Genomic DNA, 110277 nt, shown 5'->3' with positions numbered 1-110277 from the left:
CAGGTGACCAATGATGCTCCCGCAACTTTTCCATTAGGAAGCACAACGGTAACCTGGACGGTAACCGACGATTCCAACAATACCGCAACCGCAACACAAACCGTAACTGTTACTGACAATGAAGACCCAACTATCACCGCTCCTTCAAATGTTAGCGTAAACAGTGATAATGGAGCTTGTAGCGCTTCTGGAGTGACCCTCGGTAATCCAACAACAAATGATAATTGTGGGATTCAGCAGGTGACCAATGATGCTCCCGCAACTTTTCCATTAGGAAGCACAACGGTAACCTGGACGGTAACCGACGATTCCAACAATACCGCAACCGCAACACAAACCGTAACTGTTACTGACAATGAAGACCCAGCTATCACCGCGCCTTCAAATGTTAGCGTAAACAGTGATAATGGAGCTTGTAGCGCTTCTGGAGTGACCCTCGGCAATCCAACAACAAATGATAATTGCGGGGTTAAGCAGGTGACCAATGATGCTCCCGCAACTTTTCCATTAGGAAGCACAACGGTAACCTGGACAGTAACCGACGATTCCAACAATACCGCAACCGCAACACAAACCGTAACTGTTACTGACAATGAAAAACCAATAATTTTAGCAGATTCAGATATTACGGTAAATAATGATGCAGGGGCTTGTGGGGCAATGGTTACTATAAATCCGGCAACGGCCAGTGACAATTGTCAGGTGGGAACACCATCAGGAGTTCGTAGTGACGGAAAGGCTTTGAATGCAGAATACCCTGTAGGATTAACAACCGTAATTACCTGGACCGTTACCGACGCTAATGGCAATGCTGCAGAACCTGTAGAGCAAAACGTTACTGTATTGGACAATGAAGCCCCTGTTGTGCCGAATATTGAGAATGTACTTTGGGGTTGTGAAAAGACCATTTCAAAACCTGTAGCTACAGATAACTGTATTGGTGATATTACCGGAACAACTTCAGATCCCCTAACCTATTCCAGTGAGGGAACATATCAGATAACCTGGAGTTTTGATGATGGAAACGGAAATATTTCTACAGCCCAGCAAACAGTAACCATAGATCCCGTTCAAGCAGAAGCCCAGACCACAGATATATTATGTAATGGAGCGGCAACCGGAGAGATCAGCATTACAGCATCAGGAGGGGCACCCCCCTATACATATGAATGGCAGGGATCTACTGAAACCGGGAATTCCAGAAGCGGATTAACTGCAGGAACTTATACAGTTACAGTTAAGGATGCCAATAACTGCGCTACAGATTTAGATATTATTCTTACAGAACCTGAGCCTTTAATAATGACCGCTCCTGAAGTTGAACCTGTAAGTTGTTTTGGTAATGCTGATGGATCTGTTAGTGCAGGTACAGTTTCAGGTGGAGTTGGCACTTATAAGTACAAAATCACCGGCAGGAATTATCAAGCTTCTACAGATTTCTCCAATCTTGCCCCGGGTGATTACGTATTTACCGTTCAGGACGAAAATAATTGTACATATGAGACAGGTTTCACTATAGACGAGCCAACTGAGCTCTCTATGACAGCTCCCTCATCAACTAACGTCACCTGCTTTGGCGGTAGTGACGGAACGATAACGGCTGGTACAGTTACAGGTGGAAATGGAGATTACCTGTATTCTATTAATAACATCGATTTCTCTCCAGCAACTACTTTTGAAGGTCTTTCTGCAGGGTCTCACACCATTTTTGTTCAGGATTCCAAAGGATGTGCCCTGCAAAAAATCGTGAATATTTCTGAACCGGATAAGTTAAATGCGGATATTATTAAGACAAATGTGAGCTGCTTTGATGGTAATGACGGGAAATTAAGCATCTCCAATCCTTCCGGAGGTTCCGGCAGTTATCAGTTCAGCCTTGACCAAACAACCTGGTATAATTCATCTGAAGAAATAACAGGCTTAACGGCAGGAAGCTACACCCTCTACATCAAAGATGCTGTAAACACCAATTGTATAGTGATCTTAGAAGAAAATTTCGAGATCACGCAACCCAGCGCACCCCTGGAAGTTGAAATAAGCACCACCAGAACCACTTCGTATGGAAGCGCTTCAGGTACAGCAACTGCAAACCCTACCGGCGGGACTCCGGGATACACCTATGAATGGAGAAAAGCCGGCGAAACCGAAGTCTTCGCTGCAACAAAGACAGCCACCAATCTTTTAGCGGGAGATTATGAAGTTACCGTGACCGATAATAACGGCTGCACCTTCACCGATACCTTTACAATTATAGACGCCATTGAAGCATTTATTGCTTCCAGAAGTGTATGTGAGGATGAAGGAGATCAAAATGCCATTAGAACTTCCTATTTTGAAGTAAAAGACTTAACCGCTGTAGGAGGAGTTGCTCCTTATACATATGAATGGGATTTTGGCAGTGGTGCCACAGATCCAGTTCGTAGCGGAACGGGTGAACATAGAGTATATTACGGTTCTACAGGAAACAAAACTGTAACTCTAACAATAACTGATGATACTGGTGAAACCTTTAAAGTAACCCAACAAAATTATGTAGGTAACTGTTACGAGCCCTGTGGTAAATCTGAAAATTTTGTTTTTAACCCGGATAATATTTATATAGGAAATGCCAACGGAGATCCGTTAAGTATTACAGATCAGGTTCTATGTGATAACTCGGTTGCAAAGTATATATACATCTCTATTGATAAGAGTGCAAATGCATATAACCCGTATATTGAGTTAATCTATAAAATTTCCAACACCAACACCCCCGGAGACACCAAAGTCTCTTATGCAGGAGGTTGTAGGTCTGGTGATGACATAAATGATGATCCTAACGACAGTAAAGAAAATAAAATTGGAGGCTTCATAAGACTTACATTAGATCCTATTGATTTTGAATGTGGTGATAATTTGGATGTGGAGAATTTTTATGTTACCTGGACAAATGTGGAGCATAAAAAATGCGGGCAGAACAACAATGCCTTCTGTTATTCACAGGATGAGCCAGTAATCTTACCCACACCATTATCGGCAGTAGCCACACCCACCCATATTTTATGTAAAGGAGACAGCACCGGAAGTATCTCGGTTAGTGTTTCAGGAGGTTATGCTCCATATAGCTTCAATTTAACCGGTGAAGGAGATCCGTACGACAATTCTAATAAGTTCAATAACTTAAAGGCTGGGGAGCATACGGTATATGTCAGGGATTCCAGAGGAAATACCACCTCTGTTACTACAACAATAGAGGAACCCTCTACCAATATCATTGCCAGTACCACTGTAGAAAATCCAGAATGTTTTGGTAGCTTAGGAGAAGCAAGTGTAACAGCAGAGGGAGGAACACCTTTCGAGGATGGAACATATGAATATTTATGGAATGATCCTTCCCAACAAACTACTGCAACCGCATCAGGTCTCGCGGCAGGTGAATATACCGTTACCGTGATCGACGCCAATGGTTGCCAGACCTTAAAAACAGTCACCGTAACCGAACCGGAGGAACTTACCTTAGCCCAAACCGGAGAAAATCAAAGTTTTGGTTGTGGGGTTACCTCTACAACTTTAACCGGAAACACGCCAGATTTAGGGAAAGGCACCTGGGAAATCACTTCCGGAACCGATGGTATTATTGACGAACCCAACAATCCAACCTCTGCATTCACAGGGAATGCCGGACAAACATATGTTCTAACCTGGACCATTGCTAATGAAGATGGCACCTGCCCCTCAAGTGAAAATCTCGAAATTAGCTTTAACTCAGCATGCAGCTTCCTGGATTTTGATGGGATAGATGATTATGTTGACTTTGGAGATAATTATGGCCTGGATGGCGGCTCATTTTCCCTAGAAGCCTGGGTTAAACTTAAATCTTTAACCGGAGTTAAAACAGTACTTTCAAAACGTAACACGAATAACCTTGTAGCAGGAGGCTTCGACCTTATTGTAAATAGCGGAGCGCCAACCTTCAGATGGGGAAGCAACTCGGTCTCAACTTCGTCAAAAATTAATACTGACAGATGGTATCATCTTGCAGTGATCTATGAGAGTTCTAAAATTCAGCTATATGTAGATGGGCTTTTGGTAGGAAGCAGTTCTGCCACCAACCCTTCAATTATTGCTAGTCCCTTCCTCATAGGTGCCATGTATAATTCGGAAACACCTGAGAAGCCAAAAAATCATTTTCACGGGTGGATTGAAGAAGTTAGGATCTGGGATAAAGCCTTATCAGAAGAGCAGCTTAGATTTATGATGAACCAACGTCTTGAAACTAACGGAGGGGCCGCAAAAGGAACAGTTTTACCTCTGAATGTACCGGGAGACCTTTCCTGGAACAGATTAAGAGGATATTACCGGCTTATGGCAAATGAAACCGTGAACGGGTATACTTTAGATTTATCAACCGTTAAAACCAACAAAATTGATGGTAAACTGAGGAATATTGAAACCTCTCAGGAAAACACTGCCCCGCTTCCATACTTCTCTGTCAATGATTCTCCCTGGGGAACTGATAATACCTGGGCCAAACCAAATGTGTGGGATCCACCCAACAGTAACGGCATTAACGGAAAGCCTATTAACTGGAATATAGCTAGGATCTCAAACAATATCAGCTCCGGGAGCAGAGACATCCACTTACTTGGGCTTATCTCCGAAAGTGGTCTTTTAACAATGGCCACCGAGGGCGAAACCAAAAATGAGAATAATTCTGGCCAGGGACTTACCATCACTCATTATTTAAAACTGAATGGGAATATTGACTTGGTAGGTGAATCTCAATTAGTACAAACCGAAGGAAGTATTCTGGATGAGAGTAGCTCCGGATATTTAGAAAGAGATCAGCAGGGAACGGAAAACAGCTTTAATTACAATTACTGGACCTCTCCTGTAAGCCCTCAGGGAAGTTCAAACAATTCGGGCTACACCATTGCCGGCATCCTTAAAGATGGTACTTCTTCTTCCTCACCCAGACCTATATCATTTGGCTATCCATTTTATTATGCCGATGGAAGTTACAGTGGCGATAAACATATAAGCACGTACTGGCTCTATACTTTTCACGGAACCGCTGACACCTATGGAGAATGGCATTATATTGGAGCTTCTAAACATTTAGATGCAGGGGAAGGCTTTACCATGAAAGGCACTTCGGGCAGCGCTTCCATTTCAAGCAGGCAGAATTATGTCTTTAAAGGGAAACCTAATAATGGAATCATCAAACTAAGTATCTCGAATAACGAAAACCGTCTTGTAGGCAACCCCTACCCTTCTGCCTTAGATGCCGAACAATTTATCAGGGATAATCTTAAGGACGTTGAAGGTGGAACTAACAGTCAAAATGTTTTCAATGGAGCGATTTATTTGTGGGACCACTTTGGTCAGGAAAATAGCCACGTACTTAGAGAGTATGTTGGAGGATATGCCACCTACAACCTTTCCGGCGGTGTGCCTGCAGCTTCAACAGACGCCCGAATCAATGCCAACGGAAGCAAAGGCTCTAAAGTTCCAAGAAGGTATATCCCGGTTGCACAGGGCTTCTTTGTAAACACTTTGTTGGACGAATCAGTTTCCGGAAATTACAATATCAGCGGAGGAGACATTATTTTTAATAACGGGCAGCGCGCCTTTGTAAGAGAGCAGTCAGGAAGCTCCCAATTCTTAACTCAGGCCAAAACATCCCTCACTAATGATCAAAGAACTTCTTTTGCTCAGGACACAAGATACAAGATAAGACTGGCTTTTCATTCCCCAGCAGGCTACCATAGACAAATATTGGTTACCGCAGATAGTAAAACAACCAACGGTTTTGACCTGGGTTATGATGCTCCCCTGATCGATGATAATAAAGAGGACATGTACTGGCTGATAAATAATTCAGAGTTTGTGATCCAGGCCGTTCCCAACTTCAATTTAGATCAAAAATTGCCTCTTGGAATAAAAATAAGCGAAGAAGGTAAATTTGAAATCGAAATTGATGAACTGGAAAATCTCCCAGATCATATGGATATTTATCTGAAGGACAATAGCGACACTACATATTACAACCTTAGAAAGAAAGCTTATAAAACTGATATTACCCCGGGTACTTTTAATGACAGATATGAACTGGTTTTCACCAAACAAATTAAGGAGGTACAGGAATTACCCCGGGAAATAGAATTTAATATTCGCTACTCGAGAAAGGATATGGAGTTCATACTTGGAAATCCAAACCTCCTAGCCGTAGATAAGGTTATGATATATAATCTCAACGGTCAAACGGTGGATAGCTTTAAAGAACAACCCGTTGAGAAGTTCATCTCCCTGAAAAGAGAAAAACAATTAAGCGCCGGTGTTTATATCGTAAAAGTATTCAGCGGAACCCAATGGTTCTCGAAAAAGGTGATTATTGGTAAATAAGCTTAGCCTTTATATTTCATTGGTAAATGAACTACTTTTTTGGTCTCAAAAAAGTCCTCTTCAAAATAATCGGAAAGCTCATAGACTCTCGCAGTTTGATAGTCTCTGAGCTCTTCGGTTAAATCTCCTCCTTTTAGATAAAGTATACCGTTCTTTAATTCGTGCCTGCTCTTTTTGGCAATCTTACCTTTTGTCCAATGCACAAATGTCGGCATTGCAGCTACGGCCCGGCTTACAATAAAATCATAATGCCCGCTAACCTCTTCTACCCTGCCGTTTGTGGTTTTCACATTTTGCAGCTGCAGTCCTTCCACAACCTCATTCACCACCTTTATCTTTTTACCAATAGAATCAACTAAATGAAAATTTGTTTTCGGGAAAAGTATGGCTAACGGAATTCCCGGAAAACCTCCACCGGTTCCTACATCAAGAATTTCCGCCTCAGGCAAGAATGGCTGGATTTTGGCTATTCCCAGCGAATGCAGTACGTGCCTAAGGTATATTTCATCTATATCTTTTCGGGAAACCACATTTATCTTGAGGTTCCAGTCTTTATAAAGCGTTTCCAGTTGCTTAAATTTTTCAATCTGCCAAGGGGTCAGTTCAGGGAAGTATTTCTTAATTAATTCCAAATCATTAAAATTTTAGTGCAAAAGTACATAATTTAAAAAGGTAAATTTTATGCTTTTAATTCCTTCAAACTATTTAATATTATAACTTTGAGGTTTCAATGTAAAAAAATGCAAAACAATCAACATTCTATAAGATTTTCGCGAACCGATTCGGCTAAATTCTTCAGAACTCTAAATAAGAGAGTTAACACTTATTTCAAAGAAAACAACCTTAAAAAAACAGGAAACTGGAAGCTCCATCTAAAGGCAATTGTGATGTTCACCATGTTTCTTACTCCTTACTTTTTAATTCTTACTCTCAACATTTCACAATGGTGGATGCTTCTGCTTACTATTATAATGGGTGCAGGTATGGCTGGAGTTGGGATGAATATTATGCACGATGGGAATCACGGTTCTTATTCCTCAAAAAAATGGGTGAATAAATTTATGGGGGGCACTATCTATATTCTAGCCGGGAATGTTTACAACTGGCAGGTCCAGCATAATGTTCTGCACCATACCTATACTAATATCCCTGGCCACGATGAAGATCTGGATGCCGGAAGAGTAATCAGATTTTCAAAAGAATCAAAATGGAGAAGATTCCATAAGTTTCAGCACTATTATTCCATTTTCCTTTATGGCCTGCTAACTTTCAACTGGGCACTTACCACCGATTTTAAGCAGACAAAAAGGTACCTGACAAGGAAATTATCCTACGGAAAACTACCTACTCCCTTAACACAGTGGAGCATTATTGCCATCACAAAACTTATATATGTTTCTGTCTGGATCGTAATACCAATGCTGATTTTATCAATTTCCTGGTGGAAGATACTCATAGGGTTCTTTATCATGCACTATACTGCCGGGCTTATCCTGAGTATCATTTTTCAGCTCGCTCACGTTGTAAAGCAAACCGATATGCCTTTGCCTGATGATACCGGATCTATGAAGAATACCTGGGCAATACACCAGTTATTTACAACCGTTAATTTTTCAACTAAAAACAAGATCATTAACTGGTTCACCGGGGGGCTAAATCACCAGGTAGAGCATCATATTTTTCCGAATATAAGTCATATCCATTATTCAAAGATCTCAGAAATAGTAAAGCAGACGGCAAAAGAATGCAATCTGCCTTATAACGAATATAAAACCACACGCGCAGCAATAATCGCCCATTTCAAATATTTAAAAGAAATGGGGGCGAAACCTGCAATTTCAACTTAATTATAATTTTAACCGATCAAGAAGATGCAAGAACAATTATCAAACAGGATTAACAATCTCGCGACTTCCCAGACTCTGGCTATGGCAGCCAAAGCGCGTGAACTAAGAGCCGAAGGGAAAGACATTATAGGACTAAGCCTTGGAGAGCCGGATTTCAACACCCCGGACTTCATTAAAGAGGCAGCTATACAGGCCATTAACGATAATTATAACTCCTATACGCCGGTAGACGGATATGTTGAACTGAAGGACGCGATCATCAATAAATTCCAACGAGATAATAACCTAATTTACGATCGTACGCAGATTGTAGTTTCTACAGGGGCTAAACAATCTTTAGCCAATGTCGCTATGGTATTGCTAAACCCCGGAGACGAAGTTCTTCTCCCCTGCCCTTATTGGGTAAGCTATGCTGAAATCGTTAAGCTTGCTGAAGGAGTTCCGGTAGAAGTTCCTACAAGTGTAGAAACCGACTTCAAAATAACCCCGGAACAACTCGAGGCCGCCATCACTCCAAAAACAAAAATGATCTGGTACAGTTCTCCTTGCAATCCTAGCGGAATGGTATACAGCAAAGAAGAATTAAGAGCTTTGGCCGATGTTTTGGCAAAACACCCTGATATTATTGTTGTTAGTGATGAAATATATGAGCACATCAACTTTGTAGGAGGGCACGCTTCAATGGCTCAGTTTGAAGATATGTATGACCGCGTGGTTACGGTAAATGGAGTTTCCAAGGCTTTCGCTATGACCGGATGGAGAATTGGATATATTGGTGCTCCTTCCTGGATTGCACGCGCCTGCAATAAAATGCAGGGTCAGATCACCAGTGGTGCCAACTGTATTGCACAAAGAGCCGTGATCACTGCACTTGAAGCGCCGGTATCTAAAATCAGTTATATGGTAGACACCTTCAAAAAACGAAGAAAGCTTATAATTGATCTTTTAAATGATATCGAAGGCTTTGTAACAACTGAACCGGAAGGTGCTTTTTATGTATTCCCGAACGTTTCTCATTTCTTCGGAAAAACTCTGAAAGGACATAAAATTGAGAACGCTACAGATTTTTCAATGTTTTTGCTTGAAGAAGCACTTGTTGCGACGGTAACCGGAGATGCTTTCGGTAATCCTGATTGTATTAGAATTTCGTACGCGGCAAGCGAAGAACAGATTGAAGAAGCTCTTAAACGAATTAAAAAGGCTCTGACTTAATTAGCTTAGAACTCATAAACAAAAAAAGCCCGGGAAATTTCCGGGCTTTTTTGTTTTATTCCTATCTGTTTCTCCAGAAAAAAGGAGTAAATAATATTAAAACGGTGAAAAGTTCAAGCCTTCCAATGAGCATTAAAAACGAACACCACCATTTTCCGAAAGGCGGCAACATATCAAAATTATTCACAGGGCTAAGACCTCCAAAAGCAGGCCCAATATTACCCAGAGAAGAAGCTGCACCTCCTATTGATGTTTCAAAATCGAGCCCCAAAGAAGCCAGCCCTACAGACCCTATAATAAAGGCCAGCATATAAAGGATAAAGAATCCAAGAATATTGAAAACGATCTCCTTGCTAATAGATTTTTTATTAAAGCGAACCGGTAGTATGGCATTAGGATGAAGGGTTCTTTTAAACTCCGTCAACCCGTTCCTTATCATAATAATATGCCTCATCACCTTCACACCACCCGCGGTAGACCCCGCCGATCCTCCAAGAAAGAACATCCCAAAAAAGAAAATAGTTAAGAAAGGCGTCCACATAGTATAATCTGCAGAAACAAAACCGGTTGTGGTGATCACAGCCAGAACCTGGAAGAGCGAATGTCTGAAAGCGCTTTCCCATTCCCCCCAAACCATTGGATGATCTATGGAAGAGATACTTACATCTGCTCCAAAATAGACGATCACTGCGGAAATCAATGTAAAAGAAGCTATAAAGATAAAATACCACTTAAACTCATCGTCGTGTAAGACCCGCTGAATCCGCCCTTTGAAACTAAAATAGCTCAAAACGAAGTTACTCCCTGCCAAGAACATAAAAACGATAATAATGTATTGTATTGCAGGATTATCGTTCCAGAAGGCGATACTCGCATTCTTTGTTGAAAACCCTCCGGTAGATAAGGTACTAAAGGCGTGATTAATAGCGTCAAAGAAATTCATCCCAGCCACATAAAGCAAAATGGTTTCAGCAAGGGTATAGCTCACATAAATAAGCCATAATCTTTTGGCCGTATCGGTAATTCTGGGCTTCAGTTTATCTGCACTGGGTCCCGGAGATTCTGCGGCAAACAGCTGCATTCCTCCAATTCCCAAAAGCGGAAGAATGGCTATAGCAAGCACAATAATTCCCATTCCTCCAATCCAGTGCGTAAGACTTCTCCAGAACAAAATTCCCTTCGGAATAGATTCTATATCATTTAAGATTGAAGCCCCGGTAGTCGTATAACCGGACATTGTTTCAAAAAAGGCATTTGTAAAACTCGGAATAGATTCGCTTATCACATAAGGCAGCGTTCCACTTAAAGCCATAAATATCCAGCCAAAGGTCACTATGATATATCCCTCTCTCTTTTTCACCTCTTTCCTGTGCCCACGAGTAGAGAACATAAGGAAAACCCCAATAAATAAAGTTATAAGAGCTGCCGTAGAAATTTCAAGGGTCACTCCGTCCTGATAAAACCAGCTTACCAAAACTGAAAGCAACATAAACCCTCCATTGCAAAGCAATAGCAGCCCCATCACATGAAATATGATCTGATAGTTAAGCTTTGGCATTACAAGAAGAGTTTTTCTACCTTTTTAATAGAACGAGGTAAACAACAAACCACCACCCTGTCTCCGGCTTTAACCAGGAACTCTCCTAAAGCTATAATTCCTTCTCCGTGCCTGATAACGCCCCCGATAATTGCCGACCTGGGAAAATCGATATCCTTTATTTTCTTATTGCTTACCTGAGACTTGGGTTTAACAATAAATTCAAGAAGTTCGGCATTCATATTATTCAGTTTGGTCATTGCAACCACTTCTCCCTTTCTCACATATCTGAATATATTGTTAGCCGCCAGAAGTTTTTTATTAATAAGTGTATCTATCCCAATAGAATGGCTTAACTGAAAATAATCCATATTTTCTACGAGGGAAATGGTTTTCTTTACACTTTTAGACTTGGCAACAAGGCAAGACATTATGTTGGTCTCCGAATTTCCCGTAACCGCAATAAAAGCATCCATATCATGGATATTCTCTTCTTCCAGGAGTTCCACATTTCGGCCGTCACCATTAATGATTAGAGTGTTCAGTAACTCATCGGCAAGATCATAAGCTTTTTCTTTATTACTTTCAACCAACTTAACATTAAAGTTATTCTTTGCAAGATCGATCGCTGTCTTACGTCCAATCTTACTTCCGCCAAGAATCATAATATTTTTTATATCCTGCTTAACTTTTCCGGTAAGTTTATATAATTCTTCAACTCCGCTTTTTAAAGTGATAAAATAAACCTGGTCTCCCTCTTTGAACTGGGTATCACCACGGGGAATCAAAGTGTACTGGGTTCCAAAACGCTGGATGGCAATTGGCACAAAATTTAGTTCAGGAAAAATGCGGGCAGCTTCTTTAACCGTCTTCCCCACAAAATGGGCAGTTCTTGACAGATTAAGACCTATCATAGTCAACGCGCCATCTTCAAACTCATAACTGTCATTAAAAGCAGACTGATTCAACAGCAACCCAATTTCCCTGGCTGCCAGGGCCTCAGGAGAAATCAGTTCATCTATACCAAACTGCACAAAACCAATTTCCTCTTTATTTTCAAGAAATTCAGTATTAGAAATCCGGGCGATAGTTCTTTTGGCCCCTAATTGTTTTGCGAGGACACAAACAGTAATATTTGTTGCTTCGCTGGAAGTAACACTTATTACCATATCCACATTTTTCACCTGGGCTTCCTTTAAAATCGCAATAGAAGTACCATCACCTTTTATGGTGCGAATATCCAAATGTGTATCTGCATACAACAGGTTATCCCGATTGGTGTCTATTAAGGTAATATCCTGAGATTCAAAGGAAAGCAATTTAGCCAAATGAAAGCCTACTTCACCAGCTCCGGCGATAATTATCTTCATATAACAGCTTGAAATTGAAACGAAAAAACAAAGGTAAGTTATTTTCCATAAACCAAAAACCGGCCTGACTTCGGAACAAAAAAGAAATGTTTATTACTCAATTATTTCTTATCGCTTATCTTTGGCCAAAATTATTTTCAATGTCTGAAAAAGTTACTCCATATAAAGATTCTAAGCTCAACAAAAAGAAGCAAGTAGAGCAAATGTTTGATAAGATTTCGGGCAATTATGACGGGTTGAACCGTATTATCTCGTTTGGAACAGATGTTAAGTGGAGAAAAAAGGTTATTGCAATGGTTAAGACTAATAACCCAAAAAGTGCCTTAGATATTGCGACAGGAACAGGAGACCTTGCCATTAGTCTTGCCAATACCGGAGCAAAGGAGATTGTTGGCTTAGATATTTCTGAAGGAATGCTTTCTGTTGGACGAAAAAAGATAAAGGCAAAAGGACTTGAAGATAAAATTAAAATGGTTCAGGCCGATTCTGAAGCACTCCCATTTGATGAAAATTCATTTGACGCTATTACCGTAGCCTTTGGTGTAAGGAACTTTGAAACTCTTGAAAAAGGCCTGTCCGAAATTTACAGAGTATTAAAACCCGGCGGTATTTTTATAGTTCTGGAAACTTCTGTACCTTCCAAGACTCCCTACAAACAAGGATATAAACTTTACACTAATTTTTTAATGCCTTTAATTGGAAGGATTTTTTCTAAAGATCGTGATGCTTACGAATACTTAAGTAAAAGCGCCGCGGTTTTCCCATACGGAAAAGCCTTCAACAATATTTTACAAAAAATCGGGTTTACTAATGTGAAAGACCTCCCACAAACTTTTGGGGTTGCAACAATTTATTCTGCTTCAAAGTAAAAATATGAGAAGATTTATTGCCATTATATTCTTTCTTGGCTTTTTCCAGTTAGGACACGCCCAATTATTTTCAGGGGAAGCCATTCTTAATAATGAAAATTTTGACAGACAACGCTGGTCCTGGGGATACTTTTTAGGCTTCAACACCTACGATTTTAATTTCGACTATAAAGAATACAACCAAAATGCCATAGGAGGAAAAGATCTTGTTGTAGAGAAAGGCATTGGGTTTAATGTTGGGCTTATCGGAAACCTAAAAATCAACAACAATCTTGACCTTAGACTTGAACCAGGGGTGAGCTTTAATACGAGAGGCTTCCAGGTCACCAAGGCCGACCCTGATACCTACAGAGAGGTAAATGCTACCTATGTTCACATTCCCTTACTCCTGAAATTTTCGGCAGATCGTTACAATAACTTCAAACCCTTTATTGTTGGAGGACTATCAACTTCAATAAACCTTTCCAGTAACGAAAACAATCCCGATGATAATTATGCAGGGCAATTCAGAATGACAACCCACTCTTATTATTATGAAGTAGGAGTTGGAGTAGACCTTTACCTGTATTATTTCAAGTTCTCCCCATCAATAAGAGGTGTCTTTGCCCTGAATGATGAACTGATCAGAGACGAAAACCCTAACAGCATCTACACAGGTAATGTAAAGAAAATGTCTTCAAGAGGGATTTTCCTCAATTTTACTTTCCAATAGATGATCGCCTGAATTCGCTCAGCAATATTGCGGTTGCTGTAGCTACATTTAAGCTTTCCGTTTCCTGAGTTTCGCCAAATTGAGGGATTGTGACTCTGTTACTCACAAGTGCCTGAATTTCACCCGAAATTCCGTTAGCCTCATTTCCCATTACCAACACTCCCTCTTCAGGCAGGCTTTGCTGATATACATTTTTGGAATCCATAAATGCACCATACACCGGAAGACCAGCTTCTATCCTTTCTTCAACAAATTTTTTAAGATCAGTATAAGAAACAAGCACCCGGGCTATGGACCCCATAGTTGCCTGGATAACTTTCGGATTATAACAATCTACGGTATCATTAGAACAAATCAACTGTTTTACTCCAAACCAGTCACACAACCTAATAATGGTACCAAGATTTCCGGGATCTCTAACTCCATCCAAAGCTACTACTAGGCCTTCGCTTTTGATAGTACTTATGACTGGAATCTCAAAAACAGCTAAAACAATCTGCGGTGTTTTCAAAAAGCTGAGCTTTTTCAGATCTTCTTCTTTTACGAAATGAGTTTTATCTGCTGGCCCATCAAAATCAGTGTCGGTAGTAAACAAGTATTTTAGTGCAAATCCTGAAGAAATAAGCTCCTTCACCACCTTTTTCCCTTCAGCTACAAAAAGTTTATTCTTTTGACGGAACTTTTTTTGGGACAGACTCTTTATTAACTTAATTTGGCTTTTACTAACCATGCAAAAAATGTATTTTTGGACTCTTAAGACCTACTATTTGAAAAGGCTTTTCGCAAAAATATCATTTATTTTATTAACCCTGCTTCTGTTTATTTCCTGTGATGCTGTTAAGAGAGTTGAAGACGATGAACGCCTGCTTACCGACAACACCATTCTCCTTAACGGCGAAAAAATAAAAAAGTCAAAAATATACAACCAGCTTTACCAGGAGCCAAATGCCAGGTTGCTGGGTTTCCCACTTCAACTTCATTTTTACAATTTAGCACGTCCTGATATAGACTCCATTTTAATTTCCAAGTACCTCGAAAACGAAAAAAAACGGAAGAATTTAAGCGGAATCCTATCAAGAAAACAGCTGGACAGGTATATCCACTCCCGAAAAGAATTTAACGAATGGATAAAACGTACAGGGGAAGCACCGGTAATTATTGATGAAGAGGAGACCAAAAAATCTGTAAACAGATTAACTTCCTGGTACTGGAACAATGGATGGTTCAATGTAGAAACTGATTACGAAATTAAACCCAGCGGAAGAAAAAGAGCTAAGGTAGAATACAGTGTCACTACTCACCAGCCGTATGAAATAGATTCCATAAACAAGGATATTGAATCAGTAGTAATCGATTCCTTATATGATGCACATCAGGCCAAGGCAAAGATCAAATCAGGCGAACAGTACAGAACCCTGGATTTTAATGCGGAAAGGGACAGGCTTACACAATTATTTAGAGACAGAGGGGTTTATTATTTCGATCAGGAATACATTACCTTTAATGCTGACACTATAAATACAGATCATAAAGTAAACACTACTGTGATCATTAAAAACCGAAAGGTTTCTGAAGGAGATTCTACTTCCAGAGTTCCTTTCAAGATACACGATATCAGTAAGGTGAATATTTTCACTGATTACTCTTACGCAAACCGGAATCAACCATTAACAGACAGCGCAAATTTTGAAGGGTATACGCTGTACAGCTTCGAGGAAATGGAATATAAACCAGAAGCACTTACCGATGCAGTCTTTATAAAACCGGGAACAACATTTTCTGATACTGACAGAAGAAGGACGTATAACAGACTTAATTCACTGCGCGTATTCAAATACCCGAACATTTCCTATACCCCAGACCCACGAGACAGCACCAGAACGGACCTTATTGCAAATATTTTTCTAACTCCCCAGCCAAAATACTCCCTGGGTTTCGATTTTGATGTTTCTCAAAGCAACATCCAGAAATTTGGAATTGGTTTTGGAGGCTCACTCCTTATTAGAAATGTTTTCAGGGGGGCTGAAAATCTTGAGATCTCCGGTCGTGGAAGTATAGGTTCTTCTACAGATGCCGCGGCAAGCAGTGACAAGGATCGATTCTTCGATATTTCGGAAATTGGAGCCGATCTTAAATTGACTTTTCCAAGGATATTCTTCCCTTTTAAAACCGAAAAGTTCATTCCCAAATATATGTCGCCCTTTACTTCTATGAGTATTGGAGTAAGCACCCAGCACAATATAGGACTCGACAAACAAAACCTTTCAGGGATATTAAATTACCGCTGGACGCCTTCAAGACAACTCTCAAACAAGCTGGACCTTCTTAACATTCAATATGTACGAAACCTAAATGTGGGTAACTATTTTAATGTTTACAGAAACTCATATAACGATCTGAATCAAACCGCTCAATCACCCAATGTGGTAACCAGCCCGACTTATCTTGATGAAGATGGTGATCTTATCATTCCAAAAGGCGCGGAGAACTTTATCAGGGATGTTTATAATGACACCGGCACCACCACAGGCCTGAATTCCACGCAAAGACAAAGTGTAATCAATATCAGGGAGCGTAAAAACAGACTAACCGAAAACAACCTCATCTTCGCCTCTAATTACACGTATTTATGGAACACCAAGGAGAACCTGTACGATGAGGAGTTTTCAAGATTCAGGTTTAAGATAGAAACAGCTGGAAATGCCCTTTCTGCCCTGTCAAAAATTATAAGCTTTGATAAAAATGAAAACGGAAATTACGAGGTTTTAGGGGTAGCCTATTCTCAGTATGCGAAAACCGAGATCGACTTCATAAAGCACTGGGATCTTGGCCACGACAATATTTTTGCATTAAGAACTTTTGGGGGTATCGCTATACCCTACGGAAATGCGAACAGCATACCGTTTGCGCGAAGTTTTTTTGCCGGAGGCCCCAACGACAACCGTGCCTGGCAAGCCTATGACCTTGGCCCTGGAAGCAGCGGTGGCCGTAACGAGTTTAATGAAGCAAATATGAAGCTTGCCTTAAACCTGGAATACCGTTACAACCTGTTTAGTGATCTGAACAGCGCATTCTTTATTGACGTTGGTAATATCTGGAATGTACTGGATATTGTGGATGACCCGGCTTCAACATTCACCTCCTTTTCAGACCTCAAAGATATCGCTGTTGGTTCCGGTTTTGGACTGCGTTATGATTTTAACTTTTTCGTTTTAAGGTTTGACATAGGCTTCAAAACTTACGACCCTGCCCGTGATGAAGGCAGCCGATGGTTTAAAGATTACAACTTTAACCACGCTGTATACAACGTAGGGATCAATTATCCTTTCTAAGCCAACTTATTTTCTTATTTTTGTAAGCCTAATTCAACTTAATTTATGAGTCATAATATCAAAGCAGGCGTAGCCACAGGAAAAGAAGTTCAAGAAATATTCAATTATGCCAAAGAGAAGGGCTTTGCTCTTCCGGCGGTAAACGTGATTAGTTCCAGCAGTATGAACGCTGTTATGGAAACTGCAGCAGAATTAAACTCACCGGTTATTATTCAATTTTCTAACGGAGGAGCACAATTCAACGCAGGAAAAGGACTTTCAAATGAAAATGAAAAAGCGGCCATTGCAGGAGGAGTTGCAGGAGCTAAGCATATTCACGAACTCGCTAAGGTTTATGGAGTACCGGTAATTATGCACACTGACCACTGTGCAAAAAAATTACTTCCCTGGATTGATGGTTTGCTTGACGCCAGTGAAAAGCATTTTAAAGAATTCGGAAAACCACTATACAGCTCACATATGATCGATCTTTCTGAAGAGCCGATCGAAGAAAACATCGAGACTTGTAAGAAGTATCTTGAAAGGATGAGCAAAATGGGTATGACTCTGGAAATAGAATTAGGAGTTACAGGAGGTGAAGAAGATGGTGTTGACAATACCGATGTTGATGCATCAAAATTATACACCCAGCCTGAAGAAGTTGCTTATGCTTATGAAGAGCTTAGCAAAGTGAGCGATCAATTCACTATTGCTGCTGCTTTTGGTAACGTTCACGGTGTATACAAACCAGGAAATGTTAAACTTACTCCGAAGATCCTTAAGGATTCTCAGGAATATATCACCAAAAAATACGGAGTTGAAGAAAACCATATCGACTTTGTATTCCACGGCGGAAGTGGTTCTACCTTAGAAGAAATTCGCGAAGCTATTGGATACGGAGTTATCAAAATGAATATCGATACCGACCTTCAGTATGCATACCTTGAAGGCGTTCGCGATTATATGGGAAGCAAAAAAGATTATCTTGCAACCCAGATAGGCAATCCTGAAGGTGAAGATTCTCCAAACAAGAAGTATTACGATCCGCGTAAATGGCTTCGTGAAGGAGAGCTTACTTTTAAAGCCCGCTTAAAAAAAGCATTTGAGGACTTAAATAACGTAAATACATTATAGGAATATCTAAAAAACAGCTGAAGTCTGACTTCGGCTGTTTTTATTTTATCAAGAACAGGTTCAGAAAAAGAGCTATTCAATAAATTTGAACACTGGAACCCGAAATTCGAAACTAAATGGCTTGGTTTAAAAGAACACAAAAAGGAATTCAGACTCCCACCGAAGAGAAGAAAGATGTACCAAAAGGATTATGGTACAAATCTCCAACAGGGAAGATCGTAGATGCAGAACAACTGGAGAGCAATTTTTATGTAAGCCCGGAAGATGGTTACCACGTAAGAATTGGAAGTAAAGAATATTTTCATATTCTGTTTGATGACGATAAGTTCAAGGAACTGGATAAGGATATTACTTCTAAAGACCCTCTTAACTTTTCAGACACCAAAAAATATACCGAGCGTCTTAAAGCTGCCCAAGACAAAACGGGTTTAAAGGATGCCGTGCGTACTGCTGTCGGAAAATCAAAAGGAAAAGACCTGGTTATTGCCTGTATGGATTTCAGATTTATTGGGGGGTCTATGGGATCTGTCGTAGGAGAGAAAATCGCTCGTGCTGCAGATTATTCTTTGAAGAACAATATTCCTTTAATGATAATTTCAAAGTCCGGCGGAGCAAGAATGATGGAAGCAGCGTTATCTTTAATGCAGCTTGCAAAAACTTCAGTAAAATTAGCACAGCTGGCTGAAGCAAGAATTCCATACATCTCACTTTGTACCGACCCAACTACCGGAGGCACCACTGCTTCTTTCGCGATGTTAGGAGACATAAACATCTCTGAACCGGGAGCACTTATAGGTTTTGCCGGCCCAAGGGTTGTAAAGGACACTACCGGAAAGGACCTGCCTAAAGATTTTCAAACTGCCGAATTTTTAATGGAGCACGGTTTTCTTGATTTTATCACAAAACGCTCAGAGCTTAAAAACAAGGTGAACCTGTATTTGGATCTCATTCAAAATCAGCCGGTAAGAGCATAAAAGACCAAAATAAAAGTTATAGAATTAAGTAGGTTTTATAACATAATGTATTATATTTGCCGCCTGACAGAAAAGCTGTCAATACATAAAAATCATTAAAATTAATATTGGAATGTATTTAACTAAAGAGAAAAAAGAGGAGATCTTCGAAAAGCACGGAAAAGGTAAGAATGATACCGGTTCGACTGAAGGTCAAATCGCGTTGTTTACTTACAGAATTTCACACCTTTCTGATCACCTGAAAACTAATCGTAAAGATTATAACTCAGAGCGTTCATTAGTAAGGCTAGTAGGAAAAAGAAGAAGTCTTCTTGACTACCTGATGAAGAAGGATATTATGAGGTATCGTGCCATCGTAAAAGAATTAGGATTAAGAAAATAACTTTCAGGGGGCTTTTTGCCCCCTTTTTTTATATATTACAGCAGCACAATAAGTGCTCAAATTAGATTAAAATTGTCACCCTTAAACAAAAAAGGGTAGTTTTTCATTGGTCTGTCACAACTACACACAACAACACAACCCGGCCGTCCGGTTAGGCGGAGACCATTGTTTAACAAGGACCTGTATGCTCAGGTTTTATTCAAAAAAGTATTATGATCCCACAAACATTTAAAGAGGTCATCGATCTTGGAGACGGAAGAGAGATCTCCATCGAGACCGGAAAATTAGCAAAACAAGCCCACGGTTCGGTTGTTGTGCAAATGGGAAATGCCATGTTGCTTTGTACGGTTGTATCTTCTTACACCCCAACAACTATGGATTTCTTTCCATTAACTCTGGATTATCGTGAAAAATTTGCCGCTGCCGGACGTTATCCGGGCGGATATTTTAAAAGGGAAGCAAGGCCAAGTACCGAAGAAATTCTGGTAATGCGCCTTGTAGACCGTGTTCTTAGACCGCTCTTCCCGAAAGACTATAAATTTGAAACTCAGGTGATGATCCAGCTGATGTCTCACGACGATGAAGTGATGCCCGATGCTCTTGCAGGACTGGCAGCCTCAGCTGCTATCCAGCTTTCTGACATTCCTTTTGAAACTCCAATTTCTGAGGCAAGAGTAGCGAGAGTTGATGGTGAATTCGTTATCAATCCAAGCAGAACAGAATTAGCTAATGCCGATATGGACCTTATGGTTGGTGCATCTGCAGATTCTGTAATGATGGTTGAAGGTGAAATGGATGAGTGTTCTGAAGAAGAGATGGCAGAAGCTATCAAATTCGCCCACGAAGCCATTAAAGTTCAGTGTGCAGCCCAGGTTAAACTGGCTGAAGCATTTGGCAAGAAACCCACCCGTGACTACGAAACTGAAAGAACCGATGAGGATATTCAGAAGAAAGTTCACGAAGCAACTTACCAAAAAGCTTATGACATCGCTAAAGGCGGAACAAGCAAAAAAGAAAGAACAGAGGCAGTTGCTGAATTAAAGGAAGAAGTTAAAGCTTTATTCACTGAAGAAGAGCTTGAAGAAAACGGAAGCCTTGTTTCAAAGTATTTTGCTGAAGCTCATAAAAATGCAGTAAGAGACCTTACTCTTAATGAAGGTATTCGTCTTGACGGCCGTAAAACAACAGACATCAGACCAATCTGGTGCGAAGTGGATTACCTGCCTTCTACCCACGGATCCTCGATCTTTACCAGAGGGGAAACTCAGGCACTGGCTACGGTAACTCTTGGTACCTCAAGAGAAGCAAACCAGGTAGACCTGCCAACTTACCAGGGAGAAGAGACTTTCTACCTGCACTATAACTTCCCTCCTTTTTCAACAGGAGAAGCATACCCTATCAGAGGAACATCCAGACGTGAAATAGGTCACGGGAACCTTGCGCAACGTGCATTAAAAGGAATGATCCCTGATAACTGCCCATACACTGTACGTGTGGTATCTGAAGTATTGGAATCTAACGGTTCATCTTCTATGGCTACCGTATGTGCCGGAACTATGGCATTAATGGATGCCGGTATTCAGCTTAAAAAGCCGGTTTCCGGAATCGCAATGGGACTTATCTCTGACGGTGAGAACTATGCGGTACTATCTGACATCCTTGGAGATGAAGATCACCTTGGAGATATGGACTTTAAAGTAACCGGTACAGAAGACGGTATTACTGCCTGCCAGATGGATATCAAGATCAAAGGACTTTCTTACGAGATTTTAGTGAACGCACTGAAACAAGCTCGTGAAGGACGCCTTCACATCCTTGGTAAACTTACCGAAACAATTCCTGCGCCTAATGAAAATGTTAAGGCACACGCTCCTAAGATCATCACCAAAACAATTCCTGGGGAATTTATTGGAGCATTGATCGGACCTGGAGGAAAAGTGATTCAGGAACTTCAAAAAGAGACCAAAACAGAGATCGTAATCAATGAAGATCCTGTAACCGAAGAGGGAATCGTTGAAATTCTTGGTACCAACCAGGAAGGAATCGACAAGGTTCTTGCGAAAATAGATGCCATAACCTTCAAACCTGAAAAGGGAAGTGTTTATGAGGTGAAAGTGATAAAAGTACTTGATTTTGGAGCTGTGGTAGAATATCTGGACGCTCCAGGAAACGAAGTACTGCTTCATATCTCTGAACTTGCCTGGGATCGTACAGACAATGTTACCGATGTGGTAAACGTTGGAGATGTACTGGATGTAAAATACTTTGGTGTAGATCCAAAAACGCGTAAAGAAAAGGTTTCAAGAAAAGCCTTGTTGCCAAGACCTGAACGAAAGGACAACCGCGGTGGTGACGATAACAGAAGTCGTGACAACCGAGGTTCCAGAGACAATCGCGGACGCGATAACAGAGGTCGTGATGACCGCCGTGAAAACAGAAAGCCAAGAGAAGACAGAGATTAATCTTCTTTAAGCAATAATTAGTAAAAAGCCCCGATGATGATCATCGGGGCTTTTTTATATAATAAATACAAATATTCTGTAAGGGCTGTAATTAAGCCTGCCTTTTAGCGACAATTTTAATACAAACCTTGAAAATAGGGTGTAATCTCTATTAAACAGATAGCTGAAAACCCGCATTTTCAAAAACATTTTTTTGCGTTAGGGATTGCAGCGAAGAGCCCGAAGTGACCGGAAGGAGCGAGGACTTGAAGCGTAAAGCCCGGCCCGAAGGGAAACGCCCGAGAAAAAATAAAATAACTTTTTTGTAACATTTCGAGCGGTATTTACGTATAAACTAATACAAGAGCTATTCACAATAAAAATCCAAGGAGAAGATAGATGAGACAACTTAAGATTACGAAGCAGGTAACGAACCGTGAAACTGCTTCGCTGGATAAGTATTTGCAAGAAATTGGTAAGGTTGATCTGATTACTGCCGATGAAGAGGTAGAATTGGCTCAACGTATAAAAGCGGGTGATAACCGGGCTTTGGAGAAACTGACCAAAGCGAATTTACGTTTTGTGGTTTCTGTAGCAAAACAATATCAAAACCAGGGCTTAACACTACCCGATTTAATTAACGAAGGTAACCTGGGATTAATTAAGGCTGCGAAACGTTTCGATGAAACGCGTGGTTTTAAGTTTATATCTTATGCCGTATGGTGGATCAGGCAATCTATCCTTCAGGCTCTGGCAGAACAGTCCCGTATTGTTCGTTTGCCATTGAACAAGATTGGTTCTATTAACAAGATCAACAAAACTTTTGCTTTCTTAGAGCAATCTCACGAACGTCCGCCAAGTGCGGAAGAGATCGCGAAGGAGCTTGATATGACCATTAATGACGTTAAGGAATCTATGAAGAATTCCGGCCGTCACGTCTCTATGGATGCTCCGCTGGTAGAAGGGGAAGACTCCAACCTTTACGATGTATTGCGTTCCGGAGAATCGCCCAACCCTGATAAGGAGTTACTACACGAATCCCTACGAACTGAGATCGAACGTGCTCTTGAAACCCTGACTCCTCGTGAGGCAGATGTAATTCGTCTTTATTTTGGCCTTGGAGACCAACATCCGATGACCTTGGAAGAAATTGGCGAGACTTTTGACCTAACAAGAGAAAGAGTAAGACAAATTAAAGAAAAAGCCATTAGAAGGCTTAAACATACTTCAAGAAGTAAGATCCTTAAGACTTACCTTGGATAAGATATTTAAGATGACAACAGTTTAAAATAGTGAGAACTATATAACATAACTGTTCGTTTTTTGATTGATGAATGACCCCGGAGTGATGACCGGGGTTTTTTCTTTCCGGGCTTTAAAGACTTTCATTCCAGGTATCTTCTATATTTTGCTACATCTGGCTAAATAAGTTTTAGAATTCCTATTTTTGTGAACCAAAACAACACAACAATTATGGCTAATAAAATTATCGCCCCTTCTATTCTGGCGGCAGATTTCGGCAATCTCCAGAGAGATGTGGAAATGGTTAACAAAAGTGAAGCTGAATGGTTCCACATAGATATTATGGATGGCGTTTTTGTGCCGAATATATCTTACGGAATGCCTGTGCTAAAGGCAATCACCAAACACGCCAAAAAGACCATCGATGTTCATTTGATGATCGTTGATCCCGACCGATACATTAAAGAGTTTGCCAGGCTTGGGGCCAATAACCTTACCGTGCACTATGAGGCCTGCACACATCTTCACCGCACGCTCCAGGCTATTAAAGCTGAAGGAATGAAAGCCGGTGTCGCTATAAATCCGCATACAAATGTAGATTTACTGAAAGATGTGATAAAGGATATCGACTTAGTATGTGTAATGAGCGTTAATCCAGGTTTTGGCGGACAAAGTTTCATTGAGAACACTTACAATAAAGTGCAGCGTTTAAAGGAGATTATCCTTACCAATAACGCCCCTACCCTTATTGAGGTTGATGGCGGCGTGACCGATAAAAATGCGGCACAACTGGTTAAAGCCGGAGCAGACGTTCTTGTAGCCGGGAGCTTTGTATTTAAAGCCGAGGACCAATTGAAAACCATAAAAGAACTAAAGCAGCTTGCAAACACCTGATAAGACCTACGACATAATAATTATTGGCGGTGGCCCCATTGGAATAGCCTGTGCCCTGGAAGCAGAAAAAAAGGACCTCTCATACCTGATTATCGAGAAGGGCTGCCTGGTAAATTCACTTTACCACTACCCTACCAATATGACCTTCTTTTCGACCTCAGAAAAACTGGAGCTTGACGGAATTCCGTTTATCAGCAACAACCCAAAACCAAGAAAAGCTGAGGCCCTGGAGTATTATCGGAGAATAGCTACTTCGAATGAGATTAACATCAATCTATTCGAAAAGGTAACCGCAGTAAAATCTGAAAATGAGGATTTACACGAAGTAGTTACCGATAAATCTACCTACCAAGCTAAGAATGTGATTGTTGCCACAGGGTTTTATGACATTCCTAATTACCTGAACATCCCGGGAGAAGAACTACCAAAGGTTGCTCATTATTATAACGATCCGCATTATTATGCCACCCAGAAAACTGTAGTGGTTGGAGCAAGCAACTCTGCAGTAGATGCTGCACTGGAGATATTCAGAAAAGGTGGGGACGTAACGATGATAGTTCGAAAACCAGAAATTGGGGAGCGAGTGAAGTATTGGGTGAGACCTGATATTGACAACCGAATAAAAGAGGGAAGCATCAAGGCTATATTCAATGCGCGCTTAACTGAAATAAAAGAAAAGGAAGTAATAGTAGAAACTTCTGAAGGGAAACAGGCCCTGGAAAATGATTTTGTTTTATTGCTAACCGGGTATCGTCCAAACTTTGAATTCCTGAAAAAAATGGGCATTAAGTTATCTGAGGACGGTAAAAAAATCCCACAGTATGATGAGAATACTATGGAAACCAATGTGCCTGGTATCTATCTCGCCGGAGTAATTTGCGGAGGTGTGGAAACCCACAAATGGTTCATAGAGAACTCCAGAGTTCACGCCGAGGTTATCGCAAAAGACATTGCATCAAAGCGCTGATCAGTTGTATTAAAGGAATAAAAAAGCGGTCTTCTTGTGTTTTGGGGACCGCTTTTTCGTTGGGGCAAAAAAAGAAGTTTAATTTATAAGCACCACGTCTCCAGAGCTTATAAGTTCATTCCTGTTCAAAAGCTTTCCGTAGAATTTAAGGTCACAGTCATCATTCCTGAAAGACTGATCTAACCAGTTGGCCGCTTTATCTACAGGAAACGAATAGGTTTTGATCTCCGGATAAGGAGCATCTGATTCCTGATCTTCAATTCCAATCTCGATCTGTTTCTTAGCTTTATTGTAGTAAACGAATTTCGCCAGAAAATTATGTTTAATCAAATCGATAAAATCCTGCGGTAATTCCTGGCAGTTTACGCATTCCTCTACGTATTGTTTTACAAGGACCTGTAAAGACCTTTTTATTTCCTGGGTATTTAAATAAGACGACATGGTTAATAAGATATTAGTTAGTGAGGCTAAAAATAGAGGGATTATAAGTTTTGAAAAATTATTTAAACAAGGTTTAACGTGAAGCTTTAAAGAAATGCAAATAAGAAAACTATAGAGTTCCGACACATTAACCGTTAAATAAGGCCTGAGAACCAGAAACAAGTATCCGGCAGACTTAAAATTAACTTTATTTTAATAAAGTAAGAGCTTGAATAAAAATTTCTTAATCTAATATATCTTGAGAGGAATTATTTATAACATAACCGGAAAATAAAATAAGATTATAAATTTCCAGTTGGATTTTAAGAATTAAAAAAGGCTGTCCGGCGAAACCAGACAGCCCTCATTTTTGGTTGGTTAAAATTACGACCTCAAAATACAAAGGAAGTTTCATAAAAACATATTTTTTCGAAGAACGAAAGTAATTCCCGTTCATCTGCATAAGTTATAATCAGCATTTATAATTTACCTGAAGCTACCTCATCTCACGATGGAATTTTGGCCAATAAATGAGGAAATTCCCCCATTCCGAAATTCTCTGATTTTAATATTTTATTAGAAATTGTTTAATGCGATGTGTTACGATATTTCTCTTATAAAGCCCCTGAAAAATCTGAAGAAAACCTATCAGTTGGAGACACCGGAGATTACCGGTTTTAAGCCGTTATACCACGTTTCTGCTTTTTCAAATGCACAACTTTTTTGTATTACCGACAGGGAGCCAGATAAGATCACAAGTATGAAATGGGGTCTGATCCCTTTCTGGAGCGAAAAGGAATTCACCAATCTTCATGCTTCTAATATCCAATTAAATGTGAACGCAGAAAAAATCGTCGAATCAAATAAGGGCAGGGAAAATTTGTTTCTTAATCGATGCCTTATTCTGGCTGACGGATTTTTCGAACCGCATTCTATTAACGGCAAGTCTTTCCCTTACTACTGCTACCTGGACGAACAAAGAGTATTCTCCTTTGCCGGAATTTACAACAGAAATGAAGACAACGAGCTAAGCTGCAGCATAATAACGACAAAATCTACCCCGTTTTTTGAATATGTAAACAATAAAGCAAACCGAATGCCACTCGTTCTTGATCCTTATTATGAAAAGATCTGGATCAAAAAGAAAATCACTTTTAAAGAAATAGAAATGGTAATGGAGGAAGGCTTTATTAATGATCATTTTAACGCACATCCTGTTTCAAGAAGTTTATACGATCATAACACTGACACTAATAACCCGGAGGCCATAAAAAAGTCAGGAACCGGTGCCATTCTATTCGGATAAGGACAGTAAGAAATTCCCCTAAAGGAAATCAAAAAAAGGCTGCCCGGATATGAGCAGCCCTTTATCGGCTAATTTTTCAAATAGAAAATCAAGGTTGATCTCAAATACTTTTAAAAGGTCGTCACATCCGCCTCTTTCTCTTTCTTTTTCTTCTTCTTCTTTTTACTTGTTAATTTTCTAATTGTTGGTGAGGAGGTGTACCATAACAGGAATCCACTAAAAACTGTAACTAGTCCAAGTAAGGAAAAGGCTCTTAAAATTAAATTATTGAAATCATCTCTCCCTTCATAATCCATAGTATGCGTCATCCAAAGGAAGTCAAACCATCTCCAGTCTCTGTGGCGCAGGGTTCTAAAAGTACCGTCTGCTGCAGACACATAAGCTCTGATATCTTCAGGGGTATTATATGAGATCACATAGGCCGGAAGAGGCCCTCCTCTGTATTCATGATGCCCTCCCGTAGAGGTTATTCTCTCTACTCCTGTAACCTCCAAACCATCTATCATATGTTGATTAGCTACTGAAACCGCTTCTTCTTCAGAAAGGTCCTCTTTAATCTCTCCTGTTTTAGCATTTTGAAGAGTGCTATGGTTTATCCAATAATAGGGTTCCCCCGCAATATCCTTCAGTTCTACGGAATGTATTTCAGTATCAGGATTAAACTCTGAAGGGCTTCCTAATCCGGAATAATTGGTATGAACCATTTCTTCCTTTTTGAACTGATCTCCGTGAATCTCGTCTATATCTGTCCAACTGAAATATAAACCACTTACAGTCCACATTATAAATTGTATACCTATAAAAATACCAAGATACCTGTGTGCCTGCCTTATTTTTAAAGCTGTTTTTCTTTTTACCATAATTTTTTCAATAAGAGGGGGAGAGTTGAAAAACCATCAACTAATCCCCCTTATCTATTTATTTAATTAATAACCCTCTGTTTGCTGCATTCCTGAGGCTTCTACCTCACTGGCCGGAATTGGGCAAATAGTCCTGTTGTCCGTGGCCTGGATATCCAAATTGGACACATCTACCCCGGTGTTCACATGTTCATCTGTTGGGCGAATAATATCTTTACCTCTTCTGATGTAGTCATAAACACCGTGACCTTCCAAAGCAAGCTCCCTTCTTCTTTCTTCCGCTATTCTTTCTTTTAGAGCCTCTCCTGTTTCAGTAGCCTGATTAGACGAGTAGTCGGTAGTTCTATTCTCGATAAGAGTGTTTAGAAAATCCTGTGCTTCTGGTTCTCCTCCACCGGCTCCATGCGCGGCGGCTTCAGCGGCTATTAAATACATTTCAGAAAGCCGTACTACAGGAATGTTATGTGCACTTAATCCGCCTCCACCACTTCGGTTAATATATTTCACGAAAGCGTGTTGTGTGCCTTCTTTATCTTCCTCCAGCAATGCAGCTCTTGGGTCACCTTCATATGCATCCAATAAGTCTACAAAGGTTTGGGTAGCTATTATATCACCCTGACCTCCGTTCTTAAAATCGAATTGAGCTCCCAGTCCATTACTACCTAAAGAGTTTTGACTTGTTATACTCAATTCGAAAAGAGATTCAGAATTATAATCCTCAAAAACGTAAGAATTTACCCCCATAAGTTTATCCTCACCTCTAGAGGCAATAACTTCCTTGGAATACTTAAGTGCGTTTTCCCAATCCTGTTTATATAAATATACACGTGCCAGTAAGGCCTTTACACCGGTTTTAGTTAAGTACTTGGTACTTCCCTGATCCCAGCTGTTTTCTTCTAACAGGTCAAGAGAGCTTTTCATGTCTGATATTATCTGATCATATGTTGCTCCAAGATTGCTTCTCTCAGTCACAATCTCATCTGAAGAAAGCTTTAACGGCAGTCCCTGGGAGGAGGCTCCAGCCTTTATCCAAGGGTAGGCAAAAGTTCTGGCAAGGTCAAAATAAACCATCCCTCTTAAACCTAAAGCCTCTCCCAATATTTCCTGCTTTGCTGCGGCATTTCCTTCAGCCGCATCTATATTATTAATAATAAGATTTAAATTGTTTATTGACTTAAAAGATTGAATCCACAGATCTTCACAGCTCCCACTGCTATTGCTGCTTTCTTCATACTTATAGGCAATAAGCTCATAGTTTCTGGGATTGTATGTAGTCTCAACAAATCTAAAATCGGTGCCTTTTACAGCAGCCCTTTTGTATAAAACCCTACCCAGATATGTATTCCGGGATACCTCATTATAGGTCCCCGCCAATAATTTATCAAGTTTTTCTACCGAATTAAGCACCAGGTTCTCTGAAATCACATGGTCCGGTGTTTGGTTGAGCACATCTTTGCTACAACCCTGAAGAACTATTAATCCTAAGATTAGAATGCTATGTTTAAATATTTTCATTTTAATGCTTTTTAAGTTCTAAAATTGTAATTGAAGTCCTAAAAGAATAGTCCTCGCTGTTGGTACCTGGAAGAAATTCACTCCATCAACAACAGCTTCCGGATCATATCCGTCTAGTTCAGTAAGCAGGAATAAATTGTTCCCCTGAACATATAGAGATCCTCCTTTAACAGTATTCCACAGTTCCGGAAGATTGTAGCTTAATTTGACGTTTTTTAGCTTTAAATAATCTGAGTCATATAAATGCCTTGTTGAAACGTCATTAGAGAATGTTGGGTTACCATTTATCCTAATTGGCACCGTGGCATCTGTATTATTCGGGTTCCAGGGATCCAATTGAGCAACAGTATTGGTGTATTGCGGAGCGAAGCCATCATCATCACGTTTAAATGCAGTACGGTCATACACTTTTCCTCCTAACCCGAAAGTGAATTGGAAATCGAATGTGAAGTCTTTATAGTTAAACTGATTGAAAAGACCTCCCTGGAAATCCTGTAAAGCATCTCCAAAAATTCCAAATCCGGCTTGCTGAGCATCGGTAGTGAGTTCTCCCGTTCTCTCTCCATTCTCTAAAACGTGATATTGGGCATATCCGCTTGATGGATCTACACCTGCATAATCCCTTAAGTAAAAGGAATAAATACTTTCGCCTTGTTTTATGATTAGCGGGTCCTGCCCATATCTTGAACTATAAGTAGGAACTATATCGTTCTTTAGCTTGGTAATCTCATTGTCAAGAATGGTCAGGTTTGCGCTGGTTCTCCAGGAAAACTCTTCAGTTGAAACAGGATTATAACCAACTTCAAACTCCCATCCTTTATTGATCATTTCACCATAATTCTGCAATTGCGTCATAAAACCAGTAGTAGGTGACACCGGAACATTCAGCAATAAGTCTTCAGTTTTCTTATGGAAATAGTTAACTGCCAGGTCCAGTTTACTGTATAGGTTAATATCTACACCAGCATTGAAGTTTTTACTTAACTCCCAGGACAGGTCAGGGTTTTGAAGTTGTCCGTAAGACAACCCTGATTCTCCGCCATAACCTTTACCATCGGTTTCAAAAAATGCTAAAGAGGCGTAATATTGCGGTGGTAAGTTTCCATTTGTCCCAAAGCTCCCTCTAAACTTCAGATAATCTAAACCGTCTATATCTAGGAAATCTTCTTCGGTAGCTACCCAGGCTCCAGACAGGGACCAAAAAGTTCCCCAACGGGAAGCCTTTCCAAACCTGGACGAACCATCTCGCCTAAAACTTGATGATAAGTAATATTTCTGATCGAAATTATAAGATACTTGTGAGAAATACGAGAGTAGGGAATAGTTCTCTGCGTATCCAGTATGAGTCCACAGCGCACCAATACTACTTGCAGAAAGCAATTCACTATCTAGTACATCATACCCATAAACATTAATCGAATTCATTTTTGAAACCTGAGATTCATGTCCTAACAGAACTTTAACTCCGTGCTTTCCAAAATGGTCATCATAGTTTAAAATATTGGTAGTGGTATACTGGAAGACCTCACTTTTAACGCGATTCAATACACCATTCCAAATTCCTCCACCTGCACCGAATTCTTTATTATCATATAAAGTCTCGTCAATTGCCTGTTGATCTACACCAAAGGTCGTCTTAAAACTAAGAGGGTCCAGGATTTGAAATTCAGCATACGCATCTCCTCTAACCCTGAATTCAGTATTTTCATACTCTCCAACTTTCAGAACTCCAATCGGGTTAGCATTTTTCTCAATATCGTTCGGCAGATTAGCAAAACCTCCATAACCTTCAGGATCATAAATTGGTGCGGCAGGAGGCAGCACCCTAGCCATATACAACGGGTTCAATCCGCCTGCATAAGATCCGTCAAAATTGGCTGCATCCCTTTCGGTTTTTGCCACAGAAAGATTAATTCCAAGTTTTAGCCAGTCCTTAGCCTGATTTTCAAGATTAATTCTTCCTGAGTAACGTTTCAGGCCTGTTTCTATGATCGTCCCCTTTTGTTCAAGGTAATTTCCAGAAACATAGAATGAAGTCTTTTCACTACCTCCTCTTGCAGATAGATTATATTTTTGAGTTAATCCGTTTTGATAAATAGCATCAAGCCAATCAGAGTTAGCATTAGTGGTGCCATAGATCCCTTCATAGTCACTTATTGCCTGATTTTCATAATCGCTGTAAAGTGCATTATCACCATAAACTCTGGTAAACTCGGCGTTTTCGTTATTTTGAATATATTGGTTTACTTGCCCCTCAATCCAAAGATCCTTGAACTGCTCATTATTGATTAATTTTTCTTCTGTGAGATTCTGGCTCCACCCCGTTTCAACACCTAAGGTGATTTCAGTCTCTCCTTTTTTTCCATCTTTAGTAGTAATTATAATAACTCCATTTGCTGCTCTGGACCCGTAAAGAGAAGAAGCGGCAGCATCCTTTAAAACAGTTATGCTTTCTATATCTTCTGAATTGATTGTTGATAATGGGTTATATCCCGTGCTTCCCGTCATAAAATCCCCGGCTCTCAAATTAGAATTGGTGTTAATCACAACACCATCCAATACATACAAAGGTTGAGTATTACCGCTTATAGAACCAATACCTCTTATTTGAACATTGGATTCTCCTCCGGGTTGTCCTGAGGTAGAAACGTTAATACCGGAAACCTTCCCTTGAAGTGCAGTTTCGAAACTTGCCGTAGAGCTACGGGTAAGCGCTTCGGTGTTTACAGTTTCCGCTGCCCCTGTAAAACTCCTTTTATCAGAGGAGCCGTAAGCAACAACCATCACTTCATCAAGAGATTCTGCACTCTTCTTCATTTTGACGTCAATAACATCTTCAGCACCAACAGTTCGGTTTACAACTTTCTTCCCTATGTAGCTAAAGTTAAGTACATCGCCTACATTGGCTTTTATAGAATATAATCCGTCAAAATCGGTTTGGGTTCCTGTTCTGGTATCCTTAATAATTACGTTAACACCAGGCATTGGCATTCCGTTCTCATCTGTAACAGTACCCGAAATCGTTTTTTCCTGTGCAATGGTTAACTGCACAATTAACACCAGAAATAGTGTAAAAATTGCTTGCAATTTATTTTTCATAAATATTTGATTTTTAGATAATAATATTTCTAGGGCAAATATGTTTTGACCTACGGCCAATATCTGCCTTGAGGAAGTAAAAGTGCACTTCCAATTAGTGTATAGCAACTAACTTGCTCTTGGTAGTACCTGAAAATCAGATCAAGAAAACCTGATCTATAACCTGTATGTCGGCGACCAGTAAGGGAGGTTTATAATATGAACTGGGTATTACCTTCAGAGGTAATTCTCCAATAAGTCCCGGTAAGATAAATGATAACGGAATTAAATAATTAGGCTTAACAAGAACAAAAGAAAACGAAGAAGTTTTCAACTCATCCTGACCTTGAATATTTTCCTTTTTATTTGAGCAACAGGAGTCTTTTCCCATAGCCATATGAAAGCTTCCCTTCACACCACAGGAAATCATCTCTGATTTGCACTTTTTTGCAGATGAAAAAACTGAATGACCAACTAAACTTGTCCCACAAAAGTGTTTATCCACTGTAAAGGACAGGGTTGAAAACAGCACAATAAATGCCATTATAACCGAAATCGTATGTAGGGATACTTTCGTCATTGGCTTCAAATATAAACATTTGCTAACAACATCAGCAAAATTTTAAAGTTTTATCACCTAAATGACTGTTTTACAACACAAAAGGATGTATTTTTACGGAAAAAGGAAATTTTTATCAATTTTCAACAACTAGAATGAAGAATTTTAATTTTTTTGTTGGATTTATAACCATATCCTTAACCGGATTAAGAAAGCTATTTTCAGAATACGCGGAACAGACCTTAAAATTAAAAACCCTACCTATTATTTTTTCGCTCAAGCAGCCACTCAAATGACAAATAATTCCTACATAAAGCAAAAAATTCAGATCAAATGATAAGTTCAAAAACTAAATTCACTAGTTCAGGGACTACAATCAGATATCTAGGTGAAAGCGGTTATCAAAAAAATGGAATAAAAAAATCCGTAGCTTGCACTACGGATTAGTCCTGTGACCGCGGAAGGATTCGAACCCTCAACCCTCAGAGCCGAAATCTGATATTCTATCCAGTTGAACTACGCGGCCATTATCCTTAGAAGGCTATTATTAATTGCTTAATTTCTGCTTTACTATACTGGAAATTGTTCTTCCGTCAGCCTTACCGGTAAGCTCTTTTGAAGCAATCCCCATTACTTTCCCCATGTCCTGCATTCCGCTGGCTCCGGTTTGAGCAATGATCTCGTCCACTTTTGCCTCAATTTCAGCTTCACTCATTTGTTCAGGAAGAAAACTTTCTATCACCTCAGCCTGTCTCATCTCAGGTTCCGCAAGATCTTCTCTCCCCTGCTCTTTATAGATCTCAGCGCTTTCTTTACGCTGCTTCACAAGTTTTTGTAACAGCTTTAACTCCTCCTCTTCGGTTAAACCGTCTTTAGACGAACTTTCGGTATTAGCCAATAAGATGGCTCCTTTTACGGCTCGTAATGCCTCAAGTTTTGCACTGTCTTTAGCTCTCATGGCAGCTTTCATTTCTGCCATTACTTTTTCCTGTAAACTCATTGTTTTTTAATTCTTGTGCGAAGATAAAATATTAAAATTGATTTTACCACTTAATTCTCCCTGCAAAAATAAGTAACTTGGGCATCCCATTTTTAAATAGTTAATTATGAAATCCCTACTGCTTTTAGCAACTTTTCTTGTTCCAGTTTTAAGTTTAACTGCACAGGAAAGGTATATTGACAGCCTGTTCCCGGTAAAAGAGGTGGTAACCGAAACCTATGCCACCAAAGACGGCAAAGACCTGATAGCAGATATATATCTGCCGGAAAAAGATACCGCATCGCTAAGGCCAATGATCCTTTTTATGCACGGTGGTGGATTTGCCGGCGGCAGCCCAAAGAATGAAGCTGAAGTCAAATTCGCAAAAATTGCTGCAAGTAAAGGTTATGTTGCCGTGCAGATCTCTTACCGACTGGAAAGAAAGGATAAAAAGACAGCTTTCGGTTGCGAATTCCCTGCAGAAGGAAAAATTGAAACCTTCCGTAAAGCTGCCGAAGACTTTCTTGATGCCGTGAAGTATATGAAGCGTATAAGCGATAAATATAATATTGACCCGACACAAATAATTGTTGGCGGCAGTAGCGCCGGAGCCGAAGCTGTACTGGATGCTGTATATAACAGGCAATTACTGCTTCCTGAAAACAACCAATATGAAGATCTGGGAATAGACGGGGTCTTCTCTCTGGCAGGAGCCATTGTTGATGCCCGCTACATTATTAAGGAAAATGCCATTCCGGCCGTACTTTTTCACGGAACCGATGATAATCTTGTTCCCTATGCCACGGCACCCCATCATTATTGTGATCCTTCAGAGCCCGGATTTATCATCCTGGACGGCTCGAAAACAATAGCAGACAAATTAGAGGAATTTAACAGCTCCTATATGCTATATACCTTTGAAGGAGCCAGGCACGAGATCTCTGGAATTCCATTCCATCACTTACCGGAGGTATTCAGTTTTTTCAAGAAAGCAATTCTTCAGAAAAATCATTTACAGATAAACATTAGTCAATGAAATTAAAATTCGCCCCTTGCCTTATCCTGATTCAGTTTCTTTTTTTGCTCACTCCACCCGCCTTTGCACAGGAAAGCAACTGGTACAAAGGGAACCTGCACACCCACACCTATTGGAGTGATGGAGATGAATTCCCCGAAATGGTTTTGGACTGGTACAGGAAAAATGATTACCAGTTCGTCGCAATTTCCGATCACAATATTTTACCTGAAGGTGAGAAATGGAAAACCATTCCAAAAGACTCCTCATACCAAAAAGCTTTTCAGAACTACCTAAACAAATACGGGGAAGACTGGGTACATTATAAAGAGGATAATGAAGGGATCCACGTAAAACTGAAGACCTACCAGGAATTTAGTGATCTTTTTGAGAAAAAAGGAAGCTTTATGATATTTAAGGCGGAAGAAGTCACTTCGTATCTTGAAGGTAAGGCTGTGCACATGGGGGCAATCAATATAAAGCATCTTGTAGAACCTCAAAACGGAAACAGCATTGCAGAGCTGATCCAGAATAATCTGGACGCCATAAAAAGTCAGGAAGATTCTATTGGCCGGCCGGTATTACAACATCTTAATCATCCTAACTTCACTTATGCCATAACGGCCGAGGATATTATTAAGCTGAATGGCGAACGCTTTTTTGAGGTTTTTAATGGTCATCCCCACGTAAATAATTATGGTGATAGCGTCCACAACAGCACCGAAGAAATGTGGGATCGTGTGAACATTGCTTACGCGAATAACAACAAACCACTGCTTTTTGGAATCGCTACAGACGACAGTCACAACTATCACAAATTCGGGCAAAAGTACAGCAATGCAGGGAGAGGCTGGGTTACAGTTAGGGCTGATACGCTTTCGCGAACGGCAATTATCAATAACCTGGAATCAGGTGATTTTTACGCCTCTACGGGAGTCGAACTTGAAGCCCTTAAAATGAAAAGAGACAAGATCAAATTTCAGATAAAAGCTGAGGAAGGGGTTTCCTATACCACCCAGATTATAGGGGTTTATAAAAATAGTTTCAAGCCGGAGATCATTGCCAATTTAGAAGGAGCCGATATTAGATTTGAAATCCCTGATGATCTTCTGTTTCTTAGAGCGAAGATCATTTCAGATAAACCGAAAAAAAATCCTTATAAAAAAGGAGATGTGGAGGTAGCCTGGCTACAGCCATTTATTCCTGATAATTAATCTTAGTAATAAAAAAGAGCGCCAAATATAGAAATCGGCGCTCTTTTTATAACAGAGTAAAGGAAGGCCACCGAACGTAGGGAATTCGGTAGCCGGTTTGCATTAATAAAAACTATTCCTTTAACTCAAAACTATTTTCAAACCTCCCGTCTGAACTACCTGCAATAAAGAATTCAAACTCTCCGGGTTCAAAGACATATTCTATTTGAGAATTATAGAATTTCAGGTCTTCGGGAGTGATCGTAAAGCTTACCGTTTTAGACTCACCTTTCTTAAGAAATATTTTCTGAAAGCCTTTCAGCTCCTTTCCTGGAGGCGTCACGCTTCGTACAAGGTCGTGAGTATACAATTGTACGATCTCCTCCCCGTCATAATTGCCGGTGTTTGTAACCCTTGCACTCAATTGGATAGAACCATCTGCATTCAGACTATCGGCACTCGCTTTTATATCGCTGTATTCAAAAGTAGTATAACTAAGTCCGAACCCGAATGGCAATAATGGTGAGTTTGGAGAATCCAGATAGTTGGTTTTGAACTTCTGAAACTCCCCGGATTCTGGCCCTGGTCTTCCCGTAGTCTTCATTCTGTAATGGATTGGCACCTGCCCGACACTTCTTGGCCAGCTATTGGTCAGTTTTCCTGACGGATTATAATCTCCGAATAAAACGTCGGCCACAGCATTCCCGGCTTCCACACCTGGATGCCACGCCTGAAGTATGCTAACCGGAAGAGCCATCTCCTCTGAAATATCAAGTGGCCTGCCACTCATCAATACCAGAACTACCGGCTTACCTGTTGCTACAAGTTTATTGATGAGTTTCTTCTGGCTGTCAGGAATAGTAATATCGGTTCGGCTGGCAGCTTCCCCACTCATTTCTGAGGCTTCACCAACTACAGCAACAACCACATCAGAATTATTGGCTACCTCAACAGCTTCCTTCAGCATAGCTTCCGGAGTTCTTTCATCAATTTCGATTCGTTTCCCGAATACGTTCACCTTTTTTGCGAATGTACTGTCATCAGCAATATTAGCGCCTTTAGCATAAGTAACCTCAGCATCCGGAGCTACATTTTCAAGGCCTTCCAATACGGGGATGGATAATTCCGTGTTTCCGGTCGGAGCCCAGGTTCCAAGCATATTATTCTTGTTATTGGCTAATGGACCAATCAATGCAATATTAGCATCTTTGGCTAGCGGAAGAGTATTTTCGTGTTTCTTAAGCAAGACAAAAGATCTTGTCGCAGCTTTCCTGGCCAGACTTCTGTTCTCATCGGTAAGTATATCCTTTTCCGGTCTGCTTTCATCTGAATACAGATAAGGATCATTCAGCAAACCTAATTTATGCTTTGCTTCAAGGATTCTTCTGGCAGCTTTAGTGATCTGCTCTTCAGAGACCTTTCCTTCTTCTACAGATTTTTTCAGGGTAGTTAGAAAGCCTTCTCCAACCATATCCATATCCAGCCCTGCATTAATAGCCATTGCCGAAACATCCTGTAGATCACCCATACCGTGAGCGATCATTTCGTTAACAGAGGTATAGTCGGAAACCACAAATCCACCAAAGCCCCATCTCTCGCGAAGCAGGTCAGTTAACAACCATTTGTTCCCGGAAGCCGGAATCCCGTCAATATCATTAAATGAGGTCATCACACTTCCAACACCAGCATCTACAGCTGCCTTGTATGGTGGCAGGTATTCATTGAACATCTTAAGACGGCTCATATCAACGGTGTTATAATCCCTACCGGCTTCAGGTGCTCCATATAACGCCATATGCTTTACAGTTGCCATCATTGTGCTAGGCTGGGTAAGATCTTCTCCCTGGTAACCTTCTACCATTGCCTTGGCTATCTGAGAACCCAGGTAAGGGTCTTCCCCTGCTCCTTCTGCAATACGTCCCCATCTGGGATCTCTTGCAATATCCACCATAGGTGAAAAGTTCCAGTTGATCCCGTCGGCAGTTGCTTCCTTCGCAGCCATCTGAGCTCCTTCTTTTATCAGTTCCAGATCCCAGCTGGAAGATAGACCGAGCGGAATAGGATAAGTGGTTTTATAACCGTGTATGATATCTGAACCAATTAAAAGTGGAATTCCCAAACGGGAATTTTTTACAGCTATTTCCTGCGCCTGTCTCACTTTTTCAGGACTCGATACTCCGAACACCCCTCCTACATTTCCGGCCTTAATTTTAGTTTCAACATCTTCGCTCACTACCGCTCCGGTAGCTACACCTCCGCCTGGGGTGAGCAGGTTCAATTGCCCTATCTTCTCCTCCAGGGTCATCTTCTCAAGCAGCTCCTCCACTTCCGGGATCCTTTCCTGTGCCTGAAGACCTGAAAGTCCTAGAAACAACAGGAGGGCAACTGACAGTTTAAAATTTCTCATCTTAGTTAAACTTTAAAAATTGGTTATTGTTTTATCTTTATTTCACTTCCTGAACCTCGGTTCTTTCTGAGATTCCATTTTCATTAAATGCCTCTATACTGAAGTAATACTTTGTATCACGGTCCAGGTTGCGCATTAAATGTTCATTTTTGTCATAGATAAGCCACGACTGGTATAACTTATCGGGTGCGATACCCCAACGAATGTTATAACCCTGGGCCCCTTTCACAGGTTCCCATTGGAAAGAGGCATCCCTTCTGTCTTCATGTCGTGATACCGTAAAACCTTTCACCTTTGCAGGCTTTTTTCCGAGGCCTTTTCCAAACACCCTGATCTCGGATAATGCAAAGTTCTTTCCCGGAACTTCCACATTGTTATAGCGCATATATTTTGCCTGTACGGGTTTGTTAAGTGTGATGTAGGCATTTGGGGCATCCTCAAAACTTTCGCTCCTGTCCACAACCCTTTTCCAGTTTTCACCATCTTCAGAAACCTCTATTGTGAATCGGTGTTTAAGACCTTCTGTCCTGGTATAGATTCCCGATTCCTCATCGTGAAAATTCACCTGAAAGGCATAAACATCTCCCGGAGCAAGCATTTCGATCTCCACCCACTGTTTATCATCATTGGCTTCAGCAACCCAGAATGATTTGGGACTTTCGTCTGTCAACACTTCGGAAATGATCTCTCCCTCATTGGTTTTACGGAGCGGCATTTTAGTGATATCAAATTCTCCATCAGTAGAAGTACTTTTCCTGATCTGCTTCTTTGAAGAGGAAACCGTTGTTTTTCCATTATAGGAAAGCAACATCCAGCCGGTATGCTGTCCTGGTTTGGTAGGATGATCAGGGCTGAATAACGGATAATCTCCATAGCTTGTGTCTGTATACATCAATCCTTCCTCATCAAAATAAGTGGGAAACATGCACAATCGGCGCTCCCAGTGGGAGTTGGAAGCCAGAGCCATAGTAGCAAAATGCCAGTACTGCCCGTTGGTTTGCTTAACTGTCACCCCGTGGCCGGCACCATTGGTGAATCCGCCCGGCTTGAAACTCATCGGATTATTCTTCATGTATTTGAAAGGGCCTAGCGGCGTTTCTCCAATGTAAGAAGCATCTGCATATACATTGAACTGGGTGCCGGGTGCCGCGTATTGCAGATAGTATTTACCATCATGTTTGGTCATCGAGGCACCTTCCATATATCCTTCTTTTAAGGTTGGATGGTAATTATTCTCGCCAAAACGCTCCCAGCCGTGTTCTTCCTCTTTCAGGTTAATAAGTTCTTTTTGAACTCCTGTTTCCAGGAAACGATCATCCTTATTCAGCATTTTCACTTTAAGAGGATGTACATTCGACGAGCCCCAATACAAATAGGTTTTCCCATCATCGTCAATGAACAATTCAGAGTCCTGAATGTTACTGGTAATAGAAGCCGTTGGTGTCCATTTACCGCTTTTCGGATCATCGGTATAAAGTATACTTCCATAGCCCGCAGGATCTCCGGCAAAATAGACCAAAGAATCCTTATAATTGAATGCAGTTGGCGCATTGGAACCTTCAAAGAACCATTGTTCCGGCTTAATAAATTCCCAGTTAATCAGATCTTTTGAATGCCAGTATCCAAAAGAACGCGTGACGAACATAAAGTATTCACCCCGATATTCGATTACCGCAGGATCGGCGCCGGACCTGTAGGAAATATTATTACTGGAATTATATACCATATAAGAATAGTCGATATCCAGCGGATTAATATAGGTTTCCGGCACTGCCTCCTGTGAATGAAGCATTCCACCAATTAAAAAGGCTGCTGTTATGAGTATGTAATTCAAACTCTTCATTTATTTCTCAGGTCTGTTTTTAATAGTCATCCCTCGAGAGGCTATGACCTTTTCCCCATAATTTTCAACAAGGAAGTATTAAAAAATTCTTATTCGGTTTTTGTTTTTAGATCTTCTTTATTTAGGGAAAATAACCACGGTAGCAGATAAGGCTCAGCCAATGCTGAATCCCAGCTGTTATGATTATCGTCGGGGTATAGAGACAGCTTTGCATTCCCTCCATAATGGTTGATGGCTCTCGCCATAGCCTTTGATTTTCTTGGCGGCACTATATCATCTTTCTCACCGTGAAAAATCCAGATATTGAAACCTTTTGGATAGTCGGCAGCAATCTCGGGATTAGCTCCTCCACAAATTGCAAAGGCAGCTGCAAACATTGCGGGTTTCTTATATAGTATCTCATAAGTTCCCATTCCTCCCATAGAAAGACCTCCAACATATACCCTGTCCTTATTCACAAAGTCTTTTTCGGTAAGGCTGTCCATAAGCTTCATTACGAGATCAAGCGATCTTGTGGCCGGTTTCTCATTCATAAAATCAAACTGAAAAGGAATGGTGTCCCTGTTCACTTCAACTTTAGCCCAATAATCGTCTTTTGGAGCCTGAGGAAATACCACGATAGCCGGATATTTTTCACGATTTTCAGCCTTTAGAAAAAGCTCTCCCCCGTGAGTTAACTGACTTTCGTTATCACTGCCGCGCTCTCCTGCTCCGTGCAGGAAAAGCAGCACCGGGTATTCCTTGTCTTCTGAGAAATCCTGAGGATAAAGAATTCTGTATTTAAGGGTATCTCCCTCTTTTACAAATTCCTTTCTTTCATAGCTCCCCTTATCCTGAGCGTTCACCGCAAAGGGAAGCATCAGCAGAATGAGAATGAAAATCGTAATAATATATAATACTCTATTTTTCATATGTAAAACCTAATTTATCCAGTCCCTGTTGCACTTCAGGAGCTCCCATAAAAAGATCCCAGATCAAACCAGACCTGTGATTCTCTATCATAACAACTTGCGGCCCCTGGTCTATGGCAAGGTATCTTCTGGCCGCCCAGTTTTGCCCTTCAAGACTATAAGCGTCATAGAAGCCGGCAGGGCCCCACAAAAGAGGATTTAATTCCTCATACCAATACCTAATCGCTCTCATCGACTTTTCAGGAGTATAGGGCAGCGAACTTACCGCCGCTGTTGGCGATACAACTCCTTTATCTGAGTCTGGCGAATGCGCAGCATAGCCAATTCCTCCGTCTTCATTTCTGGTATAACTGGCTGTAAGCCCCCAGGATTTCGGGCCATAAGTTTCAAAGTTATTAGGGTTCTCCTGACAATACTCATAGTTTATTTTGGAGTGATGCACATTTAGATCCCAGTAATTGGCATATTTATCCTGAAGTCCTTTCGGGTTAAGGCCTAAATAAGAATAATGAGCCCAGAATAACGGACCTCCTTTACTCCCGCTTGTATTATGCTTTAGAATAAGAGGCATACCATATGCCCTTTCATCGGTGGTGATATTTCCACCGCGCGCCCATCCTTCGTGGTACACGGAAGGATCTATGGAATGTTCCGGGGAAGAGGCTGCCATCACGTAAGTAATAAGGCATTCATTATAACCTTCGATCATAAAGTCCATTTCCCACTGGTAATCCGGAGACCAGTGCCAGTAGATCCCATCTTTATTATTGGTATACCAGTTCCACTCAATTCCGTTCCACAAATCATCATATTTCTTCGCAACTGCCTTTTCTTTCTCAGAGCCGTTCTTAAGGTATTCTCTTACCACCAAAAAGCCCTGGGCTAGAAAAGAAGTTTCCACAATATCTCCTCCATTATCCTTTCTTCCAAAGGCCTGAGTTTCACCGGTCTCGCCATTTATCCAATGCGACCAGGCTCCGTGATATCTTGTGGCATTTCCGAGAAAATCAGCGATCTTCTCCAAACGGGCCACCGCCTCATCACGTGGAATAAAATTTCTTTCCATTCCACTCACCATAGCCATAAGACCAAAACCTGTACCTCCTGTGGTTACTACATGAGCATCATTTTTAGGATAATTCCCGTCAGGGTGAAAGCGTTCCCGGGCCATTCCTGAATTCGGCTCGGCATAATCCCAAAAATATTTAAGGGTTTGCTTTTGTACTTTATCCAGTAATTCTTCATCAGAAAGCTGAGAAACTTCCTCTGGCTTATTTTCACTGCTCTTATTAGGAGTTTCCCTTGGAGCATCATTACAGGAAACGAGAACTGATATAAAGAAAATTAGATAAAAGTATTTATAGGCTAAATTCATTCTGAAAATTTGAAATTTGAAAAAATATGCTGCACCGTTGAGGGTGCAGCATATTCAGCTAATTCATATTGTTATTACCATCCAGGATTCTGCTCAAGCAGCCCACCACTCTGGGCGATCTGTTCCTGAGGAATCGGGAATAGTTCGTGTTTACCTTCTTCAAAAGGAACACCGAAAGCCTGCATCACTTCAGCAGCTCTTCCCTGGCGGCGCAGGTCGAAGGTCCTGTCTCCTTCCATAGCCAGTTCAAGGCGGCGCTCTTTATAGATATCCATTAGAGTCACTGTTTCAAGTGGGTCAAGTTCTGCTCTTTCGCGAACCTCATTTACCACTTCACGTGCCTCTTCAGTCATTCCAAGTTGGAATGCCGCTTCGGCATTGATCAGCAACACCTCTGCATATCTTATAAGCTGAACGTTTTTGTCGTCGGACTGAAGGTTAATATCCACATAGGCTTTCTGATTGTAACGAGGATTCGATACTGTTTCCGGCACCTCGCGGCCATCATAAAGGGTTTCCCCTCTAAAGATGATCGTTGCGTCCATACGGGTATCACCTTCTTCATAAGCATTCACAAGGTCTTCAGACGGGGAGTTGAAGCCCCAGCCCCAGCCTCCCTGGCCACGGGCACCCTGACTGGTAGAGTAGTTATTCACTCCAAGAGAAGGAGTTTCTCCTCTACCCTGGATCTCGAAAATAGATTCCACTCCATTTTCGTGACTTACTTTCCAGATATCCTCATAATTAGACTCTAAATCGTATTCACCAGAAGCGATAACTGCCTGGCTTAACTCATAAGCTGGCTGCCAGTCTTTCTGGTAAAGGTTAACTTTTGCAAGAAGTGCCTGTGCAGCACCTTTAGTTGCACGACCAAGGTTGGCTGAACTGTACTCACTCTTAAGAGGCAGGCTCTCCATGGCAGCCTCAAGATCAGCTTCAATGAAACCATACACTTCTTCTTTAGTAGCTCTTTGGTAAGCCCTGTTGATATCTTCCTCATCATTAGGATCCGGGATGAAATCGATAATTGGAACACCTCCGAACATCTGTACAAGTCTGAAATACATCAAACCTCTAAGGAATCTGGCTTCCCCAATAAGTCTGCTCTGAAGCTCAGCATCTACATTCACATCAGGAAGAAGGATGATCGCCTGATTGGCTCTTGCTATCCCCTGATAGTGGTTCTCCCACAGATTACGAAAGGAAGCTTCGGTTTCAGTGTACGTATATTCAGCGTGATTTTTCTGGTATGTTCCTGTATCTCCGGGATCACTTCCCTTATTCGCATTATCTGAGGTGATTTCAGTTGCCCCGTACCACGGGAACGAACTCATATTGAAGCCCAGGAATATATTGTAAATGGAGTTTACAAGTTCCGGAGCCACATCCGGATCGGATAGTGCCACATCTGGTGTTTCCTCTGAAGGTGTTACTTCAAGAAAGTCCTTCTCACAGGAAACAAACCCTATACTTAGTGCAATTACTATTGCTATTTTGCTTGTTATTCTTTTCATAATTCTTTGTTTATAAACCTATGTTAAGTCCGATGAGATAAGATTGTACTGCAGGATATGCATTAAGCTCTACTCCCGCCAGTTCTAACGGATTACCCGGAAGCTCCGGAGTAAACCCTGAAAAGTCCTGACTGATAAATGGATTTTGAGCGGTAGCATAAATTCTTGCATCCTTAATAAAAGAGTCTTCCGCGAAAGGAATGGTATATCCTACAGTTATATTATTAATTCTGAAGAAGTCTCCAGATTCAAGGAAATAACTTGAGGATAACGGCACATCGTTACTTGGAGCGGGCTCTGTATTAGATGGATTCTGAGCTGTCCAGCGATTATCAAATACTGCTTGCTCGATATTCTCTCCTCCGAATCGCTGAGCTTTTTTACCATTGTACACTACGTTCCCATAGTTTCCATAAGCATCAAGATTAAAGTCCCAGTTAAGGTATTTCGCAGAAAGATTGATTCCGTAGAAATTCTTAGGAGCATAAGACCCGAAGAACTTCTTATCATCATCATCTATATTACCATCGTCATTCACATCGTCGTAAATAAACTCACCGTTCTCGTCAACTCCTGTCACATCCAGCAGCCAGAAACTTCCAAGTGGTTCTCCTTCAACTACTTTTTTAGTGATCTGACCATTACCGATACTACCTCCCAGGTTTTCAGCGAAGAATGGGTTAGTAACTTTCTCCAGCTCATTTCGGTTAAAGGTAATGTTACCTCCTACCTGGTAGCTAAAGTCTTCTCCAATATCATCGCTCCAGTTAAGAGAAATTTCAAGACCTTCGTTTCTAACCTGTCCGGCGGGAGTCAAAGTGGTTCCGCTGAATCCAAAAGCATCCGGAAGTTCAACAGGCAGGATTGCATCTCTGTTCAGACGATTATAATAATCGATCTCCCCTGAAAGTTTATTATCAAGGAATCCGAATTCAAGACCTATATCATATTCTTCGGTTGTTTCCCAGCTAAGTTCCGGGTCAATAAGTTCATTTATAGTACCTCCTTCATTAATTGACTGTCCTGGTCCAAAAGGATAGTTAAGGTCAGTGCTGAAAGTAAGGATGTTCAATGGCACATTCTGGTTACCTAACTCCCCGTAGCTTCCGCGAAGCTTAAGGAAACTGATCACGTCTGAATCCTGAAGAAAGGCCTCTTCCGAGATTACCCAACCAAGACCGAAAGAGAAGAAATCACCATACTTCTTACCTTCCTGGAACTGACTTGAACCATCTCTACGGTAAGTTCCTGTGAAAAGATATTTCCCGTCATAATCATAGTTCATACGGGCAAAGTAAGACCTAAGTCTTACCGTATTATCCTTAAGGTTCTCAACTTCCTGAGGTTCTGCATCACCATTATTAAGACTCCAGTAATCGCTGCCTACAGGCACGTTTCTTCTGGTTCCCTCTAAAAAGTCTCCCCCACGCTCTTCAACAGTTGTACCCAGGGTAAGTTTGAAATTATGAAGTTCGTTTAAAGTCTGATTTAAAGTCACGAAATTATCATATACCCATTTATAGCTATCTTCTTTTCTCACCACCAATGAGGTCTTTGGAGCTTCTGAACTGTATTGATCTCTAGTTCTGGTAGGATCTCCAGTAAGGAATAGCTCAAGATTATTGGTGAATCTTCTTCTTCTGAAATATTCTGTTTCTATACCGAACCTTGAAGTAAAACTGATCCAGTCTGCAATTTCATAATCGAAAGTAAAAGTTCCCTGTAATCTCAGGTTCTTTTCCTTCTGATTATCATAATTCAAATCTCTAACCGGGTTCCCCACGTTGTTGTAAGAACCTACTTCATCGGCAGACACCCCGTATTGGCCAGCATATGGTCCGGTTAAATAACGTACAGGCACAATTGGTGCTTGCTTATAAGCTGTATTGAACACACCGAATCCTTTAGGAGACTCATTAGAAAGTGCTGCACTTACCTGTTGGCTAAAGGTGATCTTATCGCTGATATCGAAATCGGTATTACTTCTTAAAGTAAGACGATTAAAGTCGTTATCCTTAAGAATACCTTCTTCTTCATAAAAACCGGCACTAAAAAAGGTTCTTACATCTTCCCCTCCGGCACTTAAGGCCATATTGATATTTCTCACGCTACCGGTTCTGGTAATCTCATCAAACCAGTCTGTATTATATTCCTGGTTTGAGTCAAACCTGTCCGGATTCCCCAAAGCCTCATTAGAGTAAATGGCAAAAGATCTTGAATCGGCCATATCAACCTTTTCCAATTCACTTTTAAAACCATAATATCCGTCAATATCTATAGTAAGCGCTCCGGCTTTACCCTTCTTGGTAGAAACAATAATTACCCCGTTTGCACCACGGTTACCATAAATAGCCAATGAGGAGGCATCTTTAAGGATATCGATATTAGTAATATCATTAGGGTTGATATTATCTATATTATCTGTAAGTATCCCATCTACAACATATAATGGGTCTTGTCCTCCAAAGGCAGTACCAAGTCCTCTGATAAACACATCGGGCGAAGATCCCGGTGCTCCGGAAGGCGTAATCTGAACACCAGCAGCTTTACCCTGTATGGACTGAGTAGCTGTTGTAGCCGGTTGCTGGGTAATGGCCTCAGCATCAATACGGCTAATAGAACCAGTTAAGTCCTGTTTTCTCTGGGTACCATACCCCACAACAACAACCTGTTCGAGTTCTGAAGCAGATTCTTCTAAAGTGACAGGATAATCGTTACTTTCTGTTATTGTAACTTCTTTAGCCTTAAACCCAAGAAAAGTAATACGAAACACGTCTCCGGTTTCTACATTTTCGAGAGTAAAGTTTCCATCAAAATCAGTGACATCATAGATCTCCTTACCAACAATTTTCACCTCCGCTCCTGGAAGAGGAACATTGTTGGGGTCAACCACGGTACCACTAATTGTTTTTGTTCCTTGTGCGAAACTCAGACTCGTGAAGAGAATCGCCACAATGCAAAATAATTTTACTTTCATACGGTTGAATATTTACTGAATTTTAGAAGAAAGATACGCAGCATCTCCTTTTTTACGCAATCGATATAGTACACATCTGCTACTTCAACAAAAATTTAACTATAATTTGCTGGTTTTTAAGATTTTAAACATAGTTAGATGTAAAAAACCAAACGTTAAAATCGCCTTTGATGTAGTAATGTAGTAGTGTTTTTTAACAAAAAACAGGGGTGTTTTTTGCTGAATCAGAAATTTTTAATCAGGAAATTTGAGAGATTTACTTTGCTGTCCAGCCCCATTTTTTTTCGCAATCTGTACCTGTGGACTTCGACTCCTCTCACCGAAATTCCCATTAAAGGAGCAATCTCCTTGGAGGTCAAATTCATTTTGAGATAAGAACAAAGCTTAAGATCCTTACTGCTTAGATTTGGGTATTCTTCCAGCAGATCTTTAAAAAAGTCTTCGTGCAGTTCATTGAAATTGGTTTCAAAAACCTTCCACTCATCCTTATTCTTAATAGCACTGTTTATCTTATTCATTATATGCTTTACCCTAAATTGGTTGGAAAACTTATCTTTATCCTTTTTAAGTTCTCCCTCAATTTCCATCAACACCTCATTCTTCTTAGCGGCCATCATAGTTGAATTGGCCAATTCCTTTCTTTTCAGGTTGATCTCATTTACGAGCCTTTGCTTTTCCAACTTATTAATACGTTCCTGATGTTCCTTTTCGAACTTTTGCTCCAATAACCATTGCTGCTTGTTGAGTTTAAGCCGGTTAAACCAGTAAATAACTGCGATTACGCTCAGAAAAATAAGAATATAGACCAACTTCATCAGGTTAGATAAATACCAGGGAGGTGCGATACTGAAGTGATAAGCCGTAGCTTCACTCTTGTTTTTCTGCGCACTAATGGAAAAGAGCTCAAGCCGGTAGTCCCCGTGTTCCAAGTTCTGGAATTTTATGGTTCCGTTTTCAACTTCGCCTGAAAATTCATTACTACCTGTAAGTTTATAATTAAGACGCGTAGTCTCAGCACCTGGGTTAGCCACAAAGAATTTAATTTCCCTGGCATTATTAAATGCAATTTCAGGACTCGAATCAAGTTTATGTGCCCTTTCGGAATCAACCACTCCCATTAACATAGGGGCATCAAGCGTCTCCCGCTGCTTATCTTCCAAAAGTTGTTTCAGGTCTATCCTGGCGAACCCGTCATTCAGGCTTACGTAATAAATCGAATCTTCTGCCTTAACAAGATTCTCGTTGCCTTTCACAAGGCGCTTATCAAGTTCGTCGAAGGAAATTGTAACCTCTTCCCTCTTAAAGTCGGTATATACCAACGAATTATCTTTTAAGCCGGAGAACCAGTATTCTCCTGGGGCTTCATAAAGTAATTTAAACCCGTTGAATTTCTCCAGTTCGGGAAAAACCTCAAGAGCATCCTGAAACGGGTTATAACGAAACCACTTATCCTGGTTAAACACGGCCACATGATTATTTATCTTATAGATCTCGGCATTATAAGTAGGCTCATCAAGAATACTATCTATTTTCCGGATTTCGGTTGCGCTGTCCAGAGAAGGATTAAGTCCAATTCTGTAAATCCCTTCATAGGGATGTGTAACCCAAATAGTATTGGGGTCCTCAAAGACTATCTTTTTTACGGGAAAATCTATATTTCGTACTTCGGAAACAATGGATGATCTCAGATTTAAGGTCTTTAAGCCCAGATATGAGCCTATAAAACAAAGATCAGGTTCTGAGGGTATTCTTTTTATCTGGTAACTACCAGATTCCCCATCCGCAGGTATAAACCTATAATTTTCTATTTTATAAGTACCGGTATTATGGTTGCTAAACAAACTCCCATCTATTTCTTCGAGATTCCAGCTATGGCCCTGAGCATCCCCGATAAGTTTCAAGCGTTCATCCAGAGTATAAACCCCGGTATTACTGGCCAAATAAAGGTCCTCATTAAAAAACTCGATATCATAAACCGCTCCCAGCTCCCCAGTATCGTTGGTATAGAATTCAATAGGCGATTTAAGATGTATCTCATCAATACCATTATCTAACGCAAGCCAAACGTTTCCGTTTGTTTTAGCAATTCCAAGAACAGTATTGTTTTGCAAGCCTACATTACGGTTATAAACTTCATATTTTTCAGTTCTAAGATCATAGCTTAACAAACCGTTCTGGATAGTCCCAATAAGGAGTTTATTCTCAGAAAACTTCAACATCCTGTTAAATTCAGAACTGCTTAGTTCAGTATTTAGGGCCTCGTCCGGAAAAGAAACAACTCTCTCGCCATCATATTTAAACAATTCGTTCCTGGTACCAATTATAAGTTCATCGTCATCAGTTTCAATATCAAGCACCGTCTCACCTTCAAGTATCTCCTGATTTTCCAGAGGAATCAATTCTTTATTATTCAGTTGGAACAAGCCTTTTTTGCCAACTGCCACGAGGAGCTTACCCCTATAAACACAAAGCTCATTAACCGCAGTCTCAGCGACCAGATTAACTTTACTTCCATCATATTTGTAAATAGCATTAAAGGACCTGAAATAAACATCCTCTTCAAAAGCTACAATCTGCCATATTTCCTCACTTTTCATCTCATAATTCTCAAAATGAGGTATCAAGGAAGTGTATTCCAATTGCCCCTCCGCGTCCCTGCTCCAGTAGCCAAACTCTTTATAGGAACCGGTATATACCCGGTCCCCGTATGGATAAACCGACCTGATAATGGCTCCGGTTTCCAGAGGATAAAGCTGCCAACGCTGTCCATCAAAACTAAGCAAGCCCTGATGGTTAGCGGTATAGACAATCCCATCCTGATCTATCGCAATTCCCCAGTTCTGGCTGGCTGCTTCATAATATACAGACGTATGGTTCTCTATTGGCGGACTTAAGGTTTGAGCAGTTGTCACAAACCAGCATAAAACAAAGTATATCAGCAGGGTTAGATTTCTCACTTTCTCAGGTTTTTAGTCAATTTGTGCAGTTTTTGTATAGGTTAATTCCTGCTACAAAAGTACTATCTTTTGTAACTTTATACCCTATTGTTCGAAAAAACAACCAAGCCAATCCCTATGCGAAAAAATCAGCACCTCTTATTAGTAAGCATTAGCCTGTTACTTTTCAGCTTTTTTTGTTCCTGCAAACAGGAAGAAGAAAAGCGCTTCGTGAAAGCCAAAAAACCGAACATCGTTTTTATAATGACCGATGATCACGCCGCCCAGGCAATTAGTGCATACGGGCATCCCGTTAGCAAACTAGCACCAACGCCTAATATTGACCGAATTGCAGAAAACGGAGCTAAATTCAATAATAATTTTTGCACCAACTCCATATGTGGTCCCAGTCGGGCAGTGATACTAACCGGTAAACACAGCCATATAAATGGATTCCGAATGAATGGGGAGAGTTTTAACGGAGATCAGGCTACCCTTCCGAAATACCTCCAAAAAAGCGGGTATCAAACCGCTATAGTCGGGAAATGGCATCTTGCGGGAAAACCACAGGGCTTTGATTACTGGAATGTGTTGGTAGACCAGGGAAATTATTACAACCCCGATTTCATAAAGGAAAAAGACACAACCCGAATTAAAGGTTACGCAACAGATATTATCACAGAAATGGGGCTTGACTGGATAAAGGAAAACTCAAAAAAAGAAAAGCCATTTTTCCTTATGCTGCATCATAAAGCCCCCCACCGAAACTGGATGCCTGCGTTGAGACATATAAATAAGTATGATTCGGTGCAATTCCCTTTACCGGACACTTATTTTTCTGAACACAAAAATCAGATCGCCGCACAGGAGCAGCTTCAGACAATCTATAAGGACATGTATGAAGGTCACGATCTAAAAATGACGGTTAAAAAAGGGAGCGATTCTTTAAGACATAATCCCTGGAAAAACGATTTTGAGAGAATGACCAAAGAGCAGCGCGATCAGTGGAACGCAGCATACCGGCCTAAAAATGATGCTTTCCACGAAGCTGACCTGAAAGGAAAAGAGCTTGCGAAGTGGAAAGGTCAGCGCTACCTGAGGGATTATCTCTCTACGGTGGCTGCAGTAGATGAGGGAGTCGGCAAGCTATTAGATTATCTTAAAAGCGAAGGCCTTGATGAGAATACTATTATCGTCTACACCACAGACCAGGGCTTTTATCTGGGTGAAAAAGGCTTCTTTGACAAACGATTCATGTATGAAGAATCGCTCGCAATGCCCTTACTTATACAGTATCCTCCTTCAATAGAACCAGGAACAGAAATAAACGCACTTACACAAAATCTGGATTTTGCTCCTACTTTTCTTGATTATGCCGGAGCTGAAGTACCTGAAGAGATGCAGGGAAAATCCCTGAAACCCCTTCTTGAACAAAAGCTTAAGAAAGGTGAAGAATTCAGAAACGCAGTTTATTATCATTATTACGACTTCCCGGCATTTCATATGGTAAAAAGACATTACGGCGTACGCACCGACCGTTATAAATTAATTCACTTTTACGATGATATAGACCAATGGGAAATGTATGACCTCAAAAAAGATCCGGAAGAAGAGAAGAATATCTATAATGAACCAGCATATAGCGAAATCCAGGAGCAACTACATACAACCCTGGATTCCCTTCAAAAGGCATACAATGTAACTGAGAAGGAGTTTGAAACAACCCCGGAAGAAAAGGTGGAGCGGGCATACAGAAATTTTGCAAGACTGGCAGGAAAAGATCCGGATCACTACCCAGAAAACAGGTGATTTTGATAAAAAGTCATTTGTTTCCGGCAAAGTTTTTAATACAAAGAACTCAAAGAATCAGGTTTTAAGCCTGACAATAAATGTTAAAAAGAGTGAAAAAGCCCTAACAAAATTGTAAAAAACCTAAAAAAAACAATTATGTTAAAAGAGTCCCTTGCATAATTAAAAAATAGTTTAAATTTGTTACTTCAACTAATTAAACATATTCAACAATGAAAAAATTATTCTTATTATTTGCCGTAGCATCTATGACCGTATCTCTTTACTCTTGTAGAGAAACTACTGAAGAAAAATCTGAAGAAGCAGTAGAAGCTGTAGGAGAAGACATGGAAAGCGGAATGGAAGAAGCTGGCCAGGAAGTAGAAGAAGCTGCTGAAGAAACTGAAGCAGCAGCTGAAAACGCCGGTGAGGAAATGGAGCAGGAAGTAGACGAAGAGATTCACGAAACTGACGATATGTAATCTTCGCAAAAGATTTACACCAAGCCGTTTTTCACCTGGAAAACGGCTTTTTTAATTAACCCAAATTCCAAACCTATGAAAAGATCACTTTTAATTTTGGCGGCAGTATTCGCTTTATCGCTTAACTCCTGCCGTGAAACCACTGAAGAAAAAACCGAAGAAGCCGTAGAAGCTATAGGTGAAGATATTGAAAATGCTGCTAAGGAAGCCGATGAAAGAATAGAAGAAGGCGCTAAAAAGGTCGAAGAAAAAGTCAAAGAAGAGGTTGACGAAGAAATTCACGAAACCGATGATGTAAATGGCGAAGAAGCCGGAGACATACAATAATTTGTGTCTTATCAAACAAAAAAGCGGAAAGAAAACTTTCCGCTTTTTTGTTTGATAACTCTTGATTATTTTTTTCGCTCTATCACATAGTTCACCATAAGTTCAAGGGAATCTTTATAGGGAGATGAAGGATAGTCCTCCAGGATCACCAGTGCCTCTCTCTGAAACTCCTCCATTCGTTTTACGGCATAATCAAGCCCGCCTTTTTCCTTTACAAAGCATATTACCTCTTGCACTCGTTTCTTATCTTTATTATGATTCTTAACAGAGTTAATAAGCCAGGCTTTTTCTTTTTTATCTGAATTATTGATGGCATAGATCAAAGGAAGGGTCATTTTTTGCTCCTTGATATCAATACCCGTAGGTTTTCCGATCTTCTCTTCTCCATAATCAAAAAGATCATCTTTTATCTGGAACGCCATTCCTATCAGTTCCCCAAACCTTCGCATTTTGGCAATCTCGTTGGAATCGGGCTTCACAGAAGCCGCTCCCAGGCTGCAACAGGCAGCAATAAGCGTTGCGGTCTTTTGCCTGATAATATCATAATATACAGCCTCGGTAATATCCAGTCTTCTGGCTTTTTCGATCTGCAGTAATTCCCCTTCACTCATTTCCCTTACCGCAACTGAAATGATCTTAAGCAAATCGAAGTCATTATTATCTATTGACAGTAAAAGTCCTTTAGAAAGCAGGTAATCACCTACCAAAACAGCGATCTTATTCTTCCACAATGCATTAATGCTAAAAAATCCGCGCCTACGGTTAGAATCGTCTACCACATCGTCGTGAACCAGCGTTGCAGTATGGATAAGCTCTATAACCGAAGCACCCCTATAAGTCCGCTCATTCACCGTGCCTTCAGAAACCATTTTGGCAACCAAAAACACGAACATAGGACGCATTTGCTTCCCTTTTCGGTTTACAATATAATGAGTGATACGGTTTAGAAGGGCTACCTTGGAAGACATCGATTCGAAAAATTTCTTTTCGAAAAGCTCCATCTCCTTCTCAACGGGAAGTTTTATTTGGGAAATTACCTTCATTTAGGGCAACAAAGATAATTATTTATGCCAAATAGGCGCGTTTTAATCGAGGTATCCTTAAGCCGATTTATTTGCCAGCTGTCCACAGGCTGCATCTATATCTTTTCCTCTGGAGCGCCTTACGGTCACGGTAATCCCATTATTCTCCAGCATATTTTGATACATATCGGTCGCCTTAGAAGAAGCCTGCTGAAAATCACCATCATCTATAGGATTATACTCGATAAGATTTACCTTGCAAGGAACATATTTACAAAACTTCACTAAAGCCTCGGCATCCTTGCGGGTATCGTTGATGTCTTTCCATACTATGTACTCATAGGTGATACGACTTTTGGTTTTGGAATACCAGTATTCAAGCGCGTTCCTAAGATCCTCAAGCGGGAAGGTCTCATTAAAAGGCATAATTTGGGTACGGACCTCGTCTATTGCCGAATGAAGGGAAACGGCAAGCTTGATCTTGGCTTCATCGTCAGCCAGTTTCTTGATCATTTTAGGCACCCCTGACGTAGATATAGTGATACGCTTAGGCGACATTCCCAATCCATCTTCAGAGGTGATCTTTTCTACCGCCTTCATCACATTATTGTAGTTCATAAGGGGTTCACCCATCCCCATAAATACAATGTTGGAAAGAGGACGGTCAAAGTATAAACGGCTTTCATTATCTATTGCCACTACCTGATCGTAGATCTCATCCGGATTGAGATTACGCATACGCTTTAAACGCGCTGTTGCACAAAACTGACAATCAAGACTACAACCTACCTGAGAAGAAACACAAGCCGTAGTCCTTGAAGCTGTTGGTATAAGCACCGATTCTACAGTAAGACTATCGTGCAGTTTAACGGCATTTTTAATAGTACCGTCATTACTGCGCTGCATACGGTCTACCCGAATATGATTTATCACGAAGTTATCCTTCAGCATCTGGCGGGTCTCCTTCGAAATATTGGTCATTTCCTCAAACTCGTGCACGCCTTTATTCCAAAGCCATTCATAAACCTGAGAACCTCGGAAAGATTTATCTCCTTCAGCTACAAAAAATTCCTGCAATTGCTTCTTGGTAAGCGCCCGTATGTCTTTCTTCTTATTTTTCACGCTGCAAAAGTAAAAAGAATATTAGGATTTCTATGCCAAACTTAAGCTAAGTATTTATAACTCAATCAGTAATACCTATAACCAAAAAAACCACCAATACCCTGAGATAGTGGTGGTTCTGTTTATTTTTGAAACTCATTAAAGGATCAGCATCGCATCTCCGTAAGTATAGAATTTGTATTCTTCTTTCACTGCTTCTTCATAAGCTCTTTTCATAAAATCGTGTCCTGCAAAGGCCGAAACCATCATTAACAGGGTAGACTTAGGAGTATGGAAGTTAGTGATCATACAGTTGGCAATACTAAAGTCGTATGGAGGGAAAATGAACTTGTTCGTCCATCCGCTGAATTCGTTCAAAGTATGGTCTGAAGAAACGGAACTCTCAAGCACACGCATCACGGTGGTACCTACGGCACAAACCTTACGGTTCTCACGTTTCGCTTTGTTAATAGATTCGGTGGCCTTTTTCTCGATAAAAGCTTCCTCACTATCCATTTTATGTTTTGAAAGGTCTTCAACCTCAACCGGGCTAAAAGTACCAAGGCCAACGTGAAGGGTCACTTCTGCAAAATCTATCCCTTTTATCTCAAGACGTTTCAGCAGGTGTTTTGAAAAATGCAGCCCCGCAGTTGGTGCGGCCACGGCTCCTTCTTTTTTTGCATAAATAGTCTGGTAACGCTCCTGATCTTCAGGTTGCACCTCTCTTTTTATATACTTGGGAAGCGGAGTTTCTCCCAGTTCCTTAAGTTTCTTTCTGAAATCTTCATAGGAGCCGTCGTAAAGGAATCTCAGGGTTCTCCCACGAGAAGTAGTATTATCAATAACTTCGGCAACAAGACTTTCATCTTCTCCAAAATACAGTTTATTCCCAATTCTTATCTTTCTTGCAGGATCTACAAGTACATCCCAAAGCTTGGTTTCCGGATTAAGTTCTCTTAAAAGAAAAACCTCGATCCTCGCTCCGGTCTTCTCTTTGTTACCGTATAAACGTGCTGGAAAAACCTTGGTGTTATTGAGCACCATAACATCTTCCGGCTCGAAATAATCTATTAGATCCTTAAATTTTTTATGTTCAATTGTCTGCTCCTTCCGGTTAAGTACCATTAACCTTGCCTCATCACGATTCTCTGAAGGGTACTCGGCCAAAAGCTCTTTTGGAAGTTCAAAATTGAAGTGTGAAAGTTTCATTCCCATAACTGTATTTTTTTTGAAAGCAGGCAAATATACAATCTCAAGGTAGGGGTTGTCAAGTAATCAGCCGTTTATTTAAGAATTAGTGATTAAATCTCCTCTACAGAAAGGCCCAGTTGCTTCAAATCTTCCCAAAAAGAGGGATAAGATTTAGATACAACTCCGGCATCCTCAATTCCCAGCGACACTTTTAATGCAAGCGGAGCAAAAGCCATCGCCATTCTATGGTCATTATAGGTGGCCACACTCACATCCTGATTAAGCCTTTTACAGGAATAAAGCCTGAGTGAATCATTACTGATCTCCACATCGGCTCCAAATTTTTCCATTTCCGTTTTCAACGCCACAAGCCGGTCGGTTTCCTTTATTTTCAGGGTATGAAGCCCGTTAAGCTCACACTCTACACCCAGCGCGAGACAGGTAACCGCTATGGTCTGGGCAATATCCGGTGAATTCCTCAGGTCCTCAATAAGTTTACGTGGTTTTTTACCCGAAGTCTTTTTAAGGCTTATTGAATTATCTTCAAAAATGGTTTCTACCCCAAATTTCCTGTAAATTTCAGCCAGGCAGGAATCTCCCTGAAGGCTGGACCTCCTGTAATTAGATAACTTCAATTCAGCAGTTTCACTAACAGCTGCAAGGCTGTAAAAATAAGAAGCTGAACTCCAGTCAGACTCCACCTGTAAAGTTGTGGGTGCCAGTTTTGAAACAGGCTCTATAGAGACCACATTATCTTCAAGTGTACCGGCTAGCCCGGCATTATGCATAATTTCAAGGGTCATTAACAGGTAAGGTGCCGAAGTGATCTGGCCCTTCAGGTGTATTTCCAGGCCGGAAGCCAATCCCGGTGCAATTAGCATCAATGCCGAAATATACTGGCTGCTAATATTAGCCTGTACATGAACCTCGCTTTCCCTGATCTCTTTACCTTTTATTCGCAAGGGCGGGTAACCTTCTTCTTTCACATATGCGATTTCGGCTCCGAGGCTTCTTAAAGCGTCAACCAATAGTTTTATTGGCCGCTCCTGCATTCTTTTGCTTCCGGTGAGAACAACCTCCCGCCCCACCTGGCAGGAAAAATATGCTGTAAGAAATCGCATTGCGGTACCCGCATGATGGATATCGATGGTCTCTTCTTCAGATTCCAGGGCTGCCTTAAGATATCTTGTGTCGTCACTATCAGACAAATTCTCTATCTTAAGTTCGGGATAAAGCGCCTGCAGGATGAGCAGACGATTAGATTCACTCTTAGAGCCGGTGATCTTGAGGTTCCCGGATAAATTATTGCTTCTACTTGATAACTTGATATTCATTTTCAGGAAAACCGCTTATTTATTTCGGGACTCTTTTTTCTCTCTTATCCTAAACTGGCCATAGGATAGAATCAGGCCATACAGGAGCGCAGAGATTATCTGGGCGATGGTGAATCTTATCCATAATCCATTGGCCATTTTATCCTGATAAAAAGCATCGAAGTTTAACCCTCCATACTCAAACAGCATACTCACCAGGTTATAAATTATTACAAAGCCAATCCCCAGATATACAACAGATTTCCAGAAAGCTTTTTGTGCAACTATACTCTTAAAGCCCATTACTGAAGTTTTTCGTTGTTCTTATGCCTGTTCTTGTCTCTCTTTGTTTTGATATCCAGCTTCCTGTCGAAAGCTTCCTGCAGGTTAACCCCGGTCTGGTTGGCCAGACAAAGTACTACAAAGACCACATCGGCAAGCTCTTCTCCCAGGTCCTTGTCCTTATCGCTCTCCTTTTCACTTTGCTCCCCGTATCGGCGGGCAATAATACGCGCTACTTCTCCTACTTCTTCGGTTAGCTGGGCCATATTGGTAAGCTCGTTAAAGTACCTGACCCCGTGTTCATTTATCCATTCATCAACAGCTTTCTGCGCGTCTTCAATATTCATTCTTTAGGTTTTTGATAATACAATTACTTCACTGTGTTTTTCAACAATTTTAGAATAGAAATCCTTTAAAAACTCATAATCGGCAGAGGAGTATACAATATTATTAAGATCAAGCTCCGTCTGAATCCTTAAAAAGTTTCCGTTCTGGCTCACAATATATTTAAAAATTCCCGCATTATCCTTAAACTTTATCACAGCACTTTCCGGCATCGATTCAATTGCATATCCCTTAGGCAGCATAATATTCACTGTATTTCCCTGTACTGAAGGAAAATCGAAGAAGATCGGATAGTTTCGCTCTTCAGCCTTAAACGGATTTTCTTCTAATGCCGTAAAAAATAGTGGATTCAAATATACCTTATCATTAATGATTTCCATCCCGTTTTCCAGCTCAAAATTGTAGGTTTCCTTAATATCTTTACCCACTTCTTTGGCATTGCTAGTTTCAATGTTTGAAATTACAATATTCCCTTTATCTTTTTCAAGAATTTCAAGATATTTCTCGGGATTAAGATCTAAATAATTATCCCTGTATCGTTTTGCATACAGACCGCTGAAAATATTCATCGATTTTCCTTCAAGATGAAGGCTGTCATCCATTTTTACATTTAAAATGGTTTCATTCTTCGATTTATAGGCCGGGGTAAGGCTAACCCAGGCAGAGCTTCCGCTATCCCTGATCACCCTTCCCTGCCAGTTCCTGGCGCGCTCCGGAAGCTCTCCAAACGAAGCCTTTTCATCTGTAGCATCAAGAAGAATAATTTGTTCAGGAAGTTCTATACTTGAAATGATATAATTAAATCCATTTTTGGTTGGAAAGATCGGAATCCCGTTGTCCTGCGTACTTAATATCACCGGACTTGAGTTTAGCCCCGCATACCTCAGCATTGCCGTAAGCATCAGGTTGATATCGGCCACACTGCCTTCCCCATCCTTATACGCAGACTTAGCCCCGTTATCGGGAGAAATTCCTCTGTAATTATTCCATTTCACCTTAGACTTAACAAAATTATAAATCAAATGGGCCTTTTGAAGCGGATCTGTAACACCCGCAAGTAATTTATCTATATCCTTATCGAAATAATTATCCTTCTCGATCTCGTTTTCTATCCCATTATCGTCATAGATAGATTTGGCAACATCTTCCCAGGTTAGAGAATAATTCTCTACCGTGGAATTCGGGAATCGGGTGTACTGTAACTCCCACTTTAAATATGCCGCATAATTTCCTAAATAATCCACATAAGGCTCATCCTTAAGTGCAGGAATATCAGATTCACTAATCGTATATATGTTCTGAAGAAACTCCACCTTATTGCGGTTAAAATTATTCTTCACAGTCTTAAGTCCCGTCCCCCCGGTTCGGTTATTGGTAGTAAAACTGTATGAGAACATATCTTTATCCTGTTTGATATCGAAAAATATTGGCGATTTGGGGTTGAAGTGCATTTTAAAGCCAAGATATTCAGGAACCATAACTTTTGTTTCAAGACGGTTTATCGGGATCATTTCCTGAAGTGCAATATCATCTATAGACACAAGAAAAGGAGAACGGATGCTGTACTTGTACTCTATAACACTACCATCAGTCACAGCGGGCATTGTAAATTTCACCTTATCGCGATACTTGCTTACTTCTTCTTCAAAAACCTCTCTGTTTCTAAGCTTTTCATCTTCAAGCTTTCCGTTCTTGATATTGTAGGTATAGGCCTTTAAACCTGCAACATCTTCTTTAGAAGACCCGTCCTTATAAGTGAGTATTTCTTTGGTAGCCCAGTCATAGCCTTCCTTATTGTAGATCTTTATCCTCTCGTGAACATCGGTAACCAGGGTGAAACCGGTAGATTGATTGAATTCAAAAGACACCTTATGCTTACGGTAAAGTATTGCCGCATTGGCTTCCTTATCTTTCGGGTGAACCTTTTCAAGTACTTCTTCCTTTGAAACTTCTCCAAATTCAAAATCCTGAGCGAAACCGGTACCGATAAAGCCCAAAATGAATACAAATAAATAAATTGATCTCATAATAGTAAAGTTTAGTTGGTTGTAACAATCACAGCTTTTTGATTGCACGATATATTGATCTTGTTCATAAAGTTTCTGAATTCTGAAAAAGAAGCTGCAGGCCACTTACCTTCATTAATTACATAATTCCTTTTCACATCTATAACCTTTGCGCCTTCCTCTTCTTTGAGTTCACACTGAAATCTGAATTTTCCAAATTCATTTTCCAGATCTATATTTTCCGGAAGAGCCTCTACCTTGAACCCGGCCGGCAAAACATATTTAAAATGCTCTTTCTGGGACTCGCCTCTTAAGATCTCCACCGGTTTATTCCGGTCTTCATCTCGTTGAAGCCTGTAAATATCGGGGAGCAGAAAGTTAAGCGAGAGCAAAAGCCGGTTTCCCGCAGGAGTAGCCAGTTTCTTTCCATTCACTTTTAGCTTCTCGGTAAATACCTGATTCTTCCTGTCATTATGGAAATCCTTGGTTTCAATTTCAAGACTGTGCAGGTGTCCCCAGCCTTCCAGGTAAAAGTTTTCTATGTCGTCTTCACTCTGGTCTTTTAACGGATAAATATTCCCGTATTCCACTCCTGTACTGCTCCTCACTATCTCTGCGGAATAATTCCCGTCTTTATCAAGCTTCACCAGGCAGTTTATATCCCTGTTATTATCACTGGCAGAATACTTTCGTGTTTTAACGATCTCTCCGCCTTCGGGCTTTACCAGCAATACATTTCGGTTGTCGGTGAAGTCCCCTAAGTAATCGAAAGGATGAGTTTGACTGGTACATTCCAGCCAGATGTCATCTCCTTCTTCCTGAGGCACATTCAGGATCACGTGATTTCCCTGCATTGAAGCGAAATCTCCGTCTATATCGGTTATTTCATCTCCCGCAAATACCACAGCATAATTTGATGCGATCCCTTGGGAATCCAGCAAAGCTCTTGTATAATTGGTAAGGGCTTTACAATCTCCATACCCCAGGCGGTCCACATCTGAAGCTTTCATAGGCTTCCAGCCTCCAATGCCAAGCTGAACACTTATATATCTGGTCTTTTCCTGAACATATTCATAGATTAGCCTGGCTTTTTCCCTTTCTGTTTCGGCACTGGCTATCAGATTGCTTATTTTTTCAACGGTCCCGCTTGAAAGCTCATCGGTTCCCTTCAGCAGATTTTCATACTGCCATTTTCCAAAATCCTTCCAGTTATCAGCCCTTCCTTCAACCCCTACAAGCGAAAAGTTCTTTAGGGCCACCCTTACCTGTGGCATAAAATCCTCAAGATCTGGGCTAAGTGGTTCATATTTATAGGCGGGCAAATTATTCACTGCATAATCTAATTCAAATTGAGAAGTGGCTTTCTTAAGGTCAAGACTATCCAGGTTCAATTCCTGAAACCTTATGGGAATATGGCTTGGATTTCTAAGCTTATAAGAAGACTGCTCCACACTTAAATAATAAGAAGGCAAAGGTCGCCAGGACCTCAAAAAAGCAGTAGAACCACTTTCCACCTCACTTTCATAAACAACGGTGTATGGATATTCCCGGGGAGTATATTCCAGGTAACTCAGTCTGGAGTCGTCATATAGGTTATTATCGCTTACCATACTGCGGTCGCGAAAATCCTTTTCTTTTATCTTTTCTATCTCTTCTCCACTCTTATCATAGATATAAGCGCGCTGATGTTTGATCTTGGTTTCATCATCATAAAACTCGTAGGCACGAACATAACGGTCTCCGTAATCATTGAGCACAGTGACAACCCGGGTAAGACGCATCACCTGCTTGTTAACAGATTCAACATCTACCTCAATACTTTGTTTTCTAACAACAGCATTGGCATTTTTCTTTAAGCTAGCAGGGATCGCACTTACGGAATAGTCACTCTCCTGGCCAAGTAGGGAAGATGAAGCCAGCACGAGCAACAAACAGAATAATTTGCGCATTCGTAGAACTTGAGTTGTTTAGAACGGCAATATATTAAAAATTTAACTCTTTTTAACTTCTATTTTTAGAATCTATTAAGATTGTGACAGGTCCGTCATTGATAAGTGAAACTTTCATATCGGCTCCAAACTCTCCTGTACCAACATTTTTCCCCAATGTTTCCTCCAGAGCGGAGACAAATTCTTCGTATAGCGGAATAGCAACTTCGGGTTTAGTCGCCTTGATATAACTGGGGCGATTCCCCTTCCTGGTACTCGCGTGAAGCGTAAACTGACTTACTACGATTGCACTACCGCTTACATCTAACAAAGAATCGTTCATCACCCCCTTTTCATCATTAAAAATCCTCATTTTGGCGATTTTATTACAAAGCCAGCCAATATCTTCCCTGGAGTCTTCATCCTCTATTCCCAACAGGATGAGGAGTCCTTTTCCAATTTCCGATTTAACTTTTTCATCGATGGTTACAGAGGCTTCTGAAACCCTTTGTAATACTACTCTCATTTCTTTGAATAATTATCAATTCGGTAATTATCGTCTTCTCCCTCCAGGATCTGCAAATAACTTTTATACCTGGACCAGGCGATCTCTCCTTCTTCCAGGGCCTGCTTTACGGCACACTTGGGCTCGTTAAGGTGAAGACAGTTGTGAAATTTACAATTTTGCTTTAGTCTGAAAAACTCCGGAAAGAAATCCCCAAGTTCTTCCCGCTCTATATCCACAACACCAAAACCTTTGATTCCAGGGGTGTCAATAATGCGGGCGTCAAAGCTAAGATCAAACATCTCGGCAAAAGTGGTAGTATGCTGACCCTGTTTATGCTGCTCTGAAATTTCAGAAGTTTTAAGGTTCATACCGGGTTCAATAGCATTGATAAGCGTTGATTTTCCGGTTCCACTATGCCCCGAGAACATACTGGTCCTTCCGGTCATCATTTCTTTAACCTTATCTACATTCTTTCCGGTCTTGGCTGAAATCCCGACACACTCATAACCCACATTTCTGTATAATGCAGCCAGGAACTTGATCTCGGCCAGCTCCTCTTCGTTATAGGTATCTATTTTATTGAAAAGTAAGACCGCTTTTACGTCATAGGCCTCAGCCGTAACCAGAAAACGATCGATGAAAGTGGTAAACGTAGGCGGGTTATTCAACGTAACCAACAGGAACACCTGGTCTATATTGGCCGCAATGATATGGGTTTGTTTGGAAAGATTTACCGATCGCCTGATAATATAATTATCGCGCTCCTCTATTTTCTTTATGACCCCAACAACCTCTTCAGCCTTATCTTCCAGGTCGAAAACCACCTTGTCTCCCACAGCTACGGGGTTCGTATTCTTGATTCCCTTGATCCTGAATTTCCCCTTCAGCCGGCAATCATAGAATTTCCCGTCATCCTCCGACTTAACCTGATACCAGCTTCCTGTAGATTTATATACCGTTCCTTTCATTATTTCAGCTCCAGAAGATTTTTTCTAACAAATGTTAATTTTTTTAAGATATATTTGATACACTAATCAAAATACAATATTTAATATGAGCAAAATTACATTTAAATTATTTATCGGCCTTATGGTCCTGCTTACAGGGTTTTCTTCTAACGCCCAAACTAATCTCTTTGAACATCCCGATTTTGAAAGCATTGCAAAAGACCATAAAAAGATCGCAATTATCCCATTTCAGGCAAAGGTAAAGTTACGTCCTAAACAAATGAAGGAAATCACCGTGGAAGATTTAAAAGAACTTGAAAAAGGTGAAGGCCTTGCCATCCAGAGTTCAATGTATTCCTGGTTCTTAAAAAGAAAAAAAAGGGGCGATCTGTTTATAGATGTTCAGGATCCTAAAAGAACTAATGCCTTATTATACCAGAACAATATAGAAGACACCGCTCTTCACACTTCTGAAGAGCTTGCCGAAATTCTTGGTGTTGATGCCGTGATAAGCGGAAACTTTGAAACCGACAAACCTATGTCTGAAGGAGCTTCCATAGCCCTGGGCCTTCTTGTTGGCTTTTGGGGCACCACCAATTCAGCAACCATAAATATGAGCGTCAACAATGCCGGTACCGGGGAGTTGCTTTGGAACTACAACAAAAGAGTAGCCGGAGGACTGGGTAGCAGTACAGATCAGCTTATTAATAAACTAATGAGAAAAGCTTCCAGACGCTTAGCCTATACAAAATAATTTCCGTTCCAGATTAAATAAAAACCTCACGGCAATTTCCCGTGAGGTTTCTTTTTTATGGAAAACACTGATTTTCTATTGATCGTGCAACACCTTTTTCTGGTGATTAATGGATTCCTGGTGAACTGCTTTAAATAAACGCAGGATAAATTCTTCGCTTAGCCCGTGCTGCTCTCCCTCAAGCACCATTTTCCCAAGGATCTCGTTCCAGCGCTTTGACTGAAGTATGGCAACGTTCTGGGACTTCTTCACCTGCCCGATCTCCTCGGCGATCTTCATTCTTTTTGAAAGCAGTTCGATCAGCTTATTATCGGCCACATCTATCTTTGCCCTTAGATTGCTTAGTTTTTTCTGAAATTCTTCACTTTCAGAAACCTCCTTCCTGATCTTCAGGTCTTTCATAATCTGAACAAGGGTTTCAGGGGTTATCTGTTGTGCCGCATCACTCCAGGCTTTATCAGGAGTATGATGGGTTTCCACCATTAGCCCGTCGTAATTAAGGTCAAGCCCGGTCTGGCACAGGTCAAAAATAATATCCCTTCTTCCCGCAATATGTGAAGGGTCAAGGATTAGTGGCAGGTCAGGAAATTTATTCTGCAATTCGATAGCGATCTGCCATTCCGGATTGTTTCGGTATTTCGTCTTCTCATAGCTCGAGAATCCGCGATGGATCACCCCAAGATTATTGATATCGGCAGTATACAAACGTTCAACGGCTCCAAGCCATAATGAAAGATCGGGGTTCACCGGATTTTTTACCAGTACGGTCTTATCGGTTCCCTTAAGGGCATCAGCGATCTCCTGAACGATGAAAGGTGACACCGTGGTACGAGCCCCAATCCACAGGATATCCACATCGTGTTTCAGCGCAAGGTCTACGTGATGAGGATTAGCCACCTCTGTAGTGGTAAGCATTCCCGTTTCTTCCTTGGCCTTCTGAAGCCATTTCAGACCAAGAGCTCCCACACCTTCAAAGTTTCCCGGCCTTGTTCTGGGTTTCCAGATTCCCGCCCGCAAAACCGTGGCATCGGTATCTTTAAGCTGATGTGCAATTGTAAGTACCTGCTCTTCCGTCTCGGCACTACAAGGCCCCGCAATTACCAACGGGTGGTCAAGGCCAAAATCGTCTAACCAGTTTCTGAGTTCTTTCTTGTTTTCCATATTCTACAGTTTTACAGTGGAATTAATTCCGTTTAAAATATCTTTTATATGATTCGTTCTTTCCATTTCTTCAAAAACCCTCTCAAATTCGTCTTTTTCTATAAGGTTCCTGAAATCGGTTAGATTGTTTATATATTCATTTAATGTCTCCAGCACGTTGGTCTTGTTTTCCCTGAAAATTGGGGTCCACATTGCCGGAGAGCTTTTTGCCAGCCTTACCGTAGAGGCAAATCCGCTTCCCGCAAGATCGAAAATATCACGCTCATTCTGCTCCTTTTCCAGCACCGTTTTTCCGAGCATAAAGGAACTGATATGGGACAGATGCGACACATATGCTATATGCCTGTCGTGAGCTTTGGGATCCATATACCTGATCCTCATTCCAAGTCTTTGGAATATCTCCAGCGCCCTCTCCTGAAGCTTAAAAGCGGTCTTTTCCACTTCACAGATAATATTGGTCTTATTCCTGTAAAGGTTTGAGATGGCAGCTTCCGGCCCTGAAAACTCGGTCCCCGAAATGGGATGAACAGCCAGAAAGTTTCTCCTTTTTGAGTGCCCGGCCAGTTCATTGCAGATCCCTTCTTTAGTAGATCCCGCATCAAAAACCAGTGTATTTTCTCCTGCCAGATCAAGCACCTCTTTAGTCACTTTAATGCTCACATCCACAGGCACCGCAACTATGACCACATCGGCTTTTGCAACTTCCGAAATTTCAGCGGCTTCATCCACAAGCCCCAGTTCAAGGGCCTTTTCCAGATGCTCTTTATTGGAATCTGTTCCAAGGATCTTCACCTCCCTGAATTCAGATCTCAGATCCAGGGCAAAAGAGCCGCCTATCAATCCTATTCCTATTACCTGTACTCTCATTTCTTTATCCTTTTAATGGCGGTTTCTATTTTCTCTTCGGCTGCGCAAAGCGAGAACCTCACATAGCCCTCTCCCCGGCTCCCGAAAATGAAGCCCGGTGCTATAAAAATGCTATGCTTATGTAACAGGTCATCCACAAATTTTTCAGAAGTTGTGCCGTTTGGTACTTTGGCCCAAACGAACATTCCCGTTTGATCTGCCGATGGTTTACAGTTAAGCTGTGTTAAAAGCTCATTCACTTTTTCCTTTCTGGCAGCATAGATCTTATTCTGTGACTCAAACCATTTTTTCGGAAGCCTCAGGGCCGCGGCTGCTCCAGCCTGCAAGGGATAGAACATCCCGCTGTCCATATTCGTCTTCACCTTCAGGATACTTTGCAAGTTCTTCTCACTTCCGCAAACCATCCCTATACGCCATCCGGCCATATTGAAGCTCTTGCTCAGGGAGTTCAGTTCAAGAACCACCTCCCTGGCTCCTTCGGTCTCCAGGATACTTTTAGGATGATCGTTCAGAATAAAACTGTATGGATTATCATTTACGATCAGGATCTTATGTTTTTTAGCAAATTCCACCAGTTCCTTGAACACGGCTTTATCGGCTGAAGCTCCCGTTGGCATATGAGGATAATTCACCCACATCAGCTTTACCTTGCTTAGGTCTGATTTCTCCAGGGCCTTGAGATCAGGATTCCAGTTGCTTTCTTCATTAAGTTCATAATAAACGGGCCTGGCTCCCACCAGTTTTGTTACCGAAGTATAAGTGGGGTATCCGGGATTGGGGATCAACACCTCATCGCCTTCGTTCAAAAAGGCCATTGAAATATGGGTGATCCCTTCCTTACTCCCCATAAGCGGCAATATCTCGGTATCGGGATCCAGTTTTACGTCATAATGATTTTTATAGAATTCCTGAATGGCTTTTCTGAAGTCCCCCGTCCCCTTGTAAGGCTGATACTGGTGTGCAGCAGGATTAGCCATTGCTTCATTCAGTTCTGCAATCACCTGCGGGGGTGGCGGCAGGTCAGGACTGCCTATCCCCAGATTAATGACAGGCTTCCCCTGTGCCTCCAGAGCCCTTACCTCTCTAAGCTTAGCCGAGAAATAGTATTCCTTTACGTGATCTAATCTTGTTGCCTGCTGTATCATTATAAGCGGTTTCTGTAAGTTCCTAATACTTTTAATTCTTCCGTCATCGCCTTTAGAATGTCCATTGCTTTCAGAAATTCTTCATAATCTTCGAAGGTCACATCTATAAAGAATGAATATTTCCAGGGCGTCTCAATTATCGGCATACTCTGTATCTTGGTCATATCAAGGTTAAAATCCCTTACGATATTCAGTACCGAGACCAGGCTGCCGCGTTTACTTTCAAGTTCAAATTTCAAAGAAGCCTTATCGATTTTCTCCCCATTGGGTTCCTTCAGCTGCGTGCTCAGGATCAAAAAACGGGTGGCATTGCTCTTCTTGGTATGAATACTTTCCTTCAGAATATTAAGCCCGAAGATCTCGGCTGCCGACCTGCTGGCCACGGCCGCCACGTGCTTCGAACCTTTTTCTGAGATCCGCTTCGCCGCTTCAGCAGTATCTGCATCTTCAATGAGCTTGATATGCGGATATCCCTTAAAGAACTGCTTGCACTGAAGCAGCGCCATAGGATGGGAATACACCTTTTTGATATCTTCTATCTCCTGGCCCGGCAGAGCCATCAGGTTCATATCTATAGGAATGTAATGCTCCCCGACCACCTTCAGGTTATGCTCGTCTATAAGTGCGTAATTAGGCAAAATTGAACCCGCAATGGAATTCTCTATTGCCATCACCCCTTCACTGGAACGGCCATCCACCAGGCTATTGGCAACTTCCTGGAAAGACATACACTCCAGCACTGGGATACCTTCCCCGTAATATTGCTGTGCCACCAGATGATGAAATGAGCCCTGTATTCCCTGAATTCCGATAATCTTTTCCATTTAAAATTTGAATAAAAAAAAGTCCCGACTTTAAATCGGGACTTTTTTATATAATCTTATGAAGTAATTACATAGCATTCCCGTTCCTATTTCCGAAATAGAAATAAAAATAATAGAATGCGTTCCAGGTAAAAACTCCGTTCATTGCTTTAACTTTGAACGACTAAAGTAGTATTTAATTTCAAAATGAAAAACCTTTTTCAAACTTTTCAGGAATTGTCAAAATCCAAATGATTTTTTAACCGAATCTTCAAAGAATAAAGTCAGCAGTTTCCTGAAATTCCGAATAATTCATCGGGTATTTTCCCGTTATTCCTATTGAAGGAATTGCCCTCCATATACGGAGGAAAAAATTAATGATTACTTTTGAAAAAAATCCAGCTATGTCGGTTTCGGTTGAAGAAATATCCAAGTTTTACGGAGAGCAAAAAGCGCTGAATTCAGTTTCCTTTTCCATTGAGAGAGGTGAAATCGTTGGATTCTTAGGCCCGAACGGAGCAGGAAAATCCACATTGATGAAGATCCTTACCGGATACCTGCCTCCTTCAGAAGGCATCGCCAAGGTAAACGGACTTTCGGTGCAGGACGACATACACGAGATCCAGAAGAATATCGGTTACCTTCCTGAACATAACCCGTTGTATACAGATATGTTCGTGAGAGAATACCTAGGCTTCAACGCGAAGATCTACGGAATTGACAAGAACAGGATCGAGGAGGTAATCAAACTTACCGGACTTAGCCCTGAAGCGAACAAGAAGATAGAACAGCTGTCCAAGGGGTACCGGCAAAGAGTGGGGATAGCCTCTGCCCTGCTTCATAATCCCGATGTTCTCATCCTGGACGAACCCACCACCGGGCTTGACCCGAACCAGCTGGCAGAGATCAGGAATCTTATCAAAAACATTGGCAAAGACAAAACTGTTTTCCTTTCCACTCATATTATGCAGGAGGTGGAAGCCATTTGCGAACGGGTGATCATCATTAACAACGGGGAGATCGTAGCCGATAAAAAGCTGGAGGATCTAAGAAATGAAGAGGAACAGGTGATCCTGGTGGAATTTGATTACCAGATCGAGAATGTCGCTATAAAGAAATTACCGAATTTGAAGTCGATGAAGAGTTTAGGCGGATTTGCCTACGAACTCACCTTCGATACCCAAAAAGATATGAGACCTGTTGTTTTTGATTTCGCACACGATAACGGTCTGAAAACGGTGCAGCTAAACAGAAAAACCAAGAACCTGGAAAGCCTGTTTGCCGAACTTACTCAAAAATAAGACGGCCTTTATAATGCTCCTTTACATTCACTTCGGGCGGCCTGTTTTTTGAAATAACATCGCCAAACCCGTAAATATCTCCCTTTATTGACTGCTGCGGATTCACAATAAGTTTATTGGTTCCACGATGGAAAATATCATAATGCTGCACAATTAAGTCTGCTGCTTCCAGCCTTCCGTCTCCCCCGGCAAAGAAAATATCTGCAGTCCCAACATTCCCCGTCAGGAAGTAATTCGAAAAATTATCGTTCGTGATTCTGAGCCTTTCAACATTCAGTTCAAGAATAAAGTCGCCATTGGTATGAATATCAGGATCCATTTCCTGGTTAAAGGAACGCAGCCATAGTTCAGGAAAATTCAGCGTTCCTATGCTTTCTATCGCACTCCCGCTGCTGTTCTGAAGCCAATTAAGCGTAGGAGTGGTCAGGTAAACTTTGGTCACCTCATAATCCCTGAACAGGTTACAGGCATTGGTATTCCTGATGCTCAGCCGGTTATCTTTAACCTCGAGGCTTACTTCTTCCAGCAAATTTTCCCCGGTTTCTATAGTCGCCGAATATTCTTCGCCCTGCTGAATAAAAAGCTTTACCCGCTCATAGACCATTACCTCTTCAAAAGCTTCAAGCTGAACTTCCTTTTTCACGATCTTTCCTGCGGTCTGAAAACAGTCCGGAGCCTTCTCGGTATCGCAGGAAGCAAGGCCGAGCAGCAGGATCCATAATATTACAACTAGTTTTTTCATAACCTGTAACCGATTGAAAATTCCACGGCTTCAGCATTCGCCCAGTGTGAACGTACCGTAATTGAGCCCCATAAATCAGGAGTGATTATTCTTTTCAAACCTATCCTGTTATATAGTCTTTCCACGTAATGTTCATAGGGATAGTATACATAATATCCCAATTGGGTGATCACAGATAATTTATTAAAAGTAAGCTGGTGCCCTACGAAAGCTCCTATGCGTTTTGCATCTTCATCGCCTTCGGTCTCTCCCAAGGGAAAAGCAATAGATTCATATCGAATCCTTTCTTCCATCGCCTTGGAGAGAAAAAGCTCGGTCCCCGCCTGCAGGGTACTTTTGTGATTCACCACCTTATCTGCAAACGCGGTCAGCGTTAGGAACGGGTATTGTTCCGAACCTATCACCCCCATCGTGTTCACACCGCTTCTCAACACAAAGTTATAATGAAAAGGCTCGGTGTATTTTTCCTTTCTTCTCTTCGGAACATAAGAGGGCAGTTCATTTTCTCCAATTCTATAGTTCAGCCCCAGGTTAAAAGTGAAGGTATTGGTACTGGCATTCGGCGATTTAAAATCGGCGTTGGAATAATGGATGAGAGAGATCCCTCCCTGCAGGCCCAATCCTTCAAAAATGTTTTCCTTCTTATAATTAGCCATCAAATACGTACTGCTCAGCAATCGCGAACCATAAGCCTTATTCCTGAAATTATCATCGGGATGATACGGGTCCGAAGTCATCGCCAGCCCCTGTCCTATTCGCAACATCAGGTTCCGTTTAAAAAAATAAAAGTTCATATGGGCGTAAAGCCCATAATTATCACCCAGGTACGGATTCTTCATATCCTGATAGGTAAAACTGTAACCGATGTCCGGATAATTATAACGGCGTTCCCAGGCTTTCTTTCCGAAAGTCTTCCGGTTAAAGCTTAGAATTAATCCCGTGGGATGGCCTGTTATGAGGTGGGCAAGATCGGGGTTATGTTCTGCGATGGTGCCGTAAAAATAACTGGCGTCCAGAAAATAATGATTTTTGTCCTTCTCCTGGGCCAGAATGCTACAGCAGAAAAACAGAAAAAAATAACCCGTAATTTTCCTCATAGGACACAAATGTAGCCTAATATTTTAAAAAACAGCTGAAGCTATTTTCTGAATATTGGTACTTTTCCCCATAGAATAATAGTGCAAAACCGGCACTCCCCGGGCCACCAGCTCCCTGCTCTGCTGAATGCACCATTCAACACCCACCTGTCTCACTTCCTTGTTATCCTTACATTTTTCAACCTCTTTTATAAGACAATCGGGCATATCTACGTGAAACCGATGCGGGATCACACTTAACTGCCTCTTGGTTGCGATTGGTTTTAAACCGGGTATGATAGGAACTGTTATTCCGCTTTCACGACATTTTTCCACGAATTCAAAGAAACGCTCGTTATCAAAGAACATCTGGGTCACTACATATTCAGCTCCCGCCTCGATCTTCTCTTTAAGCCTTTGTATATCCTTATCGAGACTCGGAGCTTCCATATGCTTCTCGGGATAACCGGCAACCCCCACACAGAAATCGGTATTATGCCCTTTTTCGATCACCTCATCCAGGTAATTCCCTTTATTCATCTCTCTTATCTGGGTTACCAGGTCACTGGCATAACAGTTCCCGTCAGGTTCAGGTTTAAAATATATCTCACTCTTTACGGCATCACCGCGAAGCGCCATCACATTCTTGATCCCAAGAAAATCAATATCTATAAGAAAGTTCTCGGTATCCTCTTTAGAAAATCCGCCACAAAGGATGTGAGGTACTGCATCTACACCATACCTGCTCTGAATTGCCGCACAGATCCCAACGGTACCCGGCCTTTTTCTTACGATCTTCTTTTCCAAAAGACCATTATCCCTTTCAGAATACACATACTCCTCCCGGTGGTAAGTCACATCTATAAACGGCGGATCAAATTCCATCAAGGGATCTATGCTTTGATAAATAGATTGGATATTATGCCCTTTTAAAGGCGGTAAAATTTCGAAGGAAAAAAGGCTTTTTCCTTCTGCTGCTTTTATGTGTTCGGTAATTTTCATCAATTTAAATTCTTTTCGGTTAAATTCTGAATCCAAATCAGAATGAGAATCATTAATCGGCTATGTTCGGGGTCAGCCATTTTTCGGCTTTCTTAAATGAAATTCCTTTTCTTTCTGCAAAGTCCTTTACCTGGTCCTGCTTTATCTTACCCAGCCCAAAATAGCGGGCTTCGGGATTGGCGAAATAATAACCGCTCACGCTGGCAGCCGGCCACATTGCCAGGCTTTCGGTAAGCTTCACCCCGATATGCTCCTCCACTTTCAACAGCTCCCAGATGCTGAGTTTTTCCAGGTGATCGGGACAGGCCGGATAACCCGGAGCGGGCCGGATCCCCTTATAGGCTTCCCTGATCAGATCTTCATTGCTGAGTTTTTCCTCGGGTGCGTAGCCCCAGTATTTCGTCCTTATTTCTTTATGCAGGTATTCGGCAAAGGCCTCGGCAAGCCGGTCGGCCAGAGCTTTGATCATAATCGAATTATAGTCATCGTGATCTTTCTCAAACTGAGCCGCCAGCTCTTGGGTTCCAAACCCGGTGCTCACGCAGAAACAACCGATATAATCCCGGATCCCGCTTTCCTTAGGTGCGATAAAATCGGCAAGGGCGAAATTGGGCTTTTCCCGGTGCTTTTTCAGCTGCTGCCTGAGCGTCCTGAAAACAATTCCCTTTTCACCAGAGTCCGGTGAATTATAAACTTCAATATCATCGTGATTCACAGAATTTGCTTCAAAAAGACCAAAAACAGCCTTTGCTTTCAGCAGTTTCTCATCAAAGATTCTTTTCAGGAGAACCTTCGCATCATTAAAAAGGTTTTGTGCCTGCTCCCCCACTTTTTTATCATTCAGGATATCAGGATAACGGCCGTGCAGGTCCCAGCTTCTGAAAAAAGGACTCCAGTCTATATAATCTTCAAGGATTCTCAGGTCAAAATCCTCTATCAGCTTTATTCCAAGTTGATTCGGTTTAGGGATAGGGCTATGCTGCCAATCGATCTGAAATTTGTTTTTCCTTGCCTCTTCAAGGCTCAGAAATGATTTGATCTTACTCCGTTTCTTAAAATTCTGCCTGAATTTATCATATTCGGCCTTCAGGTCCTGTTTGTACTTTTCACGGGTGCTTTCCTTCAAAAGCTCACCTACAATGGTCACGGCCCTTGAAGCATCATTCACATGTGCGACGGCCTGATGATACTGCGGATCTATTTTCACGGCGGTATGCGCCTTAGAGGTGGTTGCGCCCCCTATAAGCAAGGGCACTTCAAACTCCTGCCGCTCCATCTCCCTGGCCAGAAACACCATCTCATCCAGAGAAGGGGTAATAAGTCCGCTCAGGCCAATGGCATCAACATTCTCTGCTTTGGCGGTTTCTATGATCTTTTCAGGCGGAACCATCACTCCAAGATCTATGATCTCGTAATTATTGCATCCCAAAACAACGCTCACAATATTTTTACCAATATCGTGCACATCACCCTTCACGGTCGCCATCAAAACCTTTCCTGCCGACTGTCTTTTGTTAGCCTTATCGGCTTCGATATAAGGTAAAAGGTAAGCCACTGCTTTCTTCATAACCCTGGCCGATTTCACCACCTGAGGCAGGAACATCTTTCCGCTTCCGAAGAGATCTCCAACCACATTCATTCCAATCATCAAGGGGCCTTCAATAACATCCAGGGGCCTTTCTGTCTCCTGTCTTGCCTGTTCCACATCATCTATGATATAAGCATCAATACCCTTCACCAGGGCGTGGGTGATCCTGTCCTGCAAAGGCTTTTCCCTCCAGGAAAGATCGGTCTTATTCTCCCTTTTTTTACCTACCACATTTTCGGCGAAGGCCAAAAGCCTCTCGGTTCCATCGGCTCTTCGGTCCAGGATAACATCTTCTACGTGCTCCAGCAGATCTTTCGGGATCTCATCATACACTTCAAGCAGGGCGGGATTCACAATTCCCATATTCATCCCGGCTTTTATAGCGTGATATAGAAATACCGAATGCATAGCCTCCCGAACAGGATTGTTTCCGCGGAAAGAAAAGGAAACATTGCTTACCCCTCCACTGATACTGCAGTGGGGAAGGTTCTCACGAACCCACCGGGTACCTTCAATAAAATCGATGGCATTTCTTCGGTGTTCTTCCATTCCCGTACCCACTGGAAAAATATTCAGGTCAAAAATGATATCCTCGGGCGGAAAACTCACTTTCTGAGTAAGCAGCTCATAAGAACGTTTGGCAATCTCGATTCGGCGTTCATAATTATCGGCCTGCCCTATCTCGTCAAAAGCCATTACAATTACGGCTGCTCCATAGCGCCTGATCTTTTTGGCACGCCAGATGAACTCTTCCTCACCTTCCTTGAGGCTTATGGAATTCACCACACATTTACCCTGCACCACCTGAAGCCCGGCTTCTATAATTTCCCATTTGGAACTGTCTATCATAATCGGAACCCTGGCGATATCGGGTTCGGCCACCAAAAGATTCAGAAACCTGAGCATTGCCTCCCGGCCTTCTATCAGGCCATCGTCCATATTAATATCTATGATCTGGGCCCCGCCTTCCACCTGATCGCGTGCCACTTCCAGGGCTTCATCATATCTTTCTTCTTTGATCAGTCTCAGGAATTTTCTGGAACCGGCCACATTGGTACGTTCCCCGACGTTTATAAAATTGCTCTCCGGAGTGATCACAAGAGGCTCCAGCCCCGATAATTTTAAAGGTCGTATCTCACTCATCATCTAAACTCTTTGTGTTTGAAATCTCTTTTTAAAAGGGCGCGGTGAATAGTCCTTTGCTATTTCGGCAATGGCTTTAATATGTTCGGGAGTGGTACCGCAACAGCCTCCCAGGATGTTCACAAGACCTTTCTCAAGGTATTCCCTGATCTGTTCAGCCATTTGTTCTGCAGACTGTTCATATTCTCCAAAGGCATTGGGAAGTCCGGCATTGGGATGGGCAGAAATCCCGAACTCGGTATTGCGGTCCAGGGCTTCAAGGTGAGGGGTAAGCTGCTTTGCACCCAAAGCGCAATTGAATCCAATGCTCAACAGCGGAATATGAGAAACAGAGATCAGGAAAGCTTCAGCGGTTTGTCCCGAAAGTGTCCTCCCGGAAGCATCCGTTATGGTCCCGCTCACCATCACGGGTATATCCAGGTTCTTTTCCTCTTTCAGCTCGTCTATGGCAAAAAGCGCGGCCTTGGCATTAAGCGTGTCAAAAACCGTTTCCACTAAAAGAATGTCAACCCCACCTGCCACTAAGGCTTCAGCCTGGTCTTTATATGCCTTTTTCAATTCAGAAAACGAAATAGCCCTGAAGCCCGGATCATTAACATCTGGCGACATACTGGCTGTCTTATTGGTAGGACCCATTGCCCCGGCTACAAATCTGGGTTTTTCAGGATTCGCCTCGCTAAGTTCTGTTGCCACCTTCTTTGCGATATAAGCCGACTCGTAATTAAGCTCATAGATAAGGTGCTCCATCTGATAATCGGCCATAGCAATGGCTGTACCGGAGAAAGTATTGGTTTCCACAATATCTGCCCCGGCCTCAAAATATTTTCGGTGTATCTCGGCAATGGCTTCGGGCTGCGTAAGGGAAAGCAGGTCGTTATTTCCTTTTACGGAAACAGGCCAGTCAGCAAAACGGTTTCCGCGGAAATCCTCTTCAGAAAAATTATATTCCTGAAGCATAGTGCCCATTGCACCATCGAGTATTAATATTTTTTGTGAGAGTTGTTCTTCTAATTTTGACATCTTATTGAATTATAAGATCGTATCAAAAAAGAAGACGGAAGGAATTCTTTGAGTTATCTGTCCACAATTATTGTGTGGTAGAACGTAGCACCTTCTCCCATTACAGGAGGGTTGCTAAGGCTTCAAAGGGTCTAATCCCTCTGCCTTTCTTGATAACGATTTTTATTAAAAAATGAACTTGTACAGCAAATTAAGGCTATACTTCAGCCAATTCCAAGGAATTTAAATCAAAATTAACCTATACCACGGTTTCTCCGTTCAGAGTGATCCCGTACGAGATTTCGGCTGCTTTTTCCAGCATTTTTGAAACAGAACAGTATTTCTCCATAGAAAGCTCCACGGCTCTTTTGACCTTTGCCGCCGGCAGGTCTCCTTTCAAAATGAAATTCAAATGAATTTTGGTAAAAACATTAGGAATAGCACCTTCTTCACGGAAGCCTTCTACCTCAACGCGAAGGTCGTCCAGCTCGTGATGCTGTTTTTTGAGGATCATCACCACATCTATACTGCTGCAGCCTGCAATTCCGCGTAAAATAAGGTCCATCGGGCTGGAGCCCTTTGGTTCTTCTTCAGATTTATTATCTAACAGAACTATATTCCCGCGTTCGTTCTTAGTTTCAAAAAGGTAATTATCGTTGATTCGTTTTAAACTTACTTTCATCTTTGAAGAAATATTAATTTCAACAAAGTTAGGAAAATTAACCACCCCGGCCTACGGCCACCCCTCCTTAAAAAGGAGGGGAAAATATTCGAAGATCACTATCACCTCAAAAAGAGAAAGTCCTTCAATGTTAAACACCTGAAGGACTTTAGTTATTAAGCCTAGAAAATTTTTCCTCTTTTTATTTGATAAAACCGACTCCGGCAGTTGTATTGGTTTGAGTGTCTACCAAAATAAATCTTCCGTTGGCTTTATTATCCTCAAAATTATCGGCGAAGATCGGTTTGCTTAATTTTATGGAGACCTTCCCTATCTCGTTCAATTTTAACGAAGAAGCTTCTTTAACTCCTCCAAAATTTGTTTGGATATGACCTTCTACCTTATTGATCTTGGCGAGTATTCCATTGGTATGATGTTGTAGAACATATTTGGTTCCCGCTATTAGCTCTTTATTATCCATCCAGCACACGGTAGCGTTAAGGAGTTTCGTTTGCTGCGGTTCTTCCCCGGTCTTCACCAGCATATCACCTCTTGCCACATTTATATCGTCGGCAAGGCTTATGGTAACCGAACTTCCCGCAGGTGCTTCTTCAAATTTCTGATCAAAAAAGTATATTTCCTTAATGCTTGAAGTGGTCAAAGATGGCAATACGGTCACCTCATCACCAACTTTAAGACTACTACCGCTAATTTTACCGGCATAACCCCTGAAATCGTGATATTCATCTGTTTTGGGGCGGATTACTGTTTGAACCGAAAATCTTGCCTGGCTCTCCTCTCTAAAGTCTTCGGCTTTGATGTTCCCTAGATGTTCCAGCACCGTATCCCCTTCATACCAGGCCATAGCGGTAGATCTTTCTGCTATATTCTCCCCCCAAAGGGCACTAACCGGAATAAAAGTAATCTTCTGGTCTTTAAATTCGCTATTGTTACGTAACTCCTGAAAATCGGCAACGATCTCATTGAACACCTCTTCAGAATAATTAACCAGGTCCATCTTATTCACCGCTACAATTACTTCTTTAACCCGAAGCAGGTTGTTGATAAAAAAGTGTCTGTAAGTCTGTTCGATAACTCCCTTTCTCGCGTCGATTAGAATAATTGAAGCTTCTGAAGTTGAAGCCCCGGTTACCATATTCCTGGTGTACTCAACGTGTCCCGGAGTATCGGCAATAATGTAGCTTTTCTTCTTTGTGGAAAAATAGATATGAGCCACATCTATGGTTATTCCCTGTTCCCTTTCGGCAACAAGGCCATCGGTAGCGAGAGAAAAATCCAGGTAATCGTAACCTTTCTTTCTACTGCTCTTTTCAATGGCTTCCAGTTTATCTGAAGTAAGTGATCTTGTATCGTAAAGCAGTCTCCCAATAAGGGTACTTTTACCATCATCTACACTTCCCGCTGTTGCTATTTTTAAAACTTCCATTCTTTCTTTTTCTCAATTAGAAATATCCCTGCTGCTTTCTTGTTTCCATTGCAGCTTCAGATCTTTTATCGTCTATTCTTGCGCCACGTTCAGAAATTGAAGACTCCCTGATCTCCTGCACTATCTTTTGGATAGTATCAGCCTCAGATTCTACTGCAGCCGTACAGGTCATATCCCCTACTGTCCTGAAACGAACTTTTTTGACCTGGGTAGTTTCATGTTCCTCGCGGTAAACATATTCTGAAGCCGTCCAGAGCATCCCGTCTCTTTCAAAGACTTCCCTTTCGTGTGAATAGTAGATCGAAGGAATTTCTATTCCTTCCCTTTCAATATAGCTCCATACGTCAAGCTCAGTCCAGTTTGAAATAGGGAACACTCTTACATTCTGACCAATTTCGATCCTTCCGTTCAGCATATCAAAAACTTCCGGCCGTTGATTCTTTTCATCCCATTCCCCAAAATCATTTCTTACTGAAAATATCCTTTCCTTAGCACGGGCCTTTTCTTCATCGCGCCGGGCACCGCCTATGCAGGCATCGAACTTGAACTCTTCGATAGCGTCTAAGAGCGTATTGGTCTGGAGGGAGTTTCTGCTTGAATATTTTCCTTTTTCCTCGATGGCCTTTCCATTGTCAATATCGTCCTGCACATTTCGAACAATTAGCTGAAGCCCTAATTCTTCTACCAGTGTATCTCTGAATTTGATGGTTTCAGGAAAATTATGACCGGTATCAATATGCAATAATGGGAAAGGAATCTTTGCCGGAAAAAAGGCCTTTTGAGCCAGTCTTACTAAAGTGATCGAATCCTTACCTCCGGAAAAAAGCAGGACAGGGTTTTCGAACTGAGCCGCCACTTCCCTGAAGATATATACGGCCTCACTTTCCAGGCTGTTCTGGTCTAAAATTCGTGTCATTTACTATTCTTTTATGCGTGCAGACCACATTCACGGTTGTCCAGCACCTTTGTTGGATCAAAATATTTAAATTCGTTAGGCAGGTTGTGTTCACACATATAAACATCCAGTTCCTTATCACAAAAATGATAGAAAGGACTTACCTTCAAAAGCCCGTCTTTGCTATAGCTTAGAATATCTATACTGTCCCTGAAAGAGGTCTGACCTTTTCTAAGATTCGTAAACCACAAGTCAGGCTGCTGTTCTTTCATTGCTCTCTGGAAAGGCTCCAGTTTAACCTGTTTGGTAAACTCTTCGTGCAGCGAACTATCAACCTGCGGAATGCCTCCAAAAATTGCATCTCTGTAGGCAGCCGTTTTTTTTGGGGAATAATACTGCACATTAAGCTGCAGCAATTCTATAACTTCTTTTGCGTGCTTATAGGTTTGCGGAGTATTATAACCGGTATCACACCAAACCACCTTCATTGCAGGTTCTACCTTTGAACAAACAGACAAAATAGCCGCCTCGTAGGGTCTGAAATTTGTCGTAACAACAGCATTCTTTGAATTTTCTACGGCCCAAAGCACTATTTCTTCAGGGGGCAGACCTTTGAACCTTCTGTTCAGCTGGTCCAGCTCTTGTTGATTAAACTTTTCCATAACTATTCCTTTCCAAAATTTATCATATTCCAAAGCCTTTCGTGGCCAAAATAAAGGATCATCTTGGTCACCAGTTCTATAGAACCTATAGCCATTGCCGTAGCCATCTCTCCTGTCAATAACCAGGAGATCCCAATGGTGTCGGCCGTTCCCACAATGCGCCAACTAATTGTTTTAGCAATACTCCTGAGAGGATTCTCTGAAGTTCTGTCTTTTTTGAAGTCGCTTTTTGTTCTGGAGTGATCTAACAGCATAAGCTTATTTTCACCTATAATTCCATTAACCTATAGATTTAGTAGGTTAATAGCACAAAAATAAACTGACTTCCCGAAGTTGCCAAGAAAAACAAGATTTAATTCTCATTTTTATCTGCTTCCCGGAATTCTTCTCCTATATCTGATTTTGAAATTTCGTGAGATCGGCCAGGGTATTCTCGCCCAAAACTTTCAAAGTACAATCCCGAACCTGTATCATTAATTTGTGTACAGAACAGGTTTTTTCATCGGGACAATCTGCACAGGTTTCATAATAATTAATGCTTACACAAGGTACCATAGCAATAGGTCCTTCCAGCACCCTTATCACCGAAGTCATCTTAATATCTTCAGGCTCCTTAATTAAATAATATCCGCCTCCCTTTCCTTTCTTAGAACCCAGGAGTCCCGATTTTCTTAAACTAAGCAGTATACTCTCCAAAAACTTCTGACTTATGTTCTCGCTTTTTGCGATCTCTGAAGTTTGCACAGGCTGTCTCCCCGGTTGCCGGGCAATGAAGGTAAGTGCCTTGATTCCGTATTTCGTTTTCTTTGAAAGCATACAGCGAATATACTTAATAAATAATTTTCTCAAATGCTTCCAAGTATTCTGCTGCCGGCCGGCCTGTTTTATAGCTTAAGCTTATTTAGAATTCAAAGCTTGCTTAAGATCCTCTATTATATCTTCAACATGTTCCAGACCTACGGAGATCCTGATTAAGCCCGGCTTTATTCCTGCCTCCAGCCGCTCTTCCTCACTCAGCTTACTATGCGTGGTTGAGGCCGGATGAGTTACTATACTCCTGGTATCACCAAGATTTGCGCTTCTGGAACATAATTTCACGGTATCAATAAATTTTCTTCCGGCCACCAGCCCGCCCCTAATCTCAAAAGACACAATATTCCCTCCCAATTTCATCTGCTTCTTCGCAATAGAATACGCGGGATGTGATTCCAGAAAAGGATACTTTACATTCCCGGCCTTCTCCTCATTCTCCAGGAACCTGGCTACCTTCAGGGCGTTCTCGCAATGCTTTTCCAGTCTTACCGGAAGGGTTTCAAGGCTTTTACTGAGTATCCAGGCATTAAACGGGGACAGGGCGGGACCGGTATTTCTGGAAAACAGATAGATCTCCCTGACCAGCTCCTCCTTTCCTACCGTTACTCCCCCAAGCACCCTGCCCTGCCCGTCTATAAGTTTAGTAGCCGAATGTATCACAAGATCGGCACCAAATTCTATGGGGTTCTGAAGCACCGGTGTTGCAAAACAATTATCGATTATAAGGATAAGATTGTGTTTCCTGGCAATGTTACCCAGTTTTTCGAGATCCAGAACATCTACTCCCGGATTGGTAGGGGACTCTGCAAAAAGAATTTTGGTCTCCGGCCTTATCAGGCTTTCGATCTTATCGGTCTCGTTAACCCCAAAATAGGAATGTGAAATATTCCATTTAGGCAGGTATTTGGTGAACAGACTATGTGTGGACCCAAAAACCGACCTGGAAGACACGAAATGATCTCCGCTGTTGAGAAGGGCCGCGAATGTAGAGAACACAGCAGACATACCGGTTGCAAAGGCATAACCGGCTTCCGCTCCTTCCATTTTCACGATCTTCTCTATAAATTCTGAAGTATTAGGATTGGTAAACCTGCTGTAAATATTCCTGTCCTTTTCTTCCGAAAAAGAAGCCCTCATATCTTCGGCATCTTCAAAAATGTAACTGGAAGTAAGGTATAATGGCACCGAATGCTCCAAATGTTGCGAGCGTTCAATTTGCGTCCTGACGGCTGTGGTCTCTATATTCATTGGTCTTTACTTTTAAAGGTTAATTCAGTCTTTCAGATAATTTCAAAACATCGGTAACAAGCCCTCTGGCCGTCACGGCAGCTCCTGCACCGGCTCCTCTTATCACTAGTGGATACTCATTGTAGGAATCGGTATAGATCTCGATCACATTATCTGCACCCCGCAATTGCCCCAGTGGAGAATCTTCGGGTGTAGAAACAAGCCTGGTTTCCAGGTGCGCATCCTCAACCGACAACTCGCCGATATACCTAAGCACGGAATTCTTATTTTGTGTCTTTTTATGGTTTTGAAAGATCTCATCCAGTTCAGGAATTCTTCTCCTGAACTCTTCTTCGGAAGTATTTTCGCCGAGATTTTCCGGTATAAGAGACTGAATATCGACTTCCGAAAACTCCTTTTGTAACCGAAGTTCTCTTGCCAGGATCAGTAATTTTCTACCTACATCTTTTCCGGAAAGATCCTCACGGGCGTCAGGTTCCGTAAACCCAAATTCTCCGGCCTCCTTCAATACCTCCGAAAAACTTTTATCGCTTTCTGAAAACCTGTTGAAAATAAAGCTCAGGGATCCGGAAAAAACACCCCGCACCCTGTTCACCTTTTCTCCCGAAAGATGAAGGTTCCGAAGGGTCTCGAGCACCGGGAGACCAGCTCCCACATTGGTCTCATACAAAAAGTGTTTATTATTGCTCTTAAGCTCCTTTCTGAGTTCCGCATAAAATTCTGCGGAGAGGGAGTTTGCTATCTTATTGGCGGCCACAAGATGAAATCCGCTTCTCACCAGTTCAATATAATTTTCTACAAATTCGCTGCTGGCAGTGGCATCGATGGCTATTAAATTTTGAAAACCTTTTTCAGAGACGAATTTCAGGATACTCCCAATATTGTAGTCCTGTGCTTTTTCCCGGAATTCCTCACGCCAGTCTGCCGGCAGGTCTTCTTTAGTAAACAATACCTTTTCAGATCCAGCTATTACAGGAATACTAAGAAGAATTCCTTCGGCTTTCCAGGCTTCCCTGGCCTCCAGAAGCTGATCTAAGAGAGTTGCACCTACGTTACCTATTCCAAACAAGATGAGATTTATCTTTTTCATTTTTAAGAGGCTTTATATTAAAGATGGGTTTCAAAAATTTCCTAAGCTGAGCGCTTTCTATAAGAAAGGCATCGTGCCCGTGAATGGACCTGATCTCACTTATCGTGATATTGCTCTTTACAAGCGAAAGGTTTAGATAGGTATCCCAGTTATCCTCGGCCAGAAAGAACCAATCGGAATCTACAGTGACCAGATGAATATTCCCTTCGATCCTTCTTGCCGCTTCCAGGTAATTTCCACTTCCGTTACTAATATCTATTGTAGTGAGCAGATGATTCATCAGCTTATAAGAAGCAAGCCGGAACCGGTCATCGAGCTGATCGCCGTGATATTTCAGCCAGCCTTCCACCTTATAAGAAGCACTTCCGTGTTCTTTTTCACGATTGAACTTTTTAGCCAGGGATTGGGGCGTCCGGTAAAAGGTCATCGCGTGCATCCTCGCATCTTTCACCGGTTCTTTACTGTTATTAAGAATTTGTTCCTGTACCCTGCAGTTGGCCAGCACCCAGTCGGTAGCTTTAAAATCGGTAGCGATCGGGATGATGTTTTCAGCAAGGTTGGGTTCCAAGGCAGCCAGTTCCCAGGCAAGCGCGCCCCCAATACTCCCGCCAATCACTGCGAAAAGTCTTTCTATTTTCAACTGCTGAAGAGCAAGAGCCTGGATCCTTGCCATATCCCTAAGGCTGAATTCTCTGTAATTATGAATAAGATGACCGGGCTTTCCGTTAAAGCCGTTCCCGGGTATATTGAACGCCAGCACCGAAAATTTATCGGTATCGATGGTTTTTTCTGAACCAATGATCTTATTCCACCAGCCCAGCTTCCCTGTGACCTGAGAATTCCCGGTGAGGGCGTGGTTTACCAGCACTATGGGTGCCTCGGTGAGCTTCTTTCCAAAGACCTGAAAACTCAGGTGAATATCCTGAACGCTGCCGGCCTGATTCTTAAAATTCGGTATACAAATTTCCTTAAGCATCTGTTTATTTCTTTTATCTGAAAGGCGGAAAGGGAAAAGTCTGGAAGCACCGGTCTTTCCCCCGGCCTTTCTATCAACAACTAACATTAAACAAGTGCTTTTTTTCTGATCTTACTCAGGGCTTCCTTAAGATCGGCCTTCAGGTCATCCACATCCTCCAGTCCTACTGAAAGTCTTATCAGGTCCTGAGTAACCCCCGTTGAAGCCTGGGCTTTTTCATCCAGTTGCTGATGGGTGGTACTCGCAGGATGGATGATAAGGGATTTGGTATCGCCAATATTGGCCAGAAGAGAGAAGACTTTGGTCTCATCGGCAACCACCTTCGCAGATTCATATCCTCCTTCTACTCCAAAGGTTACAATACCGCTCTGCCCCTCGGGCAGGTATTTTTGGGCCAGTTTATAGAATTTATTGTCTTCAAGCCCGGGGTAGTTCACCCATTTGACTTCTTCCTGCTGCTGCAGCCATTTTGCAAGCTCCAGGGCATTCTCACTGTGTTGCCTGATCCTCAGCTTTAAAGTTTCAAGTCCCTGAAGGATCTGAAATGCATTGAAGGGGCTCAGCGCTGCACCGTGATCGCGAAGACCTTCAATTCTCACCTTTGCAATAAAGGCCGCCTCCTCAAGCGCTTCGTGATAAACAAGCCCGTGATAACCAGGTGAGGGTTCGGTAAATTCAGGGAACTTCCCGTTGGCCCAGTCAAATTTTCCGGCATCTATGATCACTCCCCCAAGGGCAGTTCCATTCCCGTTTATGTATTTGGTAAGGGAATGGATCACGATATCTGCCCCATATTCTATCGGATTGAGGAGATATGGTGTAGCCACCGTATTATCAACAATAAAGGGAACTTTAAAAGCTTTGGCTTCCGCAGAGATCGCTTCAAGATCCAGAACATCGAGTTTTGGATTCCCCAGGGATTCCACAAAAAAAGCCCGGGTGTTTTCCTTTGCTGCTTTTTTAAAATTCTCTGGATTTGAGGGATCCACAAAGGTGGTAGTGATCCCCAGCCTTGGCAGGGTAACACTAAGCAAATTGTAAGTGCCTCCGTAAAGACTGTTGGAAGCCACAATATGATCTCCCGCCTTAAGCAGGCTAAGCAGGGCCGTATTGGTGGCAGCGGTTCCTGAAGCGGTGACCACGGCAGCGATCCCTCCTTCAAGAGCAGCAAGGCGCTGTTCAAGAATATCGTTTGTTGGGTTATTGATACGGGTGTAAATAAAACCGGGCTCAGCCAGGGAAAACAGATCGGCGGCGTGATCGGCATTATTAAACACATAAGAAGTAGATTGATAGATAGGCACCGCTCTGGTTCCTCCGTTAGCGGTTACATCATGTCCTGCATGCAGGGCGTTGGTTGCGAATTTTTGAGTACTCATAATTGAAATATTTTAAAATTTGTTTTTCGTTTTTCTGAAATAAAAAAGCCCCCTTAGTAGCTATTACCAAGGGGACTTCGAATTGAACTCTAAACAAACTTTGTTCTAAATCCGCAAATTCCGGCAATAGCATCGCATGTGCTGCATACACATACACATCATAGCGCACATCATCATTTTTTGTATTGCCTTAAAGAGTTTCATTTTGATAATTGATTTAATTCTTCTTTTTCAATCTTATATTTTTTCCTGTAACAAGCAGGTGTATTTTCTTTTCTGAACAAAAAAAGCCGCTGCGGTTGGCAGCGGCTTTTTGCAAAATTATGGTTTCAAGTTTATGCAATAGAACGCGCTGCGGAAGGTTTCCACATCATACACATCATATTGCAAACAAACTGGTACATTTTTCGTTATTAAGCGTTTACAAAGATAACATCAGAATTTTTTAAAATCCAAACCGAAAATTCATTTTTACGGATATCGGAAAATAAACTTCTTTTTTTAGTGAATTACGAAAAAATGCCAATCCTATAAAAAGAAGTTAAAGAGTGTTTGCATCCCGACAATTTTTATACATTTGTATCCGAATTATTTACAGGGACAGATTTGACTGATTGCAACCCTAAAATATGCCCCGGCATATTTAAAATGCTAAAGCAGTAATTATACTTCTGTATTCAGCTTCTCACGTCAAAAATCTCCCTTTCTTTAAAACATAAAATTAAAGATATGGCGTATTTATTTACTTCAGAAAGTGTTTCTGAAGGACACCCCGATAAAATTGCTGATCAGATCAGCGATACTTTACTGGATAATTTTCTGGCATTCGATGAGAATTCCAAAGTTGCTTGTGAAACCCTTGTTACCACAGGCCAGGTTGTTCTTGCCGGAGAGGTAAGAAGCGATACTTATCTTGATGTACAGAATATTGCCCGTGATGTGATCAATGATATTGGGTACACTAAAGGAGCGTATAAATTCAGTGGAGATTCCTGCGGAGTGATCTCCCTTATCCACGAACAGTCCCAGGATATTTACCAGGGTGTGGACCGTGGAAATAAAGAGGAGCAGGGAGCCGGAGACCAGGGAATGATGTTTGGTTACGCGACCAACGAAACCTCTAACTATATGCCTCTTGCCCTGGACATCTCTCACAAGATGCTTATTGAACTTGCTAAGCTGCGAAGAGAGAATTCAGAGATCACCTATCTCAGACCGGACTCCAAAAGCCAGGTTACTATTGAATATAGTGACGATAATGTTCCGCAACGCATAGTTTCCATTGTACTTTCTACACAGCACGACGATTTTGACGCCGATGATGAGAAAATGCTAAAAAAGATCAAGAAAGACATCATCGAGATCCTAATCCCAAGGGTGAAAGAACAATTACCTGAATATGTTCAGAAGCTTTTTAACGATGACATAAAATATCATATTAACCCGACAGGGAAATTTGTGATCGGAGGTCCCCACGGAGACGCGGGGCTTACCGGCCGTAAGATCATCGTTGACACCTATGGCGGGAAAGGAGCTCACGGAGGAGGAGCATTTTCAGGAAAAGACCCAAGTAAGGTAGACCGTTCTGCGGCTTATGCTTCAAGACATATCGCTAAGAACCTTGTTGCTGCGGGAGTTTCAGATGAAGTTCTTGTTCAGGTTTCCTATGCAATAGGTGTGGTTGAGCCCACCTCGATCTTTGTGGATACCTACGGAAAATCCAAGGTAGATATGAGCAATGGGGAGATCGCTAAAAAAGTGGCCGAGATCTTCGATATGAGACCTGCTGCAATTGAGGATCGATTGAAGTTAAGAAGTCCTATCTACAGAGAAACCGCTGCTTACGGGCATATGGGAAAAGAACCAAAAACGGTAACCAAGATCTTTAAAAGTCCTTATTCAGGAGAAGTGAAAAAAGAAGTTGAGCTTTTCACCTGGGAAAAACTGGATTATGTAGACAAGGTCAAGGAAGCTTTTAATCTGGATTAAATTTCCACAACATAAACTATTTATAAGCCGCTTTAATAGCGGCTTATTTTTTGGGCTTTTCTTCGCAAAGCTTTAACAACTTGGCGCCCTTTTAATTCCTAATTTTAAATATCACCAATAATTTTCCAAATGTCGGTTTTTAAAAAAGTTAGGAACACTTTCAACCTTTTGAAGTCTGTTGATATGGATCAACTGGCTAAAATCAATAAAAAAATCGACCTCGCGGAAGCAATGGAGACTTTAGGCAAGTTAGACGACCGTCAATTGAAAGGATTGATGAAAATGTTAAAAACAAAACGCCGAAAAGGTCAAAGTGACCTCCCGCCTATTGACGGCGATTTTTACAATCTCGATCTCAAATTAACCGAAGAACAAAGGGAACTTCAGCTTAAGGTGCGCAACTTTATGGAAGATGAAGTGCGTCCTATCGTGAATGACCACTGGAACAGGGCTAAATTCCCCTTCGAGATCATAGAGAAGTTCAAAAAGCTGAATATTGCCGGGGTACCTTATGAAGGCTACGGCTGCCCCAACCTACCCTTTTTAATGGAGGGAATCATTGCCCAAGAGATCGCACGGGTAGATGTTTCCATCTCTACATTTTTTGGGGTACACAGCGGGCTTGCTATGGGATCAATCTATTTGTGCGGCAGCGATGAGCAGAAACAGGAATGGCTACCCAAAATGCAGAAGCTTGAAAAGATAGGCGCCTTCGGTCTTACAGAACCCAATGTGGGTTCGGGTGTGGCCGGCGGTTTGGAAACCACTTGCAGGTTTGATGGAGAAAACTGGGTTCTGAACGGACAGAAGAAATGGATAGGAAATGCCACTTTTTCGGATGTGACCGTTATCTGGGCCAGGGACGAAAAAACCAATAAGGTTAAGGGTTTCCTTGTAAGGAAAGAAAACCCGGGCTTTAAAGCCGAAAAGATGAGAGATAAGATGGCGCTTAGGATCGTTCAAAATGCGCTTATCACCCTTACCGACTGCAAAGTCCCGGAGCACGACAGGTTGCAGAAAGCCAATTCATTTAAAGATACAGCCAATGTATTACGAATGACCCGTGCAGGAGTGGCCTGGCAGGCCGTTGGTTGCGCCAGGGGAGCCTACGAAAGCGCATTAAAATACACCAGAAAAAGGGAGCAGTTCGGAAGGCCAATTGCCTCCTACCAGCTTATTCAGAATCACCTGGTAGAAATGCTTTCCAACCTTACTGCGATGCAAACCCTTGTATTCCGGCTGTCGGAATTACAGGATCAGGGTGAACTAACAGACGAACACGCCTCTCTGGCCAAGGTTTACTGCAGCATGCGAATGCGTGATGTGGTAAGCCGTGCAAGAGAAGTAATGGGCGGTAATGGAATTTTATTGGAGTATGATGTGGCCCGCTTTGTTGCAGATGCCGAGGCCATATATAGTTACGAAGGAACAAAAGAGATCAACTCACTCATTGTAGGCCGGGCGATCACAGGCTACAGTGCATTTGTGAGCTAATTAATAATTTAAAATCATATAAAAAAGTAATGTCATTTTTAATTGTAAGTCCGGGCAGAGACCCGAAAGCCTGGATCAAGGCACTGGAAAATCATCATCCGGGATTGAATATTTATACGTATCCCGAAGAGCACGATAAAGAAGAAGTAGAATTTGCATTAGCCTGGAACCATCCCCGCGGATTATTTAAGAATTATCCCAACCTGAAGGTGATCGCCTCTATGGGAGCCGGGGTAGATCATATCACCAGTGATTCCGAAATTCCGGAAGATATCACTATTACAAGGGTTATTGACGACAGACTCACCGAAGATATGAGCGTTTTTGTAATGGCCCAGGTTATGGACAGGATCAGGGACCTTTCATTATACAAAGAGCAGGAGTCTGAGAAGAAATGGAATCCTGTTAGCTATCACAGAATTGAAGATGTAAAAATCGGAATTATGGGTATGGGCGTTATGGGTACCGCCGTTGGTAAACGCCTTGCAAAAAATGGTTTCCCTGTAAAAGGCTGGGCCAGATCTGAAAAAGAGATCGAAGGAATAGATACTTACCACGGTGAAGAAGGACTTGCAGAGTTCCTGGAAGAGACGATGATCCTTGTATGTCTTCTTCCTCTTACTCCGGAGACCGAAAACATCCTGGACAAGGATATCTTTGAAAAGTTACCCAAAGGCGCATATATCATCAATGTTGCCCGCGGTGAGCATCTGGTGGAACACGACCTGCTGGAAATGATAGACAGCGGGCATCTCTCCGGGGCGGCTTTAGATGTTTTCAGAGAGGAGCCTTTAAAGGAAGATCATCCTTTTTGGGAGCATCCAAGAATAAAAGTTACTCCACATATTGCCAGTATGACCAAAGCAGAGTCTGTTGTACCCCAGATCGTTGAGAACTATGAAAGAATGAAGGAAAATGAATCCCTCAAGAATGTTGTGGAGCGCGAAAAAGGATACTAAGCACCAAACACTTTAATTATGAAAGAGATCAATAATATTCTGGTAGCCATAGATTTCAATGATGCTGTAGGCGATCTGTTGGGCTATGCCGAAAGTATTGCCGAAAAATACGGATCGAAGATCTGGATCGTGCACGTGGCCGAGCCGGAACCGGATTTCGTAGGTTACGAGCCCGGCCCTCAGTACATAAGGGATATGAAGGCTGAAGAGTTCCAGGAGGAGCACCGAACCCTGCAATCGCTTACCGAAACCTTTATCGATAAAAGCATTCCAAGCGAAGCCTTATTGATACAGGGGTCTACGGTTGACACCGTGATGGAAGAGGCCGAAAAATTAAATTGTGACCTGCTGGTTTTGGGAACTCATAAACACAGTTTTCTCCACAACTTATTAGGAGAAAGTGTATCACTGGAGATCTTGAAAAAATCCAGCTTTCCTATGCTTACCGTTCCCATAGAAGAAGACTGATCACATTTCAAAGATTGTTGTTATCTTGGTTTTCTGAACAAACCCGGAAAACCAGGATAACTTATGATCACCAGACAAGAGCTGGAACAGGTTCACCAGCGCATTCTTCCACATATACACCGCACCCCGGTGCTTACCTCTCACCTGATTAATGAAATTTCCGGAAGCGATTTATATTTTAAATGTGAGAATTTCCAGAGAATGGGAGCATTTAAAATGCGGGGCGCTGCCAATGCCATATTAAATCTCAGTAAAGACAAACAAAGAAAAGGAGTGGTAACCCATTCCTCAGGTAATTTTGCCCAGGCCATCTCCCTTGCTGCAAAAAGTTTAGGTGTTCCCGCCTATATAGTTATGCCCTCTTCAGCTCCCGAGGTTAAAAAAGCGGCTGTAAGAACCTACGGGGGGAAGATCACAGAATGCCCGCCAAACCTAAAAGATCGGGAGGATACTGCTAAAAAAATCATGGAGGAGACCGGAGCTACTTTCCTGCATCCTTCCAACGACCTGGATGTGATCTACGGCCAGGGAACAGCCGCCATAGAATTGCTGGAAGAACAACCTGAACTTGAATATATTATCACACCCGTTGGCGGTGGCGGACTGCTTGCCGGAACAGCCCTCGCTATAAAACATTTTGGAATAAAATGTAAATCTATAGGTGCTGAACCCTTTGAAGCGGACGATGCCTACAGGTCCTTAAAAAACGGAAAGATCGAAACAAACACCTCGACCAATACCATTGCCGATGGTCTTAAGACCCAGCTTGGAGATAAGAACTTTCCCTTAATACAGGAACTGGTTCAGGAAATCATCAGGGTTGAAGAATCTGAGATCAAACAAGCGATGAAGCTCATCTGGGAAAGAATGAAGATCATCGTAGAGCCGTCCAGCGCCGTTGCTCTTGCTGCCGTGCTTAGAGAAAAGGAAAAATTCAAAGGGAAGAAGACGGGAATCATCATTTCCGGCGGGAACGTAGACCTCCGGAACCTTCCTTTTTAGACCCTTACATTTCGCCCCCTGCGGTTTAATTTTTTCAGAATTCCAGAAGCCGTATATTTAGCATCTTATTAAAAAATAACAAGATGCTTAAGAATTCTTTACCTGCGTTAATTCTGCTGTTACTAACCTCAAGCCTGTTCTCACAGGAAAAAAAAGAAAACAAATGGAACGTTTCCAATCCATATCCCGAAGACTGGAACATAAAGGAAGTTCCTTTAAAGACAGATGAAGGCACCTGGATGAACCTGGACGTTAGTCCGGATGGGAAGACCATTGTTTTCGATCTTTTAGGAGACATTTATAAAATGCCTGTTTCAGGCGGGAAAGCAACTGCTTTAAGAACAGGGATGGCCTATGAGCTGCAACCAAGATTCAGCCCGGATGGCTCAAAGATCTCCTTTACCAGTGATGCCGGGGGTGGAGATAACATATGGACTATGGATGCCGATGGCAGCAATGCAAAGCAGCTCACCGAAGAAGATTTCCGGCTGCTGAACAATGCCGTATGGACCGCTGACGGAAATTCCATAATCGCCAGAAAACATTTCTCCTCTACCCGCTCTTTAGGCGCCGGGGAAATGTGGCAATACCATATTGCCGGAAATGGCGGCCTGCAACTTACCGAGAGAAAGAACGATCAGCAGGATGTAAATGAGCCTTCTGCTTCGCCTGATGGAAAATATCTTTACTACAGTGAAGATATGTATCCGGGAGGAAACTTTCAGTATAACAAGGACCCGAACAAACAGATATATGTTATTAAGCGCTACGATTTTGAAACCGGGGAGAATATCACCATTACCGGAGGACCGGGAGGTGCGGCCAGGCCCCAGGTTTCCAGAGACGGAAAACTGCTTGCCTTTGTAAGAAGGGTAAGAACAAAATCGGTGCTTTTTATCCAGGACCTTAAAACCGGGGAAGAATGGCCGGTGTATGACGATCTTAGCAAGGACCAGCAGGAAGCCTGGGCAATTTTCGGCGTATACCCCAATTTCAGCTGGATGCCGAACAACGAGGAGATCGTTTTCTGGAGTGAAGGAAAGATCAAAAAGGTGAATATAAAGACCTCTGAAACCAGCGAGATCCCTTTCCAGGTAGATACAAATATCAAAATTGCTGAAACCGTGGCTTCAGACCACAAAGTATTTTCAGAAGAATTCAACCCGAAAGTGATCAGGCATGCGGTAACTTCACCCGATGGGAAAACCCTTGTTTTTAATGCGGTGGGGTATCTTTGGAAAAAGAAACTTCCTGACGGAAAACCACACAGGATAAGCGAGGAAGAAAATTTTGAATTTGAACCTGACTTCTCCCCTGACGGAAAAGAGATCGTTTATGTAAGCTGGGACGATGAAGAGCTTGGAACCATCAAAAGAGTTTCGCTTTCCGGCGGAAAACCAGAAGTACTTACCACCGAAAAAGGGATATACAGAAACCCTTCTTATTCCAACAACGGTAAAATGATCGTGTTCTCCAAAGAAAGAGGGAACAGCGACCAGGGCCGTACCTTCACCAAAGAACCGGGAGTTTACCTGATGTCTTGGGAAGGAGAAAATATGAAAAGGATCCTGAAAGAAGGAGACTTCCCGATATTTAATGTAGATGACAGCAGAATATTTTTCCAGACCGGCGGTTATTTCTTTGGCGAACTCACCAAGGAACTTAAAAGTGTAAATCTTAACGGGCTCGAGGAAAGAACTCATATAAAGTCCAAATATGCTAACCGGTTACTGCCAAGTCCGGATAATAAATGGATTGTTTTCTCCAATCTTCATAAAGCATATCTGGCGCCATTGGTGATGACCGGACAGCCTGTAGATCTTGACGCCAAGACCAAAGCAGTTCCCGTAAGCCAGATTACCAAAGATGCAGGGATCAACCTTCATTGGTCCAATGACAGCAAAAAAGTGCACTGGACCCTTGGAGATGAGTATTTCACCAATAAAGTTTCTGAAAGATTCACCTTCCTTAAAAATTCTCCGGATTCAATTCCTCCGGTCACCGAAGAAGGGACAAAAATAGGATTAAAGGTAAAGACCGATGTTCCAGAGGGCCAGATCGCTTTTACCAACGCCCGAATCATCACAATGAATAAAAATCAGGAGGTGATCGAAAGCGGAACGGTCCTGGTCAGGGAAAATAAGATCGTGCAGATCGGTCCTGCTTCAGAAGTAAAAGTCCCTTCGAATGCAAAGGTTTATGATGTTAAAGGGAAAACCATAATGCCAGGGATCATTGATGTACACGCTCACGTAGGGGCCTTCAGATATGGCCTTACTCCCAAAAAGCACTGGCCTTCCTATGCCAACCTGGCCTTTGGAGTAACCACGGCCCACGATCCTTCCGCTTTAAGCGAGACTGTTTTTGGCATTTCTGAACTTATTAAAAGCGGGGAAATGGCCGGGCCACGACTGTATTCCACCGGGATTATCCTGTATGGTGCCGAAGGAGACTTCAAGGCGGTGATCAACGATCTGGACGATGCCCGATCGGCTTTAAGAAGAACCAAGGCTTTTGGAGCATTTTCTGTAAAAAGCTATAACCAGCCGCGAAGGGAACAACGCCAGCAAATACTTCAGGCGGCACGCGAGCTTGACATGAATGTGGTGCCAGAAGGAGGAAGTACCTTTTTCCACAATATGAATATGATCGTTGACGGACACACCGGGATAGAACATAACATTCCCGTTGCACCGGTCTATAAAGATGTAAGGACCTTGTGGAGTAACAGCAACACCGGTTATACTCCCACCCTTATAGTAAATTACGGAGGGATTAACGGCGAGTATTACTGGTATGACAAGACCAATGTCTGGGAGAATGAGAAATTACTGAATTTTACTCCAAGGCATTTGGTGGATTCCAGAGCAAGGCACCGTACAAAGCTTCCGGAAGAAGAATATGAGAACGGTCCTATCCTGGTTTCTGAAACAGCAAAAAAGCTGACCGATGCAGGCGTAAAAGTGAACCTTGGAGCTCACGGCCAATTACAGGGCCTGGGCGCCCACTGGGAGCTTTGGCTTCTACAGATGGGCGGTATGACGAATATGGAAGCGCTTCAGGCAGCCACCATTAACGGAGCCGAATATTTAGGCATGCAGAAAGAGATCGGATCACTGGAAGAAGGAAAACTGGCAGACCTTATCGTACTGAATGAGAACCCCTTGGAAGACATCAGAAATTCTGAGAGTATCATCTACACCATGGTGAACGGAAAACTTTATGATTCGGAAACTATGAACAAAATTGGGAATAATCCCGAAAAAAGAGGTAAATTTTACTGGGAAAACAATCGCTATAACGCAGCGTTCCCCTGGCACGAAAGCTCCGAAAGTTTTACACTTCCGGGCTGTATTTGCCGTGATTTCGGGCACTAGGGAGAGCAAAGCTTCATAACTGTGGACTATGGAACTATATATTACAGTTGCCATTATCTTCATCGGGATAATCTTATTTATTCGCGATTATTTCTCCATAGACACCACTTCAATTATCATTATGGCACTATTTATAGTGTCAGGAGTCTTAAGCCCGGAGGAAGGATTCTCCGGGTTTAACCACCCTGCGACCATAACTCTGGGGTGTATGTTCGTGGTTAGTGCAGGCATATTTAAATCGGGGATCATAGACGGGCTTAGCAGCAAGATCATCAGGATCGCCAAGATAAATTACATTTTCGCCCTGATGACCTTTTGTGCCACGGCAGCTGTATTTTCGGCCTTTATTAATGACTCGGCGGTGGTTGCCATTCTTATCCCTATGGCCCTGGTGGTATGCCGGGAAACCGGGATAAGCCCGGCAAGATTACTCATCCCCATTTCCTTTTCGGCCCTTTTCGGCGGCACCTGCACGCTTATAGGGACCTCCACCAACCTGCTGGTTAGCGGTTATGCGCAGCAAAGCGGCCTGGAACCATTCGGGATGTTCGATTTTTCCCTTCCGGCGATCTGCCTGATGGCCATCGGCCTGAGCTATATCATTATTGTGGGACCAATTTTGCTTCCCAAACGAAGGTCTACTTACGAAGCCGGTTTCAAAAAAGAAGCCGAAAAATATATGGCCGAGATCCAGTTACTACCAACCGGAGATGATGTGGATAAAATAATACAGAAGTCCAAACTGGCGAACAGCTATAAAGCACAGATCCTTAGCATTAAAAGAAAACATCACCGGGTTTATGAGATCAATGGGGAGACCGTGCTTAGGGGGGATGATCTTATCAAGATCTTAATAGACCCGCAAAGCCTGGCTAAGCTCAAAGCGAGTTCAACTTACCTTTTAATAGGCGATGAAAACGTAATTGACGTTACCGAAGAGCAGGAAGGCGGAAAGGAGAAGAAGTCCACAAAAGATGAGAAAATGATTTATGAGGTAATGATCCCCTATGGTTCTAACATTGCTGAAAAATCTTTACAGCAGTTAAATTTCAGAAATACCTATTACGCTTCGGTACTGGCTATAAGGCATAGAAAAGAGACCATCACTCAGGATGTTGCTCATACCATTTTAAGGGAAGGGGATATGATGCTGCTTTACGCTTCAGAAAGAGCAATTTCCACTCTTAACTCCAGAAAACTGGTAGTAACACTTTCTGAGTACCAGGGTAAAAAACTGGATTACAAGAAGGCTATCCCGGCCTTACTGATCACTGCAGGAGTAGTTCTTGCTGCAGCCTTTAATATCACCTCTATCCTCATAAGCGCTATGGTGGGAAGTTTATTACTAGTCACCACGACTATCCTCAAGCCCAAAGAAGCTTATAAAGCTATTGAATGGAAGGTGATCTTTATGATGGCGGGAGTGCTATCTATGGGAAAGGCCCTGGAAAAAACCGGGGGTTCCGATATAATTTCACAATTTATTTTTGAAAATATGGGTTCCCTTGACCCCCGTATTACCCTGAGCTTGATCTTCCTTCTCACATTCCTGTCCACAAACGTGTTGTCGAGCAAAGCTTCAGCAGCTCTTATGACGCCTATTGTTATCAGCCTGGCATCAGCAATGCAGGTAAGCGAAAAGCCATTTCTTATAGGTGTCATGTTTGCCTGCTCACTTACCTTTATGACCCCGGTTAGCTATCCTGTGAACACTATGGTCTATGCTCCCGGAAATTACCGGTTCAGGGATTTTTTAAAATTCGGGACCCCTCTTAATTTTATCATTTGGCTGGCAGCCTCATTCATAATCCCCATATTTTTCCCGTTCTAGTCGCCCATATTTAAAATTTGGAGTCGGTTGAATAGTTCTGAGGCTCACTTTTCATTCCTTTTAACTCAACCGGCATTTTGCCTATATTTAACAGATCTAATTGATGTTCCTTATGGAAATAATCGTGGTAATATCGCTGTTGGTGCTGGCCATTATTTTATTCGCTTCCGAAAAATTTTCGGTAGACGTAGTTACTATTGGGCTGCTTGTTATCCTTGCACTTAGCGGTATTATCACGCCACGTGAAGCCTTCGAAGGTTTCAGCAATGATTTCATCATTATCCTTGCTTCCATTTTTGTGATCTCCGGAGCGCTTTCGGAAACAGGTTTACTCAATAAACTGGGCTCAAGAATGATCAAAAGCATCAGAAGTAAGACCATCTTTATAGGTTATACGATGTTCATCACCGGAGCACTTTCAGCTTTTATGAACAATACCACCGTTACCGCCCTGGTCACCGGTCCTGTAGTGGGAATAAGCAGAAAACTGGGAATAAGTCCTTCAAAGGTACTGATTCCGGTAGCTTATGCTTCTATTTTGGGCGGCACTTGCACGCTTATAGGCACCTCTACGAATGTGGCGGTAAGTGGTTATATTGAAAGCGCAGGACTGGAACCGCTCACGTTTTTCGAAATTTTCTGGATCGGGCTTATCTTATTCGGAACAGGCTTTATCTTTCTGCTGGTTTTTGGGAACAAGATCCTTCCGAACTATTCGGGGGCCAGCATAGATAAAGAATATAACTTCAAGCAGTACCTTTCTGAAATAATCATCCCGCAGGATTCCGACCTGGTAGGGCAAAGGGCATTTACCTCAGACCTCTCAAAGCTGGACATAAAGATCTTTAAGATCATAAGAGCTAAGAAGGAAATCATCCCGAACCAGCATACGCTTCTTGAAAAAAATGACATCTTACTTATTGAATGCCAAATTAACGACCTCATCAGGATAAAGGAATCTGCAGGAATCGAGGTCCTGGCAGATATGATTTCACGCAGCGAGCTACAGAGCGACCAGGTAACCTTACTGGAGTTACTTATAATACCCAGCTCAAAACTTCTGGACAAAACCCTCAAGGAAGTAAAATTCCGCCAAAACTATAACCTTGTGGTACTCGGGATACACCGGCTGGGAGGTAAGGTTTCTGAGAAGATCGGGAATGTTCGCTTTCGTATTGGAGATGTCTTGCTGGTTCAGGGAACCGAAGAATCTGTAGAAGCCGTTCGTAATTCTAAAGATTTCTCTATTCTTGGGGATTACCGGGTGAATATGTTCAAAGAGCGGAAGGGCGTTTTTGCAGCATCGATATTCCTTCTGGCGGTTATCCTTGGGTCCCTGCAAATAGTCCCGCTCTCCATCGCATTTTTAACCGCTGCATTACTTACCGTGGTTAGTGGGGCCATTAATGTAGAGCGGGCCTATGAATTGATGAACTGGAAACTTCTAATCCTCATAGGAGGGATGAGTGCCTTTGGAACAGCTATGGAAAATTCCGGAGCCTCAAACTTTCTGGCAGAGAACATTATGAACCTTTTGGGCGATTTCGGCGAAATGTATATCCTTGCCGGATTCGTTATCCTGGTGATCCTGCTCACCCAGCCAATGTCTAATGCTGCTGCAGCATTGGTGGTATTACCAATTGCCCTGGAAACCGCCGAATTACTGAATGCTGATCCCCGGAGTTTTGCCATTGCCATAATGCTTGGCGCTTCGGTCTCCTTAATTACACCATTTGAACCATCCTGTATCCTGGTGTATGCTCCCGGAAGATATAAATTCATAGATTTTCTAAAGGCCGGTTTACCCCTTACCCTTATATTATTGATTATAATTCTCCTGCTTGTTCCCATTATCTGGCCTTTACGTTAAACCACTAACAGACCTATGCTTATAAATTATTAGCTGAATATCTTTTTAAAGTTAGGAACACCTGTTAACTTTATCCTTTGGATAGCAGGCACAATTATAACCCCTATATTATTCCCATTTAATATGAGACGAGTAAAATTACACAACCCATTTAAAAGCAGAATTATAGATGAAGAGCTTATCAGGGAGCACCTTGCCCTGGAACGCACCAAGCTTGCCAACGAGCGCACCCTGCTTTCCTATATCCGTGCATCTTTATACCTTCTTTTAGGTGGTTTGGCCCTAATACAGTTAAAAGCCTATGATGATACCGTAAAGTGGATTGGTTATTCCTCGCTTGTAGTAAGTGTAATTTTCATTACCATAGGAATTTCAAGATATCTTGTGTTATTGCGTAAGCTCAACAAGCTTTTGAGGACAGATAAGAGGCGTCCTGAAAACAACGATTAATATATCACCCCAGATCCCCTGTGCTGCAAACCTTTACTCATTATTTTCTTCATTTTATAGCTATTGGCCTTATAGCCTGGCTCTACGATCCTAAAAACTGGAGAAGGAACTGGTTTATTCTCCTGGGAACAATGCTGGTAGACCTGGATCATATTTTTGCAAACCCTATATTTGATCCTAACCGCTGCGGAATTGGTTTTCATCCCCTGCATTCAGAATTGGCAATAGGTGTTTATTTCTTCGGAATCCTGCTAATCAGACATAAGATTATAAGACTCATCTCCATAGGATTGCTTTTTCATATGGTCACCGACCTTACAGATTGTTTATGGATGTTCTCTAAATGTGAAGAATGCTATTACGCTTCAGAGCTCAGCAAATATGGAGAGTTCTTATTCAGAAAGTGATTCTTTTACCAGCCCGCTAAAGAGTTTGCTCATTTTATCCAGAACCGGGTGATCTTCGAGGCCATATCTTTTTTGAAGAAATTCAGGTCTGTTGTAAGATATCTTAACGATGCCGTCTTCATCTTCCCAAACCAGGATCTTCATTGGGAGGTCCAGGCCAATGCAAATATCTTCCTGCATCAGTTTTGTCCCGCCCAAAGGATTGCCAAAAATAATAAGACCACTATCCCTTAACCCTATTTCGGCAGCCACGGCATTTTCCTGGTGATTGACTTCGGCCATAATTTGAAAACCATCTTTCTTAAGAATGGCATTCCTTAGATTATTATAGGTTGTATTATAGTCCTTTGCGCTGGACCGTATAACCACACCCCGAATGCCGTATACCTCTGAAGCATTTCCTCTTTTGGGGCGGCTATTCGTTGCCAATTTAACGCTTTCCTCTAAAAACCTACACATCTGCCTCAACTCTTTCCTTCTCTTAAGATTATAACGAGTCTTTAAATATTCCATACTGTTATAAAGCACAAACACCTCTCCCTCTTCACTCTTAAAGACCAGGATCTTATGCGGAAGATCAAGCCCTAACAATTGCCGTTCCTGCATTGCCGGACTCCCTAATTCAGGGTTTCCGAAGATGATAAGCCTGGAAAAAGAAAGCTCAAGACCTACTTGTTTTGCATTTTGAGCGTGATCTATTTCGCTTATAATTTTAACTCCTTCAGCAGACTTAAGCTGGGATATAATTTTAGAATAAGTCTCTTCAAAACCATTATCGCTTTTCACCAGTTTGCTTCCCGCAGGCATACAATCGGCTTTATATTCCCCTGGAATACAGAACAGGCAGAGACTAAAAAGGAGAGCCAGAACATTCATAGTCGAATTGTTTAGTTGGAAAGCGTACTATAAGTTAAGAAAATAAGGGCAGATTCAGAAACAAAAAAATTCTGATCACGTTATTAATTAAAGCAAACCAAAAGAGGTCGGTTAGCGAAAACTTGTATATTTACATCTTTAAAATCTATGTATCTTATCCAACCAATCGGCCGATAAATTTAAAAATATGCACGTAGCAATTGCAGGAAATATAGGAGCTGGAAAAACAACTCTTACCAAACTATTAGCTAATCATTACAAATGGGAACCTAATTATGAAGACGTTCTGGAAAATCCGTATCTCGAGGATTTTTACAATAAAATGGAGCGTTGGTCCTTCAACCTTCAGATCTATTTTTTAAACAGCAGGTTTCACCAGATCCTGAAGATAAGAGAGAGCGGTAAGAAGATCATTCAGGACAGGACCATTTATGAAGATGCGCATATTTTTGCACCCAACCTGCACGCAATGGGCCTAATGACCAACAGAGATTTTGAGAACTATAAGTCTTTATTCGATCTTATGGAAAGCGTCGTTAAAGGCCCCGACCTTCTTATCTATCTTAGAAGCAGTATTCCCAATCTGGTGAACCAGATCCATAAACGCGGAAGAGATTATGAAAATTCGATCTCTATAGATTATCTAAGCAGGTTAAATGAAAGGTATGAAGCCTGGATACACGGCTACAACAAAGGAAATCTTGTGATTATTGATGTGGATAATATTAACTTTGTAGATAACCCGGAAGACCTCGGGAACATCATTAACAAAATTGACGGAGAGTTACACGGTTTGTTTTAAAATTAAACATTATGGAAGCAACTAAACACAAAAGACCAAAACATAAGGGTTCTGCTCAGCTCTTCAAAAACCCTATTCTTGAAAAACTAACTCATACACATATCGCGGCACCTTTGGCAATATTCACCATTATATCTGCAGTGCTTATTTATTTCGGAATTGTTGAGAAAGGATTCGAAGTACCCAGTATGATCCTTCTTTTTCTGGGAGGATTCTTCTTTTTTACCCTGGTTGAATACCTGATGCATAAACATCTTTATCATTTACCGGTAACCAACCCAAAAAGGGAGAAATTCGTTTATACCATGCACGGGGTACATCACGATTATCCGAAGGATAAAGACAGGCTTGCAATGCCTCCAATTTTAAGTCTTATTCTGGCCACCGTTTTCTTTGTGATCTACCGCAGTGTAATGGGAGATTATGCTTTCGGATTTTTGGCGGGCTTCCTTATGGGCTATACAGCCTATCTTGGAGTGCACTATTCTGTACATGCGTTCAAGGTTCCGAATAACTTCCTGAAAGTGCTTTGGCACCATCACAGTATTCACCATTACCGTGAGCCGGACAGGGCGTTTGGAGTTTCTTCACCGCTTTGGGACTATGTTTTTGGCACTATGCCGAGAAAATCACCGGTAAAGGACAGAGCTGAGGCTGGCTCCAGTATAGACGACCACAAATAATCCCTAAATAAACCCATTTTCACGGGCATGCTCTTCAGCTTCTTTTGAGGAGTCTGCAAGAAAGACCGGAGTCGTTTCAAATTCTTCGACTACGCTGCGAACCCTTTGCATTCGCCCCTTATGCTTCACGCTTCTTAGGTAAATAGCCAGGATGCGATCAGTATACTGGGCGGCAATATCGGTGTAAATAGAAGCATCGTGTTCCCCACTGTCTCCAATAAGGATAAACTTTAGGTCTGGATAAGTCTTCAGAATATTGATGATCTCCTTTTGCTTATGAGGTTTTTCAGGTTTCAAAGCCTGGTCGAAAGGAGTAATAAAATTGCGCAATAATACCGGGCCTTTAGGAAACTCGTTATAGTCCAGAAAGAGCTTCAGGTATTCATACATATTCCACGGACTATTACTCAAATAAAAGAAAGGATTTTTATTTTTCCCACTTTTTCCCAAATGTAGTTTCCTGTATAGATCGGCTGCTCCTTTCAGCGGAATTCTATTGTAAGCATTGGTGAGCAGGGAGTTCTTGAGAAGTCTCCATTTTAAGAAAGAAGTGACACCCGTATGTAGTATCGTATCATCTATATCACTTATTACCCCGTATTCCGCTTCCTTTTCCGGGATAAGAAACTCCCCAACAAAAGGATCTTTAAGAAGGTTCGTCCTTTCCCATAACTCATCTCTGTAATAAAGATTGAACTTCACCCAGCCTTCTTCATCGGCGTGCTCCGAAAGATCTTCATCTGTACTTTCTTTAAACAGAAAATAACCTTCGGCATCGGTCTCTTGACTTAAATTAAGTTTACCCGGGATCTCGAGCTTTATCTCTGCTTCCGGAATCTCAAAACTATCGAACTGCTTATAAGTATTCTTAATGGTTTTAAAGAAGGATTGCTCTTCGGTTATTTTTAGGGGCTCATTATCCAGGGCCCGCCCTTTTACGTAAAGATGCCTTGAGGTGCCGTAACTTCTGTATGGAGTGAGCAAAACCTGCTCGAGGTTTCGATAGCGCCCTATAAGTTTCTTTAAGCGTTTGACCATTTATTGCTGAAGTTTCAATTTTCAAGTTACTATTTCTAGTTTGTGACCCGGCTGAATTACAGGGGTTTTATAATAACTTTAATATTTCAGGAATTTCGAAGCGATTTTATCAGCTCCTTCTTGCTCATTTTACTCCGCCCTTCGATACCTACTTCCCGGGCTTTTTCATATAGTTCTTCCTTGGTACGGTCTTCATATTTTTCAGATTTTCCTCCTTTTTCTCCTGAATCAGAATCATTTGCAATACGTGCAGCTTTAGACTTGCTCATCCCCTTATCCCTGAGTTCTTCGTATTGTTCGTCATTCTTGATCTGCGGTCCGTGATTTTCAGCCATATCCTTAAAGTTTAAAATTGAACGTTTCTTATTCAATTTACGAGAATATGAATTGAATTTAGTTGACATCTTGTTAAATCAACACGGTGAATATCAACCGATTTTTACCGAACATTAACAACACACAAATTGAGTATAGAAGTTTTAAAACCGTCTAAAAGTGCCAGTTTTCAGGCCAAAGCAGCAAGGTAAGAATACCGGTGAGGATGGATAAGCCAAAGGCGATCCCCAGCCATTTTGTAAGTCTGCCCGAACCAATAGTTATAGCCAGCAGGCCTTTAAAAAAAAGGTTTGAAACAGAAGCCAGTAAAATGAGTTTCCAACCTGTTGCGGTCTTTATCGTTTCATTTTTGATCATATTAGACAACGAGAGGGTAATGGCATCAACGTCGGTTAGGCCGCTGATTATGGAAACAATATAAAGACCTCCCCTCCCAAATTGCTCTTTAGCAAAAGCTACCAGTATAAGAATAACCCCGTAAAGTATCCCGAATACGAGGGCTGTCTTAAACTGCGCCGGATTCTTAGGCTCCGGCAGTTGATTCAACTCATCGTCCTGTTTTATACGGTAAAAAAGCCAGATACAAATCCCGGCCATTATCACAAAGTTGAAAAGTATTGGCATTACTAGCTTTGGAAAGTCTGCGGGTATGATCACAAACACCTCCAAAAGTATCCTGATAACAGCTATGGCAGATGCAGTAGTGATCACAAAAGCTGCTACCATCGCAATATTTGGTGACTCCTTCTGCTTTCGGGCATAGCTTACGGTTGTTGCAGTACTGCTAATAAGTCCGCCCAGGATCCCGTTAGAAATAATCCCGGAATCTTTTCCGAAGAATTTATAAATAAAGTATCCTACAACACTTATCCCAACTATAAATACTACCATAAGCCAGATGTTGTGCGGGTTGAGCACATCAAAAGGTCCGTAGGTCTCATCCGGGAGTATGGGAAGAATAATAAGAGATATTCCCGCAAAGGTCATAATTGCGGAAATATCTGAATCTTTAAGTTTATCTATAAAATTATGAAGATGCGCCTTGGCATAAAGCAATATTGCCATCAGTCCGCCTGCCACAATGCCAATTATCCTGTCTCCCATCACCAGGTAAGCGCCAATGGCATACATTAGAAGCACGGCCACCTCGGTAGTCTGGCCGGGATCCATCTTGGTCTTTTTATCCAGGGCCTCCGCGACAAAGACCATTCCCGCCAGGCTAAGACCAAGCACCGGAAGAATAAAAGGATTATCGAGGTCACGGGTTAGGAATCCTGCAACAGTCCCCAAAATTGAAATCAGGGTGAAAGTGCGTACCCCGGCAATCCGGTTACGGGCGTGCTCGCGTTGTAAACCCACGAGCATTCCCAAACCGAGTGCTATACCCAGAGTCGTTAAATCCTCATAATTTATCATCTATTAAAAATAACACTTATTCTGCTTTCAAAACAGCAGCAGTCTCAGGAGTTTGTTCTACCTGAATAACTTTAGCCTCATCTTCCTCAAGCTCATCTGTAATATCGGTAGTATGACCTCCCAAAATAGGAGCCAGTACAAGCCCGATAAGACAGGTAAGCTTGATCAGAATATTCATAGAAGGCCCTGAAGTATCCTTGAAGGGATCTCCGACCGTATCTCCGGTAACCGCAGCCTTATGAGCATCAGAACCTTTATACATCATCTCTCCGTTGATCATTACTCCGGCTTCAAAAGACTTCTTGGCGTTATCCCAGGCACCTCCGGCATTGTTTTGAAATATCGCCCAAAGCACACCACTTACGGTAACTCCGGCCATATAACCTCCAAGCATTTCAGCGATAAGAACATTTTCGTAACCGAACAACATCGGGATCAAAGCAATAGCAATAGGGAAGCCGATGGTAAGGGCTCCCGGAAGCAGCATTTCACGAAGCGCTGCTTTTGTTGAAATTTCAACACATTTATCATATTCCGGTTTTCCGGTTCCTTCCATAATTCCCGGAATTTCCTTGAACTGTCTTCTTACTTCACGCACCATCTGCATTGCAGCCTTTCCAACAGAATTCATTGCAAGGGCCGAAAACACTACCGGCACCATTCCGCCAATGAACAGCATTGAAAGCACGGGAGCCTTAAAGATATTTATCCCGTCTATTCCCGTAAAGGTCACGTAAGCTGCGAAAAGTGCGAGCGAAGTAAGCGCTGCTGAAGCGATGGCAAATCCTTTACCGGTTGCTGCCGTGGTATTCCCTACGGAATCAAGAATATCGGTACGTTCACGTACCTCGGCAGGAAGTTCACTCATTTCTGCAATTCCCCCGGCATTGTCTGCAATTGGTCCGAAAGCATCAATAGCAAGCTGCATAGCCGTGGTAGCCATCATAGCCGAAGCGGCAAGAGCCACCCCGTAGAAACCTGCGAAAGCATAAGAAACCCATATCGCTACCGCAAATAATAAAACCGAAAGAAAAGTAGAGATCATCCCGGTCGCAAGTCCTGCAATAATATTGGTTCCTGCTCCCGTACTGGAGTTCTGAACGATAGAAAGCACGGGTTTCTTACCAAGGCCGGTATAATATTCGGTCACTGCCGAAATTAAACCTCCTACGCCAATCCCGACGAGAGTGGCATAAAACACGCGAATTGAAGAAATGGTTTTATATTCAAAACCTTCCTGCCCGCCTATAAAGAAGCCCATAGTCATACTTTTTGCAGGAAGCATCCAGGTCACAAGGAAGTAACTGGCCACCGCAACAAGACCTATAGAAACCCAGTTCCCGATGTTCAGGGCTTTTTGCACCTGAGCTTCCTTCGCGTTATTATCGGTGACCTTCACCAGTAGAGTTCCGATTATCGAGATAATGATACCTGCACCTGCAATCGCTATTGGAAGAAGTACGGGACCTATCCCTCCAAACCCGGAAGAGGTGATATCGCCTCCCATATCTTCAATAATATAATTACCTAGAACCATAGCCGCTAGAACGGTAGCCACATAACTCCCGAAGAGGTCGGCACCCATTCCGGCTACGTCTCCAACATTGTCCCCAACATTATCGGCAATGGTCGCAGGGTTTCTTGGATCGTCCTCAGGAATTCCGGCTTCCACTTTACCAACCAGGTCGGCTCCAACATCGGCAGCCTTGGTATAGATCCCTCCGCCAACACGGGCAAAAAGGGCTATGGATTCGGCTCCCAGGGAAAATCCGGCAAGGGTTTCGAGTACAACGGTCATATCGGCGGTGTTGGTCCAGACCCCACCCATAAAGTAGTTAAAAAAGAGTATAAAAAAAGTGGTAAGTCCCAATACCGCCAATCCTGCAACCCCGAGCCCCATTACGGTTCCGCCTCCAAAAGAAATCTTCAGCGCTTTTGGCAAACTGGTACGGGCAGCCTGGGTGGTGCGCACGTTACTTTGTGTTGCAATGCGCATTCCCATATTTCCGGCAAGCGCCGAAAAGAAGGCTCCAAAAATAAAAGCCACAACAATTAATATATGCGTGGTCGGGACAATGAATGAGATAGCGGCCAGGGCGATACTGGCTCCTATCACGAAAAAGGTTAATAATTTATATTCTGCATTTAAAAAGGCAAGCGCCCCTTCGTAGATGTGAGATGAAATATCTTTCATTTTTCCGTCTCCGGCATCCTGTTTCATCACCCAGGATCTTTTGGTCCACATAAATAGAAGGCCCAAAATTGCCAATATTGCAGGCATATAAATCATCATTGATTCCATATTAAATGTTAAGTTTTAGTTAATATGGCTAATGTAGTAAATCAATGATAATTAAAAAAGCAATAACTTTTTAAGGTTATTGCTTTCAATTATTCATTTTATGTAGCCTCAGATTATATTAAAATCCGAATCTGCTTTTATCACCATCATACTCCTCAAATCGTTTAACACACTGACGGATGATCTCACGGGCTTCTGCTGCGTCTCCCCATCCACCAACATCTACTTTTTTCTTTTCAAGATCCTTATAAACCTTGAAGAAATGCTCTATTTCCTTGATCAAATGCCCGTTAAGTTCCTGAAGGTCATTCAACCTGTTCCAGATAGGATCAGAAACCGGCACACAGATCACTTTTTCATCCGGACCTTTTTCATCGGCCATATGGAAAACACCTATTGGTTTTACTTCCATTACCACACCCGGAAAAGTTGGTTCACTTACCAACACCAGTACATCCAGCGGGTCGCTGTCCTGGGCCAGGGTATTCGGGATAAAGCCATAATCGGCAGGATACATCATAGAAGAAAATATCATTCGGTCATAACGAACTTTCTTCAGGTCAAAATCGTATTCGTATTTGTTTCTACTCCCCTTTGGGATCTCTATCAGTACATCAAAAGTCTCAGACATTTTTTCTTTCTTTATTATTCTCAATTTAGGGCGGCAAATATAAGTAATTTCGGCGGTAAAACTCTTAATTAGAAGTGAAAACCGAAGCTTGCAGTTAATGCAAAACTCCTTGAGTCAGGAATTTCAAAATAATTCCCTCTGAAATGGGCATCTATACGAAGTACTTTAAAGATATTGCCGACTCCCAGACTGTATTCCCAGTACGGGTCTTTATCGGGTGCCCGGAGTTCCAGCCCTGAAGCATCCACATTCCTGCTGCCTTCAGAAAGATCTCCCCACACTCCCCGTATCCCTACCAGTTCCCGTAGGTTCAACTCCCTTAATAAAGGAATCCTGGCAAACAGCCTCCCGTTAAAATTATGCTCGAAATGCCCTGAAACGTAAGAATCTGTGACAAACTCGTAGTAATTAAGCACAGGAAAACTGTTGTACATCGCAAAATAAGTCTGGTTTCCGGGAATCACACTTAAAAGCGCCAGGGGCACGTCCCCAAAGGTCTTTCCGGTTTCAAGACTGAGGTTAGCCCTTCCAAAACCGCCGATCTGGAATGGCTGATCATAGAAAAACTGGAGTTTCTTATAATCAAAATCACTTCCGAAAACATTCTTTACCCCAACCCCATAGTTCAGAAAGAAGCTCGGAAACTCCCCCTCGTTAATAATATTCTGTTCCACCCCATAGCCAACAGCCTCCCGCCCGGGAGTGTAAATAAGCATCGTGGAGACTTCGGTCTGGTCGATCTCTGGATTGGTCCTATAACTCCCGTCACTTGTATAGTAATCCAGTTTAAAGTCTGGGGAAGCAGGTTTAATATTCCTGTAGGAACCGGAAAGTCTAATCCTGAAGTTTTTTAAAGGTTCCATCTCGAGGGCAAAGACCGAAAGATTGATGCTGCTTAACTTATCATTATCACCAACGCTAATAACAGAAGAAGAAGCAAGGCTACGCCCCAGGATATCGGTAGTATTGGTCAAACTCGCGCCAAGCTGCTCCACGTCCCGCCGGTTTCCGGCAGAAACAATCAGCCTTGATCTTTTATCCAACAGCCATTTACCCGCAATTCCGTATTTGAATTTTTCATCTTTAAACCCATAGGCACCGTAACCTTCAATCCGCCAGGGATCGTTCTGGCCAAAATAAGTGCGACCTCCTGCCCTTAGCCTCAGGCCTTCCACATCATTATATCCAACCAGAGAATATACAGGGCCAAAATCCCAGCCGTTAAATTCCACATAACCAGACTGAAAGATAGTTGCAATATCATACACCCGCTGAAATGATTTCACCTTGGTAAGTGAATCCAGCATTTCATAAATACCCTCCTCCTGTTTTGCCAGTTTTTCCAGGCGGTTATTTTCCCAAAACTCATCGCTACGGGTATAGACCTGAGGTCTGGCTTCATAGACCTGTTTCTCGTAAAATTCTTTCTTTCTGGGATTATTGAACTGGTAGTCTTCATAAATCAGAGTACGCCTTGCATACATTCCCTTTGAAGACTCCTTTTTATTAAGACCGAAATCGGCAACAAAATGATCTCTTTTTATCAGAAATACCGAATCATTCAGGGTTTCGAATTCCTGCTCGATATATACCTGTTTCACCCAGTTGATATTCGCCTTAGCCGAAGTTTCCAGGTTGATCTTCTTAATGGCCCAGGTAGTATCGTTCACCCAAAAATCCCCTTTAAAAGTAAGCTCATTCTTACGCCGCGGATAATAAATGATATTATAACACCATTTATCACCAATATACGCACTGTCGTTCAGGATATAATTGTAATTATCGACTCCAGTCGTGGAAAGCGGACTTACAAAACTCTTGTCATAGAATTTCAGGTAATTGTCATAGACATTATACTCATCATAAAGATCCTTCACATAAGCGATAAGTTTCTGGTTCTCACTGAACCCGGAATTCTTATTCCCCAGAAGCTCTTCCCGTTCCTTATTAAGCTTATTGTCCCCATACACCTTGGTAACCGATTCGTTAATAAAGACCGGCAGATAGGTTTTCCCGGAATACTGATTGGTATCGGTATAATCAAAAATGAATTCCATTCCCTTGAAAATGGGGTTTTTGATCACAGAACTGTCTATACTGTTGAGGTCGAACTCCAGTTTTTCATATTCCCGGTATTCATATTGCTTAAAAGCCCTTACCCCGTTTGTGCGTTTATTTTCCCAGATCTTCTTCAAAATAGCGAGGGCCGGGTTATCTTTTTTTGAGGTTTTACCGCGAAAGATCTTTACCTCGTCCAATTCTGAAGTTTCCTCCTGAATCTCGATCTCGAGATCGAGATTAACCGAAGACTCTAAAGGATAATTAAGGGTTTTATAGCCTATAAAGGAGACCTTCAGGGTATCATAATCCTCATCTGTCTGAAGGTAGAATTTCCCGCTTTCGTCGGTCGTGGTACCTTTGGTGGAGTTCTTAAAAATCACATTCACAAAAGGCAGCACCTCCCCCGCCTGGTCTTTGACCACACCACCTGCTTTGGTCTGCGCCAAAACATTAGTCCAGGAGACCAGCAAAACAAGGAAAAGGATCTTCTTCATAATAAGGCATAAAAAAAGGCTGTTTCAAAAGTAACATCGCCATTTTTAAGCAGGCGAAAATTAAACTTTTGAAACCAGCCTTTTAATAAGGTATCGTTAAAGTTTTAAATATACATAACCTGTTTCACTGCCTTGATCACATCCTCGCTATTAGGCAACCATTCTTTTAAAAGAACAGGTGAATAAGGAGTAGGCGTATCGGCCGTGTTGATCTTCACTATAGGAGCATCAAGGTAATCGAAGGCCTTGGATTGCACCTGGTAAGTGATCTCTGTGGAAACGTTTCCAAATGGCCAGGCTTCCTCAAGGATCACCAATCTGTTTGTTTTCTTTACAGATTCGATAATAGCATCGTGGTCCATAGGACGAACAGTTCTAAGGTCGATGATCTCACAAGAGATATCATCTTTCTCCAATTCTTCAGCAGCTTTGTAAGCCTCTTTGATTATCTTTCCGAATGATACAATTGTAACATCGGTTCCTTCACGCTTAATATCGGCTTTTCCTATCTCGATAGTATATTCATCTTCAGGCACTTCTCCTTTATCTCCGTACATCTGCTCACTCTCCATAAAGATCACGGGGTCGTCATCACGAATGGCCGATTTAAGAAGGCCTTTTGCATCATAAGGATT

General features: G+C 41.9%; 87 protein-coding genes, 1 tRNA gene and 1 riboswitch (1 of these 89 running past the window's edge). Of the genes, 33 read left to right on the top strand and 55 right to left on the bottom strand.

Annotated elements, in window-relative coordinates:
• The coding region (locus ACFQ3Q_RS05095; RefSeq protein WP_380743578.1) for a LamG-like jellyroll fold domain-containing protein at positions 1–6384 on the top strand (6384 nt) is incomplete at its 5' end.
• Positions 6385–6386: 2 nt separating this feature from the next.
• Here ACFQ3Q_RS05095 and rsmG read toward each other — a convergent pair.
• Positions 6387–7016, bottom strand: a complete 630-nt coding sequence (gene rsmG, locus ACFQ3Q_RS05090) for a 16S rRNA (guanine(527)-N(7))-methyltransferase RsmG (RefSeq protein ID WP_380743576.1) — start codon at positions 7014–7016, stop codon at positions 6387–6389.
• Between the two features lie 108 nt (positions 7017–7124).
• On the opposite strand from rsmG, the gene ACFQ3Q_RS05085 reads away from it, so the two are divergent.
• Together ACFQ3Q_RS05085 and ACFQ3Q_RS05080 are read left to right on the top strand one after the other, a co-directional pair.
• A complete protein-coding gene (locus tag ACFQ3Q_RS05085; RefSeq protein ID WP_380743574.1) occupies positions 7125–8231 on the top strand; it encodes a fatty acid desaturase family protein in 1107 nt (368 codons plus the stop codon).
• Positions 8232–8255: 24 nt separating this feature from the next.
• Positions 8256–9443 (top strand): pyridoxal phosphate-dependent aminotransferase, encoded by a 1188-nt coding sequence (locus ACFQ3Q_RS05080; protein ID WP_380743572.1) that lies wholly within the window; start codon positions 8256–8258, stop codon positions 9441–9443.
• A gap of 61 nt (positions 9444–9504) precedes the next feature.
• Here the strand turns inward: ACFQ3Q_RS05080 and ACFQ3Q_RS05075 are convergent, their stop codons facing one another.
• Positions 9505–11001, bottom strand: coding sequence for a TrkH family potassium uptake protein (locus ACFQ3Q_RS05075; RefSeq protein WP_380743570.1), 1497 nt, complete (start codon positions 10999–11001; stop codon positions 9505–9507).
• A complete protein-coding gene (gene trkA / locus ACFQ3Q_RS05070; RefSeq protein WP_380743568.1) occupies positions 11001–12350 on the bottom strand; it encodes a Trk system potassium transporter TrkA in 1350 nt (449 codons plus the stop codon). The genes ACFQ3Q_RS05075 and trkA overlap by 1 nt, the downstream gene beginning before the upstream one ends.
• Positions 12351–12490: 140 nt before the next feature.
• On the opposite strand from trkA, the gene ubiE reads away from it, so the two are divergent.
• Positions 12491–13219, top strand: a complete 729-nt coding sequence (ubiE, locus tag ACFQ3Q_RS05065; protein WP_380743566.1) for a bifunctional demethylmenaquinone methyltransferase/2-methoxy-6-polyprenyl-1,4-benzoquinol methylase UbiE — start codon at positions 12491–12493, stop codon at positions 13217–13219.
• 4 nt (positions 13220–13223) lie between these two features.
• Positions 13224–13931: a type IX secretion/gliding motility protein PorT/SprT gene (gene porT / locus ACFQ3Q_RS05060; RefSeq protein WP_380743564.1), complete on the top strand. Its 708-nt coding sequence runs from the start codon at positions 13224–13226 to the stop codon at positions 13929–13931.
• Here porT and ACFQ3Q_RS05055 read toward each other — a convergent pair.
• The gene (locus ACFQ3Q_RS05055; protein ID WP_380743562.1) at positions 13918–14661 is read right to left on the bottom strand and encodes a TrmH family RNA methyltransferase; all 744 of its coding nucleotides are present in this window, start codon (positions 14659–14661) and stop codon (positions 13918–13920) included. The genes porT and ACFQ3Q_RS05055 overlap by 14 nt on opposite strands.
• A 7-nt stretch (positions 14662–14668) precedes the next feature.
• On the opposite strand from ACFQ3Q_RS05055, the gene tamL reads away from it, so the two are divergent.
• The 8 genes from tamL (at position 14669) to ACFQ3Q_RS05015 (ending at position 25276) form a co-directional block, all read left to right on the top strand.
• Positions 14669–17263 (top strand): translocation and assembly module lipoprotein TamL, encoded by a 2595-nt coding sequence (tamL, locus tag ACFQ3Q_RS05050; protein WP_380743560.1) that lies wholly within the window; start codon positions 14669–14671, stop codon positions 17261–17263.
• Positions 17264–17308: 45 nt separating this feature from the next.
• Entirely contained in the window at positions 17309–18376 is a 1068-nt protein-coding gene (fbaA, locus tag ACFQ3Q_RS05045) for a class II fructose-bisphosphate aldolase (protein WP_380743558.1), read from the top strand.
• A 116-nt stretch (positions 18377–18492) separates the two neighbouring features.
• Positions 18493–19350, top strand: a complete 858-nt coding sequence (accD, locus tag ACFQ3Q_RS05040; protein ID WP_380743556.1) for an acetyl-CoA carboxylase, carboxyltransferase subunit beta — start codon at positions 18493–18495, stop codon at positions 19348–19350.
• Between the two features lie 112 nt (positions 19351–19462).
• Positions 19463–19732, top strand: coding sequence for a 30S ribosomal protein S15 (rpsO, locus tag ACFQ3Q_RS05035; RefSeq protein ID WP_380743554.1), 270 nt, complete (start codon positions 19463–19465; stop codon positions 19730–19732).
• 212 nt (positions 19733–19944) lie between these two features.
• Positions 19945–22194, top strand: coding sequence for a polyribonucleotide nucleotidyltransferase (locus ACFQ3Q_RS05030; RefSeq protein WP_380743552.1), 2250 nt, complete (start codon positions 19945–19947; stop codon positions 22192–22194).
• A gap of 378 nt (positions 22195–22572) precedes the next feature.
• Positions 22573–23436 carry a sigma-70 family RNA polymerase sigma factor gene (locus ACFQ3Q_RS05025; protein ID WP_072552879.1) on the top strand — a complete coding sequence of 288 codons (864 nt, stop codon included), beginning with the start codon at positions 22573–22575 and terminating at the stop codon, positions 23434–23436.
• A gap of 210 nt (positions 23437–23646) precedes the next feature.
• Positions 23647–24309, top strand: coding sequence for a ribulose-phosphate 3-epimerase (rpe, locus tag ACFQ3Q_RS05020; protein WP_380743549.1), 663 nt, complete (start codon positions 23647–23649; stop codon positions 24307–24309).
• A complete protein-coding gene (locus ACFQ3Q_RS05015) occupies positions 24296–25276 on the top strand; it encodes a YpdA family putative bacillithiol disulfide reductase (protein ID WP_380743547.1) in 981 nt (326 codons plus the stop codon). The genes rpe and ACFQ3Q_RS05015 overlap by 14 nt, the downstream gene beginning before the upstream one ends.
• A gap of 78 nt (positions 25277–25354) precedes the next feature.
• Here the strand turns inward: ACFQ3Q_RS05015 and ACFQ3Q_RS05010 are convergent, their stop codons facing one another.
• Positions 25355–25717: a hypothetical protein gene (locus ACFQ3Q_RS05010; RefSeq protein ID WP_380743545.1), complete on the bottom strand. Its 363-nt coding sequence runs from the start codon at positions 25715–25717 to the stop codon at positions 25355–25357.
• Between the two features lie 574 nt (positions 25718–26291).
• Here ACFQ3Q_RS05010 and ACFQ3Q_RS05005 point away from each other — a divergent pair.
• Positions 26292–27002 carry an SOS response-associated peptidase gene (locus tag ACFQ3Q_RS05005; RefSeq protein WP_380743543.1) on the top strand — a complete coding sequence of 237 codons (711 nt, stop codon included), beginning with the start codon at positions 26292–26294 and terminating at the stop codon, positions 27000–27002.
• 110 nt (positions 27003–27112) lie between these two features.
• Here the strand turns inward: ACFQ3Q_RS05005 and ACFQ3Q_RS05000 are convergent, their stop codons facing one another.
• The 6 genes from ACFQ3Q_RS05000 to ACFQ3Q_RS04975 form a co-directional block, all read right to left on the bottom strand.
• Positions 27113–27862: a PepSY domain-containing protein gene (locus ACFQ3Q_RS05000; RefSeq protein WP_380743541.1), complete on the bottom strand. Its 750-nt coding sequence runs from the start codon at positions 27860–27862 to the stop codon at positions 27113–27115.
• A gap of 66 nt (positions 27863–27928) precedes the next feature.
• Complete coding sequence (locus tag ACFQ3Q_RS04995) at positions 27929–29377, bottom strand: RagB/SusD family nutrient uptake outer membrane protein (RefSeq protein WP_380743539.1); 1449 nt, start codon at positions 29375–29377, stop codon at positions 27929–27931.
• A gap of 18 nt (positions 29378–29395) precedes the next feature.
• Complete coding sequence (locus ACFQ3Q_RS04990) at positions 29396–32476, bottom strand: SusC/RagA family TonB-linked outer membrane protein (protein WP_380743538.1); 3081 nt, start codon at positions 32474–32476, stop codon at positions 29396–29398.
• Positions 32477–32612: 136 nt separating this feature from the next.
• Entirely contained in the window at positions 32613–33035 is a 423-nt protein-coding gene (locus ACFQ3Q_RS04985) for an HYC_CC_PP family protein (protein WP_380743536.1), read from the bottom strand.
• A 431-nt stretch (positions 33036–33466) separates the two neighbouring features.
• A tRNA-Arg gene (locus ACFQ3Q_RS04980) sits at positions 33467–33540 on the bottom strand.
• A 21-nt stretch (positions 33541–33561) separates the two neighbouring features.
• The gene (locus tag ACFQ3Q_RS04975) at positions 33562–34014 is read right to left on the bottom strand and encodes a GatB/YqeY domain-containing protein (protein ID WP_380743534.1); all 453 of its coding nucleotides are present in this window, start codon (positions 34012–34014) and stop codon (positions 33562–33564) included.
• Between the two features lie 106 nt (positions 34015–34120).
• Here ACFQ3Q_RS04975 and ACFQ3Q_RS04970 point away from each other — a divergent pair, with 106 nt between their 5' ends.
• Complete coding sequence (locus tag ACFQ3Q_RS04970; RefSeq protein WP_380743532.1) at positions 34121–35029, top strand: alpha/beta hydrolase; 909 nt, start codon at positions 34121–34123, stop codon at positions 35027–35029.
• Positions 35026–36222 carry a PHP domain-containing protein gene (locus ACFQ3Q_RS04965; protein ID WP_380743530.1) on the top strand — a complete coding sequence of 399 codons (1197 nt, stop codon included), beginning with the start codon at positions 35026–35028 and terminating at the stop codon, positions 36220–36222. The genes ACFQ3Q_RS04970 and ACFQ3Q_RS04965 overlap by 4 nt, the downstream gene beginning before the upstream one ends.
• Positions 36223–36334: 112 nt before the next feature.
• Here ACFQ3Q_RS04965 and bglX read toward each other — a convergent pair whose 3' ends face one another.
• From bglX to ACFQ3Q_RS04930, 7 genes are all read right to left on the bottom strand, one after another.
• Complete coding sequence (gene bglX / locus ACFQ3Q_RS04960) at positions 36335–38608, bottom strand: beta-glucosidase BglX (protein WP_380743528.1); 2274 nt, start codon at positions 38606–38608, stop codon at positions 36335–36337.
• Between the two features lie 37 nt (positions 38609–38645).
• Complete coding sequence (locus ACFQ3Q_RS04955; protein WP_380743526.1) at positions 38646–40451, bottom strand: family 43 glycosylhydrolase; 1806 nt, start codon at positions 40449–40451, stop codon at positions 38646–38648.
• Between the two features lie 89 nt (positions 40452–40540).
• Positions 40541–41362 (bottom strand): carboxylesterase family protein, encoded by an 822-nt coding sequence (locus ACFQ3Q_RS04950; RefSeq protein WP_380743524.1) that lies wholly within the window; start codon positions 41360–41362, stop codon positions 40541–40543.
• The gene (locus ACFQ3Q_RS04945) at positions 41352–42737 is read right to left on the bottom strand and encodes a glucoamylase family protein (RefSeq protein ID WP_380743521.1); all 1386 of its coding nucleotides are present in this window, start codon (positions 42735–42737) and stop codon (positions 41352–41354) included. The genes ACFQ3Q_RS04950 and ACFQ3Q_RS04945 overlap by 11 nt, the downstream gene beginning before the upstream one ends.
• 74 nt (positions 42738–42811) lie before the next feature.
• Entirely contained in the window at positions 42812–44251 is a 1440-nt protein-coding gene (locus ACFQ3Q_RS04940) for a RagB/SusD family nutrient uptake outer membrane protein (protein WP_380743519.1), read from the bottom strand.
• A gap of 10 nt (positions 44252–44261) precedes the next feature.
• Complete coding sequence (locus tag ACFQ3Q_RS04935) at positions 44262–47228, bottom strand: SusC/RagA family TonB-linked outer membrane protein (protein WP_380743518.1); 2967 nt, start codon at positions 47226–47228, stop codon at positions 44262–44264.
• A gap of 224 nt (positions 47229–47452) precedes the next feature.
• Complete coding sequence (locus ACFQ3Q_RS04930; protein ID WP_380743516.1) at positions 47453–50185, bottom strand: helix-turn-helix and ligand-binding sensor domain-containing protein; 2733 nt, start codon at positions 50183–50185, stop codon at positions 47453–47455.
• Positions 50186–50302: 117 nt separating this feature from the next.
• Here ACFQ3Q_RS04930 and ACFQ3Q_RS04925 point away from each other — a divergent pair, with 117 nt between their 5' ends.
• From ACFQ3Q_RS04925 to ACFQ3Q_RS04915, 3 genes are all read left to right on the top strand, one after another.
• Complete coding sequence (locus ACFQ3Q_RS04925; RefSeq protein WP_380743514.1) at positions 50303–51973, top strand: sulfatase family protein; 1671 nt, start codon at positions 50303–50305, stop codon at positions 51971–51973.
• A 212-nt stretch (positions 51974–52185) separates the two neighbouring features.
• Positions 52186–52434 (top strand): hypothetical protein, encoded by a 249-nt coding sequence (locus ACFQ3Q_RS04920; protein ID WP_380743512.1) that lies wholly within the window; start codon positions 52186–52188, stop codon positions 52432–52434.
• A gap of 75 nt (positions 52435–52509) precedes the next feature.
• Positions 52510–52761 carry a hypothetical protein gene (locus ACFQ3Q_RS04915; protein ID WP_380743510.1) on the top strand — a complete coding sequence of 84 codons (252 nt, stop codon included), beginning with the start codon at positions 52510–52512 and terminating at the stop codon, positions 52759–52761.
• Positions 52762–52826: 65 nt separating this feature from the next.
• On the opposite strand, the gene ACFQ3Q_RS04910 is transcribed toward ACFQ3Q_RS04915, so the two are convergent.
• The 10 genes from ACFQ3Q_RS04910 to rsgA form a co-directional block, all read right to left on the bottom strand.
• Positions 52827–53804, bottom strand: coding sequence for a polyprenyl synthetase family protein (locus tag ACFQ3Q_RS04910; protein WP_380743508.1), 978 nt, complete (start codon positions 53802–53804; stop codon positions 52827–52829).
• Positions 53805–53861: 57 nt separating this feature from the next.
• Positions 53862–54905 (bottom strand): 23S rRNA (adenine(2503)-C(2))-methyltransferase RlmN, encoded by a 1044-nt coding sequence (rlmN, locus tag ACFQ3Q_RS04905; protein ID WP_380743505.1) that lies wholly within the window; start codon positions 54903–54905, stop codon positions 53862–53864.
• Positions 54906–55043: 138 nt separating this feature from the next.
• Complete coding sequence (queA, locus tag ACFQ3Q_RS04900; RefSeq protein WP_380745591.1) at positions 55044–56093, bottom strand: tRNA preQ1(34) S-adenosylmethionine ribosyltransferase-isomerase QueA; 1050 nt, start codon at positions 56091–56093, stop codon at positions 55044–55046.
• Positions 56094–56185: 92 nt separating this feature from the next.
• Positions 56186–57409, bottom strand: a complete 1224-nt coding sequence (locus ACFQ3Q_RS04895) for a 3-phosphoshikimate 1-carboxyvinyltransferase (protein ID WP_380743503.1) — start codon at positions 57407–57409, stop codon at positions 56186–56188.
• A 15-nt stretch (positions 57410–57424) separates the two neighbouring features.
• On the bottom strand, positions 57425–57691 hold the full coding sequence (locus ACFQ3Q_RS04890; RefSeq protein WP_380743501.1) for a hypothetical protein: 267 nt from the start codon (positions 57689–57691) through the stop codon (positions 57425–57427).
• Complete coding sequence (locus tag ACFQ3Q_RS04885; protein ID WP_380743499.1) at positions 57691–58017, bottom strand: nucleotide pyrophosphohydrolase; 327 nt, start codon at positions 58015–58017, stop codon at positions 57691–57693. Before ACFQ3Q_RS04885 ends, ACFQ3Q_RS04890 begins: the two co-directional genes overlap by 1 nt.
• Before the next feature lie 3 nt (positions 58018–58020).
• Complete coding sequence (locus ACFQ3Q_RS04880; RefSeq protein ID WP_380743497.1) at positions 58021–60042, bottom strand: DUF3857 domain-containing protein; 2022 nt, start codon at positions 60040–60042, stop codon at positions 58021–58023.
• An 11-nt stretch (positions 60043–60053) separates the two neighbouring features.
• Positions 60054–61970: a DUF3857 domain-containing protein gene (locus ACFQ3Q_RS04875; protein WP_380743495.1), complete on the bottom strand. Its 1917-nt coding sequence runs from the start codon at positions 61968–61970 to the stop codon at positions 60054–60056.
• Between the two features lie 52 nt (positions 61971–62022).
• The gene (dtd, locus tag ACFQ3Q_RS04870; protein WP_380743493.1) at positions 62023–62475 is read right to left on the bottom strand and encodes a D-aminoacyl-tRNA deacylase; all 453 of its coding nucleotides are present in this window, start codon (positions 62473–62475) and stop codon (positions 62023–62025) included.
• A complete protein-coding gene (rsgA, locus tag ACFQ3Q_RS04865) occupies positions 62472–63425 on the bottom strand; it encodes a ribosome small subunit-dependent GTPase A (RefSeq protein ID WP_380743491.1) in 954 nt (317 codons plus the stop codon). Before rsgA ends, dtd begins: the two co-directional genes overlap by 4 nt.
• 85 nt (positions 63426–63510) lie before the next feature.
• On the opposite strand from rsgA, the gene ACFQ3Q_RS04860 reads away from it, so the two are divergent.
• Positions 63511–64158 carry a hypothetical protein gene (locus ACFQ3Q_RS04860; RefSeq protein WP_380743489.1) on the top strand — a complete coding sequence of 216 codons (648 nt, stop codon included), beginning with the start codon at positions 63511–63513 and terminating at the stop codon, positions 64156–64158.
• A 75-nt stretch (positions 64159–64233) separates the two neighbouring features.
• On the opposite strand, the gene ACFQ3Q_RS04855 is transcribed toward ACFQ3Q_RS04860, so the two are convergent.
• Genes ACFQ3Q_RS04855 through ACFQ3Q_RS04840 form a run of 4 tightly spaced genes read right to left on the bottom strand, consistent with a single transcriptional unit; the run spans position 64234 to position 68155 of the window.
• On the bottom strand, positions 64234–65319 hold the full coding sequence (locus tag ACFQ3Q_RS04855; RefSeq protein ID WP_380743486.1) for a chorismate mutase: 1086 nt from the start codon (positions 65317–65319) through the stop codon (positions 64234–64236).
• Between the two features lie 3 nt (positions 65320–65322).
• Positions 65323–66186: a prephenate dehydrogenase gene (locus ACFQ3Q_RS04850; protein WP_380743485.1), complete on the bottom strand. Its 864-nt coding sequence runs from the start codon at positions 66184–66186 to the stop codon at positions 65323–65325.
• The gene (locus ACFQ3Q_RS04845; protein WP_380743483.1) at positions 66183–67331 is read right to left on the bottom strand and encodes a pyridoxal phosphate-dependent aminotransferase; all 1149 of its coding nucleotides are present in this window, start codon (positions 67329–67331) and stop codon (positions 66183–66185) included. The genes ACFQ3Q_RS04850 and ACFQ3Q_RS04845 overlap by 4 nt, the downstream gene beginning before the upstream one ends.
• The gene (locus tag ACFQ3Q_RS04840) at positions 67331–68155 is read right to left on the bottom strand and encodes a prephenate dehydratase (protein ID WP_380743481.1); all 825 of its coding nucleotides are present in this window, start codon (positions 68153–68155) and stop codon (positions 67331–67333) included. The genes ACFQ3Q_RS04845 and ACFQ3Q_RS04840 overlap by 1 nt, the downstream gene beginning before the upstream one ends.
• A 383-nt stretch (positions 68156–68538) precedes the next feature.
• Here ACFQ3Q_RS04840 and gldA point away from each other — a divergent pair, with 383 nt between their 5' ends.
• Entirely contained in the window at positions 68539–69435 is an 897-nt protein-coding gene (gldA, locus tag ACFQ3Q_RS04835) for a gliding motility-associated ABC transporter ATP-binding subunit GldA (RefSeq protein ID WP_380743480.1), read from the top strand.
• On the opposite strand, the gene ACFQ3Q_RS04830 is transcribed toward gldA, so the two are convergent.
• The 15 genes from ACFQ3Q_RS04830 to ACFQ3Q_RS04760 form a co-directional block, all read right to left on the bottom strand.
• Positions 69422–70177 carry a head GIN domain-containing protein gene (locus ACFQ3Q_RS04830; RefSeq protein ID WP_380743478.1) on the bottom strand — a complete coding sequence of 252 codons (756 nt, stop codon included), beginning with the start codon at positions 70175–70177 and terminating at the stop codon, positions 69422–69424. The genes gldA and ACFQ3Q_RS04830 overlap by 14 nt on opposite strands.
• Positions 70174–71274 carry an acyloxyacyl hydrolase gene (locus ACFQ3Q_RS04825; RefSeq protein ID WP_380743477.1) on the bottom strand — a complete coding sequence of 367 codons (1101 nt, stop codon included), beginning with the start codon at positions 71272–71274 and terminating at the stop codon, positions 70174–70176. Before ACFQ3Q_RS04825 ends, ACFQ3Q_RS04830 begins: the two co-directional genes overlap by 4 nt.
• Before the next feature lie 24 nt (positions 71275–71298).
• Positions 71299–72255 (bottom strand): methylenetetrahydrofolate reductase [NAD(P)H], encoded by a 957-nt coding sequence (metF, locus tag ACFQ3Q_RS04820; RefSeq protein WP_380743475.1) that lies wholly within the window; start codon positions 72253–72255, stop codon positions 71299–71301.
• A 52-nt stretch (positions 72256–72307) separates the two neighbouring features.
• Positions 72308–74986, bottom strand: coding sequence for a methionine synthase (gene metH, locus ACFQ3Q_RS04815; RefSeq protein WP_380743473.1), 2679 nt, complete (start codon positions 74984–74986; stop codon positions 72308–72310).
• 3 nt (positions 74987–74989) lie between these two features.
• A complete protein-coding gene (locus ACFQ3Q_RS04810; RefSeq protein ID WP_380743472.1) occupies positions 74990–76006 on the bottom strand; it encodes a homocysteine S-methyltransferase family protein in 1017 nt (338 codons plus the stop codon).
• A gap of 50 nt (positions 76007–76056) precedes the next feature.
• Positions 76057–76165, bottom strand: a riboswitch (SAM riboswitch).
• A 79-nt stretch (positions 76166–76244) separates the two neighbouring features.
• A complete protein-coding gene (locus ACFQ3Q_RS04805; protein WP_380743470.1) occupies positions 76245–76667 on the bottom strand; it encodes an OsmC family protein in 423 nt (140 codons plus the stop codon).
• A gap of 181 nt (positions 76668–76848) precedes the next feature.
• The gene (locus ACFQ3Q_RS04800; protein WP_380743468.1) at positions 76849–78093 is read right to left on the bottom strand and encodes a sulfate adenylyltransferase subunit 1; all 1245 of its coding nucleotides are present in this window, start codon (positions 78091–78093) and stop codon (positions 76849–76851) included.
• A gap of 16 nt (positions 78094–78109) precedes the next feature.
• Positions 78110–79009, bottom strand: a complete 900-nt coding sequence (gene cysD, locus ACFQ3Q_RS04795) for a sulfate adenylyltransferase subunit CysD (protein ID WP_380743466.1) — start codon at positions 79007–79009, stop codon at positions 78110–78112.
• Between the two features lie 11 nt (positions 79010–79020).
• On the bottom strand, positions 79021–79650 hold the full coding sequence (locus ACFQ3Q_RS04790; protein WP_380743464.1) for a phosphoadenosine phosphosulfate reductase domain-containing protein: 630 nt from the start codon (positions 79648–79650) through the stop codon (positions 79021–79023).
• A gap of 2 nt (positions 79651–79652) precedes the next feature.
• A complete protein-coding gene (locus tag ACFQ3Q_RS04785; protein WP_380743462.1) occupies positions 79653–79904 on the bottom strand; it encodes a DUF2061 domain-containing protein in 252 nt (83 codons plus the stop codon).
• 136 nt (positions 79905–80040) lie between these two features.
• Positions 80041–80466: an RrF2 family transcriptional regulator gene (locus tag ACFQ3Q_RS04780; protein WP_380743460.1), complete on the bottom strand. Its 426-nt coding sequence runs from the start codon at positions 80464–80466 to the stop codon at positions 80041–80043.
• A gap of 81 nt (positions 80467–80547) precedes the next feature.
• Complete coding sequence (locus ACFQ3Q_RS04775) at positions 80548–81711, bottom strand: trans-sulfuration enzyme family protein (RefSeq protein ID WP_380743458.1); 1164 nt, start codon at positions 81709–81711, stop codon at positions 80548–80550.
• 19 nt (positions 81712–81730) lie between these two features.
• A complete protein-coding gene (locus tag ACFQ3Q_RS04770; RefSeq protein WP_380743456.1) occupies positions 81731–82801 on the bottom strand; it encodes an aspartate kinase in 1071 nt (356 codons plus the stop codon).
• A complete protein-coding gene (locus tag ACFQ3Q_RS04765; protein ID WP_380743455.1) occupies positions 82764–83864 on the bottom strand; it encodes an alpha/beta fold hydrolase in 1101 nt (366 codons plus the stop codon). Before ACFQ3Q_RS04765 ends, ACFQ3Q_RS04770 begins: the two co-directional genes overlap by 38 nt.
• Positions 83864–85156, bottom strand: coding sequence for an O-acetylhomoserine aminocarboxypropyltransferase/cysteine synthase family protein (locus tag ACFQ3Q_RS04760; protein ID WP_380743453.1), 1293 nt, complete (start codon positions 85154–85156; stop codon positions 83864–83866). Before ACFQ3Q_RS04760 ends, ACFQ3Q_RS04765 begins: the two co-directional genes overlap by 1 nt.
• A 729-nt stretch (positions 85157–85885) precedes the next feature.
• Between ACFQ3Q_RS04760 and metK the strand changes: the two genes are divergently transcribed.
• The 10 genes from metK to ACFQ3Q_RS04710 all read left to right on the top strand — a co-directional run bounded on the left by metK (position 85886) and on the right by ACFQ3Q_RS04710 (position 99003).
• Positions 85886–87145: a methionine adenosyltransferase gene (gene metK, locus ACFQ3Q_RS04755; RefSeq protein WP_380743451.1), complete on the top strand. Its 1260-nt coding sequence runs from the start codon at positions 85886–85888 to the stop codon at positions 87143–87145.
• A gap of 129 nt (positions 87146–87274) precedes the next feature.
• Positions 87275–88639 carry an acyl-CoA dehydrogenase family protein gene (locus ACFQ3Q_RS04750; protein WP_380743449.1) on the top strand — a complete coding sequence of 455 codons (1365 nt, stop codon included), beginning with the start codon at positions 87275–87277 and terminating at the stop codon, positions 88637–88639.
• Between the two features lie 29 nt (positions 88640–88668).
• Positions 88669–89598, top strand: a complete 930-nt coding sequence (locus tag ACFQ3Q_RS04745) for a 2-hydroxyacid dehydrogenase (RefSeq protein ID WP_380743447.1) — start codon at positions 88669–88671, stop codon at positions 89596–89598.
• A gap of 18 nt (positions 89599–89616) precedes the next feature.
• Positions 89617–90066 (top strand): universal stress protein, encoded by a 450-nt coding sequence (locus ACFQ3Q_RS04740; RefSeq protein WP_380743445.1) that lies wholly within the window; start codon positions 89617–89619, stop codon positions 90064–90066.
• 63 nt (positions 90067–90129) lie between these two features.
• Positions 90130–91068 carry a pyridoxal-phosphate dependent enzyme gene (locus tag ACFQ3Q_RS04735; RefSeq protein ID WP_380743443.1) on the top strand — a complete coding sequence of 313 codons (939 nt, stop codon included), beginning with the start codon at positions 90130–90132 and terminating at the stop codon, positions 91066–91068.
• 83 nt (positions 91069–91151) lie between these two features.
• Positions 91152–94445: an amidohydrolase family protein gene (locus ACFQ3Q_RS04730; RefSeq protein ID WP_380743441.1), complete on the top strand. Its 3294-nt coding sequence runs from the start codon at positions 91152–91154 to the stop codon at positions 94443–94445.
• Positions 94446–94473: 28 nt separating this feature from the next.
• Entirely contained in the window at positions 94474–96276 is a 1803-nt protein-coding gene (locus ACFQ3Q_RS04725; protein WP_380743439.1) for an SLC13 family permease, read from the top strand.
• Positions 96277–96388: 112 nt separating this feature from the next.
• Positions 96389–98146 (top strand): SLC13 family permease, encoded by a 1758-nt coding sequence (locus ACFQ3Q_RS04720; protein ID WP_380743437.1) that lies wholly within the window; start codon positions 96389–96391, stop codon positions 98144–98146.
• Positions 98147–98269: 123 nt separating this feature from the next.
• Positions 98270–98596 carry a DUF202 domain-containing protein gene (locus tag ACFQ3Q_RS04715; protein WP_380743435.1) on the top strand — a complete coding sequence of 109 codons (327 nt, stop codon included), beginning with the start codon at positions 98270–98272 and terminating at the stop codon, positions 98594–98596.
• Positions 98597–98616: 20 nt separating this feature from the next.
• On the top strand, positions 98617–99003 hold the full coding sequence (locus tag ACFQ3Q_RS04710; protein ID WP_380743433.1) for a DUF6122 family protein: 387 nt from the start codon (positions 98617–98619) through the stop codon (positions 99001–99003).
• Here ACFQ3Q_RS04710 and ACFQ3Q_RS04705 read toward each other — a convergent pair.
• Entirely contained in the window at positions 98989–99879 is an 891-nt protein-coding gene (locus tag ACFQ3Q_RS04705; protein WP_380743431.1) for a DUF302 domain-containing protein, read from the bottom strand. The genes ACFQ3Q_RS04710 and ACFQ3Q_RS04705 overlap by 15 nt on opposite strands.
• A gap of 187 nt (positions 99880–100066) precedes the next feature.
• On the opposite strand from ACFQ3Q_RS04705, the gene ACFQ3Q_RS04700 reads away from it, so the two are divergent.
• Together ACFQ3Q_RS04700 and ACFQ3Q_RS04695 are read left to right on the top strand one after the other, a co-directional pair.
• A complete protein-coding gene (locus tag ACFQ3Q_RS04700) occupies positions 100067–100681 on the top strand; it encodes a deoxynucleoside kinase (RefSeq protein ID WP_380743430.1) in 615 nt (204 codons plus the stop codon).
• A gap of 11 nt (positions 100682–100692) precedes the next feature.
• Positions 100693–101364: a sterol desaturase family protein gene (locus ACFQ3Q_RS04695; protein ID WP_380743427.1), complete on the top strand. Its 672-nt coding sequence runs from the start codon at positions 100693–100695 to the stop codon at positions 101362–101364.
• Between the two features lie 3 nt (positions 101365–101367).
• Here the strand turns inward: ACFQ3Q_RS04695 and ACFQ3Q_RS04690 are convergent, their stop codons facing one another.
• From ACFQ3Q_RS04690 to ACFQ3Q_RS04660, 7 genes are all read right to left on the bottom strand, one after another.
• Complete coding sequence (locus tag ACFQ3Q_RS04690; RefSeq protein ID WP_380743426.1) at positions 101368–102402, bottom strand: App1 family protein; 1035 nt, start codon at positions 102400–102402, stop codon at positions 101368–101370.
• Positions 102403–102488: 86 nt separating this feature from the next.
• A complete protein-coding gene (locus ACFQ3Q_RS04685; RefSeq protein WP_380743424.1) occupies positions 102489–102737 on the bottom strand; it encodes a DUF7218 family protein in 249 nt (82 codons plus the stop codon).
• Between the two features lie 154 nt (positions 102738–102891).
• A complete protein-coding gene (locus ACFQ3Q_RS04680; protein ID WP_380743422.1) occupies positions 102892–104154 on the bottom strand; it encodes an MgtC/SapB family protein in 1263 nt (420 codons plus the stop codon).
• 16 nt (positions 104155–104170) lie between these two features.
• Positions 104171–106456, bottom strand: a complete 2286-nt coding sequence (locus ACFQ3Q_RS04675; protein ID WP_380743420.1) for a sodium-translocating pyrophosphatase — start codon at positions 106454–106456, stop codon at positions 104171–104173.
• A gap of 118 nt (positions 106457–106574) precedes the next feature.
• Positions 106575–107087 (bottom strand): inorganic diphosphatase, encoded by a 513-nt coding sequence (locus tag ACFQ3Q_RS04670; protein ID WP_380743418.1) that lies wholly within the window; start codon positions 107085–107087, stop codon positions 106575–106577.
• Positions 107088–107155: 68 nt separating this feature from the next.
• The gene (locus tag ACFQ3Q_RS04665; RefSeq protein ID WP_380743417.1) at positions 107156–109642 is read right to left on the bottom strand and encodes a DUF5686 and carboxypeptidase-like regulatory domain-containing protein; all 2487 of its coding nucleotides are present in this window, start codon (positions 109640–109642) and stop codon (positions 107156–107158) included.
• 104 nt (positions 109643–109746) lie between these two features.
• A protein-coding gene (locus ACFQ3Q_RS04660; RefSeq protein ID WP_380743415.1) for a pyruvate dehydrogenase complex E1 component subunit beta crosses the window boundary here: on the bottom strand, positions 109747–110277 show its 3' portion. It continues 447 nt past the right edge of the window; 531 of the gene's 978 nt are visible here — the last part of the coding sequence; its start codon lies off the right edge, out of view; its stop codon occupies positions 109747–109749.

The sequence above is a fragment of the Salegentibacter chungangensis genome, from assembly GCF_042678405.1.
Lineage (GTDB): Bacteria > Bacteroidota > Bacteroidia > Flavobacteriales > Flavobacteriaceae > Salegentibacter_A > Salegentibacter_A chungangensis.
The sequence above is the reverse complement of the archived record's forward strand: the minus strand, read 5'-3'. Positions and strand labels throughout refer to the sequence as shown.

What these genes read in the sequence shown, in the direction of transcription:
- ACFQ3Q_RS04675 (WP_380743420.1), bottom strand. Translation starts at nt 106,456, where the DNA reads ATGGAATCAATGATGATTTATATGCCTGCAATATTGGCAATTTTGGGC.
- ACFQ3Q_RS04845 (WP_380743483.1), bottom strand. Translation starts at nt 67,331, where the DNA reads ATGATACAGCAGGCAACAAGATTAGATCACGTAAAGGAATACTATTTC.
- bglX (WP_380743528.1), bottom strand. Translation starts at nt 38,608, where the DNA reads ATGAGAAATTTTAAACTGTCAGTTGCCCTCCTGTTGTTTCTAGGACTT.
- ACFQ3Q_RS05030 (WP_380743552.1), top strand. Translation starts at nt 19,945, where the DNA reads ATGATCCCACAAACATTTAAAGAGGTCATCGATCTTGGAGACGGAAGA.
- ACFQ3Q_RS04665 (WP_380743417.1), bottom strand. Translation starts at nt 109,642, where the DNA reads ATGAAGAAGATCCTTTTCCTTGTTTTGCTGGTCTCCTGGACTAATGTT.
- ACFQ3Q_RS04695 (WP_380743427.1), top strand. Translation starts at nt 100,693, where the DNA reads ATGGAAGCAACTAAACACAAAAGACCAAAACATAAGGGTTCTGCTCAG.
- ACFQ3Q_RS04735 (WP_380743443.1), top strand. Translation starts at nt 90,130, where the DNA reads ATGATCACCAGACAAGAGCTGGAACAGGTTCACCAGCGCATTCTTCCA.
- ACFQ3Q_RS04935 (WP_380743518.1), bottom strand. Translation starts at nt 47,228, where the DNA reads ATGAAAGTAAAATTATTTTGCATTGTGGCGATTCTCTTCACGAGTCTG.
- ACFQ3Q_RS04730 (WP_380743441.1), top strand. Translation starts at nt 91,152, where the DNA reads ATGCTTAAGAATTCTTTACCTGCGTTAATTCTGCTGTTACTAACCTCA.
- ACFQ3Q_RS04720 (WP_380743437.1), top strand. Translation starts at nt 96,389, where the DNA reads ATGGAAATAATCGTGGTAATATCGCTGTTGGTGCTGGCCATTATTTTA.
- ACFQ3Q_RS04725 (WP_380743439.1), top strand. Translation starts at nt 94,474, where the DNA reads ATGGAACTATATATTACAGTTGCCATTATCTTCATCGGGATAATCTTA.
- ACFQ3Q_RS04945 (WP_380743521.1), bottom strand. Translation starts at nt 42,737, where the DNA reads ATGAATTTAGCCTATAAATACTTTTATCTAATTTTCTTTATATCAGTT.
- ACFQ3Q_RS05080 (WP_380743572.1), top strand. Translation starts at nt 8,256, where the DNA reads ATGCAAGAACAATTATCAAACAGGATTAACAATCTCGCGACTTCCCAG.
- ACFQ3Q_RS05025 (WP_072552879.1), top strand. Translation starts at nt 22,573, where the DNA reads ATGAGACAACTTAAGATTACGAAGCAGGTAACGAACCGTGAAACTGCT.
- gldA (WP_380743480.1), top strand. Translation starts at nt 68,539, where the DNA reads ATGTCGGTTTCGGTTGAAGAAATATCCAAGTTTTACGGAGAGCAAAAA.
- ACFQ3Q_RS04765 (WP_380743455.1), bottom strand. Translation starts at nt 83,864, where the DNA reads ATGTTAGTTGTTGATAGAAAGGCCGGGGGAAAGACCGGTGCTTCCAGA.
- ACFQ3Q_RS04990 (WP_380743538.1), bottom strand. Translation starts at nt 32,476, where the DNA reads ATGAAAAATAAATTGCAAGCAATTTTTACACTATTTCTGGTGTTAATT.
- ubiE (WP_380743566.1), top strand. Translation starts at nt 12,491, where the DNA reads ATGTCTGAAAAAGTTACTCCATATAAAGATTCTAAGCTCAACAAAAAG.
- ACFQ3Q_RS04685 (WP_380743424.1), bottom strand. Translation starts at nt 102,737, where the DNA reads ATGGCTGAAAATCACGGACCGCAGATCAAGAATGACGAACAATACGAA.
- ACFQ3Q_RS04770 (WP_380743456.1), bottom strand. Translation starts at nt 82,801, where the DNA reads ATGAAAAAGATAAATCTCATCTTGTTTGGAATAGGTAACGTAGGTGCA.
- ACFQ3Q_RS04995 (WP_380743539.1), bottom strand. Translation starts at nt 29,377, where the DNA reads ATGAAAATATTTAAACATAGCATTCTAATCTTAGGATTAATAGTTCTT.
- rsgA (WP_380743491.1), bottom strand. Translation starts at nt 63,425, where the DNA reads ATGAAAGGAACGGTATATAAATCTACAGGAAGCTGGTATCAGGTTAAG.
- ACFQ3Q_RS04840 (WP_380743481.1), bottom strand. Translation starts at nt 68,155, where the DNA reads ATGGAAAAGATTATCGGAATTCAGGGAATACAGGGCTCATTTCATCAT.
- ACFQ3Q_RS04690 (WP_380743426.1), bottom strand. Translation starts at nt 102,402, where the DNA reads ATGGTCAAACGCTTAAAGAAACTTATAGGGCGCTATCGAAACCTCGAG.
- ACFQ3Q_RS05075 (WP_380743570.1), bottom strand. Translation starts at nt 11,001, where the DNA reads ATGCCAAAGCTTAACTATCAGATCATATTTCATGTGATGGGGCTGCTA.
- metH (WP_380743473.1), bottom strand. Translation starts at nt 74,986, where the DNA reads ATGAGTGAGATACGACCTTTAAAATTATCGGGGCTGGAGCCTCTTGTG.
- rpsO (WP_380743554.1), top strand. Translation starts at nt 19,463, where the DNA reads ATGTATTTAACTAAAGAGAAAAAAGAGGAGATCTTCGAAAAGCACGGA.
- ACFQ3Q_RS04880 (WP_380743497.1), bottom strand. Translation starts at nt 60,042, where the DNA reads ATGAGATCAATTTATTTATTTGTATTCATTTTGGGCTTTATCGGTACC.
- ACFQ3Q_RS04825 (WP_380743477.1), bottom strand. Translation starts at nt 71,274, where the DNA reads ATGAGGAAAATTACGGGTTATTTTTTTCTGTTTTTCTGCTGTAGCATT.
- ACFQ3Q_RS04800 (WP_380743468.1), bottom strand. Translation starts at nt 78,093, where the DNA reads ATGGAAGTTTTAAAAATAGCAACAGCGGGAAGTGTAGATGATGGTAAA.
- ACFQ3Q_RS04940 (WP_380743519.1), bottom strand. Translation starts at nt 44,251, where the DNA reads ATGAAAAGAATAACAAGCAAAATAGCAATAGTAATTGCACTAAGTATA.
- ACFQ3Q_RS04775 (WP_380743458.1), bottom strand. Translation starts at nt 81,711, where the DNA reads ATGAATATAGAGACCACAGCCGTCAGGACGCAAATTGAACGCTCGCAA.
- ACFQ3Q_RS05055 (WP_380743562.1), bottom strand. Translation starts at nt 14,661, where the DNA reads ATGGTTAGTAAAAGCCAAATTAAGTTAATAAAGAGTCTGTCCCAAAAA.
- ACFQ3Q_RS04705 (WP_380743431.1), bottom strand. Translation starts at nt 99,879, where the DNA reads ATGAATGTTCTGGCTCTCCTTTTTAGTCTCTGCCTGTTCTGTATTCCA.
- ACFQ3Q_RS04760 (WP_380743453.1), bottom strand. Translation starts at nt 85,156, where the DNA reads ATGAGTACTCAAAAATTCGCAACCAACGCCCTGCATGCAGGACATGAT.
- ACFQ3Q_RS04965 (WP_380743530.1), top strand. Translation starts at nt 35,026, where the DNA reads ATGAAATTAAAATTCGCCCCTTGCCTTATCCTGATTCAGTTTCTTTTT.
- ACFQ3Q_RS04970 (WP_380743532.1), top strand. Translation starts at nt 34,121, where the DNA reads ATGAAATCCCTACTGCTTTTAGCAACTTTTCTTGTTCCAGTTTTAAGT.
- ACFQ3Q_RS04670 (WP_380743418.1), bottom strand. Translation starts at nt 107,087, where the DNA reads ATGTCTGAGACTTTTGATGTACTGATAGAGATCCCAAAGGGGAGTAGA.
- ACFQ3Q_RS04750 (WP_380743449.1), top strand. Translation starts at nt 87,275, where the DNA reads ATGTCGGTTTTTAAAAAAGTTAGGAACACTTTCAACCTTTTGAAGTCT.
- ACFQ3Q_RS04850 (WP_380743485.1), bottom strand. Translation starts at nt 66,186, where the DNA reads ATGAGAGTACAGGTAATAGGAATAGGATTGATAGGCGGCTCTTTTGCC.
- ACFQ3Q_RS04955 (WP_380743526.1), bottom strand. Translation starts at nt 40,451, where the DNA reads ATGAAGAGTTTGAATTACATACTCATAACAGCAGCCTTTTTAATTGGT.
- ACFQ3Q_RS04875 (WP_380743495.1), bottom strand. Translation starts at nt 61,970, where the DNA reads ATGCGCAAATTATTCTGTTTGTTGCTCGTGCTGGCTTCATCTTCCCTA.
- ACFQ3Q_RS04885 (WP_380743499.1), bottom strand. Translation starts at nt 58,017, where the DNA reads ATGAATATTGAAGACGCGCAGAAAGCTGTTGATGAATGGATAAATGAA.
- ACFQ3Q_RS04910 (WP_380743508.1), bottom strand. Translation starts at nt 53,804, where the DNA reads ATGAAGGTAATTTCCCAAATAAAACTTCCCGTTGAGAAGGAGATGGAG.
- ACFQ3Q_RS05005 (WP_380743543.1), top strand. Translation starts at nt 26,292, where the DNA reads ATGTGTTACGATATTTCTCTTATAAAGCCCCTGAAAAATCTGAAGAAA.
- ACFQ3Q_RS04895 (WP_380743503.1), bottom strand. Translation starts at nt 57,409, where the DNA reads ATGAATATCAAGTTATCAAGTAGAAGCAATAATTTATCCGGGAACCTC.
- ACFQ3Q_RS04790 (WP_380743464.1), bottom strand. Translation starts at nt 79,650, where the DNA reads ATGGAAAAGTTTAATCAACAAGAGCTGGACCAGCTGAACAGAAGGTTC.
- ACFQ3Q_RS04780 (WP_380743460.1), bottom strand. Translation starts at nt 80,466, where the DNA reads ATGCTTTCAAAGAAAACGAAATACGGAATCAAGGCACTTACCTTCATT.
- fbaA (WP_380743558.1), top strand. Translation starts at nt 17,309, where the DNA reads ATGAGTCATAATATCAAAGCAGGCGTAGCCACAGGAAAAGAAGTTCAA.
- cysD (WP_380743466.1), bottom strand. Translation starts at nt 79,009, where the DNA reads ATGACACGAATTTTAGACCAGAACAGCCTGGAAAGTGAGGCCGTATAT.
- metK (WP_380743451.1), top strand. Translation starts at nt 85,886, where the DNA reads ATGGCGTATTTATTTACTTCAGAAAGTGTTTCTGAAGGACACCCCGAT.
- ACFQ3Q_RS04745 (WP_380743447.1), top strand. Translation starts at nt 88,669, where the DNA reads ATGTCATTTTTAATTGTAAGTCCGGGCAGAGACCCGAAAGCCTGGATC.
- tamL (WP_380743560.1), top strand. Translation starts at nt 14,669, where the DNA reads ATGTATTTTTGGACTCTTAAGACCTACTATTTGAAAAGGCTTTTCGCA.
- ACFQ3Q_RS04920 (WP_380743512.1), top strand. Translation starts at nt 52,186, where the DNA reads ATGAAAAAATTATTCTTATTATTTGCCGTAGCATCTATGACCGTATCT.
- ACFQ3Q_RS04700 (WP_380743430.1), top strand. Translation starts at nt 100,067, where the DNA reads ATGCACGTAGCAATTGCAGGAAATATAGGAGCTGGAAAAACAACTCTT.
- ACFQ3Q_RS04915 (WP_380743510.1), top strand. Translation starts at nt 52,510, where the DNA reads ATGAAAAGATCACTTTTAATTTTGGCGGCAGTATTCGCTTTATCGCTT.
- ACFQ3Q_RS04855 (WP_380743486.1), bottom strand. Translation starts at nt 65,319, where the DNA reads ATGGAAAACAAGAAAGAACTCAGAAACTGGTTAGACGATTTTGGCCTT.
- ACFQ3Q_RS04975 (WP_380743534.1), bottom strand. Translation starts at nt 34,014, where the DNA reads ATGAGTTTACAGGAAAAAGTAATGGCAGAAATGAAAGCTGCCATGAGA.
- rpe (WP_380743549.1), top strand. Translation starts at nt 23,647, where the DNA reads ATGGCTAATAAAATTATCGCCCCTTCTATTCTGGCGGCAGATTTCGGC.
- queA (WP_380745591.1), bottom strand. Translation starts at nt 56,093, where the DNA reads ATGAAACTTTCACACTTCAATTTTGAACTTCCAAAAGAGCTTTTGGCC.
- ACFQ3Q_RS04925 (WP_380743514.1), top strand. Translation starts at nt 50,303, where the DNA reads ATGCGAAAAAATCAGCACCTCTTATTAGTAAGCATTAGCCTGTTACTT.
- ACFQ3Q_RS04890 (WP_380743501.1), bottom strand. Translation starts at nt 57,691, where the DNA reads ATGGGCTTTAAGAGTATAGTTGCACAAAAAGCTTTCTGGAAATCTGTT.
- trkA (WP_380743568.1), bottom strand. Translation starts at nt 12,350, where the DNA reads ATGAAGATAATTATCGCCGGAGCTGGTGAAGTAGGCTTTCATTTGGCT.
- ACFQ3Q_RS05000 (WP_380743541.1), bottom strand. Translation starts at nt 27,862, where the DNA reads ATGGTAAAAAGAAAAACAGCTTTAAAAATAAGGCAGGCACACAGGTAT.
- ACFQ3Q_RS04740 (WP_380743445.1), top strand. Translation starts at nt 89,617, where the DNA reads ATGAAAGAGATCAATAATATTCTGGTAGCCATAGATTTCAATGATGCT.
- porT (WP_380743564.1), top strand. Translation starts at nt 13,224, where the DNA reads ATGAGAAGATTTATTGCCATTATATTCTTTCTTGGCTTTTTCCAGTTA.
- ACFQ3Q_RS05010 (WP_380743545.1), bottom strand. Translation starts at nt 25,717, where the DNA reads ATGTCGTCTTATTTAAATACCCAGGAAATAAAAAGGTCTTTACAGGTC.
- metF (WP_380743475.1), bottom strand. Translation starts at nt 72,255, where the DNA reads ATGAAAATTACCGAACACATAAAAGCAGCAGAAGGAAAAAGCCTTTTT.
- ACFQ3Q_RS04810 (WP_380743472.1), bottom strand. Translation starts at nt 76,006, where the DNA reads ATGTCAAAATTAGAAGAACAACTCTCACAAAAAATATTAATACTCGAT.
- ACFQ3Q_RS04805 (WP_380743470.1), bottom strand. Translation starts at nt 76,667, where the DNA reads ATGAAAGTAAGTTTAAAACGAATCAACGATAATTACCTTTTTGAAACT.
- dtd (WP_380743493.1), bottom strand. Translation starts at nt 62,475, where the DNA reads ATGAGAGTAGTATTACAAAGGGTTTCAGAAGCCTCTGTAACCATCGAT.
- ACFQ3Q_RS04715 (WP_380743435.1), top strand. Translation starts at nt 98,270, where the DNA reads ATGAGACGAGTAAAATTACACAACCCATTTAAAAGCAGAATTATAGAT.
- accD (WP_380743556.1), top strand. Translation starts at nt 18,493, where the DNA reads ATGGCTTGGTTTAAAAGAACACAAAAAGGAATTCAGACTCCCACCGAA.
- ACFQ3Q_RS04680 (WP_380743422.1), bottom strand. Translation starts at nt 104,154, where the DNA reads ATGATAAATTATGAGGATTTAACGACTCTGGGTATAGCACTCGGTTTG.
- ACFQ3Q_RS04830 (WP_380743478.1), bottom strand. Translation starts at nt 70,177, where the DNA reads ATGAAAAAACTAGTTGTAATATTATGGATCCTGCTGCTCGGCCTTGCT.
- ACFQ3Q_RS04785 (WP_380743462.1), bottom strand. Translation starts at nt 79,904, where the DNA reads ATGCTGTTAGATCACTCCAGAACAAAAAGCGACTTCAAAAAAGACAGA.
- ACFQ3Q_RS04860 (WP_380743489.1), top strand. Translation starts at nt 63,511, where the DNA reads ATGAGCAAAATTACATTTAAATTATTTATCGGCCTTATGGTCCTGCTT.
- ACFQ3Q_RS05085 (WP_380743574.1), top strand. Translation starts at nt 7,125, where the DNA reads ATGCAAAACAATCAACATTCTATAAGATTTTCGCGAACCGATTCGGCT.
- ACFQ3Q_RS04950 (WP_380743524.1), bottom strand. Translation starts at nt 41,362, where the DNA reads ATGAAAAATAGAGTATTATATATTATTACGATTTTCATTCTCATTCTG.
- ACFQ3Q_RS04985 (WP_380743536.1), bottom strand. Translation starts at nt 33,035, where the DNA reads ATGACGAAAGTATCCCTACATACGATTTCGGTTATAATGGCATTTATT.